General features: G+C 68.2%; 105 protein-coding genes and 1 tRNA gene (2 of these 106 cut by a window edge). 48 read left to right on the top strand and 58 right to left on the bottom strand.

Features of this window, described 5'->3' with window-relative positions; translation table 11 throughout:
- Positions 1-671 carry the 5' portion of a CPBP family intramembrane glutamic endopeptidase gene (locus tag E4M00_RS06725; RefSeq protein ID WP_240036894.1) on the bottom strand. Its footprint begins 121 nt before the window's first position, so only the first 671 of its 792 coding nucleotides appear in the window; its start codon is at positions 669-671; the stop codon falls past the left edge of the window.
- A 151-nt stretch (positions 672-822) separates the two neighbouring features.
- Positions 823-2,247, bottom strand: coding sequence for a type I glutamate--ammonia ligase (glnA, locus tag E4M00_RS06720; protein ID WP_056162661.1), 1,425 nt, complete (start codon positions 2,245-2,247; stop codon positions 823-825).
- 135 nt (positions 2,248-2,382) lie between these two features.
- Between glnA and E4M00_RS06715 the strand changes: the two genes are divergently transcribed.
- A complete protein-coding gene (locus tag E4M00_RS06715; protein WP_135119655.1) occupies positions 2,383-2,823 on the top strand; it encodes an RDD family protein in 441 nt (146 codons plus the stop codon).
- Here E4M00_RS06715 and E4M00_RS06710 read toward each other — a convergent pair whose 3' ends face one another.
- Positions 2,824-3,534: a DUF4191 domain-containing protein gene (locus tag E4M00_RS06710; RefSeq protein WP_135119654.1), complete on the bottom strand. Its 711-nt coding sequence runs from the start codon at positions 3,532-3,534 to the stop codon at positions 2,824-2,826.
- 230 nt (positions 3,535-3,764) lie between these two features.
- Here E4M00_RS06710 and E4M00_RS06705 point away from each other — a divergent pair, with 230 nt between their 5' ends.
- Positions 3,765-5,183 (top strand): serine/threonine-protein kinase, encoded by a 1,419-nt coding sequence (locus E4M00_RS06705; RefSeq protein WP_135119653.1) that lies wholly within the window; start codon positions 3,765-3,767, stop codon positions 5,181-5,183.
- 3 nt (positions 5,184-5,186) lie between these two features.
- Here the strand turns inward: E4M00_RS06705 and E4M00_RS06700 are convergent, their stop codons facing one another.
- From E4M00_RS06700 to E4M00_RS06690, 3 genes are all read right to left on the bottom strand, one after another.
- On the bottom strand, positions 5,187-6,728 hold the full coding sequence (locus E4M00_RS06700) for a 2-oxo acid dehydrogenase subunit E2 (protein WP_135119652.1): 1,542 nt from the start codon (positions 6,726-6,728) through the stop codon (positions 5,187-5,189).
- A gap of 123 nt (positions 6,729-6,851) precedes the next feature.
- Positions 6,852-8,225 carry a dihydrolipoyl dehydrogenase gene (gene lpdA, locus E4M00_RS06695; protein ID WP_135119651.1) on the bottom strand — a complete coding sequence of 458 codons (1,374 nt, stop codon included), beginning with the start codon at positions 8,223-8,225 and terminating at the stop codon, positions 6,852-6,854.
- 121 nt (positions 8,226-8,346) lie between these two features.
- Positions 8,347-9,831, bottom strand: a complete 1,485-nt coding sequence (locus E4M00_RS06690; RefSeq protein WP_135119650.1) for a leucyl aminopeptidase — start codon at positions 9,829-9,831, stop codon at positions 8,347-8,349.
- A gap of 96 nt (positions 9,832-9,927) precedes the next feature.
- Here E4M00_RS06690 and E4M00_RS06685 point away from each other — a divergent pair, with 96 nt between their 5' ends.
- The 5 genes from E4M00_RS06685 to E4M00_RS06665 all read left to right on the top strand — a co-directional run bounded on the left by E4M00_RS06685 (position 9,928) and on the right by E4M00_RS06665 (position 15,805).
- Positions 9,928-10,854 carry a proteasome assembly chaperone family protein gene (locus E4M00_RS06685; RefSeq protein ID WP_135119649.1) on the top strand — a complete coding sequence of 309 codons (927 nt, stop codon included), beginning with the start codon at positions 9,928-9,930 and terminating at the stop codon, positions 10,852-10,854.
- A 55-nt stretch (positions 10,855-10,909) separates the two neighbouring features.
- Complete coding sequence (locus E4M00_RS06680; protein WP_135119648.1) at positions 10,910-12,244, top strand: MFS transporter; 1,335 nt, start codon at positions 10,910-10,912, stop codon at positions 12,242-12,244.
- A gap of 222 nt (positions 12,245-12,466) precedes the next feature.
- Complete coding sequence (locus E4M00_RS06675) at positions 12,467-13,801, top strand: RNA polymerase sigma factor (protein WP_135119647.1); 1,335 nt, start codon at positions 12,467-12,469, stop codon at positions 13,799-13,801.
- A gap of 10 nt (positions 13,802-13,811) precedes the next feature.
- Complete coding sequence (locus E4M00_RS06670; protein WP_135119646.1) at positions 13,812-15,074, top strand: MurT ligase domain-containing protein; 1,263 nt, start codon at positions 13,812-13,814, stop codon at positions 15,072-15,074.
- Positions 15,071-15,805, top strand: a complete 735-nt coding sequence (locus E4M00_RS06665) for a type 1 glutamine amidotransferase (RefSeq protein WP_135119645.1) — start codon at positions 15,071-15,073, stop codon at positions 15,803-15,805. The genes E4M00_RS06670 and E4M00_RS06665 overlap by 4 nt, the downstream gene beginning before the upstream one ends.
- Positions 15,806-15,892: 87 nt before the next feature.
- Here E4M00_RS06665 and E4M00_RS06660 read toward each other — a convergent pair whose 3' ends face one another.
- On the bottom strand, positions 15,893-16,120 hold the full coding sequence (locus tag E4M00_RS06660) for a DUF7455 domain-containing protein (protein WP_056162701.1): 228 nt from the start codon (positions 16,118-16,120) through the stop codon (positions 15,893-15,895).
- Between the two features lie 176 nt (positions 16,121-16,296).
- On the opposite strand from E4M00_RS06660, the gene E4M00_RS06655 reads away from it, so the two are divergent.
- Both E4M00_RS06655 and E4M00_RS06650 read left to right on the top strand, forming a co-directional pair.
- On the top strand, positions 16,297-18,378 hold the full coding sequence (locus tag E4M00_RS06655) for a DNA gyrase/topoisomerase IV subunit B (RefSeq protein ID WP_240036892.1): 2,082 nt from the start codon (positions 16,297-16,299) through the stop codon (positions 18,376-18,378).
- Between the two features lie 128 nt (positions 18,379-18,506).
- The gene (locus E4M00_RS06650) at positions 18,507-18,941 is read left to right on the top strand and encodes an SRPBCC family protein (RefSeq protein ID WP_135119643.1); all 435 of its coding nucleotides are present in this window, start codon (positions 18,507-18,509) and stop codon (positions 18,939-18,941) included.
- Between the two features lie 2 nt (positions 18,942-18,943).
- Here the strand turns inward: E4M00_RS06650 and E4M00_RS06645 are convergent, their stop codons facing one another.
- Entirely contained in the window at positions 18,944-21,418 is a 2,475-nt protein-coding gene (locus tag E4M00_RS06645; RefSeq protein WP_135119642.1) for a DNA gyrase/topoisomerase IV subunit A, read from the bottom strand.
- A gap of 83 nt (positions 21,419-21,501) precedes the next feature.
- Between E4M00_RS06645 and E4M00_RS06640 the strand changes: the two genes are divergently transcribed.
- The gene (locus E4M00_RS06640; RefSeq protein WP_240036891.1) at positions 21,502-22,653 is read left to right on the top strand and encodes an alkaline phosphatase family protein; all 1,152 of its coding nucleotides are present in this window, start codon (positions 21,502-21,504) and stop codon (positions 22,651-22,653) included.
- Positions 22,654-22,738: 85 nt separating this feature from the next.
- Here E4M00_RS06640 and E4M00_RS06635 read toward each other — a convergent pair whose 3' ends face one another.
- Complete coding sequence (locus E4M00_RS06635) at positions 22,739-23,341, bottom strand: DUF3043 domain-containing protein (protein WP_135119641.1); 603 nt, start codon at positions 23,339-23,341, stop codon at positions 22,739-22,741.
- A 157-nt stretch (positions 23,342-23,498) separates the two neighbouring features.
- Here E4M00_RS06635 and E4M00_RS06630 point away from each other — a divergent pair, with 157 nt between their 5' ends.
- The 5 genes from E4M00_RS06630 (at position 23,499) to E4M00_RS06610 (ending at position 28,630) form a co-directional block, all read left to right on the top strand.
- A complete protein-coding gene (locus E4M00_RS06630) occupies positions 23,499-24,929 on the top strand; it encodes a dipeptidase (protein ID WP_135119640.1) in 1,431 nt (476 codons plus the stop codon).
- Positions 24,930-25,024: 95 nt separating this feature from the next.
- Positions 25,025-25,381, top strand: coding sequence for an iron-sulfur cluster insertion protein ErpA (gene erpA, locus E4M00_RS06625; RefSeq protein WP_056162727.1), 357 nt, complete (start codon positions 25,025-25,027; stop codon positions 25,379-25,381).
- A gap of 202 nt (positions 25,382-25,583) precedes the next feature.
- Positions 25,584-26,477, top strand: coding sequence for an aa3-type cytochrome oxidase subunit II (gene ctaC, locus E4M00_RS06620; RefSeq protein ID WP_135119639.1), 894 nt, complete (start codon positions 25,584-25,586; stop codon positions 26,475-26,477).
- A gap of 2 nt (positions 26,478-26,479) precedes the next feature.
- Positions 26,480-28,204, top strand: a complete 1,725-nt coding sequence (gene ctaD, locus E4M00_RS06615; protein ID WP_135119638.1) for an aa3-type cytochrome oxidase subunit I — start codon at positions 26,480-26,482, stop codon at positions 28,202-28,204.
- On the top strand, positions 28,205-28,630 hold the full coding sequence (locus E4M00_RS06610) for a cytochrome c oxidase subunit 4 (RefSeq protein ID WP_135119637.1): 426 nt from the start codon (positions 28,205-28,207) through the stop codon (positions 28,628-28,630).
- A 111-nt stretch (positions 28,631-28,741) separates the two neighbouring features.
- Here E4M00_RS06610 and E4M00_RS06605 read toward each other — a convergent pair whose 3' ends face one another.
- The 5 genes from E4M00_RS06605 to ctaE form a co-directional block, all read right to left on the bottom strand.
- Positions 28,742-29,554: a putative RNA methyltransferase gene (locus E4M00_RS06605; protein ID WP_135119636.1), complete on the bottom strand. Its 813-nt coding sequence runs from the start codon at positions 29,552-29,554 to the stop codon at positions 28,742-28,744.
- A 102-nt stretch (positions 29,555-29,656) separates the two neighbouring features.
- Positions 29,657-31,321 (bottom strand): cytochrome bc1 complex cytochrome b subunit, encoded by a 1,665-nt coding sequence (gene qcrB / locus E4M00_RS06600; RefSeq protein ID WP_135119635.1) that lies wholly within the window; start codon positions 31,319-31,321, stop codon positions 29,657-29,659.
- A complete protein-coding gene (qcrA, locus tag E4M00_RS06595) occupies positions 31,318-32,394 on the bottom strand; it encodes a cytochrome bc1 complex Rieske iron-sulfur subunit (RefSeq protein ID WP_056162746.1) in 1,077 nt (358 codons plus the stop codon). The genes qcrB and qcrA overlap by 4 nt, the downstream gene beginning before the upstream one ends.
- 42 nt (positions 32,395-32,436) lie before the next feature.
- Complete coding sequence (gene qcrC / locus E4M00_RS06590; RefSeq protein ID WP_135119634.1) at positions 32,437-33,249, bottom strand: cytochrome bc1 complex diheme cytochrome c subunit; 813 nt, start codon at positions 33,247-33,249, stop codon at positions 32,437-32,439.
- Positions 33,250-33,273: 24 nt separating this feature from the next.
- The gene (gene ctaE, locus E4M00_RS06585; RefSeq protein ID WP_135119633.1) at positions 33,274-33,912 is read right to left on the bottom strand and encodes an aa3-type cytochrome oxidase subunit III; all 639 of its coding nucleotides are present in this window, start codon (positions 33,910-33,912) and stop codon (positions 33,274-33,276) included.
- Positions 33,913-34,047: 135 nt separating this feature from the next.
- Between ctaE and trpD the strand changes: the two genes are divergently transcribed.
- Positions 34,048-35,100, top strand: coding sequence for an anthranilate phosphoribosyltransferase (gene trpD / locus E4M00_RS06580; protein WP_135119632.1), 1,053 nt, complete (start codon positions 34,048-34,050; stop codon positions 35,098-35,100).
- A gap of 31 nt (positions 35,101-35,131) precedes the next feature.
- Here the strand turns inward: trpD and glpK are convergent, their stop codons facing one another.
- Complete coding sequence (gene glpK, locus E4M00_RS06575; RefSeq protein WP_135119631.1) at positions 35,132-36,652, bottom strand: glycerol kinase GlpK; 1,521 nt, start codon at positions 36,650-36,652, stop codon at positions 35,132-35,134.
- 92 nt (positions 36,653-36,744) lie between these two features.
- Complete coding sequence (locus tag E4M00_RS06570) at positions 36,745-37,551, bottom strand: MIP/aquaporin family protein (protein ID WP_135119630.1); 807 nt, start codon at positions 37,549-37,551, stop codon at positions 36,745-36,747.
- Between the two features lie 165 nt (positions 37,552-37,716).
- Here E4M00_RS06570 and dhaK point away from each other — a divergent pair, with 165 nt between their 5' ends.
- From dhaK to E4M00_RS06550, 4 genes are read left to right on the top strand one after another with little or no spacing between them, the layout of a single operon-like run.
- A complete protein-coding gene (gene dhaK, locus E4M00_RS06565) occupies positions 37,717-38,718 on the top strand; it encodes a dihydroxyacetone kinase subunit DhaK (RefSeq protein ID WP_135119629.1) in 1,002 nt (333 codons plus the stop codon).
- Between the two features lie 10 nt (positions 38,719-38,728).
- Entirely contained in the window at positions 38,729-39,367 is a 639-nt protein-coding gene (gene dhaL, locus E4M00_RS17955) for a dihydroxyacetone kinase subunit DhaL (protein ID WP_135119628.1), read from the top strand.
- A 1-nt stretch (position 39,368) separates the two neighbouring features.
- Positions 39,369-40,079, top strand: coding sequence for a dihydroxyacetone kinase phosphoryl donor subunit DhaM (dhaM, locus tag E4M00_RS06555; protein WP_240036889.1), 711 nt, complete (start codon positions 39,369-39,371; stop codon positions 40,077-40,079).
- A 54-nt stretch (positions 40,080-40,133) separates the two neighbouring features.
- Positions 40,134-40,451 (top strand): hypothetical protein, encoded by a 318-nt coding sequence (locus tag E4M00_RS06550; protein ID WP_135119626.1) that lies wholly within the window; start codon positions 40,134-40,136, stop codon positions 40,449-40,451.
- 60 nt (positions 40,452-40,511) lie between these two features.
- Here E4M00_RS06550 and E4M00_RS06545 read toward each other — a convergent pair whose 3' ends face one another.
- Entirely contained in the window at positions 40,512-41,279 is a 768-nt protein-coding gene (locus E4M00_RS06545) for an SDR family NAD(P)-dependent oxidoreductase (RefSeq protein ID WP_135119625.1), read from the bottom strand.
- 54 nt (positions 41,280-41,333) lie between these two features.
- Between E4M00_RS06545 and E4M00_RS06540 the strand changes: the two genes are divergently transcribed.
- Positions 41,334-41,552, top strand: a complete 219-nt coding sequence (locus tag E4M00_RS06540; RefSeq protein ID WP_135119624.1) for an SCO4848 family membrane protein — start codon at positions 41,334-41,336, stop codon at positions 41,550-41,552.
- 30 nt (positions 41,553-41,582) lie between these two features.
- Here E4M00_RS06540 and E4M00_RS06535 read toward each other — a convergent pair whose 3' ends face one another.
- From E4M00_RS06535 to E4M00_RS06515, 5 genes are all read right to left on the bottom strand, one after another.
- A complete protein-coding gene (locus E4M00_RS06535; RefSeq protein WP_135119623.1) occupies positions 41,583-41,780 on the bottom strand; it encodes a hypothetical protein in 198 nt (65 codons plus the stop codon).
- Positions 41,781-41,824: 44 nt separating this feature from the next.
- A complete protein-coding gene (locus tag E4M00_RS06530; protein ID WP_135119622.1) occupies positions 41,825-42,265 on the bottom strand; it encodes a hypothetical protein in 441 nt (146 codons plus the stop codon).
- 100 nt (positions 42,266-42,365) lie between these two features.
- Complete coding sequence (locus E4M00_RS06525) at positions 42,366-42,629, bottom strand: DUF3253 domain-containing protein (RefSeq protein ID WP_135119621.1); 264 nt, start codon at positions 42,627-42,629, stop codon at positions 42,366-42,368.
- 140 nt (positions 42,630-42,769) lie between these two features.
- Complete coding sequence (locus tag E4M00_RS06520; RefSeq protein WP_135119620.1) at positions 42,770-43,213, bottom strand: iron chaperone; 444 nt, start codon at positions 43,211-43,213, stop codon at positions 42,770-42,772.
- 88 nt (positions 43,214-43,301) lie between these two features.
- Positions 43,302-45,677: an ATP-binding cassette domain-containing protein gene (locus tag E4M00_RS06515; RefSeq protein WP_135119619.1), complete on the bottom strand. Its 2,376-nt coding sequence runs from the start codon at positions 45,675-45,677 to the stop codon at positions 43,302-43,304.
- A gap of 385 nt (positions 45,678-46,062) precedes the next feature.
- Here E4M00_RS06515 and E4M00_RS06510 point away from each other — a divergent pair, with 385 nt between their 5' ends.
- The gene (locus tag E4M00_RS06510) at positions 46,063-51,111 is read left to right on the top strand and encodes a glycoside hydrolase family 3 N-terminal domain-containing protein (RefSeq protein WP_135119618.1); all 5,049 of its coding nucleotides are present in this window, start codon (positions 46,063-46,065) and stop codon (positions 51,109-51,111) included.
- 142 nt (positions 51,112-51,253) lie between these two features.
- A complete protein-coding gene (locus E4M00_RS06505) occupies positions 51,254-51,835 on the top strand; it encodes an HdeD family acid-resistance protein (RefSeq protein WP_135119617.1) in 582 nt (193 codons plus the stop codon).
- Positions 51,836-51,919: 84 nt separating this feature from the next.
- Here the strand turns inward: E4M00_RS06505 and E4M00_RS06500 are convergent, their stop codons facing one another.
- Positions 51,920-52,687 carry an SDR family oxidoreductase gene (locus E4M00_RS06500; protein WP_135119616.1) on the bottom strand — a complete coding sequence of 256 codons (768 nt, stop codon included), beginning with the start codon at positions 52,685-52,687 and terminating at the stop codon, positions 51,920-51,922.
- A gap of 136 nt (positions 52,688-52,823) precedes the next feature.
- Between E4M00_RS06500 and E4M00_RS06495 the strand changes: the two genes are divergently transcribed.
- The 4 genes from E4M00_RS06495 (at position 52,824) to E4M00_RS06480 (ending at position 55,514) form a co-directional block, all read left to right on the top strand.
- Entirely contained in the window at positions 52,824-53,303 is a 480-nt protein-coding gene (locus E4M00_RS06495; RefSeq protein WP_135119966.1) for an NfeD family protein, read from the top strand.
- Positions 53,300-54,232: an SPFH domain-containing protein gene (locus E4M00_RS06490; protein WP_135119615.1), complete on the top strand. Its 933-nt coding sequence runs from the start codon at positions 53,300-53,302 to the stop codon at positions 54,230-54,232. The genes E4M00_RS06495 and E4M00_RS06490 overlap by 4 nt, the downstream gene beginning before the upstream one ends.
- Positions 54,233-54,249: 17 nt before the next feature.
- Positions 54,250-55,023, top strand: a complete 774-nt coding sequence (locus E4M00_RS06485; RefSeq protein WP_135119614.1) for a glycerophosphodiester phosphodiesterase family protein — start codon at positions 54,250-54,252, stop codon at positions 55,021-55,023.
- Between the two features lie 125 nt (positions 55,024-55,148).
- Positions 55,149-55,514, top strand: coding sequence for an RNA polymerase-binding protein RbpA (locus tag E4M00_RS06480; RefSeq protein WP_055818572.1), 366 nt, complete (start codon positions 55,149-55,151; stop codon positions 55,512-55,514).
- Between the two features lie 94 nt (positions 55,515-55,608).
- Here the strand turns inward: E4M00_RS06480 and lnt are convergent, their stop codons facing one another.
- The 10 genes from lnt to E4M00_RS06430 all read right to left on the bottom strand — a co-directional run bounded on the left by lnt (position 55,609) and on the right by E4M00_RS06430 (position 66,041).
- Complete coding sequence (gene lnt / locus E4M00_RS06475; RefSeq protein ID WP_135119613.1) at positions 55,609-57,177, bottom strand: apolipoprotein N-acyltransferase; 1,569 nt, start codon at positions 57,175-57,177, stop codon at positions 55,609-55,611.
- A gap of 64 nt (positions 57,178-57,241) precedes the next feature.
- Positions 57,242-59,680: a DEAD/DEAH box helicase gene (locus E4M00_RS06470; protein ID WP_135119612.1), complete on the bottom strand. Its 2,439-nt coding sequence runs from the start codon at positions 59,678-59,680 to the stop codon at positions 57,242-57,244.
- Between the two features lie 27 nt (positions 59,681-59,707).
- Positions 59,708-60,460: a twin-arginine translocase subunit TatC gene (gene tatC, locus E4M00_RS06465; RefSeq protein ID WP_135119611.1), complete on the bottom strand. Its 753-nt coding sequence runs from the start codon at positions 60,458-60,460 to the stop codon at positions 59,708-59,710.
- A gap of 43 nt (positions 60,461-60,503) precedes the next feature.
- The gene (tatA, locus tag E4M00_RS06460; RefSeq protein ID WP_135119610.1) at positions 60,504-60,788 is read right to left on the bottom strand and encodes a twin-arginine translocase TatA/TatE family subunit; all 285 of its coding nucleotides are present in this window, start codon (positions 60,786-60,788) and stop codon (positions 60,504-60,506) included.
- 1 nt (position 60,789) lies between these two features.
- Positions 60,790-61,137 (bottom strand): hypothetical protein, encoded by a 348-nt coding sequence (locus E4M00_RS06455; RefSeq protein ID WP_135119609.1) that lies wholly within the window; start codon positions 61,135-61,137, stop codon positions 60,790-60,792.
- An 8-nt stretch (positions 61,138-61,145) separates the two neighbouring features.
- On the bottom strand, positions 61,146-62,135 hold the full coding sequence (locus E4M00_RS06450) for a helix-turn-helix transcriptional regulator (protein WP_135119608.1): 990 nt from the start codon (positions 62,133-62,135) through the stop codon (positions 61,146-61,148).
- The gene (locus tag E4M00_RS06445; protein WP_240036887.1) at positions 62,128-63,156 is read right to left on the bottom strand and encodes a helix-turn-helix transcriptional regulator; all 1,029 of its coding nucleotides are present in this window, start codon (positions 63,154-63,156) and stop codon (positions 62,128-62,130) included. The genes E4M00_RS06450 and E4M00_RS06445 overlap by 8 nt, the downstream gene beginning before the upstream one ends.
- An 89-nt stretch (positions 63,157-63,245) precedes the next feature.
- On the bottom strand, positions 63,246-64,220 hold the full coding sequence (locus E4M00_RS06440) for an FKBP-type peptidyl-prolyl cis-trans isomerase (protein WP_135119607.1): 975 nt from the start codon (positions 64,218-64,220) through the stop codon (positions 63,246-63,248).
- A gap of 91 nt (positions 64,221-64,311) precedes the next feature.
- Complete coding sequence (locus tag E4M00_RS06435) at positions 64,312-65,316, bottom strand: tRNA (adenine-N1)-methyltransferase (protein WP_135119606.1); 1,005 nt, start codon at positions 65,314-65,316, stop codon at positions 64,312-64,314.
- Positions 65,313-66,041: an HAD family hydrolase gene (locus E4M00_RS06430; RefSeq protein ID WP_135119605.1), complete on the bottom strand. Its 729-nt coding sequence runs from the start codon at positions 66,039-66,041 to the stop codon at positions 65,313-65,315. The genes E4M00_RS06435 and E4M00_RS06430 overlap by 4 nt, the downstream gene beginning before the upstream one ends.
- 79 nt (positions 66,042-66,120) lie before the next feature.
- On the opposite strand from E4M00_RS06430, the gene E4M00_RS06425 reads away from it, so the two are divergent.
- The gene (locus tag E4M00_RS06425) at positions 66,121-67,044 is read left to right on the top strand and encodes a proteasome assembly chaperone family protein (RefSeq protein WP_056162834.1); all 924 of its coding nucleotides are present in this window, start codon (positions 66,121-66,123) and stop codon (positions 67,042-67,044) included.
- A 91-nt stretch (positions 67,045-67,135) separates the two neighbouring features.
- Here E4M00_RS06425 and E4M00_RS06420 read toward each other — a convergent pair whose 3' ends face one another.
- Both E4M00_RS06420 and E4M00_RS06415 read right to left on the bottom strand, forming a co-directional pair.
- On the bottom strand, positions 67,136-67,990 hold the full coding sequence (locus E4M00_RS06420; RefSeq protein ID WP_135119604.1) for an undecaprenyl-diphosphate phosphatase: 855 nt from the start codon (positions 67,988-67,990) through the stop codon (positions 67,136-67,138).
- Between the two features lie 16 nt (positions 67,991-68,006).
- The gene (locus tag E4M00_RS06415; protein WP_135119603.1) at positions 68,007-69,344 is read right to left on the bottom strand and encodes a M20/M25/M40 family metallo-hydrolase; all 1,338 of its coding nucleotides are present in this window, start codon (positions 69,342-69,344) and stop codon (positions 68,007-68,009) included.
- A 112-nt stretch (positions 69,345-69,456) separates the two neighbouring features.
- On the opposite strand from E4M00_RS06415, the gene E4M00_RS06410 reads away from it, so the two are divergent.
- Positions 69,457-69,541, top strand: a tRNA-Leu gene (locus E4M00_RS06410).
- 121 nt (positions 69,542-69,662) lie between these two features.
- On the opposite strand, the gene E4M00_RS06405 is transcribed toward E4M00_RS06410, so the two are convergent.
- From E4M00_RS06405 to E4M00_RS06395, 3 genes are all read right to left on the bottom strand, one after another.
- Entirely contained in the window at positions 69,663-70,379 is a 717-nt protein-coding gene (locus tag E4M00_RS06405) for an SOS response-associated peptidase (protein WP_135119602.1), read from the bottom strand.
- Positions 70,380-70,450: 71 nt separating this feature from the next.
- Positions 70,451-72,238 (bottom strand): glycoside hydrolase family 15 protein, encoded by a 1,788-nt coding sequence (locus E4M00_RS06400; RefSeq protein ID WP_135119601.1) that lies wholly within the window; start codon positions 72,236-72,238, stop codon positions 70,451-70,453.
- A gap of 60 nt (positions 72,239-72,298) precedes the next feature.
- Positions 72,299-73,978 carry a peroxidase family protein gene (locus tag E4M00_RS06395; RefSeq protein WP_135119600.1) on the bottom strand — a complete coding sequence of 560 codons (1,680 nt, stop codon included), beginning with the start codon at positions 73,976-73,978 and terminating at the stop codon, positions 72,299-72,301.
- Positions 73,979-74,241: 263 nt separating this feature from the next.
- Here E4M00_RS06395 and imuA' point away from each other — a divergent pair, with 263 nt between their 5' ends.
- Genes imuA' through E4M00_RS06375 form a run of 4 tightly spaced genes read left to right on the top strand, consistent with a single transcriptional unit; the run spans position 74,242 to position 80,895 of the window.
- The gene (imuA', locus tag E4M00_RS06390) at positions 74,242-74,973 is read left to right on the top strand and encodes a DnaE2-dependent mutagenesis accessory factor ImuA' (protein ID WP_135119599.1); all 732 of its coding nucleotides are present in this window, start codon (positions 74,242-74,244) and stop codon (positions 74,971-74,973) included.
- Complete coding sequence (locus tag E4M00_RS06385; RefSeq protein WP_135119598.1) at positions 74,973-76,580, top strand: DNA polymerase Y family protein; 1,608 nt, start codon at positions 74,973-74,975, stop codon at positions 76,578-76,580. Before imuA' ends, E4M00_RS06385 begins: the two co-directional genes overlap by 1 nt.
- Positions 76,581-76,593: 13 nt before the next feature.
- The gene (locus E4M00_RS06380; protein ID WP_135119597.1) at positions 76,594-80,037 is read left to right on the top strand and encodes an error-prone DNA polymerase; all 3,444 of its coding nucleotides are present in this window, start codon (positions 76,594-76,596) and stop codon (positions 80,035-80,037) included.
- Positions 80,038-80,046: 9 nt separating this feature from the next.
- Positions 80,047-80,895, top strand: a complete 849-nt coding sequence (locus E4M00_RS06375) for a DUF3097 domain-containing protein (RefSeq protein ID WP_235483140.1) — start codon at positions 80,047-80,049, stop codon at positions 80,893-80,895.
- Between the two features lie 142 nt (positions 80,896-81,037).
- On the opposite strand, the gene E4M00_RS06370 is transcribed toward E4M00_RS06375, so the two are convergent.
- The 3 genes from E4M00_RS06370 to E4M00_RS06360 all read right to left on the bottom strand — a co-directional run bounded on the left by E4M00_RS06370 (position 81,038) and on the right by E4M00_RS06360 (position 83,277).
- Positions 81,038-82,144, bottom strand: coding sequence for a VIT1/CCC1 transporter family protein (locus E4M00_RS06370; RefSeq protein WP_135119596.1), 1,107 nt, complete (start codon positions 82,142-82,144; stop codon positions 81,038-81,040).
- Entirely contained in the window at positions 82,141-82,620 is a 480-nt protein-coding gene (locus E4M00_RS06365) for an Lrp/AsnC family transcriptional regulator (protein WP_056162858.1), read from the bottom strand. Before E4M00_RS06365 ends, E4M00_RS06370 begins: the two co-directional genes overlap by 4 nt.
- Positions 82,621-82,791: 171 nt before the next feature.
- Positions 82,792-83,277, bottom strand: coding sequence for a winged helix-turn-helix transcriptional regulator (locus tag E4M00_RS06360; RefSeq protein WP_135119595.1), 486 nt, complete (start codon positions 83,275-83,277; stop codon positions 82,792-82,794).
- Positions 83,278-83,347: 70 nt separating this feature from the next.
- Here E4M00_RS06360 and E4M00_RS06355 point away from each other — a divergent pair, with 70 nt between their 5' ends.
- The 3 genes from E4M00_RS06355 (at position 83,348) to E4M00_RS06345 (ending at position 86,170) form a co-directional block, all read left to right on the top strand.
- On the top strand, positions 83,348-83,935 hold the full coding sequence (locus E4M00_RS06355) for a dihydrofolate reductase family protein (RefSeq protein ID WP_135119594.1): 588 nt from the start codon (positions 83,348-83,350) through the stop codon (positions 83,933-83,935).
- Positions 83,935-84,750, top strand: coding sequence for an MBL fold metallo-hydrolase (locus E4M00_RS06350; RefSeq protein ID WP_135119593.1), 816 nt, complete (start codon positions 83,935-83,937; stop codon positions 84,748-84,750). The genes E4M00_RS06355 and E4M00_RS06350 overlap by 1 nt, the downstream gene beginning before the upstream one ends.
- Positions 84,751-84,853: 103 nt before the next feature.
- Positions 84,854-86,170, top strand: coding sequence for an FAD-binding oxidoreductase (locus E4M00_RS06345; protein WP_135119592.1), 1,317 nt, complete (start codon positions 84,854-84,856; stop codon positions 86,168-86,170).
- 4 nt (positions 86,171-86,174) lie between these two features.
- On the opposite strand, the gene E4M00_RS06340 is transcribed toward E4M00_RS06345, so the two are convergent.
- A complete protein-coding gene (locus tag E4M00_RS06340; RefSeq protein ID WP_135119591.1) occupies positions 86,175-86,561 on the bottom strand; it encodes a DUF2255 family protein in 387 nt (128 codons plus the stop codon).
- A 161-nt stretch (positions 86,562-86,722) separates the two neighbouring features.
- Here E4M00_RS06340 and arr point away from each other — a divergent pair, with 161 nt between their 5' ends.
- On the top strand, positions 86,723-87,133 hold the full coding sequence (arr, locus tag E4M00_RS06335) for an NAD(+)--rifampin ADP-ribosyltransferase (RefSeq protein ID WP_135119590.1): 411 nt from the start codon (positions 86,723-86,725) through the stop codon (positions 87,131-87,133).
- A gap of 12 nt (positions 87,134-87,145) precedes the next feature.
- On the opposite strand, the gene E4M00_RS06330 is transcribed toward arr, so the two are convergent.
- Positions 87,146-87,418, bottom strand: coding sequence for a DUF1905 domain-containing protein (locus tag E4M00_RS06330; RefSeq protein ID WP_135119589.1), 273 nt, complete (start codon positions 87,416-87,418; stop codon positions 87,146-87,148).
- A gap of 87 nt (positions 87,419-87,505) precedes the next feature.
- Here E4M00_RS06330 and E4M00_RS06325 point away from each other — a divergent pair, with 87 nt between their 5' ends.
- The gene (locus E4M00_RS06325; protein WP_135119588.1) at positions 87,506-88,108 is read left to right on the top strand and encodes a dihydrofolate reductase family protein; all 603 of its coding nucleotides are present in this window, start codon (positions 87,506-87,508) and stop codon (positions 88,106-88,108) included.
- 115 nt (positions 88,109-88,223) lie between these two features.
- On the opposite strand, the gene E4M00_RS06320 is transcribed toward E4M00_RS06325, so the two are convergent.
- A complete protein-coding gene (locus tag E4M00_RS06320) occupies positions 88,224-90,722 on the bottom strand; it encodes a transglycosylase domain-containing protein (protein ID WP_240036886.1) in 2,499 nt (832 codons plus the stop codon).
- 324 nt (positions 90,723-91,046) lie between these two features.
- Here E4M00_RS06320 and E4M00_RS06315 point away from each other — a divergent pair, with 324 nt between their 5' ends.
- Both E4M00_RS06315 and E4M00_RS06310 read left to right on the top strand, forming a co-directional pair.
- Positions 91,047-91,646, top strand: a complete 600-nt coding sequence (locus tag E4M00_RS06315; RefSeq protein WP_055818516.1) for a DnaJ family domain-containing protein — start codon at positions 91,047-91,049, stop codon at positions 91,644-91,646.
- Positions 91,647-91,835: 189 nt separating this feature from the next.
- Positions 91,836-92,591, top strand: coding sequence for a DUF4328 domain-containing protein (locus E4M00_RS06310; RefSeq protein WP_167756834.1), 756 nt, complete (start codon positions 91,836-91,838; stop codon positions 92,589-92,591).
- A gap of 63 nt (positions 92,592-92,654) precedes the next feature.
- On the opposite strand, the gene E4M00_RS06305 is transcribed toward E4M00_RS06310, so the two are convergent.
- Positions 92,655-94,466 carry a DEAD/DEAH box helicase gene (locus E4M00_RS06305; protein WP_135119585.1) on the bottom strand — a complete coding sequence of 604 codons (1,812 nt, stop codon included), beginning with the start codon at positions 94,464-94,466 and terminating at the stop codon, positions 92,655-92,657.
- A 223-nt stretch (positions 94,467-94,689) separates the two neighbouring features.
- Here E4M00_RS06305 and E4M00_RS06300 point away from each other — a divergent pair, with 223 nt between their 5' ends.
- A complete protein-coding gene (locus E4M00_RS06300) occupies positions 94,690-95,505 on the top strand; it encodes an SGNH/GDSL hydrolase family protein (protein ID WP_135119584.1) in 816 nt (271 codons plus the stop codon).
- 133 nt (positions 95,506-95,638) lie between these two features.
- Here E4M00_RS06300 and E4M00_RS06295 read toward each other — a convergent pair whose 3' ends face one another.
- Together E4M00_RS06295 and E4M00_RS06290 are read right to left on the bottom strand one after the other, a co-directional pair.
- Positions 95,639-96,880: a D-alanyl-D-alanine carboxypeptidase family protein gene (locus tag E4M00_RS06295; protein ID WP_135119583.1), complete on the bottom strand. Its 1,242-nt coding sequence runs from the start codon at positions 96,878-96,880 to the stop codon at positions 95,639-95,641.
- Between the two features lie 4 nt (positions 96,881-96,884).
- Positions 96,885-97,718 carry a TrmH family RNA methyltransferase gene (locus E4M00_RS06290; protein WP_135119582.1) on the bottom strand — a complete coding sequence of 278 codons (834 nt, stop codon included), beginning with the start codon at positions 97,716-97,718 and terminating at the stop codon, positions 96,885-96,887.
- A gap of 93 nt (positions 97,719-97,811) precedes the next feature.
- On the opposite strand from E4M00_RS06290, the gene E4M00_RS06285 reads away from it, so the two are divergent.
- On the top strand, positions 97,812-98,660 hold the full coding sequence (locus E4M00_RS06285) for an NAD-dependent protein deacetylase (protein ID WP_135119581.1): 849 nt from the start codon (positions 97,812-97,814) through the stop codon (positions 98,658-98,660).
- 118 nt (positions 98,661-98,778) lie between these two features.
- Here E4M00_RS06285 and E4M00_RS06280 read toward each other — a convergent pair whose 3' ends face one another.
- Both E4M00_RS06280 and E4M00_RS06275 read right to left on the bottom strand, forming a co-directional pair.
- Positions 98,779-99,873, bottom strand: a complete 1,095-nt coding sequence (locus E4M00_RS06280) for a glycosyltransferase family 4 protein (RefSeq protein ID WP_135119580.1) — start codon at positions 99,871-99,873, stop codon at positions 98,779-98,781.
- Positions 99,870-100,838, bottom strand: coding sequence for an alpha/beta fold hydrolase (locus E4M00_RS06275; protein WP_135119579.1), 969 nt, complete (start codon positions 100,836-100,838; stop codon positions 99,870-99,872). The genes E4M00_RS06280 and E4M00_RS06275 overlap by 4 nt, the downstream gene beginning before the upstream one ends.
- Positions 100,839-100,909: 71 nt before the next feature.
- On the opposite strand from E4M00_RS06275, the gene E4M00_RS18215 reads away from it, so the two are divergent.
- A complete protein-coding gene (locus E4M00_RS18215) occupies positions 100,910-102,427 on the top strand; it encodes an NAD(P)H-binding protein (protein WP_135119578.1) in 1,518 nt (505 codons plus the stop codon).
- Between the two features lies 1 nt (position 102,428).
- On the opposite strand, the gene E4M00_RS06265 is transcribed toward E4M00_RS18215, so the two are convergent.
- From E4M00_RS06265 to E4M00_RS06250, 4 genes are all read right to left on the bottom strand, one after another.
- Complete coding sequence (locus E4M00_RS06265) at positions 102,429-103,034, bottom strand: HdeD family acid-resistance protein (RefSeq protein WP_135119577.1); 606 nt, start codon at positions 103,032-103,034, stop codon at positions 102,429-102,431.
- A gap of 64 nt (positions 103,035-103,098) precedes the next feature.
- Positions 103,099-103,506 carry a DUF7144 family membrane protein gene (locus tag E4M00_RS06260; RefSeq protein ID WP_135119576.1) on the bottom strand — a complete coding sequence of 136 codons (408 nt, stop codon included), beginning with the start codon at positions 103,504-103,506 and terminating at the stop codon, positions 103,099-103,101.
- Positions 103,507-103,582: 76 nt separating this feature from the next.
- Positions 103,583-104,962 (bottom strand): M20/M25/M40 family metallo-hydrolase, encoded by a 1,380-nt coding sequence (locus tag E4M00_RS06255; protein ID WP_135119575.1) that lies wholly within the window; start codon positions 104,960-104,962, stop codon positions 103,583-103,585.
- A gap of 49 nt (positions 104,963-105,011) precedes the next feature.
- Complete coding sequence (locus tag E4M00_RS06250) at positions 105,012-106,463, bottom strand: SLC13 family permease (RefSeq protein ID WP_135119574.1); 1,452 nt, start codon at positions 106,461-106,463, stop codon at positions 105,012-105,014.
- 177 nt (positions 106,464-106,640) lie between these two features.
- On the opposite strand from E4M00_RS06250, the gene E4M00_RS06245 reads away from it, so the two are divergent.
- On the top strand, positions 106,641-107,948 hold the full coding sequence (locus E4M00_RS06245) for an APC family permease (RefSeq protein ID WP_135119573.1): 1,308 nt from the start codon (positions 106,641-106,643) through the stop codon (positions 107,946-107,948).
- 35 nt (positions 107,949-107,983) lie between these two features.
- Here E4M00_RS06245 and E4M00_RS06240 read toward each other — a convergent pair whose 3' ends face one another.
- The gene (locus E4M00_RS06240) at positions 107,984-108,511 is read right to left on the bottom strand and encodes a hypothetical protein (RefSeq protein WP_135119572.1); all 528 of its coding nucleotides are present in this window, start codon (positions 108,509-108,511) and stop codon (positions 107,984-107,986) included.
- A 179-nt stretch (positions 108,512-108,690) separates the two neighbouring features.
- On the opposite strand from E4M00_RS06240, the gene E4M00_RS06235 reads away from it, so the two are divergent.
- A complete protein-coding gene (locus tag E4M00_RS06235) occupies positions 108,691-108,936 on the top strand; it encodes a three-helix bundle dimerization domain-containing protein (RefSeq protein ID WP_135119571.1) in 246 nt (81 codons plus the stop codon).
- Positions 108,937-109,044: 108 nt separating this feature from the next.
- On the opposite strand, the gene E4M00_RS06230 is transcribed toward E4M00_RS06235, so the two are convergent.
- The 3 genes from E4M00_RS06230 to glgA form a co-directional block, all read right to left on the bottom strand.
- Complete coding sequence (locus tag E4M00_RS06230; RefSeq protein ID WP_055818496.1) at positions 109,045-109,296, bottom strand: type B 50S ribosomal protein L31; 252 nt, start codon at positions 109,294-109,296, stop codon at positions 109,045-109,047.
- 151 nt (positions 109,297-109,447) lie between these two features.
- Positions 109,448-110,230 (bottom strand): ABC transporter ATP-binding protein, encoded by a 783-nt coding sequence (locus E4M00_RS06225; protein WP_135119570.1) that lies wholly within the window; start codon positions 110,228-110,230, stop codon positions 109,448-109,450.
- Positions 110,231-110,265: 35 nt separating this feature from the next.
- A complete protein-coding gene (glgA, locus tag E4M00_RS06220) occupies positions 110,266-111,450 on the bottom strand; it encodes a glycogen synthase (RefSeq protein WP_135119569.1) in 1,185 nt (394 codons plus the stop codon).
- Positions 111,451-111,546: 96 nt separating this feature from the next.
- Between glgA and glgC the strand changes: the two genes are divergently transcribed.
- The gene (gene glgC, locus E4M00_RS06215; protein ID WP_135119568.1) at positions 111,547-112,791 is read left to right on the top strand and encodes a glucose-1-phosphate adenylyltransferase; all 1,245 of its coding nucleotides are present in this window, start codon (positions 111,547-111,549) and stop codon (positions 112,789-112,791) included.
- Complete coding sequence (serB, locus tag E4M00_RS06210; RefSeq protein WP_135119567.1) at positions 112,788-113,453, top strand: phosphoserine phosphatase SerB; 666 nt, start codon at positions 112,788-112,790, stop codon at positions 113,451-113,453. The genes glgC and serB overlap by 4 nt, the downstream gene beginning before the upstream one ends.
- 14 nt (positions 113,454-113,467) lie before the next feature.
- On the opposite strand, the gene E4M00_RS06205 is transcribed toward serB, so the two are convergent.
- Positions 113,468-114,178, bottom strand: coding sequence for a beta-ketoacyl-ACP reductase (locus tag E4M00_RS06205; RefSeq protein WP_056162965.1), 711 nt, complete (start codon positions 114,176-114,178; stop codon positions 113,468-113,470).
- 111 nt (positions 114,179-114,289) lie between these two features.
- Here E4M00_RS06205 and E4M00_RS06200 point away from each other — a divergent pair, with 111 nt between their 5' ends.
- Positions 114,290-114,470, top strand: partial view of a DUF3099 domain-containing protein gene (locus E4M00_RS06200; RefSeq protein ID WP_135119566.1) — the 5' portion only. 119 nt of this gene lie beyond the right edge of the window; only the first 181 of its 300 coding nucleotides appear in the window; it begins with the start codon at positions 114,290-114,292; the stop codon falls past the right edge of the window.

The following is a 114,470-nucleotide window of genomic DNA, read 5'->3' as shown; positions in this document are numbered from 1 at the left end:
AGGAACGACCCGAACGGTGTGCCGAGTGGCGCGAAGCCGACGGCGAACACCGAGACGTCCCAGAGTCCGTGCAGCGCCATCGCCCAGATCAGCGATCCGGTGGTGCGCCGCAGGATGTAGAAGGCCGTACCCGACATCGCAGCGAGCCCCGCCTGCGCCAGCGAATTCGACAGGGGCGCGCCGAGCGCAGCGTTGACCAAGTGCATCCCGCCGAAGAGCAGCGTGGTCAGCAGCCACGCCCACACCTCGGGAAGCCGGGAGCGGAACGAGGTGAGAACGAGGCCGCGCGACATCAGCTCCTCGCAGAATCCGACGAACAGTCCCAGTGCGATCAGCGACAACACGAACGAGGCGTCGAACTTCGTCCAGTCGGTCGTGAAGAGGTTGGCGATGGCGGCGAGGAACATGATGATCGGCACGAAGATCGGCCAGGTGTGGTGGGAGCGCTTCCGCTCGAACAACGCGGCTCGCCACCAGCCCAGCATCGACGTCGTGATCGCGAGAAGAACGGCGGCTATCGACAGGTCGAGAACCGCCCCGCGCCAGGTGCTCTCGGCGGACGTACCGATCTCGGGGAAGGGAACACCGCTGAGCTTGGTGACGAGGTAGATGACGAACACGTAGCCGATGAAGATGGCGAAGCCGATCCAGACACGGGGTGTCACTCGCATTGCACGGGGCCTTCCAGTCGATGGGCGTTTCGGATTCACGCTATCGGCGCGGAACCCGGTGAGCAAAGTCGGAGAACGGCGCGGCGTCCCTCGAGACGAGAACGGGCCGCACCCCCGAAGGGATGCGGCCCGAAGCCATCGTCAGCGCTGACTACACGCCGTAGTAGAGCTCGAACTCGAACGGGTGCGGACGCTGCGCGAGGGGCTTGATCTCCTTCTCGCGCTTGTAGTCGATCCACGTCTCGATGAGCTCGGGTGTGAACACGCCGCCGGCGAGCAGGAACTCGTGGTCTGCCTCGAGTGCATCGAGGGCAGCGCCCAGGGAAGCCGGAACCTGCGGGATGTTCTTGGCCTCCTCGGGCGGCAGCTCGTAGAGGTCTTTGTCGACGGGCTCGTGCGGCTCGATGCGGTTCTTGATGCCGTCGAGGCCAGCCATGAGCTGGGCGGCGAAAGCGAGGTACGGGTTGCCCGAGGCATCCGGAGCGCGGAATTCGATGCGCTTGGCCTTCGGGTTGGTCCCCGTGATCGGGATGCGGATCGAAGCCGAGCGGTTGCCGGCCGAGTAGACCAGGTTGACAGGGGCCTCGAAGCCGGGAACCAGGCGGTGGTAGGAGTTCACCGTCGGGTTCGTGAAGGCGAGGACTGCGGGGGCGTGCTTGAGCAGGCCGCCGATGTACCAGCGGGCCAGGTCGGAGAGTCCGCCGTAGCCGGCCTCGTCGTAGAACAGCGGCTTGCCGTCGTTCCACAGCGACTGGTGGGTGTGCATGCCCGATCCGTTGTCGCCGAACAGCGGCTTCGGCATGAACGTGGCGGTCTTGCCCCACTGCTCGGCCGTGTTCTTCACGATGTACTTGAACTTCAGGATGTCGTCGGCCGCGTGCACCATGGTGTCGAAGCGGTAGTTGATCTCCTGCTGACCACCGGTTCCCACCTCGTGGTGCGAGCGCTCGAGGATGAGGCCGGCGTCGATGAGCTTGAGCGAGATGTCGTCGCGCAGGTCAGCGGTCTTGTCCACGGGGGAGACGGGGAAGTAGCCGCCCTTATAGGGCGTCTTGTTCGCGAGGTTGCCGCCCTCCTCCTTGCGGCCGGAGTTCCAGGCACCCTCTTCGGAGTCGACCGAGTAGAAGCTCGAGTACTGGTTCACTTCGTAGCGGACGTCGTCGAAGATGTAGAACTCGGCCTCGGGGGCGAAGAACGCGGTGTCGGCGATGCCGGTCGAGGCGAGGTACTTCTCGGCCTTCTTGGCGACCTGGCGCGGGTCCTTCGAGTAGATCTCGCCGTTGCGCGGGTTGTAGATGTCGAAGACCATGATGAGCGTGCGCTCGATGCGGAACTGGTCGATGTAGGCGGTCGTCACGTCAGGGATGAGCTGCATGTCCGACTCGTGGATGTTCGCGAATCCGCGGATGGACGAACCGTCGAACAACTGGCCGACGGTGAAGAACTCCTCGTCGACAGTCGACGCCGGGATGTTGAAGTGCTGCTGCACACCCGGAAGGTCGGTGAAACGGATGTCGAGGAACTTGACGTCTGTCTCCTTGATGAACGCGAGAACTTCAGACGAGTCTTTGAACATGTAGGACTTCTCCTAGGACTGGAACCGATCGCTGCACAGCGCAACTGTTCATGAGGGTATTGGGAGGCCGTTTCCCTGCAGTGTCGCAAATGTTTCAGGCATGTTACGGCCGTGCCGTCTCATTAGACTCGTGGAGTGAGCACCCCCGCGTCAAATCCTCGGACCTTCGGCGACCTGGCCCCCAGCGTCTATCCCGGGGAGCGCCTCGGCGTCCCTCGCGATGGCTCGGGTTCGGTCGCACGTGCCGGGCGGCGGATCGTCGCGCTCCTCATCGACTGGGGCAGCGCCATGCTGATCACCCTGCTCTTCGCGAGCTACAACTCGTTCACCTACACGTGGCTGACGCCGGTGGTCTTCCTGGTGCTGCAGGTCGTCTTCATCCCGACGATCGGCGGAAGCATCGGCCATCGTCTGCTCGGCATGCGCGTCGTCGCCATCGCCGGAGGCTGGGTCGGGATCTGGCGCCCGATCGTACGTTCGGTGCTGCTCACCATCGTGATTCCAGCACTGGTCTGGGACTCGGACCAGCGCGGCTTCCACGACAAGATCGCCGGAACGATCCTCCTGCGGGTCTGACTACGCGCGTCGTTGCGCGCGCACCTTGTTGGGGTCGATGCCCTTGGGGATCGGCAGCCCGGTCTTCGCCATCGAGGTCAGGCGGTTGTTGACCGCGAGGACCTCGGCCTTCGTCAGCTTGGGCTTGATCTTAACGAGCGCCCGCGAGAGCTTGTGCAGCGGCACGGCGTTGGCGTCGGGTCCGACCGAGAGCATCGAGATCGGCACGTTGGGGACGACCTTGGCGACCTTGCGCTTCTCGTCGTCGAGCATGCGCTGGGTGCGGCTGATCGGGCCTTCGCTGATGAGGACGACGCCGCCGCGGCCGACGGCGCGGTAGACGGCGTCGTGGGTCTTGCCGTTGACGGAGATCGGCATCTCGCTGCCGACCCACCCACGGCGCAGGGAGCTGCGCAGAACGGCGCCGACGGCGCCGGGCTGACCCTCGATCTGCGAGTACGCGGCCTTCTCGGCGCGACGGCCGAGCACGACGAGGGCGATCAGCAGACCGCCGAGCACGCCCGCGATGATCCAGAGGGCGATCGTGAATCCGTTGCCCTCGCCGAGCCAGAGGGCGAAGCCCAGACCGACGACGACGGGTGCGAGGAAGCCGAGGAGCATGATCCATACCGCGTTGGAGTCGTACCGGCGGGTCATCTGGAAGACCTGCCACATCTGCTTGAAGCGACCGGGTTCCTTCGGAGTGGACGACGTGTCCGACTTGCGTGCCATGGCTCAAGGATACCGAGTCGACACGCCCCTTCGTGACGGATCAGGACACGCCGTGGGCGAACCTGGCCGCAGCGAGCGACGAACGGGGGAGATCGGCGGTCAGGACGCAGGTGAGCAGCGTCGGAGAACCGCGCTCCGGGACTCCTCCCCTCGGGTTCGTGCGAACACGCGACCACACCGGGCACGCTCATTGGCTCTCGGCGTGGGTCCTTCTCGGTGATCGTTGCTGCATGACACGGGACGACTCCACGCGCCTCGCGGGATACCGCGTCCTGAGGCGCCTCGGATCAGGACGCCGAGCAGAGGTGCATCTCGGGCATGCCGGCGACGCGGCCGCCGGCGGGGCGGGGGAGCGCACTGTCGCCCTCAAGCTCTTCAGCGCCGCCCACGCGGCTGCCAGCGCCACGGACATCGCCATCCTCGGGTCCGTGCAGGCGGCCTGCGTGCCGAGACTCCACGATGTCGCCACACTGCGAGACGGATCGATCTGCCTCGTGCTCGACAGGCTCGACGGCCCGACGCTGTCAGCATGGCTCGCAGCTGACCGGCGGCCGCAGCCCGGGGAGCTCGTGACAGTGCTGGGAGCGGTGATCGGCACAGTCGCCGCAGTCCGTGCTGCAGGATGGTCGCTGGGGCTGGTGCCGTCGTCGGTCCGATTCGATCGCAGCGGACGGCCGGTGATCACCTCGTTCTCGTCGGCGGGACACCTGGCTGAGGGCGGAAGCAGTGCCGATGTACTGCGCCTCGAACTCCGTCATCTCGGCGACTTCATCGCCGACGTGCTCGTTCTCGCACGGCATTCCGATCCTGGATTCCTCGCCTGGCTGCGCTCTCAGGAGGGCGCGCGCCCGCTGACGGATCGCCTGCCCGAGCTGGAAGCCCGCGTCTTCGACTGGGCGCCGGCTCGTCCCGTCGTGCTCGCGGCACCCGACGGGTCGACCGGCGGCGGGTCAGTCGTTCCCGCGAGGCTGGGCCCGGTCGCGGCATCCGGTGAACGGCCCGCCCAGACCGATCCCGACGACGATGACGACGGGAGCAACCGCCCGGCGATCCTGCGCGCCGTACGCTCTGCTCGCGCGATCCTGACACCGACGCACCTGGGTGGCGCTGCCCGAGCGTTCCTGGGTCGCCACCGGCGTCCGGCGATTCTCGCCGGCACGCTTCTGGTCGTCGGTGCAGGCGCCGTCCTCAGCCTGCTGCCTCCCGCGGCTCAGGGGACGTCCCCGGGGCCCGTGTCGGAGACGGCGCCGACATCTCTCCCGCGGTCGAGTGCCCGTGCCGACCCCTCACTTCACGTGACCGCCGCCCAGGCTGAGACGACCGACTCCGCGGTCCTGGGTGACGATCCGCTGGCGGCTGCCGCCGCCCTGCTGTCGGCACGTCAGACCTGCCTGAAGCTCGGAGAGTCGTCGTGTCTGGCGGCGGTGGACCAGGCGTCATCGCCCCTCGACGAGGCGGACCGGCATGCCTTGTCCAGTGGCGGGGATCCTCAGTCGCTCCTGCCGTCTGACGCGATCACTCTCATCGGACGCACGGGCGACGCCGCCATCGTCGCACTGCCCGCACCGACCGCGGAGACACCAGCGGCCTCGCTCCTTCTGATGAAGGGCGAGGCCGGATGGCGATTGCGCGAGGTGTTCGAGGGCTGAACCCTAGATGCCGAGGTCGCCCTCGAAGTCGCCGGCCTCGAGGCGGTTCTTGACCGCGGTGAGGTAGCGAGCGGCATCCGCACCATCGACGATGCGGTGATCGTACGAGAGGGCGAGGTAGACGATCGACCGGATGGCGATGGCGTCGACGCCGTCCTGGCTGACGACTGTGGGCTCCTTGACGACGATGCCGGTGCCGAGGATGGCCGACTGCGGAAGGAAGACGACGGGGGTGTCGAACAGCGCGCCACGCGAACCAGTGTTGGTCAGCGTGAAGGTGCCGCCGGCGAGCTCGTCGGGCTTCAGCTTGTTGTCGCGAGTGCGGCCGGCGAGGTCGGCGATCTGAGCAGCGAAGCCGGCCAGGTCGAGAGCGGCCGCATCCTTGATGACCGGGGTCAGCAGGCCGCGCTCGGTGTCGACCGCGATGGCCAGGTTCTCGTGGCCCGGGTAGACGATGGAGTCACCGTCGACGGTCGAGTTGATGATCGGGAACGCCTGCAGGGCCTCGACGGACGCGAGGGCGAAGAACGGCAGGAAGGAGAGCTTCTGGCCGGTCTTCTGCTGGAACTCGCCCTTGACCTTGTCGCGGAGCTGGGCGACGCGGGTGACGTCGACCTTCACAACGGTCGTGAGCTGAGCGGTCTGCTGCATCGACGCGACGGCACGCTCGGCGACGACCTTGCGCAGGCGCGTCATCGGCACCGTCGTTCCGCGCAGCGGCGAGACCTCGAGGGCGGGCGCCGACGGGGTGGCTGCGGTTCCGGAGGCCGCGGACAGGACGTCCTGCTTGCGGATGCGGCCACCGACACCGGTTCCGGTGATGGTGGCGAGGTCGACACCCTGCTCGTTCGCGAGCTTGCGCACGATCGGGGTGACGTAACCGCCACCCGAGTGAGCACCGGAGGACGCGGGGGCCGGCGTCGCCGGAGCGGCGGCAGCCGGGGCGGGGGCGGCGGCAGCCGGTGCAGGCGCTGCGGCGGGAGCCGGAGCAGCGGGAGCCGGAGCAGCGGGCGCCGGAGCAGCGGGCGCGGCTGCGGGAGCCGGAGCAGCGGGCGCGGCGGCGGGAGCCGGCTCGGGGGCTGCAGGTGCCGGAGCTGCGGGAGCCTCGGCGGCAGGTGCGGGAGCGGCGGCGGGCGCCTCGGCCTCGACCGGAGCCTCCGTCGACGGAACCTCGGCGGCCGGGGCGGGCTCGGCGGCCGGCGCGGGTGCTGCCTCGGCAGCAGGAGCGGCCTCAGCAGCAGGAGCGGCCTCAGCAGCAGGAGCGGCCTCAGCGGCGGGCTCCTCAGCGGGAGCGTCGCCTCCGCCCGATCCGTCACCGATGGTCACGAGGGGGGTGCCGACCTCGACGGTCTCGTCCTCCTGCACCAGGATCGCCTCGATCACACCGGCGATCGGCGAGGGGATCTCGGTGTCGACCTTGTCGGTCGAGACCTCGAGCAGCGGCTCGTCGACCTCGACGCGGTCGCCCACGTTCTTGAGCCAGCGGGTGACCGTTCCCTCGGTGACACTCTCTCCGAGTGCCGGGAGGCTGACGGATTCGCTCATGCGATTGTCTCCTTCACAAGCTTTTCTTTGCTTGGTAGCTTATTGCGTTCTGGTCGGCCGAGGCCGCGAGTGGTCGTGCGTTCTTGTCGAGCGGGGCCGTGAGCGGCCCATCTGATCCGCGGATCAGATGGCGTGCAGCGGCTTTCCGGCGAGCATGAGGAATGCCTCGCCGAGCGCCTCGTTCTGCGTGGGGTGGGCGTGCACCAGAGGAGCGATGTCCTCGGGGTAGGCCTCCCAGTTCACAGCGAGCTGGGCTTCACCGATGAGCTCGCCGACGCGAGCGCCGATCATGTGCATGCCGATGATGGGGCCGTCGTTCACACGAACGACCTTGACCGAGCCGGTGGTGCCGATGATGTGGCTCTTGCCGTTGCCACCGAGGCTGTAGTCGTAGCTGGTCACCTGGTCGGCGCCGAACTTCTCCTTGGCCTTGGCCTCCGAGTAGCCGATCGAGGCCACCTCGGGGTCGCTGTAGGTGACCTTCGGGATGTTGAGGTCCTCGACCACGATGGGGTTGAGGCCGGCGATCTCCTCGGCGACGAAGATGCCCTGCTGGAAGCTGCGGTGCGCGAGCTGCAGGCCGGGAACGATGTCGCCGATGGCGTAGACGCCGGGAACGTTGGTCGCGAGGCGCTCATTCGTGATGACGAAGCCACGGTCCATGGTGATGCCGACCTCGTCGTAGCCGAGCCCGGAGGTGACGGGTCCACGGCCGACGGCGACGAGAAGCAGCTCGGCCTCGATCGTCTTGCCGTCCTCGAGTGTGACGACGACTCCCTGGTCGTTCTGGGTCACGCTCTGGAAGCGCACCCCGAGCGAGAATTCGATGCCGCGCTTGCGGTAGGCGCGCTCGAACTGCTTCGAGACCGACTCGTCCTCGTTGGGGACGAGGTGCGGGAGCGCCTCGATGATGCTCACGTCTGCCCCGTAGGACTTCCAGACGCTCGCGAACTCGACTCCGATCACACCGCCGCCGAGGATGGCGACCTTCTTGGGAACGAAGTCGAGCTGGAGGGCCTGCTCACTCGTGATGACGCGCCCGCCGATCTCGAGGCCGGGCAGCGAGCGCGAGTACGAACCCGTGGCCAGCACGATGTGCTTGCCCGTGATCGTGTCGTCGCCGACCTGGACTGTCGTGGGGGAGGTGAGCTTGCCCTCGCCGGCGATGGTGGTGATGCCCCGGGCCTTCACGAGGCCCTGCAGTCCCTTGTACTTGCTGTCGACGATGCCCTGACGGTACGCGGTCACCGCCGTCATGTCGATGCCGTCGAACGTGGTCTTGACGCCGTACTTGGCCGACTCCCGGGCATAGTCGGCCACCTCGGCCGAGTGCAGCAGCGCCTTGGTCGGGATGCAGCCGCGGTGCAGACACGTGCCGCCCACCTTGTCCTTCTCGATCATGGCGACGGTGAAGCCGAGCTGGACAGCTCGCAGTGCAGTGGCGTAGCCACCGCTTCCTCCACCCAGAACGACAATGTCAAACGACTGCTCCGACACCCAGCTACTCCCTTGATTTCGAGACCTGTGTAAGGACATGCATGATCGGCTGCCCGGCATCCGGTTGGGAGCTCATGGAGACGATCGCGGGCGAGCGCGGAAACTCGCCTCTAAGAGAGTACTACTTGCTCGTGTACGACTCCGCCAGCGCGAGAAGGGTGCGCACCGACACACCGGTGGCACCGGGTCCGTTGAAGCTGTAGAGCTTGCCCTCGTTGAGTGCCGCCCCGGCGATGTCGAGGTGCGCCCACGGAATCGTGGACTCGCCGTCTGCGGTCTTCCCGATGAAGTCCTGGAGGAATGCCGCGGCGAGCATCATGCCGGCCGCCGGGTCGCCGGGCGTGGCGTTCTTGATGTCGGCGACGCCGGAGTCGAGACGTGCACGCAGCTCCTCGGGGATCGGCATCGGCCAGAACGGCTCAGCAACGCTCTTCGACGCTGCGAGCACGCGCTCGACGAGGTCGACTTCGCCCATCACGGCCGAGTAGCGGTGGCCCAGCGCGACGACCTGTGCGCCGGTGAGGGTGGCGACGTCGACGATCGCGTCGGGGTGCTCCTCGGATGCAGCGACCAGTCCGTCTGCCATCACCAGCCGACCCTCCGCATCCGTGTTCACGACCTCGACCGTGGTTCCGCCGCGGATGCTCAACACGTCATTGGGCCGCACGGCGTTGCCCGACGGCATGTTCTCGGCCAGGCAGAGCCAGCCCGTCAGACGCACGGGCAGCTCCGTGCGTGCGGCGGCGACGATGACGGCGAGCACGTTCGCGGCGCCGGCCATGTCGCTCTTCATGCCGATCATCGGCACCGGGGGCTTCAGCGAGAGTCCGCCGGTGTCGAAGGTGATGCCCTTGCCGACGATGGCGAGGTGCTGCGTCGCGGCGGCGGGGGAGTAGGCGAGCTTGAGGAGGCGCGGAGGCCGGGCCGAACCCTGGCCGACGCCGAGGATGCCGCCGAAGCCGTCGGCGGCCAGCTCGGTCTCATCCCACACCGTCACCTCGATGGGGAGATCTCCGATGGCATCACCGGCCAGGTCGACGAAGCTCTCGGGGTACAGATCGGACGGCGGCGCGTTGACGAGGTCGCGCACCAGGTTCACGCCGTCGGCGACAGCGATGATGCGTGCCTGCTCGGCGTCGTCGGGAGCCGAAGCCGTGTACACGACGATGCTCGACGCCGGGGTCTTCGTCTTCTCGAGCGAGGTGTGACGGTACGCCGTGTAGGCGTAGGCGCCGAGAGCGGCTCCCTCGCCGATGGCGGCGGCCTCGACGGCGTCGGAGGTCGGGATGGCGAAGGCGACGGTGTCGACGCCGGTGAGCTGGCGAGCGGCCGAGCCCGCGGCCGCTCGGAGGGCAGCGGCATCCGTTCCCCGTCCGAGTCCGATGATGGCGATGGTCTTCGCGGCCCCGACGGTGTCGACGGTACGCACGAGCTGGTCTGCGCCGCCCGTCACACCGAGCGCGTCGAGGTGCGCCGCGATGCCCGCGTAGGCCGGATCGGCGACGAGCTCCACCGAGCCGTCGACCGACCTCGCTCCGATGACGACGACGTCGACGGCGGCCTCGGTGACGGATTCTGCGGAGAAGGACAGGGATGCTGAAGTCATGCTCCGATCGTACGCAGTGTCGGTGTTCGCTCTCGGCGTCGCCCGCTCAGCGCCTGGGGCGGGAGTCGGTGCCGAGGCTCGCCGTAGCATTGAGGGATGCGTGATCCCCGTGGCCTGTACGAGCTGACCCCCGAGGCGTCGGACGTCCCCGACGGCCTGCACCTGGTGGCCGGTCTCACGGGGTTCGCGGATGCCGGAAGCGCGGTGTCGCAGTTCACGGCGCACATCCTCGACTCGCTCGAGACCGTGACGATCGCCGAGTTCGACACCGACATCCTGCTCGACTACAGGGCGCGACGCCCCATCGTGACCTTCGACGAGGACCACCTGACGGCGTACGAGCCGTCCCGGCTCACACTCTCGCTCGCCCGCGACGAACTCGGGCAGCCCTTCCTCCTGCTGACGGGCTTCGAGCCCGACTTCCAGTGGGAGCGCTTCGCTGCCGCTGTGCTCGACATCGTCGACAGGTTCGCTGTGAGCACGACGACGTGGGTGCACGCCATCCCGATGCCGGTACCGCACACACGGCCGATCCGAGTGACCGTGAGCGGCACCCGCACCGATCTGATCGAGACGATGTCGATCTGGCGGCCGCGCACGCAGGTTCCCGCGACTGCGCTGCATCTCGTCGAGTACCGCCTGCAGGAGCGCGGCGACTCCGTCGTGGGGTTCGTTCTGCTCATCCCGCACTACCTCGCAGACACCGAGTACCCCCTCGCCGCGATCACGGCGCTCGAGTCAGTGAGCGCCGCAACAGGCCACATCTTCCCGACCGACAGCCTGCGCGAGCAGGGCCGCGACTTCGTGGGCCGTCTCGCCGAGCAGATGGGCGAGAATGGCGAGCTGTCCAAGCTGGTGACCAACCTCGAAGAGCGTCACGACAGCTACATGGAGGGCACGACGCTGCACTCCCCGCTGACCGACTCCGACGGCGAAGTGCCGAGCGCCGACGACATCGCTGCGGAGCTGGAGAAGTTCCTCGCCTTCCGACGCGACCGCGAGGACCCGCCGACAGGTCTCTGACCGGCATCCGGTCCGTGCTCCTCGCTCACCGAGCTGGAGGCGTAGGGTCGATCCAGTGAACTCCCGCCGATCGTGGTTCGTCTTCGGTGTCGGAGCGTTCCTCTACCTCTCAGCCGTGCTGCAGCGCACGTCGCTCGGCGTGGCCGGCGTCGCCGCGGCCGACAGGTTCGACGTGGCGGCCGCGGCGCTCTCGACGCTGGCCGTCGTGCAGATCGCCGTCTACGCGGCCATGCAGATCCCCGTCGGCGTGCTCATCGACCGCTTCGGTCCCCGCACGCTGATGCTGGCAGGGACGGCGGTGATGGTCGCGGGCCAGCTCGTGGTCGCCTTCGCGCCATCCCTCAGCGTCGCCGTGATCGGCCGCATCCTCGTCGGCGCGGGCGATGCGACCGTCTTCGTCTCCCTCATCCGTCTGGTGAGTTCCTGGTTCAGTGGCCGCATCGTGCCGCAGCTCTCGCAGTGGGTGGGCAACATCGGCCAGCTCGGCCAGGTGCTCTCAGCGCTCCCGTTCGCCTGGATCCTGCGTACCTACGGCTGGACGCCAGCGTTCGTGTCTGCTGCGACGGTCTCCGCCCTCGGGCTGGTTCTCGGCTTCATCGCCCTGAAGGACCGCCCGGCGGGAAGCGGCGACGATCACCGTGCGACGGACATCAGGGTCGCCATCCGTCAACTCGTCGAATCGTTCAAGAGGCCCGGCACGCAGCTGGGCTTCTGGTCTCATTTCGTGACCCAGTCGCCGGGCACCGTCTTCAGCCTGTTCTGGGGATTCCCGTTCCTCGTGTTCGGCCTCGGCTACGACCAGCGGACAGCGGCGGAACTTCTCCTGCTCCTCGTGGGGGCCGGAATCGTGACCGGGCCCTTCCTCGGCATCCTGACCGCCCGCTATCCGCTTCGCCGCTCGAACATCGTGCTCGGCATCGTGGCGGCGATGGGTGTCGCGTGGGGGGTTCTGCTGCTGTGGCCCGGCCAGCCGCCCCTGGGAGTCGTGATGCTCATGCTCGTCGTCATCGGAGTCGGAGGCCCCGGATCGCTGATCGGCTTCGACTTCGCCCGCACCTTCAACCCCATGCGCAGTCTCGGGGCCGCCAACGGCGTGGTCAACGTCGGCGGATTCCTCGCCAGTTTCGTGATGATCTTCCTGATCGGCATCCTGCTCGACCTGCAGGATGCCGCCCGCACGGCCGGCGGAGAGTCGAGCGACCTCTACTCGCTGACGTCGTTCCGCTGGGCATTCGCCATCCAATACGTGGTGGTGGGTATCGGGGTCGGCTTCCTGCTGGAGGCACGCAGACGCACACGACGACGCGTGCTCGCCGACGAGGGAATAGAGGTGGGGCCCATCTGGGTTTCATTGGTGCAGGCATGGAAGCACCGCGGGGAACGCCGTTAGGCGAGTGCTCCTAATAAACCGTGCAATAATTGTCAATAGGACCCGTTCATCTCCGGGCACCCCCAGTTCGATCCGCATGCGGCGAGCTCCGGGGGAGCACTTCGGACTTGACATGGGTCCTAGTAATGTCCATTTTCGGCCACGACCGGATGCCTCAGGCCTCCGGATGCGGCCACTCGGGGGAAGTCGTCACCGGCGTCCCTCCCTGTGAGAGGTGTACGAATGCCAACCACGAAGTCCGCCGCGGCCACAGCCGCGACCGAGGAGACGGAAACCGTCGCCCCGAAGACCACAGCTGCAGCGAAGAAGACCACCGCTGCCGCCGCGAAGACCACCACGGCCGCGCCGAAGAAGGCACCGGCCAAGAAGACCACCGGCACCGCCGCTGCCCCCGTCAAGCGCGCCTCGACGCGCGGCAAGGCCAAGGCCACCGCCGATGAGCCCGGAGACGGCGACGAGGTCGTCGTCGAGACAGCCGCCATCGAGACCGTCGATGCCGCAGCCAAGGACGAGGCCGACGACTTCGAGGATGACGAGACCAAGCCCGTCGCCGCTGTCGAGCCGCTCCCCACCGGCGCCCTCCGTCTGTCGCTCGTCGACGACGAGGACGACGTTCCCGTCTACTCCTCGGCGATCACCGGCGCCACGGCCGACCCCGTCAAGGACTACCTGAAGCAGATCGGAAAGGTCGCGCTCCTGAACGCGGCCGAAGAGGTCGAGCTCGCCATGCGCATCGAGGCGGGCCTCTTCGCCGAGGAGAAGCTCTCCCACCTCAGCGAGGTCGAGAAGAAGTCGTCCCTCGGTCGCGAGCTGCAGTGGGTCGCGAAGGACGGCGCCCGCGCCAAGAGCCACCTGCTCGGAGCCAACCTCCGCCTCGTGGTCTCCCTCGCCAAGCGCTACACCGGCCGCGGCATGCAGTTCCTCGACCTGATCCAGGAGGGCAACCTGGGCCTCATCCGTGCCGTCGAGAAGTTCGACTACACCAAGGGCTTCAAGTTCTCGACCTACGCCACCTGGTGGATCCGTCAGGCCATCACCCGCGCCATGGCCGACCAGGCCCGCACCATCCGCATCCCCGTGCACATGGTCGAGGTCATCAACAAGCTGGCCCGCGTGCAGCGCCAGATGCTGCAGGACCTGGGCCGCGAGCCCACGCCCGAGGAGCTGAGCCGCGAGCTCGACATGACCCCCGAGAAGGTCATCGAGGTGCAGAAGTACGGTCGCGAGCCGATCTCGCTGCACACCCCCCTCGGCGAGGATGGCGACAGCGAGTTCGGCGACCTCATCGAGGACACCGAGGCAGTCGTGCCCGCCGACGCCGTTGGCTTCACGATGCTCCAGAAGCAGCTCGAGAGCCTGCTCGACTCCCTCTCCGAGCGCGAGGCCGGCGTGATCCGCATGCGCTTCGGCCTGGGTGACGGCATGCCGAAGACCCTCGACCAGATCGGTGACACCTTCGGCGTGACGCGCGAGCGCATCCGTCAGATCGAGTCGAAGACGATGGCGAAGCTGCGCCACCCGTCGCGGTCGCAGTCGCTGCGCGACTACCTCGAGTAGGCCTCCACTGGTGCGGTACGTACCGGCGATCGTCATCGGTCGCACGGTCAGGACCCTCGCGCGGCTGAGGAAGCCGGGCGGCGGTTCCGCCGTGCCCGGGCTCGTGGTCAACAAGGTCGCCCCCGGCTACCTCGCCACGACCCTGAACTCGTTCCGCGACGGCCTCGTGATCGTCTCGGGTTCGAGCGGCAAGTCGACCACCACGAAGATGCTCGTGGCCGTCCTGCGCGCTCACGGCCGATCGGTGTTCACCAATCCGTCGACGGCGAACATCTCCCAGGGACTCACCTCTGCCCTGCTCGAGCGGGCCGACCTGCAGGGCCGCATCCACGACGACATCGCCGTGCTCGAGATGGACGAGGGGCATGGCGCCCTGATCGCCGCCGAGCTGTCGCCCCGAGTGGTCGCCCTCACGAACGTGATGGTCGACCAGATCGACCGTTTCCACGACTCCGAGATGGTCGCCACCATGCTGACGGCGATCGCGGCCCGGGCGACGGATGCCGTCGTCGTCAACGCCGATGACGGCTACCTCGTGCAGCTCGCTTCCAGTGTTCCCGCCGGCGTCAGGGTGGATCGCTTCGGCGTCTCATCCGCCGTGCTCGACGCGGCCCCTCACGGCCTGGGCCATGCTCGTCTCGCTCCGGAGCGCCTCAGCGACCCGTCCGGCATCGTCGTGGGTGCCGTCTCCGGACGAACGGCATCGATGCTCATCGACGGCGACGAGCACACCGTGGGCCTTCCCGCTCGGGGCGTCCACTATGCGACGGATGCCGCAGCCGCCCTGAGCACGGCACGTGCCGTCCTCGGGTCGGCGTTCGACGTCGATCTCGCTGTCGCCGCCGTCGGCTCCATCCCGCCGGTGTTCGGCCGCGGCGAGGTCGTCGAGGTGCGCGGTCAGCAGGTCGAGTTCGTGCTCGTGCAGAACCCGGCGAGCTACCAGCTGAACATCGACACCCTCGAGCCCGGCGCTCCGGTGCTGTTCGCCATCGGCTCCGACGTTCGCGACCCGTCCTACTTCTGGCCGGTCGACACCTCCCGCGTCTCCCGGGTCGACATCGTCAGCGGCTCGAAGGCGTGGGAACTCGCCCTCCAGCTCAGCTACGACGACGTGGAGATCGACCGGGTGGAGACGGATCTCGGCCGGGCGGTCGACGACTTCCTCGCGCTTCCCCAGCCCGCGACCGGCGTCAAGACCATCGTCTTCTCGGCCGACTCCATGCGCCGAACCCGAGCCCATCTCGGCCTGACCTCCGAGGGCGAGCCGTCATGACCACGACCTTCACCATCGCCGTCATCGCGCCGAGCCTGCTGAACACGAACGGCGACGCCGAGAACGCCCGGGTGCTCGCCCGACGAGCGGAGTGGGCCGGCGAGACGGCGACGATCGTCGCCGTCGAGGTCGCGTCCGACCTGCCGGAGAGGCCCGACGCCGTCGTCATCGGCTCGGGCTCCGACTCCGCACTCGTGCCGGCCAGGGACCTGCTGCTCGAGATCCAGGATCAGCTCCGCGTCTGGTCGACCTCGGGCGTTCCGATCCTCGCGGTGGGAACGGGCTGGGAGCTGATCAGCTGGGGCGTCGAGCGCGCCGTGGGCGGCGTCGTCGAGGGCCTCGGCATCCTCGCGGGGCGTGGTGTTCCACGCCGGGAACGCGCCAGCGGCGACCTCGTGCTCTCCAGTCGCTTCGGACGCATCGTCGGATTCGAGAATCACGCCCGCGACTACGTCGGCGCCGAGGGCTCCCCGCTCGGCCGGGTGCTGAGCGGCAGCGGCAACGGACGCGACTCCTCGCAGGAGGGCGTCGTCATGGGCGATGTCATCGGCACGCACCTGCACGGTCCCGTGCTGGCGAAGAACCCGGCGCTGGCCGACCATCTGCTGACGTCGATGTTCGAGCGCCGCGGCCTGGTCTACCAGCGCGGCGAGCGTGCGGCATCCGTCGACGACTACGCCGTCGCGGCTCGCAACCAGATCCTCACCGGCCTCGGCCTCGACGCCGACTGATCGGCCGCACCTCCTCGAACGAGAAGAGCCGCCCGGATGCGATGCATCGGGGCGGCTCTTCTTCGTGAAGGTCGAAGCGGGTGCCGGTCAGTTCTCGAGGAGACGCGACGACTCGTCGTGCCAGCTGTGCGCGATCGAGGCCAGCTTCTCCTGGTGCTTGCGACCGTGGTGGGCGCAGAACAGCAGCTCGCCGCTGTTGACGACCACGCGGATGTAGGCCTGAGCGCCGCACGCATCGCAGCGGTCGAGGGCGGTCAGCTGGTGGGCCGTCTCGAGTTCATCGACGGCACCGTTCGGGGTAACGATCTGTGACATGGACTGACCCTCCTTTTCGTATCGACCTGAAGATCCGTGACTCAATGTAAACACGCGCTTCAGTCGAATCCGCGTGCATGCCCCAGCATTTCGCTCAGCGCGTACGGATTGTGACATTTCTCACGGCAGGGTGTCAGGTCCGGGGGATGGCCCCTGCTCGCCTAGGGTTGACTGACGTGAGCAGTGACTATTCCGCCCGGCATCTTTCCGTCCTCGAGGGCCTCGAAGCTGTGCGCAAGCGCCCGGGCATGTACATCGGATCGACGGATTCCCGCGGCCTCATGCACTGCCTCTGGGAGATCATCGACAACTCGGTCGACGAGGCACTCGGCGGCCACGGCACCGAGATCGACGTGACGCTGCACCCCGACTCCAGCGTCGAGGTGCGCGACCGCGCCCGCGGCATCCCCGTCGACATCGAGCCGAAGACCGGGCTCTCCGGCGTCGAGGTGGTCTTCACGAAGCTGCACGCCGGCGGCAAGTTCGGTTCCGGCTCCTACGCCGCGTCCGGTGGACTGCACGGTGTCGGCGCCTCGGTCGTCAACGCCCTGTCCGAGCGCCTCGACGTCGAGGTCGACCGCGACGGCAAGACCTACGCGATGTCCTTCCACCGCGGTGAGCCCGGGTTGTTCGCCGACACCGGGGACACCAAGAGTCCGGATGCTCCGTTCACGCCGTTCGAGAACCGAAGTGAACTGCGCGTGGTCGGCAAGGTGAAGAAGGGCATCACCGGGACCCGCATCCGGTATTGGGCCGATCGCCAGATCTTCACGAAGGGCGCCGACTTCCAGACCGAGGAGCTCCTCGGGCGGGCCAGGCAGACGGCGTTCCTCGTTCCCGGCCTCGGCATCCGCGTCACCGACGAGCGCGGCTTCGAGCCGCACACCGACGAGTTCAAGTTCGACGGCGGCATCTCCGAGTTCGTCGAGCACCTCGCCCCAGACGCCCCGCTCACCGACACCTGGCGACTGACGGGCACCGGCAGCTTCACCGAGACGGTTCCCGTGCTGAGCGACGCCGGCGCGATGATCCCCACCGAGTTGCAGCGCGAGTGCACCGTCGACATCGCCCTGCGCTGGGGCACCGGCTACGACACCGTCATGCGCAGCTTCGTGAACATCATCTCGACGCCGAAGGGCGGCTCGCACCAGGCCGGATTCGATGCCGGCATGCTCAAGTTCCTGCGCCAGCAGGTGGAGGTGAACGCGCGACGCCTGAAGGCGGGCACGGACAAGCTGGAGAAGGACGACATCTTCGCCGGCCTCACCGCCGTGCTCACAGTCCGTCTGCCCGAGCCGCAGTTCGAGGGCCAGACCAAGGAAGTGCTCGGCACTCCGGCTGTCCGCGCGATCGTCGCGAACGTCGTCGCCAAGGCCATGGCCGAGCGCTACGCCTCGACCAAGCGCGACGACAAGGCTCAGTCGGCCCTGCTGCTCGACAAGGTCGTCGCCGAGATGAAGTCCCGCATCTCGGCTCGGGCCCACAAGGAGACCCAGCGCCGCAAGAACGCGCTCGAGAGCTCATCGCTGCCGGCGAAGCTGGTCGACTGCCGGTCGAACGACGTCGCCCAGAGCGAGCTCTTCATCGTGGAGGGCGACTCCGCCCTCGGCACGGCCAAGCTGGCGCGCGACAGCGAGCACCAGGCGCTCCTGCCCATCCGGGGCAAGATCCTCAACGTGCAGAAGGCGAGCGTCGCCGACATGCTCGGCAACGCCGAGTGCGCGTCGATCATCCAGGTGATCGGGGCCGGATCCGGGCGCAGCTTCGACCTCGAGACCGCCCGCTACGGCAAGGTCATCATCATGAGCGATGCCGACGTCGACGGCGCGCACATCCGCACCCTGCTGCTCACCCTGTTCTTCCGCTACATGCGGCCGATGATCGAGAACGGCCGGGTGTTCGCCGCCGTGCCTCCGCTGCACCGCGTCGTCGTGATGAACCCGGGGTCGAAGCCGAACGACACCCTGTACACGTACTCGGAGGCCGAGCTCCAGAAGGTCCTGGCGGCATTGAGCAAGCAGGGCAAGAAGTACCAGGACCCGATCCAGCGCTACAAGGGCCTGGGCGAGATGGATGCCGACCAGCTGGCGACGACCACCATGGATCGTAAGCACCGCACCCTGCGCCGCGTGAACGTCTCGGACGCCGAGAACGCCGGCCGGGTGTTCGAGCTGCTCATGGGCAACGACGTCGCCCCGCGCAAGGAGTTCATCGTCGACAGTTCCGACCGGCTCTCCCGCGAGAGTATCGACGCCTAGCCCCGGCCGCCGCGCGCCATTCCGCGGGGCTCTGCGCCACCCAACCGGGCGCAGAGCGCCGGGAGATGGCGTGCGGCTGCGGTGACGGCGTCTGGCGGGGGAGGGCTGCTCGGCGTACGGTCGAAGCCATGGCCGAGTACACAGCGCACGTCGACGCGTTCATCGCTGCCCCGCCCCAGGCCGTCTGGGACGTGATCACGAGCGCGGAGCCGCATCCGGAGATCCTGGCCGGAGCCCGCATCGTCACCGACTGGGCTCTCGGAGCCGAGATCCGGTGGATGGGCGAGTGGGAGGGGAAGACCTTCGAAGACCACGGGCGCGTGCTCGAGGTCGAGGAGCCGCGTCGGCTCGTCGTCACCCATTTCAGCCCGATGACGGGCCAGCCGGATGTTCCGGAGAACTACCACACGCTCCGCTACGAGCTTCTCGCGGTCGACGGAGGCACGCGGGTCGAGCTCGATCAGGACAACAACCCGACGGCCGAGGCCGCCGAGCATTCGGCCGAGAACTGGCGCGACATGCTCGACGGCGTGCGCACCGTCGTGGAGCGCTCGCTCGGCTGAGCTCAGGCGATCGTGGTGCCGATGGCCCCGATCACGGCATCGAGTGGGGTTCCGGATGCATCCCGCTTGGCGCCGGGCTCCGGCAGCGTGCGCGCCGACCCGTCCGAACCGACAGCGAGCGGGTCGCGACCGACCCAGGCGAGCGCGAGGGCGTCCTCGCCCTTCAGGAAGCGCTGGGCACGGACGCCGCCCGTCGCGCGGCCCTTGGCCGGGAACTCGTCGAAGGCGCTCACCTTGGCCGTTCCGGGATCGGTTCCGAGCAGCGTCTCGCTGCCGGTCGCGACGGTGGCCACCACGACCTCGTCGCGCTGATCGGCCGGGATGGACGTGAAGTGGATGACCATCGCGTCGGCGCCGAGGTTGATGCCGGCCATTCCGCCTGCAGGGCACCCCTGGGGGCGCACGGACGCAGCCGGGAACCGCAGCAGCTGCGCATCCGTCGCCACGAACACGAGCTCATCGGTCTCGGCCCCCTGCACTGCACCGACGACCTCGTCGCCCTTCTTGAGGGCGATGACCTCGAAGTCGGGGCGACTGGGGTATGCGCCCGTGGCGACGCGCTTGACGATGCCCTGACGAGTGCCGAGGGCGATGGACTGGTCGCTGGTGAGCGAGACGATGGCGAGCACCTTCTCACCGCGATCGCTGAGGGCCAGGTAGTCGCCGACCTTCACGCCGGCGCCGAGTTGCACCGAGGTCTCGGGCAGCACGGGCAGGTCGACGGGGGAGAAGCGCACCAGACGGCCGCGGTTGGTGACGGCACCGATCTCGGTGCGGCTCGTGGTGTCGAGCGTCGAGAGCAGCGCGTCGTGCTTGCTGCGGCGGCGCTGGCGCACGGGCGCTGCCGGGGCGTCCTCGTCGCGCGCGACCAGGTCGACGCGCGCGATCCGGCCGGTGGCGCTCAGGTACACGCGGCACGGGGCGTCCGCCACCTCGAGGATCGCCGCGGCGCGCTTGGCGGCTGCGCCGGCGATGCTGGGCTTCGCCTCGGTGAGCAGGGTGCGGCGCGGGGTGCCGAACCTGTCGGCGATCTCGGCGAGCTCATCGGAGACGAGCGAGCGGATACGGGCATCGCTCGCCAGCAGGGTCTCGAGCTCGGCGATCTCGGCCTTCAGCTTGTCTCGCTCGGCCTCGAGCTCGATCCGGGAGAACTTGGTGAGGCGACGCAGGCGCAGCTCGAGGATGTACTCGGCCTGCACATGCGTGAGGTCGAAGACGTCCATGAGGCGCGTGCGCGCCTGTTCGGTCTCGTCGCTGGTGCGGATGACCTGGATGACCTCGTCGATGTCGAGGATGGCCACGAGGAGGCCCTCGACCAGGTGAAGGCGCTCTCGACGACGGTCGAGCCTGAAGCGCGAGCGCCGGGTGACCACCAGCACGCGGTGCTCGACGTACACGACGAGGAGCTCACGCAGCCCGAGGGTGCGCGGTCCGCCGTCGACGAGGGCCACGGCGTTGATGTTGAACGAGTCCTCGAGCGGTGTCAGGCGGTACAGCTGCTCGAGGACGGCGTCCGGGCTGAAGCCGGTCTTGATCCCGATGACGAGGCGCAGGCCGTTCGTGCGGTCCGTCAGGTCGGTGACATCCGAGATACCGCTGATCTTCTTGGCGTTGACGCCGTCCTTGATCTTCTCGATGACCTTCTCGGGTCCCACGAGGTAGGGCAGCTCGGTGATGATCAGGCCGGTCTTGCGAGCGGTGATCGACTCGACGCGCACCTTGGCCCTGGTCTTGAAGCTGCCTCGGCCCGTGGCGTAGGCGTCTCTCACGCCGGAGAGGCCGGCGATGGTGCCGCCGGAGGGCAGGTCGGGGCCAGGCACGAACTCCATCAGGTCGTCGAGGGTCGCATCCGGGTGCGCCAGAAGATGGCGCGCCGCCCCGACGACCTCGATGAGGTTGTGCGGAGCCATGTTCGTGGCCATGCCCACGGCGATGCCGCTGGCGCCATTCACGAGCAGGTTGGGGTAGGCGGCAGGCAGGACCTCGGGCTGGGTCAGCTGGTTGTCGTAGTTGGGAACGAAGTCGACGACGTCCTCATCGAGGCCCTCGGTCATCGCCAGGGCCGTGGCAGCCAGCCGCGCCTCGGTGTATCGGGCGGCGGCCGGGCCGTCGTCGAGCGAGCCGAAGTTGCCGTGACCGTCGATGAGCGGCACGCGGAGGGTGAACGCCTGGGCCATCCGCACGAGGGCGTCGTAGATGGCGGTGTCGCCGTGCGGATGCAGCTTGCCCATGACCTCGCCGACGACGCGCGCCGACTTCACGTGGCCGCGGTCGGGGCGCAGGCCCATCTCGCTCATCTGGTACAGGATGCGGCGCTGCACGGGCTTGAGCCCGTCACGGGCGTCGGGGAGGGCCCGGGAGTAGATGACGGAGTACGCGTATTCGAGGAACGAGCCCTGCATCTCGGTGGCGACGTCGACGTCTTCGATGCGTTCGACCGACTGGGTCTCGGGTGTGGAGTTCTGGCGCGGGGTCATCCGTTGTTTCTCGTCTGGTGGGGCTCGTTCTGGGGCCTCGTCGACGCACGACGGCAAGGCCGTCCTGTGCGAGACTGAGCGCGATGCCCATGGTACCTTCACCCGAATCCGGAGCCCCGCGGCTGGCCGACGTTCTGGCAAGTTGCCGCGCCAGCATCACAGGGGCGTCCAACGCCCTCGGGCTTCCCGCCGTGGATCACGCCATCGTCCTCCTCGTCGACGGGCTCGGAACAGCCAACCTCCGCGCCTCGGCCGGACACGCCCGCTACCTCGCCTCCCGCCTCACCAAGAAGGCGTCGTTGCCCGGCGTCTTCCCGGCGACGACCGCCGTCGGGCTCGGCTCCCTCTGCACAGGTGCACCCCCGGGCTCCCATGGCCTCGTCGGGTACCGGGTCCTCGACGCCGCGAACGACCGCGTGGTCAACCAGCTGAGCGGCTGGGACGACGAGATGCGGCCCGATGCCTGGCAGCCGCTTCCGACCCAGTTCGAGCTGGCGACGGATGCCGGCATCCCGGCGTTCGCGGTCGGCCCGTCGCGGTACGCGGACTCGGGTCTCAGCAATGCGCTGCTCCGGGGAGCCGAGTACGTGTCGGCGGGCTCCGTCGCCGCACGCTTCGACGCGGCCCTCCGAGTCGTGCGCGAGAACGACCACGCACTCGTCTACGTCTACGTGCCCGAACTCGACATGGCGGCTCACGCCCGCGGGTGGCTCTCCGACAAGTGGGTCGGCGAGCTCGAGGCTCTCGACGCCGAGGTCTCCAGGTTCGCGGCCTCATTGCCGACATCGGCCGGGCTCATCGTCACAGCCGATCACGGCGTCGTCGATGTTCCGGCCGACAAGCACGTGCTGTTCGACACGGCACCCCGGCTGATCGACGGCGTACGTCACATCGGCGGCGACCCACGGTGCCTGTACCTGTACTTGGAACCGGATGCCGCCCCCGATGCCGCCGACGCCCTCGCCGCGGCCTGGCGGGAGTCCGAGGGCGATCGCGCCTGGGTCTACACCCGCGCCGAGGCCGTGTCCTCCGGCCTCTTCGGCGAAGTCGCACCCGAGGTGCTGCCGCGCATCGGCGACGTGATCGTGGCCGCGCGCAAGCTGATCGCCTACTACGACTCGCGCGAGACGAACCTCTCACCGCGGGCGATGATCGGCCAGCACGGTTCCCTCACCGACGAGGAGTCGCGAGTGCCGTGCCTCAGGGTCGGCGCCTACGCGACCGCCGGTCGCTGAGGCCCCACGGAGTCGCGGCCGGAACGCGGCCCAACGACGAAGGCCGCATCCGAGGATCTCGGATGCGGCCTTCTGAACGTGATCGTCAGCTGGGGTAGGCGCCGCGGGCGACCTGAGCCTTCGGCAGGCGCATGAAGCGCATCTGCAGCGCACGCATGGCGGAGTACCAGCGCACCTTCTCGACCTTGTCGGCGCCGAACTTGGCAGCGAGCCGTTTGGTCAGGCTGAAGCCGAGGATGATCGAGTCGACGACGGCGATGAGGAAGAAGCCCCAGAGGGCGAAGATGCCGTACATCTGGATCTCGTAGCTCGGGATGAAAGTGAGCACGATGACTAGGGCCATCACCGGAAGCATGAACTCGCCGATGTTGAAGCGGGCGTCGACGTAGTCACGGGCGTAGCGCTTCTGCGGCCCGCGGTCGCGCATGGGGAGGTAACGGTCGTCGCCGGCCGCCATCCCGGCACGCTGCTTCTCGCGCGCCTCGGCGGCCTTGATCTTGGCCTGGCGCGACGCCTCCTTGCGGTTGTCGGAGACGAGCGGACGCTTGCGCGCCGCCTCCTGCTCCTTGCGCGTCGGAGTCGGGGCGCCCTTGCCCTGGCTCGTCGCGGAGGAGGCCAGACGGGCGGCAGTCTCGTCGACGGACTCGGTCACGGGTTCGGCGCCCTGAGGCGCGGTTTGCTTGGCCACATCAAATCCTTGGAATCGGTAGGACTCCAGAGTACCCGCTGAAGCTGGGGGACCTGTCGTGAGGTCCGTCAAGAGGTGAGTCAGCGCCGTGCGGTCCGTCTCCGGTCGGAGCGGGACCGCACGGCGCGTGCATCCGTCGCCCTCTAAAATCGACGACATGACGGATGACCGACACCCCACTGACCCGATTTCGACGACGACCGGCCAGGACGCGGTGCGTGAGGCCATCGAGACGGGCTTCCCGAGCACCATCGCCGACCTCTGCGACCTCGTACGCATCCCCTCGGTGTCGTGGCCCGCGTTCGACCAGGCTCACGTGCACACCAGCGCCGAAGCCGTCGCCGAGTTGTTCCGCGGCCTCGGAGTCTTCGACGAGGTACGCATCACCCAGGCCCCCGTCGCCGACGGCGAGACCCTCGGCAACCCCGCGGTGCTCGCGGCACGCCCGGCACGGAACGGCGCCCCGACGATCCTGCTGTACGCCCACCACGACGTGCAGCCTCCCGGAGACTCCGAGGAATGGGAGAGCGCGCCCTACGAGCCGACTGTGCGCGGCGACCGCCTCTACGGCCGTGGGGCGGCGGATGACAAGGCGGGCGTCATGGCTCACGTCGCCTCGATCCGCGCTCTCGTCGAGGCCTACGGCACCGACTTCGACCTCGGCCTGGCCATCTTCATCGAGGGGGAGGAGGAGGCCGGCTCGCTCTCCTTCGCACACTTCCTCGAGCAGAACCGCGACGCCCTGGCGGCTGACGTCATCGTCGTCGCCGACTCGGGCAACTGGGATCTCGAGACCCCGGCGCTCACGGTCGGCCTGCGTGGCAACGTCGCGTTCCGCCTGACCGTCCGCACCCTCTCGCACGCCGTGCACTCGGGCATGTTCGGGGGAGCGGTGCCGGATGCGATGCTCGCGATGGTTCGCCTGCTCGCGACCTTCCACGGCGAGGACGGCTCCGTTGCCGTCTCCGGCCTCACCGGTCGGGACGCGGACACCCCGGAGTACCCCGAATCGCAGCTGCGTTCGGAGAGCGGCCTGCTCGACGCCGTCTCTCCCATCGGACACGGAAGCTTCCTCAGCCGCATCTGGACCCAGCCGGCGATCACCGTGACGGGGATCGACGCTCCGAGCGTCGGCAACGCCTCCAACACTCTGCTGCCGTCGGTGGCCGTCCGCGTGAGTGCACGCATCGCGCCCGGGCAGACCGCGACCGACGCCCTCGCCGTGCTGACCGAGCACATCGAGCGGAACACGCCGTTCGGTGCCGAGTTCGCCATCGACAAGGTGGAGCTCGGCGACCCGTTCCTCGTCGACACCAGCGGCTGGGCCGTCACCGAGGCCAAGGCTGCGATGGCCGACGCCTGGGGGCGCGAGGCCGTGGATATGGGCATCGGCGGCTCGATCCCGTTCATCGCCGACCTCGTGCACGTCTTCCCCGAGGCGCAGATCCTCGTGACAGGCGTCGAGGACCCGGATTCCCGGGCCCACAGCCCGAACGAATCGCTGCACCTCGGCGTCTACAAGCGCTCGGTGCTGAGCGAGGCGCTCCTGCTCGATCGCCTCAACGCCCGCACCGACCGCTCACGCTGATGGCGTGGGGGAGTGCATCAGGGTTTCCCCGGCATCCGGCAGTACTATGAGAGTGATCTTCACAACTTGAGGCGCCCCGCGCGCGAAGGAGCATCATGACGGACACGATCACGACGAGCACGACGGCCCACGGTGTCGGCCTCAGCGACGCCGCGGCCACCAAGGTGAAGAGCCTGCTGAACCAGGAGGGTCGCGACGACCTGCGCCTGCGCGTCGCCGTTCAGCCCGGCGGATGCTCCGGCCTCATCTACCAGCTCTACTTCGACGAGCGGATGCTCGACGGAGACGCCACGGTCGACTTCGACGGCGTCGAGGTCATCGTCGACAAGATGAGCGTCCCGTACCTCGATGGCGCCTCGATCGACTTCGAGGACACCATCCAGAAGCAGGGCTTCACGATCGACAACCCCAACGCGTCGGGCAGCTGCGCCTGTGGAGACTCGTTCCACTAGGAACTGCCACCTTCGGCCTCGGGAGATCGTCCATGCGGACGATCTCCCGAGTGCTTTTAAGGCGGAAAGTCGCGGGAAAACCACGGATTCAGTGCAGACAGACCCTGCCCGGTGCACACTGGGGCCGGGAGCGCGGAGTAGGCTGGACACGATCAATCACACTTCCCTGTGAAGTGTCCACGAGTCCCCCGAAAGGTCACCGGTGCGCAACAATCGCCGTCTCCGATGGGCTGCCATTCCGATCGCAGCGACGCTAGCCGTAGTTCTCGCCGGGTGCACCCAGGCGCAACTGAACGGTTTCCTCCCCGGTTTCGAGGAGGGCGAGAGCCCCGTCACGAACAACACCTCGATGGTGTCCGGCCTCTGGGTCACATCCTGGATCGTCCTGCTGGTCGTCGGTGTCATCACCTGGGGCCTCACGATCTGGGCCGTCATCGTCTACCGCCGCCGCAAGGGCCAGACCGGCCTTCCTGTGCAGCTGCGCTACAACATGCCGATCGAGATCTTCTACACGATCGTGCCGCTCATCCTCGTGCTGGGCTTCTTCGCCTTCACCGCTCGCGACCAGACCGCCATCGAGACGCCGTACGCCGAACCCGATGTGAAGATCAACGTCGTCGCCAAGCAGTGGGCCTGGGACTTCAACTACGTGGATGAGGACGTCTATTCACCCGGCATCCAGGGCCAGTACGACGACAGCTCCAACGACGGCAGCGGAGGGCTCGTCGAGAGCGAGCTCCCGACCCTGTACCTGCCCGTGGGCAAGAAGATCGAGATCTCGCTCAACGCCCGCGACGTCATCCACTCCTTCTGGGTCATCGACTTCCTCTACAAGAAGGACATGTTCCCCGGCAAGACCAACTACATGTACGTCACCCCCGAGCGCGAGGGAACGTACAAGGGCAAGTGCGCCGAGCTCTGCGGCGAGTACCACTCCGCGATGCTCTTCAACGTGAAGGTCGTCTCCGAGGCGGAGTACGAATCCCACATCCAGGACCTGCGCGATGCCGGCTTCGAAGGCCAGCTCGGTGCCGAGTACGACCGCAACACGAACCTGCCGGGCACCAAAGCGCCCGTGACCGAGGAGGGCGAGTAGCCATGAGCACCGCAACAGCACCGGCTCCCGCCCGGACCTTCGGAACGCCGAAGGTCGAGAAGAAGGGCAACATCTTCGTGCGGTGGATCACCTCCACCGACCACAAGATCATCGGGTACATGTACCTGATCGCCTCGTTCGTGTTCTTCTGCGTCGCAGGAGTCATGGCCCTCATCATCCGCGCCCAGCTCTTCGAGCCCGGCCTGGAGATCCTGCAGACGAAGGAACAGTACAACCAGCTGTTCACGATGCACGGCACGATCATGCTGCTCATGTTCGCGACGCCGCTGTTCGCGGGCTTCGCCAACGTGATCATGCCGCTCCAGATCGGTGCCCCCGACGTGGCATTCCCGCGTCTGAACGCCTTCGCGTTCTGGCTCTTCCTGTTCGGCAGCCTCATCGCGGTCGGTGGCTTCCTCACCCCGCAGGGCGCGGCCTCGTTCGGCTGGACTGCGTATCAACCGCTCTCCACCACGACGTTCAGCCCGGGCCTCGGCGGCAACCTCTGGATGTTCGGCCTCGGCATGAGCGGTTTCGGAACCATCCTCGGTGGCGTGAACTTCATCACGACGATCATCACCATGCGCGCTCCCGGAATGACCATGTTCCGCATGCCGATCTTCACGTGGAACACCCTCGTGACGTCGCTGCTCGTGCTCATGGCGTTCCCGGTGCTCGCCGCCGCGATCCTCGCCGCCGGCGCCGACCGCGTGTTCGGTGCTCACATCTACGACCCCGCCAATGGTGGAGTCATGCTGTGGCAGCACCTCTTCTGGTTCTTCGGTCACCCCGAGGTCTACATCATCGCCCTGCCGTTCTTCGGCATCGTGTCGGAGATCCTGCCCGTGTTCAGCCGCAAGCCGATCTTCGGCTACAAGACGCTGATCTACGCGACCATCGCGATCGCGGCCCTCTCGGTCACGGTCTGGGCTCACCACATGTACGTGACGGGCTCGGTGCTCCTGCCCTGGTTCGCACTCATGACGATGCTCATCGCGGTGCCGACAGGCGTGAAGATCTTCAACTGGATCGGCACCATGTGGCGCGGATCCGTGACGTTCGAGACGCCCATGCTCTGGACCCTCGGCTTCCTCATCACCTTCGTCTTCGGCGGCCTCACGGGAGTCATCCTCTCCAGCCCTCCGCTCGACTTCCACGTGTCGGACACGTACTTCGTCGTGGCCCACTTCCACTACGTCGTCTTCGGAACAGTCGTGTTCGCCATGTTCGCCGGGTTCTACTTCTGGTGGCCCAAGTGGACCGGCAAGATGCTCAACGAGCGCCTCGGCAAGATCCACTTCTGGATCCTCTTCATCGGCTTCCACACGACCTTCCTCGTGCAGCACTGGCTCGGAGTCGTCGGCATGCCGCGTCGCTACGCGACCTACCTACCCGATGACGGGTTCACCTGGATGAACCAGCTCTCCTCTGTCGGATCCGCGATCCTCGCGCTGTCGATGGTGCCGTTCTTCCTGAACGTCTACATCACGGCCCGCCGCGCTCCCCGCGTGACGGTGAACGACCCGTGGGGCTACGGCGGATCGCTCGAGTGGGCGACGTCGTGCCCGCCGCCGCGGCACAACTTCACCTCGATCCCGCGCATCCGTTCCGAGCGCCCGGCGTTCGACCTCAATCACCCTGAGGCCGGCCTGCCGATCGGAATCGGGCCTGCGAAGGATGCTCCCGATGCCCCCACGTACGACGCCACGAAGGACGAGGTCAAGTAGATGAGAGTCAACGCCGTCCTCCTCTGGGTCCTGTCGGTCTTCTTCCTCCTCTCGGCAGCCGTGTACGGTTTCTGGACCTGGCTCGACTCCGGTGACGACCAGCGGATCGAGGCCGTCGGTACGATCGGCATGTTCCTCTGCGCCGTTCTCGCCGCGTTCATCGCCTTCTACGTCGGCCGCGTCCACAGCGCCCAGGGCGGCGAGCTGCCCGAGGACCGCCTCGATGCCAACATCGACGACGGAGACGCCGAGCTCGGCTTCTTCAGCCCGTGGAGCTGGTGGCCGCTGCTGCTCGGCGCCTCGGTCGCGGTCAGCTTCCTCGGCCTCGCCGTCGGCTTCTGGCTGACGTACTGCGCCGTCGGACTGGTGCTCATCAGTCTCGTGGGCTGGGTCTACGAGTACTACCGCGGACTCTTCGCCCGCTGATCCACTCCGAAGGAAGCGCCCGGCACGTTCTCGTGCCGGGCGCTTCGTCGTTCCCAGGGGTTACTGCGCTGCCACCACGAGCGCAGGGCGCGCAATCCGCCCCGAGAGGCGTCAGTGTCGCCTGAGACGCACGATGTCGACGGATGCCGTCACGCTCTCCGAGCGCCCATCCGAGGCCGCCTCCCGGTGGCGTGCAGCCGGCCCCATCCCCAGGAGGTGCTCGACGGCAGCGCCGTCCAGCTCCATCGCATACGCGACCCTCTCGACACCGATCACGTCGAAGAGGGACGACGCCTCCTCCTGCAGCCGTTCGGCCTTGTCCGCCGGAACGTCGAGAGCTCGCCCGTCGGCGCGCAGCTCGCGCAGGTGCGTGCCCGAGGGCACCACGACGATGAGCCGTCCATCGGTTCGCAGAATGCGGTGGAACTCCGGGAGGTTGCGCGGAGCGAAGACCGTGATGACGGCGTCCGCGCATCCGTCACGCAGAGGCAGCGGACGCCACGTGTCGGCGACGACGCCGTCGCTGCCCGTGGCCCGCACCGTGCGGCGCACGGCCTCGGGGGAGAGGTCGAACCCCAGGGCTCTCGTGTCGCTGTTTCCGGCCGTGCCGAGCACGCCGGCGAGGTAGTACCCGGTTCCGCAGCCGGCGTCGACGATCCGCTCGGCCGCCGATGGCACTGCTGCGGCCAGAGCGTCGCGGATGGGCTCGTAGTGCCCGGCTCCGAGGAAGGCGTCGCGGGCGTCGAGCATGGCCGCGTCATCGCCGGTCATGCGGTCGTTCGCCGCGACCAGGTTCACGTAGCCGCGCTTGTTCGCGTCGAACGCATGGCCGTTCTCGCAGCGCAGGGTCAGGGGAGCGGCATCCGTCAGCGGAGAACCGCAGTGCGGGCAGCGCAGCCACTCCGCGAGACTCGCCAGGGTCATGAGTGGTCGCCCATCGTCTCTTCACCCGAGGTACGCCGGAAATGGCGAGGCGCCGATGACGGTGATGTCATCGGCGCCTCCCAGCGGTTCGAGTCGAACGCTCTAGTGAGCGCTCTTCTCGTCGAGCTCGTGGTGGGTGTCGTGGTGGCCGTGGGCCGCCTCCAGCTCGGTCTTCGTGACCGGCGAGATGCGATCCTCGAAGAACCAGCGGGAGAACCCGGCGCGCAGGCGCTGACCCACCGTGATGCGGCCCTGCGAGTTCGGACGGATCATCAGCGGCTCGTAGTCGGTGTAGCTGACCAGACGCCAGCGCTCGTAGTCCGTGAGCGGCTCGTGCACCTCGATGAACTCGCCACCCGGGAGCTTCACGATGCGACCGGTCTCGAAGCCGTGGAGCACGAGCTCGCGGTCCTTCTTCTGCAGCGCCAGGCACACGCGCTTCGTGACGAAGTAGGCGATGAACGGACCGACGATGACCACGAACTGGAGGGAGTGGATGACGCCCTCCATCGTGAGCTTGAAGTGGGTCGCGATGATGTCCGAGCTCGCCGCCGCCCAGAGGCCGGCGTAGAACGTGACACCGGCAGCGCCGATGGCCGTGCGGGTCGGAACGTTGCGCGGACGGTCGAGCACGTGGTGCTCCCGCTTGTCGCCGGTGACCCACGCCTCGATGAAGGGGTAGATCATGGCGAGCACGATGAACAGTCCGAGAGCGGCCAGCGGGATCAGGATGTTGAACGACCAGGTGCGGTCGAGCCACACGAACTCGAGTCCCGGCGGGATCAGGCGCAGGGCGCCGTCGGCGAACCCGATGTACCAGTCGGGCTGCGTTCCAGCCGACACGGGGGAGGGGTCGTACGGACCGTAGTTCCAGATCGGGTTGATCGTGAAGAACGAGGCGATCAGCATGATGATGCCGAAGACGATGAAGAAGAATCCACCGGCCTTCGCCGCGTAGACCGGAAGCACGGGCTGACCGACGGCGTTCATGTTGGTGCGCCCGGGGCCGGGGTACTGGGTGTGCTTGTGCACGACCAGGAACAGCAGGTGCAAGGCGATGAGCGCGACGATGATGGCAGGCAGCAGGAGGATGTGCAGCGTGTACAGACGCCCCACGATCACCTCACCGGGGAACTCGCCGCCGAACAGCAGGAACGAGATCCAGGTGCCGACGATCGGAATGCCCTTGACCATGCCGTCGATGATGCGGAGGCCGTTGCCCGAGAGCAGGTCGTCGGGGAGGGAGTAACCGGTGAAGCCCTCGGCCATGGCCAGGATGAACAGCACGAAGCCGATGACCCAGTTGAGCTCGCGCGGCTTGCGGAACGCACCCGTGAAGAAGATGCGCATCATGTGCAGGCCGATCGATGCCACGAACAGCAGCGCAGCCCAGTGGTGCACCTGACGCATCAGGAGGCCACCGCGGATGTCGAACGAGATGTCGAGCGTCGATGCCATGGCCGTCGACATCTCGATGCCCTTGAGGGGCACGTACGAGCCGTCGTAGATGACCGGGGTCATCGCAGCCTGGAAGAAGAAGGTCAGGAACGATCCTGAGATGAGGATGACGACGAAGCTGTAGAGAGCGACCTCGCCGAGGAGGAACGACCAGTGATCGGGGAAGATCTTCCGGCCGAGCTCCTTGACCATCGTCGAGACGCTGGTGCGCTCGTCGATGTAGTTGGCGGCGGCGGCGGTGAAGCCGCCCTTCTTCTCGACGGCGGTAGACGTCGTCGGGGGTGCCTCAGGTGTAGTGGCGGTACTCACGAACGCTCCCAGAAGCTCGGTCCGACTGGTTCAAGGAAGTCGCTCTGAGCGATGAGGTAGCCCTCGGAATCCACGGCGATGGGCAGCTGGGGGAGCGGCCGCTTGGCCGGCCCGAAGATGACCTCGCAGTGGTTCGACACATCGAACTGCGACTGGTGGCACGGGCAGAGGAGGTGGTGCGTCTGCTGCTCGTACAGGGCAACGGGGCATCCGACGTGCGTGCAGATCTTGGAGTACGCGACGATGCCGTCGTACGACCAGTCAGCCCGCTCGGGGAGCTCGTTGAGGTCCTCGGGACGGAGTCGCATGAGGAGAACGGCCGCCTTGGCCTTCTCCTCGAGCTTGCCGTGCTCGAGGTCGTTCAGGTCTTCGGGGATCACGTGGAACGCGCTGCCCAACGTGACGTCGGTCGCCTTGATGGCGACACCGCTCGGGTCGAGCGCGAGACGCGTGCCCTTCTTCCACATGGTGTGGGAGAGCAGCTCGACGGGGTTCTCGTCCTGCGGTGCGAGACCGCGGAACAGGACGACGGCGGGCAGCGGGAACACGATGAGTGCACCGATGAGGGAGTTGCGGATGAGCGTGCGACGCCCGAATCCGGACTCCTTGTTCGCCACGTCGAAGATCTCGACGGCGGCGGCGCGGGTCTCATCGCTTCCCCGGGTCAGGTGACGGATGTCGACACCCTCGTCGTCGACCATCAGGGCCTTGCCCCAGTGCACGGCACCGAAGCCGATGGCGAGGAGGGCGAGGGTGAGGCCGACTCCGATGAACAGCGTGTTGAGACGGACGTCTCCGACGTTGTTCGACTCGATCGGGAACAGCATGTAGGCCGCGATGGCCCAGATGCTGCCGACGATGGAGAGGTAGAAGAGCGTGTAGACCGTGCGCTCGGCGTGCTTCTCCTTCTTCGGATCCAGGTCGGTCACGCGCTTGCGGTGCGGGACCAGTCCGGGGTCGGTGAAGGCGTCACGCGAGACCACGGCCGTGCCGGGGTGTGCCTCGTCGTGATGGTCGGCGACCGACGAATCGGCGACGGTGAGATCCTTACCGTCGTTATCGTCCTGTGCCATGGTTCTCCTTTTCGCGCTGGGTCATTGCCGTGCTTGCTGCGGTCAGTTCGACTTCGCCGTGATCCAGACGGTCAGGGCGACGATGGCGCCGAGACCGAAGATCCAGATGAAGAGTCCCTCGGCGACGGGGCCGAGTGAACCGAGTTCGAAACCGCCGGGTGAGCGGTTGTCCTGCACGTACTGGAGGTAGGTGATGATGTCGCGCTTGTCTTCAGGCGAGATGTTCAGGTCATTGAAGACAGGCATGTTTTGGGGGCCCGTGACCATGGCCTCGTAGATGTGCACACCCGTGACAGTGTCGAGGGCGGGTGCGAACTTGCCCTCGGTGAGGGCTCCACCGGCACCGGCCACGTTGTGGCACATGGCGCAGTTGATGCGGAACAGCTCGGCGCCGTTCGATGCGTCGCCACCGCCGTTGGTGAGGTGGTCCTCGGGGATCGACGGGCCGGGGCCGAGAGACGCCACGTAGTTGGCCAGCGCCTTGACCTGCTCGTCGGTGAACTGCACGGGCTTCTCTTCAGCCTGCGGTCCGTTCATCTGCATCGGCATGCGGCCGGTGCCGACCTGGAAGTCGACGGCTGCGGCTCCCACGCCGATGAGGCTCGGGCCGCTGTCGGTTCCAGCAGCACCCATGCCGTGGCAGGTGGCGCAGTTGGCCTGGAAGAGCTTCTCGCCCTCCTCGATCGTCGACTGGGCCGCGATCTGGGTCTCAGCGGACGCCGTACTGGTGTTCACGGCGGCGTAGGCGCCACCGGTGACGCCGAGGCCGATCGCGATCAGGGCGACAGTGGCGAGCGGATGCCGCCGGCCTGTCTTGCGGCGGCTGGCGCCTGCGGTTTTCTTGTTCTCTCGCATGGGGACGGTGTTCGCTCCTGATTCCTATTTGAGAACGTAGATGACCAGGAAGAGCCCGATCCAGACGACGTCGACGAAGTGCCAGTAGTAGGACACGACGATGGCGCTGGTGGCCTCCTTGTGTCCGAAGTTCTTGACCGCGAAGACGCGGCCGATGACGAGAAGGAAGGCGATGAGTCCACCGGTGACGTGCAGGGCGTGGAAGCCCGTCGTCAGGTAGAAGGCCGAGCCGTACGCGTCGGAGGACAGCGTGACGTGCTCGCTGACGAGGGTGGCGTACTCCCAGACCTGGCCGGCGACGAAGATGGCGCCGAAGGCATAGGTGAGGAAGAACCACTCGACCATGCCCCACTGGGTGGGCTTCCAGCCGGTGCGCCTGGGCTGCATCCGCTCGGCCGCGAACACACCGAACTGGCACCAGAAACTGGAGATGACCAGGATGATCGTGTTGATCGTCGCGAAGGGGACGTTCAGCTTCTCGGTCGAAGCAGCCCACAGATCGGGGCTGGTGGACCGCAGGGTGAAGTAGATCGCGAACAGGCCGGCGAAGAACATGACTTCGCTTCCGAGCCAGACGATCGTGCCGACCGCTACGGAGTTCGGCCGATTGATGGCTGGCGTGGTTGCCCGCGAAGTTAGAACTGTGCTCGTCACGCTTTCCATTATGGCCGAATCCGGAGGGGGTTTTGCCCATTCGGCGGGGTCAGTCGCGTGGATATCGAGGTTAGGACAGCCTAAGGAACCCGGGGAAGACCTGAGAATCCGCGGTGAAAGGCTGGGAGCCATAGGGTGGATTCCATGCTCGAATCCCAGACGTGGCCGAACGTTCTCGCCTCCCTCCTCCGTGGAGAGGACCTCAGCGTCTCCGATGCCTCCTGGTGCATGCAGGAGATCATGACCGGAGAGGCGACGGATGCTCAGATCGCCGGCTTCCTCGTCGCCCTGGCGGCCAAGGGCGAGACCGTCGATGAGATCGTCGGATTCCGCGACGCCATCCTCGACAACGCCGTGTCATTGCCGGTGCCGTCCATGGCCCTCGACATCGTCGGAACCGGGGGAGACCGCTTCGGCACGGTCAACGTCTCGACGATGTCGGCGATCATCGCCGCGGCATCCGGCGTTCCCGTGGTCAAGCACGGAAACAGGGCGGCGAGCAGCGCGTCGGGTTCCTCGGACGTGCTGGCCGCCCTCGGGCTCGACCTCACTCTGCCGGCCGAGCGTGTGGCCGCGATCCTGGCCGAGACCGGCATCACCTTCGCTTTCGCGTCGGCCTTCCACCCGGGCTTCCGCCACGCGGGACCCGTGCGCGCAGGCCTCGGCATCCCGACCGTCTTCAACTACCTCGGCCCGCTGTGCAATCCTGCGCGTGCTGAGGCGAACGCCGTCGGGGTCGCCAGCCTCGAGCGGGTGCCGCTGTTCGTCGGCGTCTACCAGACCCGTGGTGCCACGGCCCTGGTGTTCCGGGGCGACGACGGCCTCGATGAACTGACCACGACGGGGCACAGTCACGTGTGGGAGGTGTCCCGCGGTCTGGTGACAGAGCACGACATCGACCCGCGCGACCTCGGTCTGCCCCGCGCGAAGATGGCCGACCTGGTGGGCGGGGATGCAGCGCACAATGCGCGCGTCGTCCGTTCCCTGCTCGCGGGGGAGTCCGGCCCCGTGCGCGACATCGTCCTCCTCAACGCCGCCGCTGGCCTGGTCGCCTACGACCTGGCCAACAACGCGGCCCTCGTGCAGACCAGCATCCTGGAGCGGTTCGCCGCGAAGATGGCGATCGCCGCAGAGACGATCGACAGCGGAGCCGCGGCCGCGAAGCTCGAGGAATGGATCGAGGCGTCCCGTCGCTGACGGAACGCCTCGATCTGGTCTCGCTTGAGGGCTAGCCCTGCTCGACGTCCTCGTCGACCCAGTCGAAGGTCTTCGTGACGGCCTTCTTCCAGAGGCGGATCTGACGGTCGCGCTCGGCGTCGTCCATCTTGGGCTCCCAGCGGCTGTCCTCCTGCCAGTTCTTGCGCAGGTCGTCGAGGTCGCTCCAGAACCCGACGGCGAGGCCGGCGGCGTACGCGGCGCCGAGCGCCGTCGTCTCGGCGACGACGGGACGCACGACGGGCACCCCGAGGATGTCGGCCTGGAACTGCATCAGGGTGTTGTTGGCGATCATGCCGCCGTCGACCTTGAGCTCCACCAGGTCGACACCGGCATCGGCGTTGACGGCCTCGAGCACCTCGCGCGTCTGGAAGGCCGTGGCCTCCAGAGCAGCGCGCGCGATGTGGCCCTTATTGACATAGCGGGTGAGGCCCACGAGGGCTCCGCGGGCGTCCGAACGCCAGTACGGGGCGAACAGGCCGGAGAACGCCGGAACGAAGTAGGCGCCGCCGTTGTCGTCGACGGTCTTCGCGAGGTCCTCGATCTCGGGTGCACTCGAGATGATGCCGAGGTTGTCGCGCAGCCACTGCACGAGCGAGCCGGTCACGGCGATCGATCCCTCGAGCGCGTAGTGCGGCTTGTTGTCGCCGATCTGGTACCCGAGAGTCGTGAGCAGTCCGTTCTTGGAGTGCACGATCTCCTCACCGGTGTTGAAGATCAGGAAGTTGCCTGTTCCATAGGTGTTCTTCGACTCGCCGGTGTCGAAGGCGGCCTGCCCGAAGGTGGCCGCCTGCTGGTCACCGAGGATGCCGGCGATGGGCGTCTCGCGCAGCAGGCTGTGCGAGTCGGCCTCACCGAACACGCCGGACGAGGGCAGGATCTTCGGCAGCATCGACTTCGGGACGTCGAAGGCGGCGAGGATGTCCTCGTCCCAGGCGAGAGTCTCCAGGTCCATGAAGAGCGTGCGGCTGGCGTTCGTGACGTCGGTCGCGTGAACGCCGCCGTCGGTTCCACCCGTGAGGTTCCAGAGCACCCAGCAGTCCGTCGTTCCAAACAGCAGGTCGCCTGCCTCGGCCTTCTCGCGGGCTCCGTCGACGTTCTCGAGGATCCAGACGATCTTGGTGCCGGAGAAGTAGGTCGCGAGGGGGAGTCCGACCTTCTGCTTGAAGCGCTCGACTCCGCCGTCCTTGGCGAGCCGGTCGACGATCGCCTGCGTACGCGTGTCCTGCCAGACGATGGCGTTGTAGACCGGCTCGCCCGTGTTCTTGTCCCAGACGACAGCGGTCTCGCGCTGGTTCGTGATGCCGATGGAGGCGATGTCGTGACGGGTCAGATTCGCCTTGCTGAGCGCCTGGCCGATGACCTCACGGACGTTGTTCCAGATCTCCTTGGGGTCGTGCTCGACCCAGCCCGCCTTGGGGAAGATCTGCTCGTGCTCGAGCTGTCCGGTCGAGACGATGGATCCCGACTTGTCGAAGACGATGGCTCGGGAACTCGTGGTTCCCTGATCGATGGCGATGACGTAGTCAGCCATGGTGTACCTCTTTCATTCTGATAGTGCTGGATCGACGTGCGAACTGCATGCGTGCGGCGGACGGCCGCGGAGGCCGCCCACCGCACGACACGTCAAGTGAGGATGGGGAGCAGGAACAGCGCCGACCATCCGGCGAGCAGACCGCCGATGACCGGTCCCACGACCGGAACCCACGAGTACGACCAGTCGCTGCCACCCTTGCCCTTGATCGGAAGCAGGAAGTGCACGATGCGCGGGCCGAGGTCACGGGCAGGGTTGATCGCGTAGCCCGTCGGGCCACCGAGCGAGGCGCCGATCGCGATCACGAGGATCGCCACGGGAAGCGCGCCGAGGGCCGCAAGGCCGCCTTCACCCTGTCGACCGCCACCGAAGGCGATGACGACGAAGACGAGAACGAACGTGCCGATGATCTCGGTGACGAGGTTCCAGCCGTAGCTGCGGATGGCGGGACCGGTGGAGAACACTCCGAGCTTGTTCCCGGGATCGGGCTCCTCGTCGAAGTGCTGCTTGTACGCCAGCCAGACGATGGCGGCACCGATGATGGCGCCGAGGAACTCCGCAGCGATGTAGGTGATGACGGAGACGGGATTGACCGGAACTCCTGATCCGAACTCCGTCGCGCCGTTGGCGACGAGCCCGAGCGTGACGGCCGGGTTCAGGTGCGCACCGGAGTTGTACGCGACGATCACTCCGGAGAAGACCGCGAAGCCCCATCCGATGTTGACCATGAGGAAGCCGCCGTTGAAGCCCTTGTTCTTGATGAGGGCGACGTTTGCGACGACGCCGCAACCGAGGAGAACCAGCATCGCCGTTCCGACGACCTCCGAGAGAAATACGACACCGAGATTGTCCACTTGTGACCTTCCTTCGTCTGGCGCGCATCTTTGCGCGCTCGACATCACCCTATTGCCGTACCTCTTCCGGGGGAATGACGCGCGCGCATTTGTTCACCAGCCCCTTACCCGTCCAGCCCTCGCAGGGCTAAGTTGAGCAGGGGATACCCGTGCGTCAGAGTCGATGCGCACAAACGTGCAGTGCGGCAGGCGCCTCTCGGAAGGAATTTCGTGAAGAAGCTCATCAACGATCCGAAGAACGTCGTCAACGAGTCCCTCGCCGGATTCGCTGCAGCGCACAGCGATCTCGTGCGCGCGGAGTACGACCCCAACTACGTGGTCAGGGCGGACGCGCCGACGGCCGGCAAGGTCGCGATCATCAGCGGCGGCGGCAGCGGACACGAACCCCTGCACGCGGGCTTCGTCGGCTACGGAATGCTCGACGGCGCCGTACCCGGTGCCGTGTTCACCTCTCCGACGCCGGACCCGATCCTCGCGGCGACCCAGGCCGTCGACGGGGGAGCCGGGGTGCTCCACATCGTCAAGAACTACACGGGCGACGTACTGAACTTCGAGACGGCGGCCGATCTCGCCGCCGCCGAGGGCATCGAGGTGCGTGCCGTGGTGACCAACGACGATGTGGCCGTCAAGGATTCCCTCTACACGGCAGGACGACGCGGGGTCGCCGGCACCGTGCTCGTCGAGAAGATCGCGGGAGCAGCGGCACAGCGCGGAGACGACCTCGACGCCGTCACGGCCATCGCCGAGAAGGTCAACGCCCAGGTGCGCTCCATGGGCGTGGCCCTGAGCCCCTGCATCGTGCCGCACGCCGGTGAGCCCAGCTTCACGCTGGCCGAGGACGAGATCGAGATCGGCATCGGCATCCATGGCGAGCCCGGTCGCGAGCGGATCAAGCTGGAACCCGCCGATGCGATCGTCGAGAGGATCCTCGGGCCGATCGTCGAGGACATCCCGTTCGCGTCCGGCGACAAGGTGCTGCTGCTCGTCAACGGCATGGGCGGTACACCGCTCGTGGAGCTCTTCATCGTCTACCGCCACGCTGCCGAGGTTCTGGCGGCGCAGGGCATCGAGGTGACACGATCGCTGGTGGGCAACTACACGACGGCACTCGAGATGCAGGGCTTCTCGCTGTCGGTGCTGAAGCTCGACGACGAACTGACCGAACTGTGGGACGCCCCCGTGCAGACAGCTGCGCTTCGCTGGGGCCGATAGGAGACACGCGATGGCGCTGGGCCTCAGCTGGACACTCGACTGGATCCGCCGCTCAGGCGCCGTCATAGCCGACAAGCGCGTCGAGCTCATCACGCTCGATCGCGCCATCGGCGATGGCGACCACGGAGAGAACATGGACCGCGGCTTCCAGGCCGTGGTGCCGAAGCTCGCCATGCTGGATGACGACGCGACACCCGGGGATGCCCTCAAGCTCGTTGCCACGACATTGATCTCCACCGTCGGGGGAGCGGCCGGCCCGTTGTTCGGCACCGCCTACCTGAAGGCGGCGATCGCCGTCGGCTCAGCTCCGGAGCTCGACGGGGCCGCCGTCGTCGCCCTGCTGACGGCTGCGCGCGATGGCATCGTGCTCCGGGGAAAGGCTGAGGTCGGAGACAAGACGATGATCGACGCGTGGACGCCGGCCGTCGATGCCGCCGTCGCAGCCGAGGCATCCGGAGCCTCCGAGGCCGAGATCCTCGCTGCCGCAGCCGAAGCCGCAGCGGCCGGCGCTGTCGCCACGGAGCCGTTGGTGGCGCACAAGGGGCGCGCGAGCTACCTCGGCGAACGGGCGATCGGACACCGTGACCCGGGCGCCCAGTCGACCGCCTACCTGCTGCAGGCCGCAGCCGATGCCGCACAGGCGGCCTGACGTGGGGGAGACCGCTCCGCTCGTCGGGCTCGTGATCGTGTCGCACAGCGCGAAGATCGCCGAGGGCGTCGTCGACCTCGCCGGGCAGATGGCGCCGGACACCGTCATCGTGGCAGCCGGCGGAACCGACGACGGCCGGATCGGCACCAGCTTCGAACTCATCTCCGCTGCGATCGGTCAGGCTGACGCCGGCGTCGGCGCGGTGATCCTGTGCGACCTCGGCTCGGCGATCCTCACCGCGGAGACCGCGCTCGACTTCCTCGACGACGACGCGCGCAGCCGGGTCGGCATCGCGGACGCCCCCATCGTCGAGGGCGCTGTCGCGGCGGCGGTGGCTGCGCAGACCGGGGGAGACCTGGCTGCCGTGCTGGCGGCCGCTGCGAGCGCGAACGGCGGGGCGGCATCCGGAGCATCGGACTCGACTGAGGCACCGACCGCGGACCTCGACGGAGGCGACTACACCCGAACGCTCGAACTCGTGAACAAGGACGGCCTGCATGCCAGGCCGGCCGCCGAGCTCGTCAAGCTCGCCGCGACCTTCGACAGCGCGATCACCGTCAACGGCACCAACGCGCGGAGCCTCCTCGGCATCATGTCTCTCGGGCTCACCCAGGGCGCCACGGTCTCGATCTCCGCACCTGACACGGTAGACGGCCGCTCGGCGGTCGACGGTGTGGCAGATCTCGTGGCCTCGGGCTTCGGCGAGGCCTGAGGCCGCCGAATCCGCCCAGTCAGCAACCCCTCGGACGGGGGTACCATGATCGCCATGGTCAAGGAAGACGCACGACGCAAGGAGAACGGCTACGCGCATTTCTTCGAGTGGGTCGACAGCAAGCTGTCACCGGCCTTCGGAGAGAGCGCACCGGTTGCATACGGGGATGCCGAGAGACCTGCGGCCCAGTCCGAGTGCCCGATCTGCGGTCACGTGATGGCAGAGCATCAGATCGAACGGTCGACGTTGAACACCGTCGTCGAGTGCCCGACGGGGGAGAGGCTGCCCCTGAAGCCCGACAACGAGCCGTTGGACGAGTTCGGGATGCCCGCGTCGGCCGAGCGCCGGGAGAAGGTCGCCCGCCGGCACTGAGCCGCTCATTCATCGAGCCGCTGAGCTGCTGAGCCGTCGGGCCCCACTCGACCCCGCGAGTCAGTTGCCGCCCGCGACGCGGATGTTCGCGCCCGAGATGTACGACGCGTCAGGTCCGAGCAGGAAGGCGACGGCGCCGGCGACCTCGTCGGGCTCGCCGGCCCGACGCATGGGAATGCGCGGGGCGCGCTCGGCGGGCGCGTTCGGTCGGCCTGCGCTCGCGTGGATCTCGGTGTGCGTGGTGCCGGGGGAGACGGTGTTGATGCGCACACCGTAGGGTCCGAACTCCTTGGCCAGGCCGAGGGTCATGGCGTCGAGGGCGGCCTTGCTCATCGCGTAGGGGATGTAGGTCTCCGGTGCGCCCGTCGTGGCGGCCCCGGAGGAGATGTTCACGATCGCACCACCAGCGCCGCCACGATTGACCGCCATGTGGGCGATGGCCTGCTGCGACATGATGATCGGCGCCAGGTCGTTCACGGCGAAGACCCCACGAGACTCCTCGGGGTCGAGTTCGAGGAATCCGCCGATGCGCCCGGTGATGCCGGCGTTGTTCACGAGGCCGGTGAAGGAGCCGAAGTGCTCGAGCACTGCGGGAATCACGGATGCAGCCTGCTCGGCGTCGCCGAGATCGCAGGGGAGCACCAGCACGTCGGCACCGGCAGCACGCAGGGACTCGGCGACGGCCTCGGCATCCGCGCCCCGTTCCCGGTAGGTGATGGCCAGATCGTGACCGGCGGCGACCAGGCGTTCGGAGATGGCTCGGCCGATGCCGCGACCCCCGCCCGTGATGATGGTGACGGGGCGACGGGTCTCGTTCTCGGTGCTCATTCCTCCACCCTAGGACTGTCTCAGCACCCGGATCGCGCGGTTAGGCTGGCCCGGATGAACACTCTGCTCGCCGTACTGCTGCTCGTCAACGCCGTCTTCAACGTCGTCGTCTGGCCCGCGTTCCTGCGCCGGATCGTCGCCGATCCGCGGGCGCGTGACGCAGAGGGCCGGCGCACGAGGTTCTTCACGGTGCACGTGGTGCTCATCAGCTCGGCACTGGTGATCGCAGCGGCGTCGGCTGCCGCGGGCATCGCGGCCCTCATCATCGGCTGACTCGGCGCGCCCGGCCTGCGCGAGAGATGGTCAGAGACCCGCGCCTGTGTTCTTCGACGCGGCAGCAGTGAGCGCTGCCGCCAGCGCCGCGCTGTGCTGGGAGTCACCCGCCGACACGTCATCGGCGGACGGTGGCAGCCGGCGACGCCGCCGGTCGCGGATCGCGACGACAGCGCCGAGCAGGACCACTGCACCGACCCCGATGACCAGGAACAGCACCAGTTCCATGACGACCCCCTCTGTACTCGGATGCTAGCAACCGGTCGCTGCCCTCAGTCGAACTCAGCGGCTTCGATGATGAACTTCTTCTCGATCTCGACGAAGAACGCCGCTGCCAGGCGCTCGAACTGATCCACGGTGAGATGGATCTCCTCACCGAAGGCGATACGCGTCACGCTCGTCTCGGGGTCGAGCGTGAGCTCGGTGCTCGGCTGCAGCACGCCGCCGTGATTGATGATCGAGTCGACGAGCATCTCGACCTCGTTGAGGGCGTTGCCATCGGTGCCCGTCACCAGGTGCAGGCGGTGCACGAAGGGGCGGTCGAGCGCGAGCAGCATCGTGGTGAAGAAGCCGGGGGAGAAGACCTCGAGGGCGGCGAGCCCCGCCGGATCATCGAGTGTGCCCGCGAGCACCTCGTAGGCGGCCAGTTGGCCGACGACCTCGGATCGGGCATGCTCCAGTTCGTCGTAGGTGTACTCCTTGCGACCGAGCATCGGCGCTTCCTTTCATCACGTCGGGTCGCGCACCTCATGGCGACCCGTCTGGCCAGTGTGTCAGGAGCGCGGGCTCGACGTCACCTCCCTGCGGACGGCATCAGCCCTGCCGGCGCCGCCGGATCCGGATCGGTCCCTTCGCCGTCGACGGGTCGACGACCTGCCCGCCCTGGGTGATCTCGACCTCACCTGCGGCGACCAGCCGGCGGGCGGCACGTCTGACGGGATCCATGAGGGCGCGCCACTCGGATTCTTCAGAGGACACGGCGCGTGCGACATCCGACGGACAGATCGTCGCCGACGCCGCGCGCGCGTCCAGCATCGTCGTGATGCGTTCCTCGAGATCGCGGTCGGGGAGAGTCATGTTGCCAGTTTCGTCCCTTCCGCGGACGCATGGGGGTATTGCACAACCGTGATTGGATATTACTTGTCATAATGTGCATTATCGGACACATACCAGGAGTGGCGGGAAGATCGGCCCGCGGCCGGCAGAACCGCCAGAACTCAGCTGACGGCTTTCTTCACGAGCGCCGTGATGGCCTTCTCCGATGCTGCCGTCAGTGACGTGATGGCGAACGACGTCGGCCACATGGTGCCGTCGTCGAGGCGGGCCGAATCATTGAACCCGAGCGTCGTGTACCGCGTCTTGAACTTCGACGGGTTCTGGAAGAAGCAGACGATGGCGCCGTCCTTCGCGTAGGCCGGCTGCCCGTACCAGAGCCTCGGGTCGAGCTCCGGTGCCGCGGCCGTCACGACGGCGTGAAGACGTTCCGCAACGACGCGTTCCTCGTCGGGCATCTCGGCGATCGCCTCCAGGACAGCCTTAGTGGCCTCCTCGCGGTTCGCCGAAGCCTTGAGCTCCTTGGCTCGCTCACGCATGGCTGCACGCTCCTCGGACGTGAAACCCGACTTCGTGCTCTTCGATGCTGACTTGGCTGCTTCAGCCATGACGACTCCTTTTCTGAACGTTTCCTGTGAACGACACTAGCCCGCGACTGAGGAGAAGCCTTCTCGGAATCTGCTCGATCGACGACGCTCAGGCACCCACGTACGCCGCGAGGTGCTCCCCGGTGAGTGTGGATGCAGCCTCGACCAGGGCTGCAGGTGATCCCTCGAAGACCACGCGGCCACCGTCATGGCCAGCGCCGGGTCCGAGGTCGATGATCCAATCGGCGTGGGCCATGACGGCCTGGTGATGCTCGACGACGATGACCGACTTGCCCGAGTCGACGAGGCGGTCGAGCAGGCCGAGCAGGTGTTCGACATCGGCGAGGTGCAGGCCGCTGGTCGGTTCGTCGAGCACGTAGATGTCGCCCTTCTCCCCCATGTGGGTCGCGAGCTTCAGGCGCTGGCGCTCACCGCCCGAGAGGGTCGGGAGCGGCTGCCCGAGACGCAGGTAGCCCAATCCGACGTCGACGAGGCGCGCGAGGATCGTGTGTGCTGCCGGGGTGCGCGCCTCCCCCGAACCGAAGAACTCCTCGGCTTCGCTCACCGACATCGCCAGCACCTCGCTGATGTCACGGCCGCCCAGGTGGTACTCCAGCACGGAGGCGTCGAACCGCTTGCCGCCGCAGACCTCGCAGGGAGTCGAGACGCCGGCCATGATGCCGAGGTCCGTGTAGATGACGCCGGCTCCGTTGCAGTTCGGGCAGGCGCCCTCGGAGTTGGCGCTGAACAGCGCCGGCTTCACACCGTTGGCCTTCGCGAACGCCTTGCGGATCGGCTCGAGCAGCCCGGTGTAGGTCGCGGGATTGCTGCGGCGCGAACCGCGGATGGCCGTCTGGTCGATCGACACGACTCCGGAGCCCGCCGGGATGGATCCGTGGATCAGTGAGCTCTTCCCCGAGCCGGCCACGCCTGTGACGACGACGAGCACGCCGAGCGGGATGTCGACATCGACGTCTCGCAGGTTGTGAGCTGTGGCGCCACGGATCTCGAGAGCACCGCTGGGCTCGCGCACGGAGGCCTTCACGGCCACCCTGTCGTCGAGGTGGCGTCCGGTGAGAGTGTCGCTGGCCCGCAGCTCGGCGATGGTCCCCTCGAAGGTGATGGTGCCGCCGGCGGTTCCCGCCCGCGGTCCGAGGTCGACGGCGTGGTCGGCGATGGCGATCATCTCGGGCTTGTGCTCGACGACGAGCACGGTGTTCCCCTTGTCGCGTAGGCGGAGCAGCAGCTCGTTCATGCGCTGGATGTCGTGCGGATGCAGCCCGATGGTCGGTTCGTCGAAGACGTAGGTGACATCGGTGAGTGCCGAGCCGAGGTGACGGATCAACTTGACGCGCTGTGACTCTCCCCCAGAGAGGGTGCCCGATGAGCGATCGAGCGAGAGATACCCCAGGCCGATCTCGACGAAGGAGTCGAGGGTCTGGCTCAGGGTTGTCAGCAACGGCGTGACCGAGGGCTCGTCGAGACCGCCGACCCACTCGGCCAGGTCGCTGATCTGCATGGCGCACGCATCGGCGATGCTGATGCCGCCGATCTTCGAGGATCGCGCTCCGGCACTGAGTCGGGTGCCTTCGCAGTCGGGACAGGCCGTGAACGTGACGGCCCTGTCGACGAAGGCCCTGATGTGCGGCTGCATCGCCTCCTTGTCCTTCGAGAGCAGGGACTTCTGGATCTTCGAGACCAGGCCCTCGTAGGTCATGTTGATGTTCTGGAACTTGACCTTGGTCGGCTCCTTGTACAGGAAGTCGTTCAGTTCGGTCTCGGTGTAGTCGCGGATCGGCTTCGCCGGGTCGAGGAAGCCCGACTCGCTGAAGATGCGCACCATCCAGCCGTCGACCGTATAGCCGGGAATGGTGAGAGCGCCCTCCGCGAGGGACTTGGAGTCGTCGTAGAGCTCGGAGAGATCGATGTCGGTGACGGAACCCATGCCCTCGCAGCGCGGGCACATGCCGCCGGTGAAGGAGAAGTCGTCGCTGATGGAGGCCCCGGACCCCTTGTCGATGGTGGCCGAGCGGGAGCCCTGCACGGAGGCGATGTTGAAGGAGAACGCCTGCGGCGATCCGATGTGGGGTTGACCGAGGCGGCTGAACAGGATGCGGAGCATCGCGTTGGCGTCGGTGACCGTGCCGACCGTCGAACGCGGGTTGGCGCCGAGTCGCTCCTGGTCGACGAGGATCGCCGTGGTGAGCCCTTCAAGCACGTCCACCTCGGGCCTGGCCATCGTCGGCATGAAGCCCTGCACGAACGTGCTGTAGGTCTCGTTGATCATCCGCTGCGACTCTGCAGCGATCGTGCCGAACACCAGGGAGCTCTTGCCGGAACCCGAGACCCCCGTGAACACCGTCAGCCGGCGCTTCGGGATGTCGACGCTGATGTCCTTGAGGTTGTTCACGCGGGCACCCTGTACCCGGATCCTGTCGTGGACGTCGGCCGGATGCCGGTCTGTCGACTGAGCGTCTGTGGTCATGGTGTCTCCATCTGTCGGGGCGGGCGACGTCGCCGATCAGATTACCGGTGACGGACGACGCTCCCCCGGCGCGTCGGCGTCGACCGGGCCGGCCCCACGGGTAGCCAAGCTGCTCGACGTACCCCGCCCGAGAGGCGCTTCTGGTCGCCACTCCCCCGACGACCGCACCGGATCGCGGAACTGAGAGCGCTCTCACGCCGACCGACCTCGGCTGGCCTCCACGCTGTACCCCGAACGGAAGCGAAGCGAATACGCGCGCACCCCTCGACCGGGTGACATCCGTCCCCCTAGGATCGGACTCGGCGGGGGCTGATTCGGGATCCCGCGATCTGGCGTCTCGTCCCTTCGGTCGGCGCGACGGCACTCACGTTACGAAGGAGTAACCGTGTCGCTTCGGTCTGCGCGATCTGTGCGTTCTGTCGTCGGAGGGGCCGCCGGCCTCGCCCTCATCCTCTCCGGTCTCGTCGCCGCAGGGCCCGCCAGTGCCGCTGAGCCCGATCTCGCCCGATTCGGCACGATCACGGCATCCGCTGCCCAGAACGACGCAGACGGGAACTTCCCGGCCGAGAACGCCATCGACGGCGACGCGACGACCCGCTGGGCCAGCGGCAACGGCCCGGACGACACGTCGGAGTTCACCGCATCGCTCACATCCGACCTGGGCGCCGTCGCCACGGTGACCGGCGTCTCGATCACCTGGGAGGCTGCCTACGCGGCGTCCTACGAGGTCCTCACGGCGACGTCCGCCCCTGAAGACGCCGCAAGCTGGAGCGTCGCGGCGACCCAGCCCGCCAGCGCCGGGGGAACCGAGGGCATCGTCTTCGACGCTCCGGTGCAGGCCCGCTACGTGCGCCTGGCCATGCTCGAGCGGGTGGCGTTCACCTGGGATCCCGCCGGCCCGCACTACTACGGCTACTCGGTCTTCACCTTCGCCGTCAACGGCACCCTCGCCGTGCCGACCGTCGGCTTCCTCTCCCCCACGGTGCGCATCGGGGCGGGAACCGACGCTGTCGCCACGATCGGACTCAGCAACCCGGCGACCACGGACCAGACCGTGCGGGTCGTGAGCACCGACGGCACGGCCGTCGCAGGGACCAACTACACGGCCGTCGACCAGGTCGTCACCTTCCCCGCCGGCGAGACGAGCGCCACGGTGACTGTACCCACCGTCTCGCGCGGCGCCCTCGCGCCCGTCGCAGCGTTCGAGCTCGCGCTCTCCGAGCCGAGCGCCGGCATCACTCTCGGCATCCGGTCGACGGCGACAGTGACCATCACCCCGACCGGGCAGCTCCCGAACGACGGCGCCGTCACGGTCATCCACGACTTCGAGGACGGCGTGCCGGCGGGCATCTTCACCTGGGCCAGCACGGATGCCGTCAAGCCCGTGCTGGCGACGGCTCCGGATGCCGCAGTGCCGGGCTCCGCAGCCGACAACGACGTGCTCACCGCCACGGTGGGAGCCGAGCCGACCGCGTCCGACTGGTTCGGTTTCTCCAACGACACCGGCGCAACAGACTGGTCGGCATCCGACGGTTTCAGCTTCCGGTTCCGCGGAACCGGCGACGGTGGCACCCTCTCCTACGAGCTGAAGAGCGGCGGCAAGCTCTTCGACCGGAGCGTCGTCGACGACACCGCCGGGTGGCGCGAGATCAGCGTGCTGTTCTCCGAGCTCCGGGTGAAGGGCAGCCCCGACGACCCGGCACGGTTCGATCCGTCGGCATCGACGGGCTTCGCCGTCACCCTCACCGGACTCGGAGCCGGCGAATGGGCCTTCGACGACTTCGCCGTGTTCGAGCGGGTCTTCACCCTCGAGGACTTCCAGGGCGAGGTACCCATCAGCACCTCGGCCAATCCCGTCGGCTTCTTCACCTGGGGCTCCGAAGAGGGTCTCACGACCCTCGGCGTCGAGGCCCGGGAACGCGGCGACGTGCCCGACAACAGGGTGCTCGCCGGCGACTACCTCATCCCGTCAGGAGGCTACGGCGGCTTCAGCGACAACCTCGCGGCGTCTCAGGACTGGAGCTCCTTCGAGGGCATCAGGTTCTGGTGGTACGCCTCCCAGCCCAGCAACCCCGCCTCCCCCACAGCCGGTGACGACATCAAGGTGGAGCTCAAGGACGGCGGACCCGACGGCGAGCACTCGGAGCTGTGGGCGACGACGTTCAAGGACAACTGGGGCAGCTCGACCAGTCGCTGGAAGCTCGTCGAGCTGCCGTTCTCCAGCTTCTCGATCGGTGGCTACCAGCCCGGAAGCGCCGAGACGCAGAACGGCACGCTCGACCTGACGAGCGCCTGGGGCTTCGCTCCCACCTTCACGCCGGGCAAGCCCACGAGCACCCCGTGGGCCATCGACGACGTGCAGCTCTACGGCACCCCTGTCGCCGCGGCGACGGTCGGCGTCTCGGCCACCCAGGACGTCTACCTCGTCGACGCCGGCGACGCGGCCGAGGTCGGCATCACGGTGACCACGACCTCGGGCGAGCCCCTGGCTGCTCCGGTGACCGTGCAGTACTCCAGCGGAGACGGCTCGGCCGAGGCCGACACCGACTACGTGCCGTTCACCGGCGAACTCACCTTCCCCACCGGAAGCGAGTCCGGAGCCGTCCAGAGCATCTCCGTTCAGACCGTTGCCACCGACGGGGCCGACGAGGCCCGCAGCATCCCGATCACCCTCGAATCGAACGACGCCAGCCTGCCGGATGCCGCCCCTCGCGTCGTCATCAACGCCCACGGCCTCCCCTACCTCGACGAGACGCTGCCCGTCGACGAGCGGGTCGCCGACCTGATCGGACGCATGAGCCAGGCCGAGAAGGTCGGGCAGATGGCGCAGGCCGAGCGCCTGGGCCTCAGCTCGCCTCAGCAGATCGCCGACCTCGGCCTGGGGTCGGTGCTGTCGGGCGGCGGCTCGACTCCCCAGGCGAACACACCCGAGGCGTGGGCCGACATGATCGACGGCTACCAGCGCCAGGCGCTCTCGACGCCGTTGCAGATCCCGCTGGTCTACGGAGCCGATGCCGTGCACGGCCACAGCAACGTGCTCGACGCCACGATCTTCCCCCACAACACCGGGCTGGGCGCCACTCGCGATCCTGAGCTCGTGCAGCAGATCGCCGAGGCCACGGCGAGCGAGACCAAGACCACCGGCGTCAACTGGGCCTTCGCCCCGTGCCTCTGCGTCACGCGCGACGAGCGGTGGGGACGCAGCTACGAGTCCTTCAGCGAGGATCCCGCGCTCGTGCGCTCCTTCGCCGAGGCCAACGTCGTGGGGCTTCAGGGTGACGATCCGAGCGACCTCAGCGGCCCCGACAAGGTGCTGGCCACGGCCAAGCACTGGGCGGGAGACGGTGGCACGCTCTATGACGCCTCGAAGGCCGGCACGGGATATCCGATCGACCAGGGCCTCACCGTCGCGGATTCCCTCGAGGACTTCGAGACACTGCACGTCGATCCCTACATCCCGGCCATCGACGCGGGAGTCGGCACCATCATGCCGTCGTACTCCGGCGTCGATCTCGGAGACGGAGACGTCCGCATGCACGAGAACACCCTGTTGAACACCGATGTCCTGAAGGGCGACCTCGGCTTCGACGGCTTCCTCATCAGCGACTGGGAGGGAATCGACAAGCTCCCGGGCGGCACCTACGCCGACAAGGTCGCTCGCTCGGTGAACTCCGGACTCGACATGGCCATGGCGCCGTACAACTTCGGCGCCTTCATCACGAGCGTGACCGACGCCGTCACCGCGGGCACCATCGCGCAGAGCCGGGTCGACGACGCCGTCACGCGCATCCTCGAGCAGAAGTTCGCGCTCGGCCTGTTCGAGGACGCGATCACCGATCGCAGTGAGCAGGACGCCTTCGGCGGGGCCGAGCACCGCGCCATCGCCCGCACGGCCGTCGCCCAGAGCCAGGTGCTGCTGAAGAACGACGGAGTCCTCCCGCTGGCGGCATCCGACTCGCTCTACGTCGCCGGATCCAATGCCGACGACCTCGGCCACCAGATGGGCGGCTGGACGATCTCGTGGCAGGGCGGCTCCGGCGACATCACCACCGGAACCAGCATTCTCGAGGGCATCCGAGAGGTCGACGCCGACGCCACCTTCAGCAAGGACGCCTCGGCTCCGATGGACGGCGCCGACACCGGCGTCGTCGTCGTCGGTGAGGCCCCGTACGCCGAAGGACAGGGCGACGTGGGCAACAACGGCAAGAGCCTCTCGCTCTCCGCGGCGGACACCACGGCGATCGACAGGGTCTGCGCCGCCATGGACTGCGTGGTCCTCGTCGTTGCGGGACGCACGCAGTTGGTCGCCGACCAGCTGCCCGAGATCGACGGTCTCGTCGCATCGTTCCTGCCGGGATCCGAGGGCGCAGGCGTGGCCGACGTGCTGTTCGGCGCCGAGCCGTTCACCGGCCGCCTTCCCGTGACCTGGCCCGCGACAGCAGAGCAGGTTCCGATCAATGTGGGCGACGCGAGCTACGAGCCGCTGTTCGCCTACGGCTGGGGGGTGCGCACCGACGCTCCCCGCGACAGGGTGACCGAGCTCGCGGGCTCACTCGAGGCCGGTGCCGTCAAGACGGCGGTCGACGGCATCGTCGCTGCTCCGATCTGGACGGCGGACGGCACCGTGAGCGACGCCCAGGCCGCGATCGATCTGGTGGCGGATGCCGTGGCGCTGGTGCCCGGAACCGACGCGAGTGCGCTCGCCACCGCCGACACGCTCGCCTCCGTGGTGCGCGACCTCGCACAGGCGGCGGTCGTCGACGGCAGCGCGGTGGACGGCTCCTCCGCCCTCACAGCGGATGCAGAGCACGCGCTCATCACCGGCGACCCCGTGCGAGCGGTGGAACTGCTCGCCGCGGTGCTCGGCCTCGTGCCGACGCCGCCGCAGGTCGTGCTCGACGACTTCGACCGTGCAGACGGCAGGGTTGGAGCGAACTGGAGTGGAGCCACGAGCACCCTGCTCTACCGGGTGAAGAACCACGCCCTCGACCTGCAGCTCGGTGGACCGCTGATCTGGAAGGAGGCGTTCGGGACCAGCCAGGAGGCATCCGTCACCCTCACGAAGGTCGACCCGACCAGCCGCGCCCAGGGACTCGTGCTCAAAGCGCAACCCGGCAGGACGCTCACGACCGGGGTCATCGTCACGTACGACGCTAGGGCCAAGGTCGTGAGGGTGGCCACCCAGCGCGGCTTCCTGGTCGGAACCAGCTACCCCGCCATCCCGGCGGCCTACTCCGATGGCGCCGTGCTCACGGCGCGGGTGCTCGCCGACGGCTCGGTCGCGGTGCTGCGAGATGGCGACGTCCTCGGCACAACGAGGCTGGGCCCAGCCGATCGCGCCTACTTCACCGCCAAGGGCGGCCACGTCGGCATCTGGTCGCTCGCGGCCACCCGCGCCGTGTTCGACGACTTCAGCGGCGGCACGATCGGCTGACGCGGCATCGTGCGGTCGGCCCCCACCCGGGCGCCGATCGCGCGGTCGACCGCGCCGGTTCGCGACACCGGCCGTCTCATTCCTGAGAATCTGCCGAATGTACGCCACAATCGGGATCAACAGATTTCCCTGAAGGAGTGTCATGTCCGATATCACCGCATTGGGTTTCCAGATCGATCCCAAGAGCCTCAGCAAGTCCGAAGTCAACGGCATCAGGGTCGCTCTCGGCATCAGCGCCGTCGTCGCCCTCGTGCTGGGAATCCTCGTCCTGGTCTGGCCCGACAAGACGGCCGGCCTGCTGGCGATCCTCTTCGGCCTGTATTTCCTCATCATCGGAATCGTGCGCCTGGCGAAGGGCATCTTCTCGCGGGGCATCTCAGGAGGCTCGCGGGTCCTCAGCATCCTCCTCGGCCTGCTGCTCGTGATCGCCGGCATCTTCGCGCTGCGCAACCTCGAGTCGACCGTGGCGCTGCTCGGAATCATCATCGGTATCGCCTGGATCATCGAGGGCGTGGCAGCCCTGGTCGAGTCGGCGTCCGACGGCTCGCGGTGGCCGGGCATCGTCTTCGGCGTCATCAGCATCATCGCCGGTGTCGTGGTGCTGTTCCTGCCGACGGCAACCGTCGGCGTGCTCCTGATCATCGGCGGAATCTTCCTCGTGATCGCCGGACTCGTCCAGCTCGTGCAGGCCTTCACCTTCGGGCGGAACGCCTCCGCCGCCTAGGCCTCCCATGGAGAAGGCCCCCGTCCGTCGGACGGGGGCCTTCTCCATGTCCGCACGCATCGCGGGTCGAGCGGATGCTGCCGCTCAGGCCTCCGGTGCGAAGTCGCTCGTGTCACCGACGTAACGCGTGTTGTCGGCCGGGATCGGCTCGACGGCGGCGGCCGCGACCTCTGCGGCGAACTCGCCCACGTTGTAGAGCTTGCCGGCCGACTCCTTGCGGGACGAGATCGCGCCGGGGTTGGCCCGCTCGAGCAGTGTCGCCGTGATGGTGCCCTCGATCATGTCGCCGGACACGACGACGAAGTCGATCCCGGCTGCCGTGAGCTCGGGAATGCGCGCGCGGAGCGCATCCTCGCCTGCGCGCTTGCTGAGCGCCACCGGCACGTACTCCGGCATCGTCTCGGTCGTGCGGATGAAGTGCGCCTGGTGGCTCGTGACGAAGACCACGCGGCTGCCGGCTCCGAGGTGCGGGAGGGCGGAGTCGAGGACACCGACCTGGGCGTCGCGGTTGAGGGTCATGGCGTAGTCGGCGGCCATGCCGGACTCCATGCCTCCCGATGCGTTGAGCACGAGGATGTCGATGGCACCAAACTCGGCCGCGACCTGGTCCATGAGACCGTCGACGGATGCTCGATCGGTGAGGTCCGCTCCGACGGTGATGGCGCGGCCACCCGCCGCACGGATCTCGTCGGCGAGCTTGACCGCCCGGGCCTCCTTGTTGCGGAAGTTGATGACGACGTTCGCGCCGGCGGCGGCGAAGAGGCGGACGGTGTCTGCGCCGATGCCGCGTGACGAGCCCGTCACGACAGCGGTCCTGCCGGCGAGCGATCCGGGGGCGATGGGGTTGGTCACTGGTGACTCCTTGCGGTCGAGGCGGTACGGCGGATGCCGCGATACAGCGACAACATCCCCGGATGAGACTACCAATCAACGGCATTCGCCCAGCCCCAGCTGATAGCGTCGAATGGACGACGCACAGGGGGCGCATATGGACGACGGAGTCTTCGCATACGCATGGATCGTGTGGCTGGCGCTCATCCTCATCTTCGGAACGATCGAGACGTTGACGCTCGAACTCACCTTCCTGATGATCGCGCTCGGGAGCCTCGGCGGCCTCGCAGCCAGCCTCATCGGCGTGCCGTGGTGGGGCCAGATCATCGTCGCCGCCATAGTCTCCGTCGCCCTTCTCGCCTTCATCAGGCCCCCGCTCCTGCGCGCGCTGAAGAAGGGCGGCGATCCTGCTCGCAGCAACGTCGACGCCCTCATCGGCATGGGCGCCACCATCGTGGCCTCCATCGGAGTGGGCGCCGGCCCCGGGCAGGCCAAACTCGCCAACGGCGAGACCTGGACCATCCGTCTCTCCCCTGTGACCGAGCAGCGCATCGTCGCTGCCGGCGAGCAGGTCATCGTCACCGCGATCGACGGCGCCACCGCCGTCGTCGTCCCCGTTGAAAGGACGCACGAATGACAGACACCCTGACAGGCCAGATCGTGTTGGCCGTCATCATCCTCGTCATCATCGTCTTCGTGCTGGTGGTGATCTTCCGCTCCATCCGGATCATCCCGCAGGCCTATGCCGGCGTGGTCGAGCGGCTGGGCCGCTACCACAAGACCTTCATGCCGGGGTTGAACCTTCTCGTTCCCTTCGTCGACAAGGTCCGCCGCCTCGTCGACCTGCGCGAGCAGGTCGTCTCGTTCCCGCCGCAGCCCGTCATCACCGAGGACAACCTCGTCGTCTCGATCGACACCGTCGTCTACTTCCAGGTGACGGATGCCCGCGCCGCGACGTATGAGATCGCGAACTACCTGGGCGCCGTCGAGCAGCTCACCACGACCACCCTGCGCAACGTGGTCGGTGGGCTCAACCTCGAAGAGGCACTCACCAGCCGCGACAACATCAACGGCCAGTTGCGCATCGTGCTCGACGAGGCGACGGGCAAGTGGGGCATCCGCGTCAACCGCGTCGAGCTCAAGGCGATCGACCCGCCCCACTCCATCCAGGACTCGATGGAGAAGCAGATGCGTGCCGAGCGGGACCGCCGTGCACTCATCCTGACCGCCGAGGGTACGAAGCAGTCCGCGATCCTCACGGCGGAGGGTGCTCGCCAGGCCGAGATCCTGCGGGCCGAGGGTGATGCCAAGGCCGCTGTGCTCCGAGCCCAGGGTGAGGCCGAGGCCATCCGGACGGTTTTCACGGCCATCCACGAGGGTGACCCCGATCCGAAGCTGCTGGCCTACCAGTACCTCCAGACCCTGCCGCAGATCGCGCAGGGAGAGGCGAGCAAGCTCTGGATCATCCCGAGCGAGTTCACCGAGGCCCTCAAGGGCTTCAGCTCCGCGTTCATCCCAGGACAGGGCGGGGCCACTCCCCCGGCCGATCCGCCGGTCGCCTCCTGATCCTCCGGGGCCCTCTCGTGCAGCCTCCGGGTTCCTACCTCGACACGGCGTGGCCGCGCGTCTTCGCGCATCGTGGCCTCGCCGTGTCGGCCCCGGAGAACACCCTCCTCGCCTTCCAGCGCGCCTTCGAGGTCGGGGCCACTCACCTCGAGACCGATGTGCACACGAGTCGCGACGGAGTCGCGATCATCAGCCACGATCCCGATCTCGCACGCCTCGTCGGGCGCCGGCAACGCATCGGCGATCTGTCGGCCGAGGAGCTGCTCGAGATCGATCTCGGTCACGGCCAGTCGTTCTGCACCCTCGAGGATGCCCTCACGACGTTCCCGACAGCTCGCTTCAACATCGATGTGAAGGATGCCGGCTCCATCGCAAGCGTCGCGTCGACCGTGCGTGCGACCGAGGCGCTCGAGCGCGTGCTGATCACCTCGTTCTCCGAACGGCGCCGGGCCGCCGCCGTGGCACTCCTGCCCGGAGTCGTGTCGTCGGCCTCCGCATCGATCGTCGTCCGTGCGGTGCTCGGTGCCCGCACCGGCCTGCGCAGCAACGCGGTCAAGAGCCTGAGCGGCCTGGTGGCGCTCCAGATCCCCGAGAGGAGTGCCGGCATCCAGCTGGTCACTCCTCGGGTCATCGACGCCGTGCACGCCGCGGGTCTCGAGGTGCACGTCTGGACCGTCAACGACCCGATGGCCATGCGCAGGCTCTTCGAACTCGGCATCGACGGCATCGTCACCGACCGGGCCGACGTCGCGGCTCACGTGCTCCGACGCGACGGCGAATCTCCAGCCTGACCGCCAGCTGTGAATTCCTCGATCGGGCCTGTTGTCTGGGAGAGCGCTGTGCGAACAGGAGGTCACGGCAAGGGAACGCCCAGCTTGGCCCGCTATAACTGATCAGGCAGTGAGAGGAGATCACCATGGCTGATCGTAGTTTGCGTGGAATGCGCTTGGGCGCACAGAGCCTTCAGAGCGAAGAGGGCGTCGCTTTCGCACAGCGCGTCAATCACACGTACCGGTGCGAGCACTGCGGTCACGAGTCCGTGATGACGTTCTCGGCTGATGCCGAGGCCCCGCAGAGCTGGGAATGTAAGCAGTGCGGCCTCGAGGCCATCCTCATCGTCGACTCGAAGCCGGTCGTCATCGACCGCTCCGACGAGAAGGTCGCCCGCACGCACTGGGACATGCTGCTCGAGCGTCGCACCATCCCCGAGCTCGAAGAGCTCCTCGAGGAACGACTGAACATCCTGCGCGCCCGTCGTGGCCAGCAGAAGATCGGCGCCTGAGCGTCGAAGCACCACCGAACGCGATCGTCTCTCACCGAGACGGTCGCGTTTCTGGTTCAACCGGCTCCCGTGACCGACCGGATCCCCGCCGAGGTCAGCGGGCGGCGGAGCGGCGGATGCGGCGGGCCCGCCCGGCGGCGATGCACGCCAGCACCAGCCCGGCGAGGCCCAGCCCGGAGACCAGCCACTCGAGTCCCCGGCCGATGACCATGGCCGGCGTGGTGGTGTCGCTGAGCGGCACCTCCTGCACCATGGCACCTGCGGTGAACGCCGGCAGGGAATCGATGGTCGATCCGTCCGGCGCGACGATGGCGCTCTCGCCCACCGTCGATATGTTGACGACGGTCCGGCCGGTCTCCACGGCCCGGATCCGGGCGATGGCGAGCTGCTGGGCGCTCTCGTCCGTCGGCTGTTCGGCGGTGCCGAAGTCTGCGTTGTTGGTCTGGGCGAGGATGATCTGCGCGCCCTGGCCCATCAGGTTCGAGATCAGCTGGTCATCGGCGATGTCGAAGCAGATGGAGATGCCCGCGATGACGCCGTCGATGTCGAAGACGCCATCGGTCTTCCCCATCTGGTAGTCGCGGCCGACCAGGTCGATGAGGTCTGGCGCGAAGGGGCGCCAGAACGTGCGGTCCGGCATGTACTCGGCGAAAGGCACCGGATGCCCCTTGTCGTAGTAGTCGACGATGCCCTGGCCCGGCTCCCAGAGGAACGAGGTGTTGTAGTAGAGGCCGTCGCGCTCGGTGACGGTTCCGGCGACCAGGGGGGCGTCGAGGGCCGTGGCGACCTCGTCGAGCATCTGTGCGGCCTGGGCTGAGCGGGTGGGGTCGACGTCCGACGCGTTCTCGGGCCAGACCACCATGTCGACGTCTTCGCCCTGCACCGGGAGCGTCGCGGCCACGTGGTCCATCAGGATCTCGCCTGCGGGGCGGTTGGCGAACAGGCCGGCATCGGCGTTGCCCTGCACCGCGGCGACCGTGGTGGTGCCCGACACGATGGTCGGCCACGCCGGCAGCACGACGAGCACGGCGATGGCGGCGACGATCGCGCCGACGCGCCTGAGGGCTGCGGCATCCGTCTCGAGGATCAGGAAGAACGCGAAGGCCGCGATCCACGCGATCACGAAACTGAGGCCGGCCATGCCGAGCCACGCGGCGAGGTCGGTGAACGGGCTCTCCGACTGCGAGAGCGCGAGACGACCCCAGGCGAAGCCACCGTACGGGGCGACCGCCGTGAAGCCCTCGCGGGCGGTCCAGAGACCGGCGACGACGATCGGGAGCATGCCGAGGCGGCCCAGCCGGGTCGGCCAGACGGCCGGTCCCCATCCGAGCACGACCGCGATCATCGCGCAGCCGATGGCGAAGAAGATGGCCTGCAGGATGCCGAGGGCCAACCACGGCACCGGGCCGAGGTAGCGCGTCAGCCAGATGATCTGCACGAGCCAGAATACGGAACCGCTGACCAGGCCGACCAGCAGGCCGGTCCCGAAGCTGCGGCCCCGGAGCGCCACGAGCAGGAGCAGCATGGCGACAGGGGCGAGGGGCCACCAGCCGCGGTCGGGGAACGCCGCGTCGAGGAGGTAGCCGGAGCCTGCGGCGAGGAGGATGGCTCCCCAGAACGGAACGAGCGGCGTCGCACGCTGAGTGGGGACGCCGAGATGCACCCGTTCAGCCTAAGCGAGCGAACGCGGCGTTTCGTTCAGGCGGACTCGGGCGCAGGGGAACCCCTCAGGCGACCGTCGAGTACGCCACGATCCCCCGGCGCACCCCGTCGATCGCGGCGCGGGCATTGCGGGCCACGGGGTTGTCGGCCACGACCGAGAGCTGATCGAGCAGGTCGATGGTCTGCTTGGTCCAGCGCACGAAGTCGCCGGCGGCCATGTCGGCCTCCTTGAGCACATCGGGCAGCCTGCCGCCCCTGGCCCACTTGTACATCGCCAGGCAGAGGCCGGTGGCGATCGGACTCGATCCCTGCAGCTTGCTGTCGCGCTCGAGGTCATCGAGATCGCTCCACAGCAGCTGCGTCGCCTCGAGCGCGGCCGGGAAGGCTCCTCGCGGCAGGTAGCGCTCCACGGTCTCGCTCTCCTCGCGACGCGGCTCGAAGACGAGGGCGCAGGCCATGGCGGCGAGGGCGGCCGGATCGAGCGAGTCCCAGAGGCCGCGCCGCAGGGCCTCGGCTGCGAGCAGGTCGCGGTCGCCGTAGATGCGACGCAGCATCCGGCCGGCCGATGTCGCCGCCAGGCGCCCGTGCTCATCGCGCTCGAGGTAGTCGAGGCGCAGCAGAACGTCGGTCACGCGGTCGAAGATGCGGGCGACGGCTCCTGTGCGCGCACGGATCTGCTGCTGCAGGGTGTCGTTCTCGCGCTTCAGGCGGTACCAGCGCTCGGCCCACCGGGAGTGGGCCTCACGCTCGGCGCAGGCGTGGCACGGATGCGACTTCAGACGGTTGCGCAGCTTCGTGAGCTCGCGCTGGCGCTTCTGACGAGCGGCCTGCGGCTGACTCTCGGCGCGTGCACCCTGCTTCTCGAGGTCGCTGAGCTGGTGGCGGATCGAGGCGTACTCGCGGAAGTCGCCGAGGTGACACGTCATCGCCTCCTCGTACCCGGTCAGGGACTCCTGCTGCTGGCGCACCGTGCGGGCGAGATCGACGACGGAGCGGTCGGCCTGGAACTGCGCGAACGAGGACTCGAGGATGTCGCGGGCGCGCTCACGGCCGAACTGCTCGATCAGGTTGACGGCCATGTTGTACGTCGGCCTGAAGCTCGAGTTGAGCGGGTAGCTGCGCCGCGAGGCCAGCGAGGCGACGGCCTGCGGGTCGAGGCCCTGCTGCCACTGGATGACCGAGTGGCCCTCGACGTCGATGCCGCGGCGGCCGGCACGGCCTGTGAGCTGGGTGTACTCCCCCGGCGTCACCGGAACCCTGGCCTCGCCGTTGAACTTCTCCAGCTTCTCCATCACGACGGTGCGGGCGGGCATGTTGATGCCCAGCGCCAACGTCTCGGTGGCGAAGACCACCTTCACGAGCTTCTTCTGGAACAGCTCCTCGACGACCTCCTTGAAGGCGGGCAGCATGCCGGCGTGGTGGGCTGCGACTCCCCGCTCGAGACCCTCGAGCCATTCCCAGTAGCCGAGCACGGCCAGGTCCTCGTCGACCATGGTGCGGCTGCGCTCCTCGGCGATGCGGCGGATCTCGCTGCGCTCCGCGGCATCCGTCAGCCTGATCCCGCTGCGCAGGACCTGGCGCACGGCCTGATCGCAGCCGACGCGGCTGAAGATGAAGAAGATCGCCGGAAGCAGGTGCTTTCCATCCAGCAGGGCGACCAGGTCTTCGCGGGGCATGCGGCCCTCGTGGGGCGGCGGACGGTGGTAGCCGCCGCGGTCGCGTCCGCGTCGGCCGGCGGTCGACCGATTCTGGATCGACCGGCCTCCGGATGCCGCCAGCTGCACGAGCTCCGGGTTCACCCGTGTCGTGGTGATGACGCCGGACGAGTCGAACAGGTCGACGAGCTTGGTGCGCACGAGGACGTGCTGCTCGAGGGGAACCGGTCGGTCCTCGGACACGATGACGGCGGTGTCGCCGCGCACGGCCTGCAGCCAGTCGCCGAACTCCTCGGCATTGGAGACCGTCGCACTCAGCGACACCATCCGCACGCTCTGCGGCAGGTGGATGATGACCTCCTCCCAGACGGCCCCGCGGAAGCGGTCGCCCAGGAAGTGCACCTCGTCCATCACGACGAACGCGAGGTCCGTGAGCAGGTCGGAGTCGGCGTAGAGCATGTTGCGCAGCACCTCCGTGGTCATGACCACGATGCGCGCGCTCGAGTTGATGTTGGTGTCGCCGGTGAGCAGGCCGACCTCCGAAGCGCCGTACTCGTCGACGAACTCGTTGAACTTCTGGTTCGAGAGCGCCTTCATGGGCGTCGTGTAGAACACCTTCGCCCGGCGCTGCTGCATCGCCAGGAAGACGGCGAACTCGGCGACGACGGTCTTTCCCGCGCCGGTGGGGGCCGCGACCAGAACGCTGCCGCCGTCCTCCAGGCTGGCGCAGCTGCCGCGCTGGAAGTCGTCGAGATCGAAGCTGAGCCCGGCGCGGAACGCTTCGAGCTGCGGATGCGTCGAGCTGGTCTTGAAGGCTGCGTACCGCTCGGCCGGGGAGGGTGTGCTCACTCCATCAGCCTAAGTCGTGCGTGGCGCTCAGAGCGCGAGCTCGGCCTCGAACGCCCGCGCGCGCCGTTCGGCGCGACGATCGTGCAGCCAGGCGATGCCCCACGCTGCGAAGTACAGCACGACCATCGGAATCGCGAGCAAGAACATCGACACGACGTCGGCGGCGGGAGTGGCGATGGCGGTGAAGAGCACGATCACCAGGATCGCCCAGCGCCAGGAGCCGATGATCGACGTCGCGCTGATCACCCCGGCGAAGTTCAGCAGCACGAGGAAGACCGGCAGGACGAAGGCGATGCCGACAGCCAGCACCAGCTTGAGCACGAACTGGAAGTAGTCCTTGGCGTTGATGAAGGCTGCGTCGTCGGGCGGGGCGAAGCTCGTCATGAGCTCGACGACGTGGGGCAACACGTACCAGCCGGCAGCGCATCCGGCGAGGAACAGGGGCACGGCACTGAAGAAGAAGCCGAAGGTGTACTGCTTCTCGGTGCGGCTGAGTGCCGGCATGAAGAAGGCGAAGATCTGGTACAGCCACATGGGGCTGGAGATCACGAGGCCGATGTAGAAGGCGATCTGCAGTTTCAGATCGAAGGCCGAGGTGATGTCGGGGTAGTTGATGACCGCGTTGCGGTGCTGCGCCTTCACGATCTGGATCACCGGAACGCGCAGGGCGTTCCAGACGAAGTCGGAGAGGAACCAGCCGATGACGGCGCCCACGGCGATGCCGCCGGCCGCCAGGAAGAGTCTCTTGCGCAGCTCCAGCAGGTGCTGGCCCAGTGACATCCGACCTTCGCTGTTGCTGCGCTTCGATGCGCGAGCGGCCACGCTAGTTCTTGGCGGCTGGACCGGTCGAGCCGGCACTGCCGGCGTCGGCGGGACGGACTGTCGTCGTCGTGGTGGTGCCGTCGGGGTTCGTGACGGTGGTGCTGCCGTCGGCGTTGATGACGGTGGTCGGCTCTTCAGGCTTCTTGTCCGACGCGACCTCGGTCTTGAGGATCTTCATCGACTGGCCGAGGCTGCGGGCCAGCGCCGGGAGCTTGGGAGCGCCGAAGAGCAGAAGGATGATCACGAGGATGATCAGGAAGTGCCATCCGGTGAGGTTCTGAAGCATGTCAGCTGGTCCAATTCTGCGTGGAATGTGTGAGTAGTCTACCCCGCGCGACTCGGGCATCCCGGCGGGCCTGACGGCGATGCGCCCGCTCAGCCCTGCGCACGCCCCAGGCGAAGGAGCGTTCGTCCCGGTCTCCGAACACCGCGTACTCCCGCGCGGCGACCTGCGCGGTCGCATCGTCGAGCTGGCCGAGCACCCGCTCGAGCTCGGACGCCGTCCGGGTGAGCTCCCCGTAGGCGTCGAGGGCCGAGCGCCCCTTGCGCCAGGCGCGACGGCCGAGGATCACGACGACCAGCACGAGCGCCACGAGGAGCACACCCCAGATGAGGAACCACGACCAGCCCGGCATCCGTCGCCCTAGCCCTCGACGCCGTCGGCGGCGTACTGCTCGGCCCCGGCGGCAGCCCACTCTGCGATGACCCGGCGTGCCTCGGGCGGGGAGACGACGGTGATGATGCCCGCGTACCCGGCCACGATGCGCTTGAGGCCGTGGTGGTGGGCGACGCGGAGCGTCGTTCGCACGAGGCCGGGCGCAGAACCCTGCTCCTGGCCCTCCGGACGGAAGTCGGCGAGCAGCGGCAGGGCGTCGACGGGAACCTCGATGACGACCTCGAGGTCGTCGGGCGAGCCCTGGAAGATGTCGTCGGACAGGGAGAAGTCATCGATCGTGCGGGTCGCCGGTTCCGAGAGCACCTCGACGGCGTCCATGCGGTCGAGCCTGAACGTGCGCAGGGCCTCGCGGGCGTGGTCCCAGGCGCGCAGGTACCAGTCGCGGTCGATCGACTCGAGACGCAGAGGATCGACGACGCGCCGCTCGGCGTCTCCCCGCGAGGTGCGGTAGTCGAATGCCACCCTGGTGCCGGCCGACGCCGCGGAACGCAGCAGCGCGCGAGTGGCATCCGGAACCCCGGTCTCGACGCCCATCTCGGCCGGAGTCGCCGACGACCCACGGGCCAGCTTGGCCAGAAGCACGCTGATCGCGTCGCTGTCGGCGTTCTCGGGCAGGGCGGAGAGGTACTTCAGGCCGGCGATGAGGGCGGCGGCCTCGCGTGCCGAGAAGCGGGGAGCCTCGTCGATGACGATGTTGCGCGTGAGGATGACGGTGCCCTCCTCGAGGGCGTCGTAGTCGATCTCGAACAGGTCGTTGTCGAGGTAGGCCTTGGATTCGCCCGGGATGCCCGTCATCGGCAGCAGGGCGATGGTGCGCCGAACCAGCTCGGGCGTGACGTCGAAGTGCTCGGCGACCTCGTCGACGGAGACGGCGCCGCGGTCGAGCAGGTAGGGGACGACCGACAGCATGAACAGGGTGCGGTCGGCTCCGAGGAGGGTGCGTCGGCGTTCAGCCACGATCGGCTCCTTCCTGGCGCGTAGCAGCCGAGGCATGCTGGGCGGCGACCTGCAGCAGGCGCCGATGCACGGCGGCTCGGAGCGCCGGCGGCTCGTGCACGAGCACTTCGGGGCCGTACCCGGCGAGTTCGTCGGCCAGGATGTCGAGGTCGGTGAAGTGCAGCACGACGCGGGCGCCGTCGTTCTCGACGGATGCGGCCCGGCGGCCGAGACGCATCGCTGCATCGGTCTCGGGCCTGGTCTCGATCACGGCCCGATTGCGCAGCGACACGGCGGCGAGTTCGGCCTGGGACCGCTCGACGGCTCCGGTGGTGTCGATCTCGGGGGCCGCGACGTCGGGACGCTGCACCACCGTCGCGACGATCCGGGACAGCAGGAAGGTGCGGGTGGCGCCTGCATCGATGTCCTGCGCGTAGAGGTGCCAGCGCCCCTCGTGCTGCACCAGGGCGAGCGGGAGCACGGTCCGGCGACGCGGAGTCGACTCCCCCGGCTTCAGGTAGGGGAATGACACGACGATCTTCGCGGTCTGCGCTGCCTGAAGCGGCGCGAACGCAGCCTCCCGCACCCTGATGCGCGGCGCGTAGCCGACCAGAGGCTCACTCGCCTCGATGCCGCGGGAGCTCAGCTTGAGCAGGGCGCGTCGGGAGTCGTCGGACAGCGACCCCTCGCGCCAGACGGCGGCGGCCAGAGCGAGCAGGCCGATCTCCTGCGGGGAGAACTCGATGTCGCTGGGGAGGTCGTAGAGGCGCTTCGGGATGAGGTAGCGCAGAGCCGTGTTGTCGCCAGGCCGATCGGGCGAGTCGATGGTCTCCAGGGGGATGCCGAGCTCGCGCACGGCGTCCTTGTCGCGCTCGAACTTGCGCTCCAGAGCGCTGTTGTCTCCCCCGGCCCTGTAGTCCCGGCTGTAGCCCTGCACCGTCGAGAGGATGTCGGCCTTCGTCAGGCCGTTCTCGCTCGCCATGAGGGCGAGGGTGAGGCTGAAGAGCCGCTCTTCGACGGAGGTGGGAGGACTGGCAGGCACGTCTGCGATCTTACTGTTCCGCGTGTGCCGGCGAAGCGAGACGGGGCCGGATGCTGCTGCATCCGACCCCGTCTCTCCTTGCGTCTGCGCTAGCCGATGCCGAGGACGTCGACCACGAACACGAGGGTCGAGTTCGCGGGGATGGTGTCCTGTGCGGTGTCTCCGTAGCCCTTGTCGGGCGGGATGACGGCGATGAACTGCGAGCCCACGGTCTGGCCGACGAGGGCATCGGCGAAGCCCTCGATCACGCCGCCGTCGACTCCGGATGCCGCCGTGAAGGTCGCGGGCGCGCCACGCTCCCAGCTGGAGTCGAAGACGGTGCTGGGCTTGGTGCCGTCCCAGATCACACCGGTGTAGTGCACGGTGACGCTGTCGCCCTTCGCGATGGCGTCGCCGGTGCCCTTCTTCAGCACGGCGACCTTCAACTCCTTCGGAGGAGCATCCGACCCGATGGTGATCCCGGGGGCGCCGTTCTCGGCCAGCACGACCGACGGGAAGCCGTTCTGCGGCGTCTGCTCGGCACCGTTCGCCCGGGTCAGGTAGGTCTTGTCGACGTCGATGACGAAGACCAGGTTGTCCTTCGGGCCGACCTTGATGCTGGCGTTGCCCGCTTCGCCGAAGGCATCCTTCGGCGGCACGACGACGGCGATGCGCGAGTCCTCCGTGGCGCACAGCAGGCCCTTGCGGAGGCCCTCCTGCACCTGGTCCTTGGCGACCACGAGCGAGAGCGGCGTGGTGTCGTCGGCGCCGTACTTCGTCTTCTCGATGAGCTCACCGGTGGTGCCGTTGTAGACGGACATCTCGATGGTCACCTTCTGGCCGGCGATGATGCCGGCCCCGGTGCCTGCGGTGATGACGCTGGACTGCGTGCCGTCGGCCTTCAGCGGGGTCGGGAAGTCGACGGTGGGGGCCGATCCGAACTCCCCGGTGGCCGTGACGAGCTTCGACGCGTCACCCGACGGGGCGCCACCGGTGCAATCGGCCGCGGACGGGGTGGATGAGCAGGCGGTCAGTGCGACCGCGATCAGGCCGGCGGCCGCGATGAGCGCGGGAAGCTTGCGCACGGGTCCTCGTTTCGATGCTGAGTTCTGGGGAATGTGGGGATTGCTGTGACGGATGCCGACGGACGGCTGCCGTCGTGCCCGAACAGTGATCTTAGTCGGCCTCGAGGTCGCGGGCCTTCGAGGCCGCTGCACCGGCTCCCGCGGCCCGCACACGCTTGCGCATGCTCTTGGGGCTGACGGTGCGCTCGCCGAGGGCTCCCGGAGTCCAGAGCTCGACGTCCTCGTCGCTGAAGTCGGTCTTCGACGGGCGACGCTTGAGCTCGGGCAGGACGGTGTCGGGGGCGAGACGTCGTGCGGTGAGCAGGAAGCCGGTGTGACCGATCATGCGGTGGTCGGGACGCACCGCCAGTCCCTCGACGTGCCAGCCGCGCACCATCGTCTCGCTGGACTGCGGGTTGGTGTACTCGCCGGTGGAGCGGATCGCCTCAGCCACACGCGAGAGTTGCGTGACCGTGGCGACGTAGCAGAGCAGCACGCCGCCGGGCTTGAGCGCGTCGGACACCGCCGGCAGGCACTCCCAGGGTGCGAGCATGTCGAGAACGACCCGGTCGGCGCCGTCTGTCTCCACCTGCTGCGGGAGCTCCTCGGCGAGATCGCCCAGGGTGATCGACCAGTTCTCGGGCTCGTAGCCGAGGAAGGTCTCGGCGTTGCCGCGGGCGACGTCGGCGAACTCCTCGCGGCGTTCGAATGAGGCGAGTCGGCCTGCCGGACCGATCGCGCGCAGCAGCCAGAGCGAGAGCGCACCGGAGCCGACGCCGGCCTCGACCACGGTCGCCCCCGGGAAGATGTCGGCCAGCGCGAGGATCTGCGCTGCGTCCTTGGGGTAGATGATCGCCGCGCCTCGAGGCATCGACATGACGAAGTCGGCCAGCAGCGGACGGAGTGCGAGGTGCTCGACGCCGGCGTTGTTGGTGACGACGGAGGCGTCGGGCAGGCCGATGATGTCGTCGTGCGGCAGGATGCCGCGGTGAGAGTGGAAGTCCTTGCCCGACTCGAGCGTGATGGTGTTCATCTTGCCCTTGGGGCCCGTGAGCTGCACGCGATCGCCGATGCGGAACGGCCCGCTGTTGGCCGGGCGGTGGTCTTCTGCGGTCATCGGGCGATGCCTTCCGCTGATGCGGCGTCGCGGTCGACGCCGGGGTGGGCACTGCGGTCAGAGGCACTGCGGTCATGCACGGTGAAGAGATCGGCGATGGTGCGTCCCTCGAGCGTCGGCCAGAGCACGTCGGCGGCGGATGCCGCGAGGGGAACCATGTGCGGCACACCGATGGTGCTGCATCCCGCAGCACGAGCCGACGCGAGCCCGGGCACGGAGTCCTCGATCGCGAGACAGGCGGATGCCGCCACCCCGAGCTGCTCGGCGGCTGCGAGGTAGGCATCCGGGAACGGCTTGGGCCTCTCGACGGAATCGCCCGTCACGATCACGTCGAAGGCCGGGAAGCCGATGAGCGCGGCGACCTGGTCGGCCATCCGCTTAACGGACATGGTGACGAGGGCGGTCCTCACGCCGTTCTCACGCAGTTCGGCGAGCAGTTCGCGGGCACCGGGGCGCCACGGCACCCCGTCGGTCTCCAGCTGCTGCTGCACGCTGTTCGTGAGGTAGTCGACGATGGCGTCGGCGTCGAGATCGGCTCCGGCCTCCTGGAAGACGCGGGCCGACTCCCAGAGTCCGAGGCCCACGACGCCGAGGGCGTCCTCGTGGGTCCAGACACCGCCGAACGCTTCGATGAGCTCGGTCTCGGCACGCATCCAGTACGGTTCGGTGTCGACGAGGGTGCCGTCCATATCCCAGAGGACGGCTGCCGGAGTGTCTGTGGTCACAACGGTCAAGTCTACTTTGCGCGTCCTATCCTTGAGGTCAGGGCCGGACGGGCCCCGGACGGAATCGAGGTCGCCCCCGGTGGCAGAACGCAACGGCATCCTGAACGGTCGCATCCTGGTCGTCGCCTTCGAGGGCTGGAACGACGCAGGCGAAGCGGCATCCGGAGCCGTGCGCTCCCTCAAGGACGAGCTCGAGCTCGTCGAGATCTTCACCGTCGACCCCGAGCTGTACTTCGACTACCAGTTCAACCGGCCGATGGTGGCGACGGACGAGGACGGCCAGCGCACTCTCACCTGGCCGAGCGCCGACCTGTACGGGCCGGCGAAGCCCGAGGCCGAGGTGGCCTCGTTGGCCGCGGATGCCGACCTGCAGGTGAGCGGTGCGAACACGGGCAACATCTACCTCCTGCTGGGAACGGAACCGTCGCGCAGCTGGAAGAGCTTCGCCGCCGAGGTCATCGACGCGGCCCTCGCCGCCGACATCGGCGGCATCGTGTTCCTCGGCGCCATGCTCGCCGACGTTCCGCACACCCGCCCCATCTCCCTGATGTCGGCCAGCGACAACGCCGACATGCGTGCGGCCCTGCACCTGGAGCGCTCGACGTACGAGGGCCCCGTCGGCATCCTGAGCGTGCTGGCGGATGCCGCGGAGAAGGTGGACATCCCGACCCTCACGATCTGGGCGTCCGTGCCGCACTACGTGCACAACGCGCCGTCGCCGAAGGCCATGCTGGCGCTCATCGACCGGCTCGAGGAGGTCATCGACGTGACGATCCCCCGCGGCGACCTGGTGAGCGAAGCCGCGGCCTGGGAGGCCGGCATCGACGCCCTCGCGGCCGACGACGAGGACATGGCCGCATACATCGTGCAGCTCGAGCAGGCGCGCGACACTGTCGACTCCCCCGAGGCGAGCGGCGAGGCCATCGCCCAGGAGTTCGAGAAGTACCTGCGCAAGCGCGGCGACCGCCCCGACGGCCGCAACGACGACCCGCGGCGGCACTGAGCAGCATCCGACACGCGCGCTGTTGTTCTCTCGCCGCGCGCCTCGAATCTCGACAGCGCGCGCGAGGAACGGCAGCGCGGGCGGATACGTCCTACGGAACGAGCACGCCCGTCGCGAGCATGATCATCAGGGCGACGCCGAGCACCAGTCGGTAGATCACGAACGGCAGGAAGCTGCGGCGCGAGATGTAGCTCATGAAGAACGCGATCACGACGAGCCCCACGGCGAAGGCGACGACCGTCGCCGCCAGCGTCTCGAACGGCCCGAAGACCTCGGGCGTGCAGTTCGTCGCGGCCTCGAGGCACGGGTCGGCGATCGACTTGTAGACCTGGTAGAAGCCGCTGCCCAGAACGGCCGGGATCGCCAGCAGGAACGCGTAGCGCGCGGCCGCCTTGCGCTCGTAGCCGAGGAACAGGCCCATCGTGATGGTGCCGCCCGACCGCGAGACGCCGGGGATGAGCGCGAGCGCCTGAGCGAAGCCGTACAGGATTCCGTGCGGGTACGTGAGGTCCTTGAGGCGCCGGCGCTTGGCTCCCACGGCATCCGCGATGCCCAGGAGGATGCCGAAGACGATCAGCATGATCGCCGTGATCCACAGGTTGCGGAGCACGGTCTCGATCTGGTCCTGGAACAGCAGGCCGAGGACGACGATCGGGATGGAGCCGATGATGATCAGCCAGCCCATGCGGGCGTCGGGATCGTTGCGCGGCGCCTTGCCGACCAGCGACTTCGCCCACTGCGCGATGATGCGCACGATGTCGCGCCAGAAGAAGATGATGACGGCGAGCTCGGTGCCGATCTGCGTGATGGCGGTGAAGCGGGCTCCCGGGTCATCGCCTGTTCCGAGGAACTGGCCGACGATCAGCAGGTGGGCACTCGAGGAGATCGGGAGGAATTCCGTCAGTCCCTGGACGAGTCCGAGGATGATCGCGTTGATGAGATCCAATGGGCTGCTCTCTGGTTCAGTAGCTCAACAGAAGGTCGCGGAGAACCGCTCTACCGAAGACTAATGCGTCGAGCGGCACCCGCTCGTCGACCCCGTGGAACATCGCCGGGAAGTCGAGCTCTGCCGGCAGGCGCAGGGGGGCGAACCCGTAGCCGCGGATGCCGAGCTTCGACAGCGCCTTGTTGTCGGTGCCGCCCGAGAGCAGGTACGGCAGCACCACGGCCTCCGGATCGTGTTCGGAGATCAGGGCGGCGACCTTGTCGACGAGCGCCCCGCTGAACGGATTCTCCAGCCCGACGTCGCGGTGGGTCACCACGATCTCGATGTCATCGCCGATGAGGGCGCGGATGGTCGCGAGCACCTCGTCCTCGTCACCGGGGAGGGTGCGGATGTCGATCGCGGCCTCGGCCCTGTCGGGGATGACATTGTGCTTGTACCCGGCGTTCAGCATGGTCGGGTTCGACGTCGTGCGCAGGGTCGCCTGGATGAATCCCGACGCGGATCCCGTGGCCAGGGCGAGGCCGTCGGGGCCGAGGTCTGTCGGCTCGACCTCGAGGATGCGGGCAACCTCGGCGAGCAGCTGCTCGGTGGTGTCGGTGAGGCGGATGGGCCACTCGAGACGACCGATGGCCGCAACCGCTTCAGCGAGCCGCGTGACGGCGTTCTGCGCCACCAGGCGCGACCCGTGCGCCGCGGGGCCGCGGGCGATGAGCTTGATCCACATGAGGGCCTTCTCGCCCGTCTGCAGCAGGTAGGCACGCTGGTCCCCCACCATGGTCGAGTAGCCGCCGACCTCGCTGATGGCCTCACCTGCACCCTCGAACAGCTCGGGGTGGTTGTCGACGAGCCAGTGCGCGCCGTAGACGCCGCCATTCTCCTCGTCGGCGAAGAAGGCGACGATGGTGTCGCGCTCCGGCTTCTCGCCGGCCGTCAGGATGTCGTCGAGGGCGCCGAGGATCATGGCGTCCATGTCCTTCATGTCGACGGCGCCGCGGCCCCAGAGCATGCCGTCCTTGATGACGCCGCCGAAGGGATCGACACTCCAGTTCTCGGGATCAGCCGGAACGACGTCGAGGTGGCCGTGCAGCACCAGCGCCGGCTTCGAGCGATCGCGCCCCTCGACCCGGGCGATCACGCTCGCGCGACCCGGTGCCGACTCGAAGGTCACGGGCTCGAGGCCCAGGCGCTCGAGGTACGCGGAGACGTAGGCTGCGGCCTCCGACTCCCCGTTCGACCGGCCCTCCCCGTAGTTCGTGGTGTCGAACCGGATCAGGTCGCGCGCGATGGCCGCAGTGCTCTCGAGCTCCTCGGGCGTGTCGTCATGCGAGCGCGTTGCGGAGGATGTTTCAGGCATGCCGGTCACGTTACCTTGCCCCTCCGCCGTGGTCACCACGTGTAAAAACACCCTCTCGAAACGTGCTAATGTCTTACCTCGGGCCGGGGAAACCATGGCTCGCAAACAACACGCGCGGATGGCGGAATTGGTAGACGCGCTAGCTTGAGGTGCTAGTGCCCGTATAGGGCGTGGGGGTTCAAGTCCCCCTTCGCGCACACTGTGTTGAGACAGTGAAGGCCCCGGTCGATGACCGGGGCCTTCGTCGTTTCCGGAAGAAATGTTTCCTCCGGTTTCAGGCCGCTCTCCCCGATCCTCTGAGGCGTCGACGCCCCGTGCTCACAACGAGCCGACGGGGATCACCGCAGGCTCGATCAGGCTCGGGCCGTTCTCGCGTACCGGGGCCACCTCGTGGAACTCCAGTGTCGCCGCGGTCGGGCGTGCAGCCTCGACGGCGGCGTCGACGAACTCCTGGTCGGCCTCCTCGTCGGGGTCGAGCCAGGTGTCCCACATCCAGTCGGGAAGGACGACGGGGGTGCGCGGATGCAGGGCATCGAGCGGAGCGACGGCGTCCATGGTCAGGATGGTGGCCGACAGCACCCACCGCGACGGGTCGGTCTCGGCCTTGGACGGGTCACGCCACCACGAGTACAGACCGGCGAAGGCCATGCGCTCACCCTCGGGCGGATGCACGAAGTACGGCGTCTTGGCCGCGCCGTCGGTGTGCCACTCGTAGTAGCCGTCGGTGGGGATGAGCGCTCGTCTCGTGGCGACGGATGCCGCGAAGCTGGCCTTCTCGGCCACGTCCTCCGAGCGCGCGTTGAACGTCGGATACGGCGACGCCAGCTCCTTCGCGAACGACGGCACCAGCGACCAGCGGGCGGACTCGAGGCGGCGCACGGCCGGGCCGCCCTTGGTCGACTCGAGCACGATCGGCACCTGGTCGGTCGGGCGAATGTTCCAGCTCGGACCCGGAAGGTTCTCGCCGACGATCTCGATGTCGAACAGGGCCACGAGGTCGGGCTGGGTGTCGGAGATGACGAAGCGACCGCACATGGCTTCAAGCTACCCGTGGCCGACGACAGCGCCGCTGCGAGCCGCGCCGGCCGTACTGACGGACCGGCTCCTCAGAGTCGCGCCTCCGCCCGGCCGATCGCATCCGCCGCCTGCACGAGGGCGAGGTGCGAGAGCGCCTGCGGGATGTTGCCCCAGTGGTGCCCGGTGAGGGGGTCGACCTCCTCGGCGAGCAGGCCGACGTCGTTGCTCAGGCCCACGAGGCGGTCCATGAGCGCGAGGGCATCCCCCAGGCGGCCCGACTCCGCGTACTGGTGGGCGAGCCAGAACGAGCAGGCGAGGAACGGGTTCTCCCCCGGCGGCAACCCGTCGACTCCGGCCTCGGTCCTGTAGCGCTGCGCGAGGCCGTGGTGGAGCAGGTCGGACTCGATCGCGGCGACAGTCGCCAGCATCCGTGGATCGTCTGCCGCGCAGAAGCCCACCTGCGGGAGGATCAACAGTGACGCGTCGACCTCGGCCGAACCGTAGTGCTGCACGAAGCAGCCGCGTTCGGGGTCGACGCCCTTCTCGTCGATCTCGGCACGCAGGGTGTCCCGGAGCGTCCGCCAGGTGTCCACCGGCCCCTCGGCCCCGAACTGCTCGATGGCGGCGACGCCGCGATCGAATGCCGCCCAGAGCATGACCCGGGAATGGGTGAAGAAGAGTGCATCGCCGCGGATCTCCCAGATGCCCTGGTCGGGCCGTTGCCAGTTCTCCTCGAGGAAGCCCAGCAGAGCGCGCTGCAACGGCCAGGCGTTCTCGAGGTCGCCGTGGCCGTTCTCCCGAGCGACGTGCAGGGCGACCATAACCTCGCCGATGACGTCGGCCTGGTACTGGTCGACGGCGCCGTTGCCCACCCGCACGGGGAGCGACTCGGCGTAGCCGGGGAAGCTGTGGAGCTCGCGCTCCGGCAGGTAGCGCTCGCCAGCGAGTCCGTACAGGATCTGCACGTCGCCGGGATCGCCGGCGATGGCGCGCAGCAGCCAGGACCGCCAGTGCGCCACCTCCTCGTTGTAGCCGTGATCGGCGAGCGCCTGCAGGGTGAGGGCGGCGTCGCGCAGCCAGACGTAGCGGTAGTCCCAGTTGCGCGGGCCACCGGGCTGCTCGGGCAGGGAGGTCGTCGCGGCAGCCACGATGCCGCCGGTTCCCTCGTGGGTGAGCGCACGCAGCACGAGCAGCGAGCGCTCGACGGCGTCGCGGTAGGGACCTCGGTGCTCCCAGCGGCTGGCCCAGTCGGTCCACCAGGCGCGGGTGTCGGCGACGGCGACGGCATGGTCCAGACGGTCGGGGGTGTTGCGATGCGACGGGTACCAGGTCAGTGAGATCGGCACCTGTTCCCCCGCCGCGACCGTGAAGGTGGCCCGGTGGGCGTTGTCGACGGCCTCCAGTCGAGGCCGCCCGCGGACGATGACGGCATCGGGGCCGGCGATCGCGAGCAGGGCCTGACCGGTGTCGCCGTCGATCCGTCGCACCCAGGGCAGCGCCGTCGAATACCCAAAACGGATGCGCACCTCCATCCCCATCTCCACCGATCCCCGGATTCCGCGCACCTCGCGCAGCACGTCGACGCGGCCGACGCCGCGCGCGATCAGGTCGATGACCTCCACCTCGCCCGTCGCGGTGGTCCACGTGGTCACGAGGATGAAGGTGTCGCCGTCGTAGGCGCGGGTGACGGTGGCTGCGGCATCCGTCGGCCGCAGTGACCAGGCCCCGTTCTCCTCGGTGCCGAGGAGGGCTCCGAAGGTGGACGGCGAGTCGTAGCGCGGGAGGCAGAGCCAGTCGATGCTCCCCTCCGAGCTGACGAGGGCTGCTGTGCGGCAGTTGCTGAGGAGCGCGTAGTCCTCGATGGGTCGGCTGGCCATGGGCACAGGATAGGGGCACCGGCTGCGAACAGCACGGTGCCCCCTGGTGGTGGAGCGCGACTAGGCCTCGTCGGCGAAGGCGAGCAGGTCGCCGACGGTGGCGAGCCTGCGCCCATGCACCTCCGGCTGCCAGTTGGGACTCTGCGTGAGGTAGGAGCCGCCGTCGGCCGCGATCATGCCGATCAGGGTCTCGGCGACGATGCGTCCGCCGACGGGGCCGAGGTGCATGGTCGCCGAGGCATCGCCGGCGGCCGTCCAGATCTCCTGCGACTCGGCGAGGATGTAGTACCAGAGCGGCGCGTTGTTCGCGAAGCTCTCGTGCACCTCGGTGATCGGCTTCCGTTCCTCGCCTTCGGCGGCCTTGCCGACCCACAGACGCTCGTCGGGGATGCGCGCGATACCCATGGCGTCGGCGACGGCCTGACCGCTCGGCAGCTCCAGTGCCATGCCGCGCAGCAGGTTGCGCACGGCGAGGTTGGCCGGGTCGCGCGACGGACGCGCGGGAGCGGCCTGCAGGTGATCGATCGTGAGCGGCGGTTCGTCGACGCCGGCCTTGGAGAACTCAGGCAGGAATCCCAGCGGGTTCACCAGCGAGGTGTCGAACTTGTACGAGGGCTGCACTCGCTTCTTCCCGCCGACGGGAAGCTGCCCGGTGCGGTCGAAGTACAGACTCCAGTCGATGGCCCAGGGCGACGGGAAGGTGTCGAACCCGTTGAGCCCTCGGCGCTGCACGCCGGCGAAGATGAAGAAGCGTCCGTCGAGGCCGCGGCGGCGTTCGTCATCCGTCGCCGCCCTCACGTCGTCTCCCCCGTCGAGGTGGATGTTCAGCCTGTAGATCGGGCGGATCATCGAGTGGCCGAACCTGTAGGCGGCCACCGAGAACTCGATGGGCATGAACGGCGCGTTCTTGTAGTGGTAGAAGCCCAGCTTCGGCTTCTGGTCCTGGGTCGGCAGCGCCTGCCCTCGACCGGGCAGGATGGCGTCGATGAGCTCTGAGCCGCAGATCCGTACCAGGTAGTCGTTGATCACGAGCCATTGATAGTGCCAGCGCACCTGCTGCTGCACGTCGGCGAAGCTCGCTCCGGGGTACTCGTCGACGAGCTTGTTGTGGAACTGCAGCATCGACGCGTGCAGCTGCGCGACGATGACGTTCTCGTCGTTGCGCTTGTCGCCGATGAGAGCCCGATGGGCGGCATCCGGATCCTGGACGTCGATGTAGCGCGGCAGGTCGCGGCGGGGGCTCGGCACGCCGAGTTCGGTCAGCACGCGTCCCAGGCGGAACTTCTTGCCGTCGAACAGGTAGGGCTGGTCGTCCGGCCCGCGCCCGTACATCGAGTCGAGGTCGAGACGCGGGGTGCGGAAGTCGACGAGGGCGTCGGGATCGTTGATCTTCTGCATCACGGATGCGGGATCGAAGGTGATGTCGTGGTCGACGAACTGGCCGAAGTAGGTGTAACCCGACGGCAGGCCGGGGTTCTCCTCGGGATCCTGCACGATGTCGTCGGTCTCCTTCGCCGCGAACGGCTTGGTCGGGTCGAGTGGATCGCGCTCGGGCTCGGCCGTCATGGCCTCACCGAGGCGGCGGAGCGCCGTCGCGGGCCAGGCAGCGGGCGGAAGCTCACGGAACATGCGGCCGAAGCGGCCTTCGAAGAGCGAGGAGCGGCGGGGCATGTTGTCGCCGCGCACGCCTCCTCCGTGGCCGCCGGCAGGGTTGGCGGTCGATCTCAGCAGATTGGTCATGACGGGTCCTTCGCGAAAGGGCGAGCCCGGGGTGCCTCGTCGATGACGGCGCGGTGCGCGAGGGTTCGCGGCAGGGTGTTGTTCGGGTGGGGTGAGGCCTGAGGCCTGACGACACGATGGTGCGGTGTCGTGATGCGGCGACCCTACGCCGCGGTCGCCGCCCGAGGCATCGGGGCCATCCCCTGCTGGCGGTCTCGGGGAGCGGATGTCGGTGGGCCGAGATTGACTAGTTCGAAGATGTGTTCGAAACTAGAGAGGTGCTCGTGGCCGCTGCTCCGTACTCCCCCAGTGTCGCCTCCGCCCCTGACATCGATCGGGCTGAGGACGCCCTGTCGCGCGTGCAGGAGCTCCAGGCGCGCATCCGGGGCATGCAGGCGACCAAGCTCGAGAGCCCGGCTCTGCCCACCTCCGCGGCCATGGCCGCCGTGCTGCCGAGCGGTGCGTTGCGTCAGGGATCCGCGTACTCCGTCGACGGTTCGCTGACCCTGGCGATGGCCCTGCTCGCCGGCCCGTCAGCCAGTGGCGCCTGGTGCGGCGTCGTGGGGGTTCCCGACTTCGGGGCCGAGGCCGCGGCCCGGTTCGGGGTCGACCTCGAACGACTGGTGCTCGTTCCCGATCCCGGGGAGCACTGGCTCACAGCGACGGCGGCACTCGTCGACGTGCTCACCGTCGTCGTGCTGCGCCCGCCGACGCGGGCGAGCGACACCGACGTGGCCCGCCTCGGGGCGAGGCTTCGGCAACGCGGTGCCGCCCTCGTCGTCCTCGGACCGTGGCCGCAGGCCGAGGCGCGCCTGAGCATCAGCAGCAGCTCGTGGACCGGCCTCGGCGACGGCCACGGGCACCTCGGAGCCCGCGAGGCCACCGTCACGGCCATCGGGCGCCTCGGCTACGACAGACCGCGCAGCGTGCGTCTCTGGCTGCCCGATGGCCGCCAGCAGTTCAGCACGGTCGAGCTGCAGGATGCAGCTCCGCTGCTGCAGGCGGTGACGGCCTGATGGGCGCGGCAGCAGTGTCGGCGCGCCCTGGTGGGGCGGCATCCGGAACCGCAGCGGCCCTCGGTCGCACCATCGTGGTGTGGCTGCCCGACTGGCCCGTGACCGCGGCCATGCGTGCCGGGGGCATCGCGCCCGATGCGCCCGTCGCCCTCATCGAGCACGGGCTGGTCTACGCCAGCTCGGCTGCCGCGCGCAGCGACGGGGTGATGCGCGGCCTCAAGGTGCGCGAGGCCCAGGCCCGCTGCACAGGGCTCACCGTGCTGCCCTACGATCCGCTGCACGACGCCAGGTCGTTCGAGCCCGTACTCGCCCGCCTCGAGCAGGCGACACCCGGTGTGCAGCTCATCCGGCCCGGCACCGCCGCCATCAGGGCCCGCGGCCCGGCGCGCTACTACGGCGGCGAGGAGCGTACGGGGGCGGCGCTGCTCACCACCCTCGCCGAGGCCGGACTGGCCGATGCCCGGGTGGGCGTCGCCGACGGCCCGTTCGCGGCCGAACAGGCTGCGCGCCACAGCGGCCCCGACCGGCTGCGACTCGTCGACGCCGGCGGCACGGCGGCCTTCCTCGCCGACTTCCCCGTCGGCATCCTCGTCGACGACAGGCTCGCCGTGCTGCTGCGCCGCCTCGGCGTGCACAGGCTCGGCGACTTCGCCGCGCTGCCCGCCGTCGACGTGCAGCGCCGCTTCGGAGCCATCGGCGCCCACGCCCACTCCATCGCCGGGGGCTACGACGGACGGGTGGTCGTCGCCCGCACCCCGCCGCGCGACTTCGACGCCGTCATCGAGTTCGAGCCACCGCTCGACCGCATCGACCAGGTCACCTTCGGCGTGCGTGCGGCCGTCGACACCTTCATCGACACCCTCACGCAGGCGAAGCTGGTCTGCACCGGCGTGCGCATCGAGGTGCGCGCCGAGTCCGGCGAGCTGTCCGAGCGCAGCTGGCTGCATCCGCGCTGGTTCAGCGCCTCCGACGTCGTCGACAGGGTGCGCTGGCAGTTGCAGGGCGGCGGCTCCGTCGACAGCGGGCTGAACTCGGCCATCGCGAGCGTGCGCGTGCGCCCGGAGCGGGTCGACGGGACGGGCAATCACGAGGAGGGGCTCTGGGGCTCGGGCCCCGACGAGCGCGTGCACCACGGCCTCACCAGGGTGCAGAGCATGCTCGGCCACGAGGGCGTCGTCACGGCCGTCGTCGGGGGCGGCAGGTTGCTCGCCGAGCGCCAGATCCTGGTGCCGTGGGGCGACCGCGCCCCAGAGGAACGCGTGCGCTCGGCCGAGCGGCCCTGGCCGGGCAGCCTGCCCGAACTCGCACCGTCGACGGTGTTCCGCGAGCCGCATCCGGTGAGCGTGCTGACCGAGGCGGGCGAACCCGTGGCCGTCGACGAGCGCGGCATGCTCACCGGCGCCCCGCACTCGTTCTCGGCGACGGCACGCCCCGGCGATCTGCATCACGTCGAGGCGTGGGCAGGGCCCTGGCCCGTCGTCGAGCGCTGGTGGGATGCAGCGGCCAGCCGTCGGGTGCACCGGATGCAGCTCGTCGACGACGCCGGCGACGCCTGGCTCGTGATGCTCGACGGGGGCAGCTGGCAGGCCGAGGCGCGGTACGACTGATGGGCACCGACTGATGGGCTTCAACAATCCCCCGATCCCGTGGTCGGAACTCGAGCGCACCCTCTCCGCCAGCAGGCGGCCCGGTGCGCCCGTCGCAGGTGACGGCGGCGACAGCCCGGCCTGGTCGCACAAGCGCCAGCCGTACCGGCCGCGCCCGCTCGAACCGGCCAGCACCGAGACGGTCGTGCCATACGCCGAGCTGCACGTGCACTCCACCTTCAGCTTCCTCGACGGCGCGAGCCCACCCGAGCAGCTGCTCGAGGAGGCCAAGCGCCTGGGGCTCGTGGGCATCGGCATCACCGACCACGACGGGCTCTACGGTGTCGTGCGCCTCGCCGAGACCGCCGAGAGCCACCCCGAGGTCAAGACCATCTTCGGAGCCGAGCTCTCGCTCGACCTCACCATGCCGCAGAACGGAATCGCCGACCCCGAGGGCAGCCACCTGCTGGTGCTCGCCCGGCGCGAGGAGGGCTACCACCGCCTGGCCGCAGCCATCACCACCGCGCAGCTCGCCGGCGCTGAGAAGGGTCGGCCGAGCTACGACCTCGAGCAGTTGGCCGAGCAGGCCGACGGCCACTGGCTGGTGCTCACCGGATGCCGCAAGGGACTCGTACGCCAGGCCCTCGCCGCGAGCGGTCCCGAGGCGGCCGCCGCGGAGCTCGCCAGACTGGTCGACCTGTTCGGCCACGACAACGTGGCGGTGGAGGTGTTCGACCACGGCCACCCCGAAGACAGCTCCATCAACGACGAGCTCGCCCGGCTCGCGGCATCCGCAGGACTGCCCGTCGTCGCGACGAATGCCGTGCACTACGCGACCCCCTCGGAACATCGGCTGGCGAGTGCCCTCGCCGCCGTGCGCGCCAGGCGCAGCCTCGACGAGATGGACGGCTGGCTGCCGGCGGCGGATGGCGCGCACCTGCGGAGCGGAGCCGAGATGGCCGTGCGCTTCGCCCGCTTCCCGGGTGCCGTCGAACGCACGGTGCAGTACGCCGACGAACTCTCCTTCACCCTGCGGAGCGCACGGCCGCGGTTGCCGAAGCAGGAGGTGCCCCAGGGCCACACCCCCATGAGCTGGCTGCGCGAGCTGGTCTGGCGCGGGGCCGCCGAGAAGTACCCGGGCATCCCGGCGAGCGTGCGCGACCGCCTCGAGAAGGAGCTCGACGTGATCGAGCTGAAGGACTTCCCCGGCTACTTCCTCATCGTGCACGACATCGTGCAGGAGGCCAGGCGGCTCGGCATCCTGTGCCAGGGGCGCGGATCGGCCGCGAACTCGGCCGTGTGCTTCACCCTCGACATCACGGCCGTCGACTCGATCTTCTACGGGCTGCCGTTCGAGAGATTCCTCTCGAGCCTGCGCGAGGAGGAGCCCGACATCGACGTCGACTTCGATTCGGACCGTCGTGAGGAGGTCATCCAGTACGTGTACCGCAAGTACGGGCGGCTGAACGCGGCCCAGGTCGCCAACGTGATCAGCTACCGCCCCAAGGCCGCCGTTCGCGACATGGCGAAGGCGCTGGGGTTCAGCGGCGGGCAGCAGGACGCCTGGTCGAAGCAGGTGGAGCGCTGGGGCGCCGAGATCACGAGCGGCGACCACGACATCCCCGAGTCCGTCATCGAGCTGGCCGGCCAGGTGCTCACCTTCCCCCGGCACCTCGGCATCCACTCGGGCGGCATGGTGCTCACCGATCGGCCCGTCGGCGAGGTGTGCCCCATCGAGCACGCCCGCAAGGAGAACCGCACCGTGTTGCAGTGGGACAAGGACGACTGCGCCTGGATGGGACTGGTGAAGTTCGACCTGCTCGGCCTCGGCATGCTCGCCGCCCTGCAGTACACCTTCGACATCGCCCGCGACGTGATCGGCGAGGAGTGGACGCTGGCGACCATCCCCAAGGAGGAGCCTGCCGTCTACGACATGCTCTGCCGAGCAGACTCCATCGGGGTGTTCCAGGTGGAGAGCCGCGCCCAGATGGGCACGCTCCCCCGGTTGCTGCCGCGCTGCTTCTACGACCTCGTCGTGGAGATCGCGCTCATCCGTCCCGGGCCGGTGCAGGGCGGTGCCGTGCATCCGTACATCCGGCGCCGGACCGGCGAGGAGAAGGTCACGTACCTGCATCCGAAACTGAAGCCCGTGCTCGAACGCACTCTCGGCGTTCCGCTCTTCCAGGAGCAGCTCATGCAGATGGCGATGGCGGTGGGCGGATGCACGGCTGAAGACGCCGACAGGCTGCGGCGTGCCATGGGCTCGAAGCGGGGCATCGAGAAGATCTCGACGCTGAAGGCCACCCTCTACACGGGCATGGCGGAGAACGGCATCGACGAGGAGACGGCCGACGTCATCTACAAGAAGATCGAGGCCTTCGCCAACTTCGGTTTCGCCGAGAGCCACTCCATCAGCTTCGGCCTGCTCGTCTATGCCAGCTCGTGGTTCAAGCTGCACTACCCGGCCGCCTTCCTCGCATCCCTGCTGCGCGCCCAGCCCATGGGCTTCTACTCGCCACAGACCCTCACGGCCGATGCCCGGCGGCACGGCGTCGAGGTGCGCCGTCCAGACATCCTCCTCTCGGGGGCGAATGCGGTCCTGGAGCCGTTGGTTTCCCCTTCCTCCTCTTCTTCCTCGGCGACGGATGCCGCCCCTCCCACCCCGCCGGGCCCCACAGGCCGCGACTCCTGCCTCGACGCGGCCCAGCCGCCCGTCGGGAAGTTCGACAGGGGCGGCGCCGACGAATCGGAGGCCCACCGCCGCGACGGCGCCTTCGCCGTGCGCCTCGGACTCGCGGAGGTCGGCGGCATCGGCCTCGCCCTGGCCGAGCGCATCGTGGCCGAGCGTGAGACCTACGGCCCGTATCGGAGCATGGCCGACCTGTCACGGCGCATCGGCCTGAACACCGAGCAGCTCGAGGCCCTCGCGGCCGCCGGCGCCTTCAGCGGGCTCGGACTCGAGCGTCGCGAGGCGCTGTGGAGCGCCGGAGATGCCGCGCAGGATCGCGCGAGTTTCCTCGAGGGCTCCGTCGTGGTGGTGCAGCCGCCGCTGCTGCCGATGCTGAGCGAGGTGGAGCAGGTGGTCTACGACCTGTGGTCCACGGGCATCTCCCCCGACGACCACCCCATCAGGCATGTGCGCGATGTGCTCTCCGCACGGGGCGCCCGCGCCATCGACACCCTCCGCACGGCCGAGTCGGGTCGACGCATCGAGGTGGGAGGCGTCGTCACGCACCGCCAGCGCCCGGCGACGGCCGGCGGCATCACCTTCATGAACATCGAGGACGAGACGGGCACCCTCAACGTCATCGCCGGAGTCGGTGTCTGGACCCGGTACCGGCGCATCGCCCGCGAGGCGCCCGCCATGGTCATCCGCGGCATCCTGGAGCGCAGCGACGAAGGCGTGATCAATCTGGTCGCCGACAAGTTCGAGCCACTCGCCGTCGCGGTGCACGGCCGCTCGCGCGACTTCCGTTAGCGTCGGATGGTGACTCCAGATCGATACAGCCAGGACGTGCTCGCCGGCGACTGGCGGGCAGCAGGACGCAAGGTCATCCCCGAGCAGGAGGCCGTGCGCGACCTCGTGATCGAAGAGGTGGCCACGGGCTTCTGCGGCGCTGTCGTCGGCCTCGAGAAGGGCATCGTCACCCTCGAGGACCGCTTCGGCAAGCACAGGCTGTTCCCGCTCGGCCCCGGCTTCCTGCTCGACGGCGACCCCGTCGTGCTCGTCGCCCCGAAGGCCAAGCAACCGGCAGGACGCATGCGCACGGCATCCGGATCCTTCGCCGTCGCGAACACCCCCGCCCGCGTGGCGCTCCCGAGCCGGATCTTCGTCGAGGGTCGCCACGACGCCGAACTCGTGGAGAAGGTCTGGGGCGCCGACCTCCGCGTCGAGGGCGTCGTGGTGGAGTACCTCGAGGGAGTCGACGACCTCGACGCCATCGTGCGCGACTTCTCGCCCACCCCCGACCGTCGCATCGGCGTGCTCGTCGACCACCTGGTCGCCGGCTCAAAGGAGAGCCGCATCGCCGAGGCCGTGCAGCGCGGGCCCCACGGGCGGAACGTGCTCGTGGTGGGGCATCCGTACATCGACATCTGGGCCGCCGTGAAGCCGGCCAGGGTCGGGCTCGAGGCCTGGCCGCAGATTCCGCGGTCCATCGAATGGAAGCACGGCATCTGCCAGGCACTCGGATGGCCGCACGACGAGCAGGCGGACATCGCGCGGGCCTGGCAGCGGATCCTCGGGCAGGTGCGCACCTATGCCGACCTCGAGCCGGCGCTGCTCGGGCGGGTGGAACAGCTCATCGACTTCGTGACGGCGCCGACGCGGCTGTAGCCGTGCGCCGTCGCCACCCCCGCTTCGACCGCGGACTTCGTCCGGGCCTCAGCGAACGGGTATCTCCTCGCTGAGGGCCGGCGCAACTCGAGGCGCTACGCGGCAGTCGCTTAGCACCTCTCGCTCTGCGGGCGGGTTCGGGTCAGGCGACAGCGCCGCCGAACGCCAGGCCGAGCACATAGGTGACGGCGGCTGCGCCGAAGCCGATCGCGAGCTGGCGGAGCGCGCGCTTCAGGGGCGGCGCTCCGGACAACAGGCCGACGACGGCACCGGTGATGAGCAACGCGATGCCCACGAGCACCGACGACACGATGATGGCCGCCAGGCCCTCCATGCCGAACATGAAGGGCAGGATCGGGATGAGGGCGCCCGAGGCGAAGAAGCAGAAGCTCGACGCTGCGGCGGCGAGCCCGGTGCCGACGGACTCGTAGTCGTCGGCAGTTCCGAGCGGGCCCGTCGCCGGAGCCGCCTCCGAGGCGTGCATGGCGGCCAGCACCTGCGTGGCGTGCACGATGGCACGCTCCTCGGTCATGCCGCGGGCGCGGTAGACCAGAGCGAGCTCGTTGGCGTCGACATCGAGGTCGGGAAGCACACCCTGGGCGTCGGGGTCTGGAGTGGAGGCCTCGAGAAGCTCGCGCTGCGACCGGACCGAGACGTATTCGCCCGCGCCCATCGAGAGGGCACCGGCGAGGAGACCCGCGATACCGCTGAACAGCACGAAGCCCGTCGAGACGCCGGTGGCGGCGATGCCGAGAACGAGGGCCAGGTTGCTCACGAGTCCGTCGTTGGCGCCGAACACCGCCGCGCGGAAGGTGCCCGAGAGTCGCTTGCGACCGCGGGCGGCGAGCCCACGCACGACCTCGCCGTGGATGCGCTCGTCGGCGGCCATCGCCGCAGTGGCGTGAGGGTCGGAGTCGTACGGGGAGCGCGCCTCGGCGCGCTGCGCGAGTGCGAGCACGAACACGGAGCCGAAGCGACGTGCGAGTACGGCCAGGAAGCGCGTGCGCGCGTCGGCCGCGACGGGCTTGCCCGCATCCGTTCCCAGCAGATCCGCCCAGTGCGCCTCGTGGCGGCCCTCGGCGTCGGCGAGGGCGAGCAGGATGGCGCGCTCCTCCCCGGCGCGTCGCTGCGCGAGCTCCCGGTAGACGGCGGCCTCGGCGCGTTCGTTGGCGAGGTACTGCCGCCAGCGTCTGAGCTCCTTCTTTCCACGCTCGGGCGCGGAGGCGCCCGAGCGCTCCGGCCCCGTCACTTGAGCAGCTCCTGCCAGCCGTCGCCGTCAGCGTGCTCGAAGATGAGGTTGGTCTCTGTGTGGGCGACCGCCGGGTGGCCGGTGAGGTGCGTGAGCACGAAGTCGCGCAGTTCGTTCGCGTCGTGAGCGGCGACGTGCAGCAGATAATCGTCGGCGCCGGCCATGTGGTACAGGCTGATGACCCCGGGCAGGTGCGGCGCCGCGGCCCGGAAGGAGTCGATCTCGTCGCGCGCGTGCTTGGCGAGCCGAACCGCGATGAGGGCCTGCAGCGATGCCCCGAGGGTGGCGAGGTCGATGTTGGCGTGATAGCCGCGGATGTGCCCGAGCGCCTGCAGGCGACGGAGCCGCAGTGACACCGTCGACTCGGCGACTCCGACCTCGGCGGCGAGCATGGATCCGGACGCCCGGGCATTCACCGACAGGGCTCGCAACAGGCCGCGGTCGATGCGATCGAGGTCGGTTTTCTTCGAATCCATGTCGAACAGCCTTTCGCGTCGTGAAGATGCTGCAACAACCCTAAGCGGGGTGGAATCATCTGCGACGCCGATCCCAGCCGCTCGGAGCAGACCGAAACAGAGCTGTAACCAGAAACCTGGAAGCGCCCAATCTGCATGCTCGGATCATCGGGTGATCGGTGCATCGCGAGGTCAGGAGCCGGATGCCTCGGCATAGGCGGCGCTCAGACGCTCGAGCGGCCCAGGACCGACGGTCTCGCGCGGCGCAGCGTCGAGGTGGAGCACCCGCAGTTCATCCATGAGCTCCTCGACGAACGCAGGCCCACCTTCGCGCATGAGGTGCTGGCGGGCTCGGAGCTGGTCGTCACCGGTGCGCCAGTCGAGGCCCCAGTTGCCCAGGGCGTAGATGATCGGCACGGTCTGGATGCCGGCCTCGGTCAGGCTGAAGCGAGCGCGCTGACCTCTGGCGGCGGTGCCGCGCGTGAGGATTCCGGCGTCGAGGAGCCGCTTGAGGCGGTCGGCGAGGATGTTCGAGGCGATGCCCTCGATCGAGCCTGTGAGCAACGCCCGGAAGTAGCGGCGGTCGCCGAAGATGACATCACGCAGCACGATCAGCGACCAGCGATCGCCGAGTACCTCGACGGCGGCGTTGATCGGACACCCGGATCGTGGTTCCACGATTCCTCCTTGACAGTCATGTGCCCATCACTATAGTGGTTGCAAATCGCAATCACTATTGGAGGTTCCGATGGGCCGCTTCATCTACGGCATGAACGTCTCCCTCGATCTGCGCATCGAGCAGGTCCCCGGCGACAACGGTGCGGGCGAGTGGCTGCGCATCGGGGAGGACCTCCACCGGGAGCTGAATGCCCGAACCGAGAACCTCGCGCTCATCGTGCACGGACGGATCTACTACGAGACGATGGAGGAGTTCTGGCCGCATGCTCACGCCGACGACTCCCTGCCCGACTTCCTCCGTGAGTACGGCGAGATCTGGACAACCAAGCCCAAGGTCCTCGTCTCCCGCACCCGGCACACAGCGGAGTACGACACCCGCGTCATCAACGACGATGCGATCGCGCAGCTCGCCGCGATCCGTGCCGAGACCGACGGCACGATCGGGGTCGGTGGTGCCGATCTGGCCACACAGCTCCTGAAGGCGAGACTCCTCGACGAGCTGCTGCTCGCCACGCATCCCACGATCCTGGGTTTCGGCAGGCCGCTGTTCGACGACTACGACATGCCGGTCTCGCTCGACCTGCTCGAGCAGCTCTCTTTCGAGTCGGGCGTCACGCTGCATCGGTACGCCATCCGCTATGACGGCGAGGCCCGCTGATGCTGAGACTGGTGGCCGAGGGCGTACTGGTTCACGAGAGCGAGTGCGTCCAGAGCAACGCCGTCGCCGTGGAGGGTGACGCCGGGGTGCTGCTCGTGGACCCGGGAATCACGCGCGCCGAGCTGGTGGTCCTGGCGGACGATCTCCGGGATCGCGGCCGGCCCGTCATTGCGGGCTTCGCGACACATCCGCACTGGGATCACGTGCTCTGGCACCCCGCGCTCGGCAACGCACCCCGGTACGGCACGACCGCCTGCGCGGCATCCGTTCGCGAACTCCTGGCCACTCCGGGCTGGGAGGGCGACGTGGCCGAAGGCCTGCCGCCCGAGTTCGCCGACGACATCCCGATGGAGCTGCTCGGCCTGATCACGGGCCTGCCCGCGAATGCGCCGCTCATCCCGTGGGACGGCCCCGGCGTTCGGATCATCGAACACCGAGCGCACTCGGAGGGCCATGCTGCGCTGCTCATCGAGGAACGCGGAGTGCTGGTCGCCGGCGACATGCTCTCCGACGTGCTGGTTCCCATGCTCGACCTGGCCGCTGAGAGCCCGATCGAGGACTACCTGGACGCCCTGCAGTCGTTCGACCGGGTGGCGGCCGGGGTCGATGTCGTCGTTCCGGGACATGGGTCCGTCGGCGGAGCCGGTCGGCTGCGCGAACGCATCGAGCAGGATCGGGCGTACCTGCTCGCTCTCCGCGACGGGCGGACACCCAGCGACCCTCGCATCGGCCCGGCGGCGAAGCCCGGCTGGGAATGGGTGAGCGACGTGCACGACTGGCAGCTCCGGGCTCTGGCTCGGAGAAGTGAACAGTAGAAGGAACCGAACAGTAGAGAAGGGAACGAGCCGTGACGAATGCATCGGCTGACCTCATCGACCGCCGTGCCTGCGTGCACTCGGGCTGCAGGATGCCGCTCTGATGGCCTCCTCGATCCTTGCGGATGCGCATCTCGACGGGCGGGTCGTGCTGCCCGGCGACCCCGACTACGACGACGTTCGGGCGGTCTGGAACGCGATGGTCGATCATCGACCGCAGGTGATCGTGAGGTGCGCCAGCGTCGCCGACGTGCAGGCGGCGGTGCGCGCCGCCCGCGAGCACGACCTCGAGATCGGCATCCGGTGCGGGGGCCACAGCGTGCTCGGGCTGGGGGTGCCCGAGGGCGGACTGATGATCGATCTCACGCCGCTCGACGGAGTACGAATCGATCCCGTGACGCGCCGCGCGTGGGTGCAGGGCGGTGCGCTTCTGGGTGCGCTCGACCGCGCAAGCCAGCAGTACGGCCTCGCCACCACGGCGGGGAACGTCTCGCACACGGGAGTCGGCGGGCTGACGCTGGGCGGAGGCATGGGGTGGCTGGCACGCCAGTACGGACTCTCCTGCGACAACGTCCGTTCCTTCGACGTGGTCACGGCCGACGGCGCGACCGTCACCGCGTCACGCGACGTGAACCCCGATCTCTTCTGGGCACTGCGCGGCGGAGGGGGCAACTTCGGCATCGTCACGTCGTTCGAGTTCGAGTTGCACGCCGTGGGCACGCGGGCGCTCAGCGTCGAGCTCGACTTCCCGCGCGAGAACGCCGCCGAGGTGCTCCGCCGGTGGCGTGACCTGAACGCCGGGGCGCCCCGGGCGGCGACCTTCTCGGCGACGGTGATGGGCGCGATCGCGACCGTCGGATTCGTCTGGGTCGGGGACACGGATGCCGGCGCCGGGTACGCGCGCGAGCTGGATGCCCTCGGCCTCCCCCTCGCCCGTCGCAGCGACGAACTCTCCTACGTCGACCTGCAGCGACGCGACGACACGATCAGGGGTCACGCCCAACGGCGCTACTGGAAGGGGCACTACTTCCGCGAGCTGCCCGATTCCGCACTCGACGCGCTCCTCGAGCACGATCCCGACGTGGCCGCGAGTCTGCAGGCCTACGGCGGGGCGATCGCCGACGTTCCCGATGATGAAAACGCCTTCAGTCAGCGCGACACGCTCTTCGAGTACGTCGCCGGCACCCGCTGGACCGATCCCGCCGAGGACGGAGAACGCATCGAGCGCGCCCGCGTCTCAGCATCGCGGCTGGCGCCGTTCGCCAGTGGAGCGTACGTGAACGCCCTCACCGACGAGGGCGGTGCCGGCATCCGTGCGGCCTATCCGCCTGCCAAGCTCGCCCGCCTGGGTGCGATCAAGGCCACGTGGGACCCGGGCAACGTGTTCCATCTGAACCAGAACATCCGTCCCGCGCACTGAAGGGTCACGGCGCGCGGGTCAGGCGGAGCGTGGATGCGGCTGCTTCGGCCGTGACCATCGACCGGGCCCCGTCCTCGCCGTACTTGGCGCGGTACGCCTCATCGATGGCGCCGGCGTTCGCGACGCCCGTCGCCTCGACGACCACTCCGACGCCCTCCCCTGCGATGCGGATCGAGGCCCGCGCTGCGGCGACCGCCCGGCCGTACCAGCCCGTGTCCCGCCGAAGCCACGTGCGAACGAACACCTCGTCATCGACGACCACGACCCAGATCGGCGTCCACCGCTCGGAGCCGCCGTGGGCACGCGGAGCGGCGATCGCCAACTCGCGGATGCCGACGAGATAGTGCAGGGCGTCCGTCGTCCACGCTCCGCCCGCTGCGTTCCCGGTCATGAGGGCCATTCTGGCCCGCCGACAGCGCCTCCGCCAGCGCGGCATCCGTTCCAGGCTGGCGCCGTGAGCACAGCGCGGGGTGCCAGCGCGGCATCCGTTCTAGGCTGGCGCCGTGAGCACAGCGCGGGGTGCCAGCGCGGCATCCGTTCTAGGCTGGCGCCGTGAGCACAGCGCAGGACGAAGGTCCGTTCTTCCACGGCACGAAGGCCGATCTGCGAGAGGGTGATCTTCTCACGGCGGGCTTCAGGTCGAACTATCGCCCTGACGTCGTGATGAACCACATCTACTTCACCGCGCTTCCGAACGGAGCAGGCCTCGCTGCCGAGCTCGCTCCCGGAGACGCCGACCCCCGTGTCTACGCGGTCGAGCCGACCGGAGACTTCGAGGACGACCCGAACGTGACCGACAAGAAGTTCCCGGGCAATCCCACCAGGTCCTACCGCAGCACTGCGCCCCTCCGGGTGATCGGCGAGGTGACCGAATGGACCCGATTGACGCCGGAGGAGCTGCAGGCGTGGAGGGACCGTCTGGCTGTTCTGCGCGCTGACCAGCGGGGCGAGATCATCAACTGAGCTGCGCCCCTCTCAGCGGGGCGACACCGACACTCGAACTATGCCGCCCATCTCCTTGCCGAGCTGCTTGCGAACCTTCGCGCTGAGCGAGATCATGTGGCCGCCTGAGCCCGTCACCATGGCCCCGACGTTCTCGAGTCGAAGCCCGTCGATATCCACGTCGACACGGACGGACTTGCCGGTTCCGAAGAAGTCGACAGAACCCGGTATCTCCACACAGGACCACAGCTCACCCTTGATATCGACTCCGATCGGTGCCTCGAAGCGCAGCCCTTGCTGTGTCATGACGCCCACTGTAACGATGAGTGATGACGCTCGTCAGCTGACCGGCGTCGCATCGTCCAGTCGCACACGCAGTTGAAAGGGTCACGGATGCCGCTCACCACCTGCCACATGTCGATCTCGCTCGACGGGTTCGTCGCCGGTCCCGACCAGAGTGTCGAGCAGGGCCTCGGAACGCGCGGAATCGAGCTCCACCGGTGGCACATCGGCGACGAGCGCGCGACCGAGGCTGACGAGACCGCGGCCGGGTGGTTGATGCGCCCTCGCGGCGCGTACGTGGTGGGCCGCAACATGTACGGCCCGATCCGCGGCGAGTGGGAGGGAGACTGGCGCGGATGGTGGGGAGATGAGCCGCCCTACCATGCACCGGTGTTCGTCCTCACTCATCACGCCCACGAGCCGATCGAGATGGAGGGCGGCACGACCTTCCATTTCGTCACCGACGGCTTCGACGCCGCCTACGCCCTCGCGCGAGAGGCGGCCGGTGACGACGGCATCGACATCGCGGGCGGTGCCTCCACCGTGCGGCAGGCTCTCGCGGCCGGCGTGATCGATGAACTCACCCTCGACATCGCCCCGGTGCTGCTCGGGTCCGGCGAGCGGATCTTCGACGGAGTCAAGTTCGGATTCGAACCCGTTGAGGTGTTGCATTCACCCCTCGCCACGCACATCCGCTATCGCCGGCTGGACTGACTCCCCCGGTCATACGCTGGCGCGGGTGTGCAGCCGTGCACCATGCCAGTTGAACAGGCAGAGCACCTCCAGCACCGCTGGAGGTCTCGACAACGGATGGTCAACCGATCTCGGACTAACCGGCCTTGCCGATGCCGATCGTGACCTGCGATCCGGGCTTGACGGCGGCTCCGGCGCCGGGATCGCTGGACTGCACGAGACCCACCTTGCCCGGGTCGCTCACGGCGACGTTGACGGTCTTCACCGAGAACGTTCCCTTGAGCTGGTTCTTCGCGTCAGCCTCCGAGAGGCCGACGACATCGGGCATCAGCACCATCGCGCCGTTCGAGGTGTACGCCGTGATCACGGATCCGCGTGGGGCGTTGCCCGAGGGGTTGGTGCTGGTCACCTGGCCTGCGGGCAGTTCGGAGTCCTGCGCGCCACCCTTGGCGAACCCGAATCCGGCGTCTTCAATCAGATCCTGAGCCTCCTCAAGCGACTTGCCTCGCACATCGGGCACGGCCGCCGAGAACGTCCTCAGTGACGACGGATCGGCGTCCGGGAACCCGTCTCCGCCGTACTTGGCATTTGCCACCGACATGATCGCGGGCCACATCTGGTGACGGATGACGGCTGCCTGCGTGCTGTTGAAGAACGTGTTACGCAAGTTCACATGGCCGGTGACGTTGAACACACCCACTGTCGTGGCGACCTTCGTGCTCGCACCGCTCATCCAGGTGGCCTCGGCGTTGTCTGTCGTTCCGGTCTTGCCGATCATCGGAACCTGCGGGTAGGTCGCCCTGTTCGACTGACCTCCCGTTCCCTGAGACATCACGCGCTGCATTGCATAGGCCATGGCCGCGGTCACCTTCGGGTCCACGGTCTGGGCGCACTCGGCGGACGGCGGCGTGAGCGCGGTGCCGTCATGCTTCACGATCTTGTCGATGACGATCGGCTTGCAGACCGTGCCATTGGCGGCGACACCGGCGAAGGCCTCGGCCATGGTCAGGGGCGCGATCTCATTCGTGCCGAGAACGGTCGCCGCACTGTGAAGCAGCTCGGTGCCGTCGGCACGGTGAATGCCGAACGTCTTGGCTGTTGCCCCGATGGCGCACAGGTCGAGCTTCTTCGCCATGGCGATGAATCCGGTGTTCTCCGAATCGTACGTGTTCTTGAGTGCCGTCCACACCCCGCCGTTGCCGCCCTCGTCGTTCACGGGAGAGAACCCGGGGTAGGACTGCGGTCCATTGCAGCTGTCATTGAACGAGCCCCAATCGGAGCGACGGCGGGCGTCCACGACTTCGTTGAGGGAGTGCCCCTCCTTGATCCACTCCGCCAGGGTGAAGATCTTGTACGTCGAGCCGGGCTGGAAGCCGCTGGATCCGCCGTACTCGAGGTCGGTGTTGTAGTTCACCGCTGTGAAGTTGTTGCCCTTGGCCAACTCCTCGGAGTCGTTCGAGAACGACTTGTTCTGCGACATCGCCAGCACCCGTCCGGTACCCGGCTGCACCGACACAGCAGTGCCCCCGACGTCGATGTTCGGGTCGGACTGGGGCACGAACCGATAGAGGGCATCCGCTGCAGCATGCTGCAGATCGAGATCGAGGGTCGTGTAGATGTCCAGGCCGCCTCGGCTGAGCAGCTTCTTGCGATCCTCCTGTGTCTTCCCGAAGGCCTCGTTGTTCATCACCGTCCAGTACACGTAGTCGCAGAAGAAGGCGGCGTCTTTCGCGGTCGAGCATCCAGTACTCGGCGTCTTGATCGCGGGAGCGATCGGCGTCTTGATCGCCGCGTCGTACTCCTCCTTCGTGATCTTCTTGTACTTGAGCATGCTGTCGAGGATGTAGTCGCGACGCTCCTTGGTCGCGGCGTACGGCACGACCTTGCCCTTGACCTTCGTGGCCGCACCGTTCGTCTCACTGTCGGGCTTGTCGAGGCGGAATTTCTCCGGGTTGTTCACGATCGCCAGCAGCGCCGCCGCCTGCTCCAGCTTCAGGTCCTTCGCGGGCACACCGCCGAAGTAATACTGTGACGCGGCCTGGATGCCGTAGACCCGGCCGCCGAAGCCGGCGATGTTGAGGTAGCCCTTGAGGATGTCGTCCTTGGAGTACTTCTTCTCCAGGCCGATCGCGAGCCGCATCTCCTTGAGCTTGCGGTCGGGAGTCGGGTCGGTCGCCTCCGCGTAGGCGGCCTCCTTCTCCTCCTCCGTCTTCGCCTCGAGCTCGGCCTTCTGCACCAGCACGTTCTTCACGTACTGCTGGGTGATGCTCGATCCACCCTGCGTGTCGCCCTTCAGCACATACGTGGTCAGCATCGCGCGGGCCGTGCCCTGCACGTCGATCCCGCCATGCTCGAAGAAGCGCGGGTCCTCACCGGCGACGGCGGCATCCTTCGCGTACTGCGAGATGTTCTCCCAGGTGACCTCTTCGCGGTCCTGGTCGAAGAACGACGCGAGAAGCTGCGTGGTTCCGTCGCTCCTTGTAGCGAACACATCGGTCTTCTGCGCGAGCTCGTCGATCTCGAGATAGCTCGGCAGGTTCTCGAACATGTTGATGCCGCTGGTGGCGGCCATGCCGCTCACCGCCAGGGCGGGGGTCACGGCGGCCGTCACGAGGACCGCGGCCCCGGCACTCACAGCGACGAAGCCCAGAAAGCCCCCAAGAGCTCCGAGCGGGCTCGGCCTATGGCTGGCGCCACCTCCATTAGCGGACATCGAACCTGCCACGAACTCCCCCAAAATGCACTGCGGTGATGCCTGTGCTGTGCGAGCGCGCGCAGGCTTAGCCAAAACCTACGCGATTTCCGTCGAAATCTGGGGGTCGACGGTCCGCCGATGCGACTTTGAAACCTGGTCGCGCATCGGTCGGCAGCCTTGGGAGGCCGTCCGGCATACGATCACACGCTCGCGTCGTCGTATCGTGGAAGGGATGGAAGTCCGACGCCGCGAGGGAGGTCGAGGATGAGCGAGGACCCGCAGCGCGCCGCATGGCAGTACAGGATCGATCAGATCGCCCGCGAGGAGGCGATAGCCAGAGGCGAAGACCCTGATGCGGCCGAGTCGGCGTCTGAACCAGCCGTACCCTCGACCCGGGCTGAGCGCTCCGCCTACGTCGAGAACTCGATCCAGCAGGCCATCCGGCGCGGCGAGTTCGACAACCTTCCCGGCGCTGGAAAGCCCCTCGAGGGACTGGACGGTCAGCACGACCCCGACTGGTGGATTCGTCGAAAGATCGAGCGCGAGCAACTCACCGGGCTGGGTCCGCCCGCGCTGACACTGCGCGTCGAACATGCCCAGCTCGAGGACACGCTGGATCGCCTGCACCGGGAATCAGATGTGCGCGACGCCGTCGAAGGATTCAACCGGCGTGTGATCGAGGCGCGGCGGCAGCTCCTCGGCGGACCGCCGGTGGTGACGCCGACGCGAGACGTCGACCACGAGGTGCACACCTGGCGGGCGCGCCGCGAAGCCCGGGAGCGTCAGGCAGCCGATGCGAGCTCGCAGCTCGACCAGGAGCGGAGGCAACCGAGACGCCCGTGGTGGCGGCGTACCCGCGGCTGACGTCTCACACGCATCGGGAATTCCGAAGGGACGAGGCCGGCCTGGCTGAGCCGCCCTCGAAAGGGGGCTGAACCATGGGGGTGTCGCCCGCGCTGGCACCTCGAGCCGATCGCTAGAGTTGCAGCCGATCCGCGGACAGGCCTGTCCGGATTGATGTGTCGAAGACGATCCCTCCGAGAAAGCACGCCGATGACCCACACTCCCACGCCACCGCCTCTGCCTCTCGGCTGGCACCCTGCCCCAGACGGATCGTCGGCGATGTGGTGGTGGGACGGCGCCCGGTGGATCCAGCCTCAGAACGAGCCGTCGCCCGCGCCGACGAGCGCCGTCGCCATCGCGAGGCTGGCGATCGCGACGCAGGTGCTGCTCGTCATCTCCGCCGTGACGTCCGTCGTCACCATAGGAATCGAGACATTCGGAATCAACGCTGCCTCGCGCTATCTCGGTGGTGACGAGTCCGCCATCCGGATGATCGACAGCTACGACCAGCTCAGCTCTGTTTTCGGCATCCTGTCGAGTCTCAGTCTTCTGGCCACCGGCGTGCTCTGGATGATCTGGCAGTATCGGGTCGCGAAGCAGTTCATCGGCCTCACGCGGCGCTCGCCCGGCTGGCACGTCGGATCCTGGATCCTCCCCGTCGTCAACCTCTGGTTCCCGTACCAGAACATCGCAGACCTCTGGCGAGCTGTGGGGCGTACTCGGCCCTCGTGGCAGATCGTCTGGTGGCTGCTCTGGGTGCTCAGCAACACCGTGTCCACGCAGGCGAGCCGATTGACCCTGAATGCCCAGGACCTCGAACAGTTCCAGCTCGCCATGTCGATGAGCATCGTCGCCGAGACCCTCCTGCTGGCTGCCGCGCCGTTGGCCTGGCTGACCGTCCGTGGCATCACGCAGGGCATCCTCCATCGTTCCTCCGCACCGGTCGTACTGGCGCCGGCCGTCTGACATAGGCGGTGGTCGCCCGCGCTCGAGTGTGAGCGGGGCGCCGCACACCCGGAGCGGGCACGCTCAGTGCGAGCGGCCGAGCCTCTTGCGCAGCAGTTCGATGCGTGCCTGCAACTGCGTGACGCTGGCCTGCGGAACGGCGGGCCCTCCGCACAGCCGACGCAGTTCGGTGTGGATCATCGCGTGCGGCTCCCCCGACAGCTTCGACCACATGCCGACCAGGCTCGAGAGCAGAGTGCGCTGCTCCTTGATGGTGCGGTACAGCGGGACATCTTCCGGTTCGGCATCCTCCGGAGCATTCCGGCGCCGATCCGTCGCCCGTCGGGCCTGGCGTGCCTGACGGGTGCGCAGCAGGTCTGAGACCTGCTCGGGCTCCAGAAGCCCCGGGATGCCGATGAAGTCGAGCTCCTCGAGGCTGCCGGGCTCCGCGAGATCGCCGTACTCGTGACCGTCGAAGAGCACCCTGTCGAAGTCCGCACTCGCGGCCAGCGCCTCGAAGCTGAACTCGTCGGTGAGAGCCTCCGAGGCCCGGTCCTCCTTGTTCGCCGAGGCGACCATCGCGTCTTCGGGGTTGTACATGTCCCCCTCGGCCTCGTCGTCACGACGCCGATCGAGGGCGTGGTCGCGCTCGAGTTCGAGGGCGGAGGCGAGGGCCATGAGAATCGGCACGTTCGGCAGGAACACGGATGCCGTCTCTCCACGACGGCGGGCCCGCACGAAGCGACCGATGGCCTGGGCGAAGAACAGCGGAGTCGACGAGCTCGTCGCATAGACGCCCACGGCGAGGCGCGGCACGTCGACGCCCTCGGAGACCATGCGCACGGCGACCAGCCAGCGGCTGGTGTTGCCGGCGAACTGCTCGATCCTGTCGCTGGCCTCCTTCTCGTCGGAGAGCACGACCGTCGGCGGCTGGCCGGTGATGTCCTGCAGGATCGCCGCATAGGCACGCGCCATCGTCTGGTCGGTCGCGATCACGAGGCCGCCGGCATCCGGGATCGTGTGACGCACTTCGGTGAGACGGCGATCGGCAGCGCGCAGCACCGCCGGGATCCACTCCCCCTTCGGCTCGAGTGCCGTGCGCCAGGCCTGCGAGGTGATGTCCTTGGTGTTGCCCTCGCCGAGCCTGGCCTCCATCTCGTCGCCGGCGCGCGTGCGCCACTTCATCGAGCCGTTGTAGACCATGAACATCACGGGGCGCACGACGCCGTCGGCGAGAGCACGGCCGTAGCCGTAGTTGTAGTCGGTCAGCGAGGTGCGGATTCCGTGCTCATCGGGCGCGTACTGCACGAACGGGATGGGCGCCGTATCGGAGCGGAACGGCGTTCCCGTGAGGGAGAGCCGGCGAGTGGCCGGCTCGAAGGCCTCGCGGATGGCGTCACCCCAGCTGAGGGCGTCACCGCCGTGGTGCACCTCGTCGAGGATCACGAGGGTGCGACCCGACTGGGTGAGCTCGCGGTGCAGGGCGGCGCGGGCGGCGACCTGCGCGTAGGTGACGGCGATGCCGTGGAAGTGCCTGCCGTAGCTGCCGTGGGCATTGCGGAAGTACGGATCGAGTCGGATGCCGGCCCTGGCCGCGGCATCCGCCCACTGCTTCTTGAGGTGCTCGGTGGGCGCGACGACGGTGATGCGGTCGATGATGCCGCGACCGCGGAGCTCCGCCGCCAGACGGAGCGCGAACGTGGTCTTGCCCGCGCCGGGCGTCGCGGCGGCGAGGAAGTCGCGCGGCTGCTTCTCGAAGTAGGCGTCGAGGGCCTCGGCCTGCCAGGCACGCAGCTTGGTGGCGGTTCCCCAGGCGGCGCGATCGGGGAAGGCCGGGGAGAGATGCTCTGCTGCTGCGGTTCCCGGGATGGGGCCTTCCGGCAGCGCTGTACTCACTGGCCCAAATCTACCCGAGTCGGCCGACACTCGACTGCGCGGGGCGTCTCCCCGGGCGGCTCGGGGTCCACCTCGGGCGTGTCACGGCGAGGCCGAGTGGCGCGGCCGAGGGCGAGTGTCGCAGCCGACTCGGTGGGAATGCGGTCGGCGGATGGCGCTCACGCCGCCACCGCGCAGAACGTGCGTGCGCCACGAGGGCGAGAGTGTGCAGAATGGAGGAGCTATGACGAGTGAAACGAGTTCCGGTCCCCTCCATCCCTGGTCGCGCTATGTGGCGCTGGGCGACTCGTTCACCGAAGGCATCGGCGATCCTGAGCCGAGTCGACCGGGTGGCCATCGCGGCTGGGCCGATCGCGTCGCGGAGGTGCTCGCGCAGGGCTCGGACGACTTCGCCTACGGCAATCTGGCCGTGCGCGGCAAGCTCATCCAGCAGATCCTCGACGAGCAGGTCGAGCCGGCTCTGGCGCTGCGGCCCGATCTCATCACCATCTCGGCGGGCGGCAACGATGTCATCCGTCCGGGCTCCGATCCCGACCTGGTGTCGGGCAAGTTCGAGCAGATCATCGAGCGCCTCACCAGCGATCGTGCCACGGTCGTCATCTTCACGGCGACGGATGTCGGTTTCTCACCCGTGTTCCGCGGCATCCGCGGCAAGGTGGCCATCTACAACGAGAACATCCGCACCATCGCCACGAGATACGACTGCGTCGTGGCCGACCAGTGGGGCTTCACGCCCATCCAGGACACGCGCATGTGGGCGCCCGATCGCCTGCACCTGAACCCACTCGGACACCACGAGGTGGCGCGGCTCGTGCTCTCCTCGCTCAACGTGGAGAACTCGCTCGAGCCCCTGAAGCCCGAGCCGCTGCCGACGGCGACCTGGCGACAGGCTCGCGGTGAGGACATCCAGTGGGCGAGGGAGTACCTGGTGCCGTGGGTGCTGCGCCGCATCCGTCACCAGTCGTCGGGTGATCACGTGCTGCCGAAGCGGCCGGATGCCGTTCCCTACGAGGTTCTGGACGTCGACTCCGTCGGGTGATCGAGTAGCGCCCGAGCGCAGCGCCTGCTCCGCTCGCTGAGGGCCGAGCGGAGCGACCGCCCGAAGCGCGCCTGGGACGCGCTTCGGCCGCGACTGCGTCGGGCCTCAGCGAGCGGGTCAGGCCGTGTGCGTCCTACCCCGCCAGCTCCCCCGGATGGCTCAGGCGCCAGCCTGCATCCGGCCCCTTGATGGAACCCATCAGCACGAGCGGCACCTCGATGGTCTGCTCACCCACGGTGAAGGTCAGCGAGCCCACGGTGTCGCCGTCCGCGGCTTCCTGCACGGATCCCGCCTTCGCGACGCCACTGACAGCGGTGTCCGACCAGGTCAGAACCGACGCGGCCTTCGCACTCACGGCCGTCGCGGTGTCGCCCCACAGCGACGTGTAGGTGGCCGCCGGCGCCCCCTCGGTCGTCAACTGCACCTCGTGGAACCCGGCGGCGACCCCGTCGAGCACTGTGCCGACAGCCGCGTCGAGCACATCGTGGTCGCCCATCGAGGCTCCGCCGAGCAGGGTGCCGACCACCGTGACCGATTGCGAGCCGACGGTGTACTTCGCGGAGAAGAGCAGCGTGGCGCCGGAGTTGTCGTTGGTGCCGGTCTTGATGCCGTCGACGCCGTGAGTGCCCAGCATCTTGTTGGTGTTCTGCACGACCCCCACGCCCGGGATGTCGGCGCTCTTCTGCGACACGATCGAGGTCAGGGTCGGGTCGGCCACGGCGATCTTCGCCAGAGCGACCAGGTCCGTCGGGCTGCTCGCGCTGGAGTCGGAGAGGCCGCTGGTGTCGGCGACGGTGGTGTTCGTGAGGCCCTGGTCGGCGACCCACTTCTGGGCGGCGTCCAGGTACGCGTCCACCGATCCGAAGGCCCAGATGGCGAGCGACTGGCTGTAGTTCCCCGCCGACGGCAGGAGCATGACCGTCAGCGACTGCTTCTCGCTGAGCTCGAGGCCGGCCGAGACCGGGGCGACCGAGGCGTTCTCCGCCACCTGCTCGTAGTAGATGTCGACGTCGGCGTCCGTGTACGTGATCGTCGGCCCCTCCTCGCCCGCGGGGATGGGCTTGGCGTCGAGCACGACGAGGGCCGTGATCACCTTGGTGATGCTCGCGATCGGCACGGCGGCATCCGGGTCCCCGTGCGAGCCGAGAAGCCCGTCGAAACCGACGGCGCCGACTGCTCCGCTGCCGAAGTCGGGCCACGTCAGTTGGGCTGCCGGCTGTGTGGCGACCGTCGGTTGGGTGACGGATGCCGCTGTCGCGGGAACCGCCGCCGTGAGCGTGGTCGTGCCGTAGATGACAGCGGCGAGAACGAGGGCGAGAGCGCTGAACACGAGGATTCTGCGACGTCGATAGACCTGGCGTCGGGAGAGGGGCATCGGATCAGTCTAGGTCGGCGGACCTGTGCTCCCGGTCGACGCGCAGGGCGTACGCGACGACGGCGCTGGCCGAGGCGACGTTGAGCGAATCGACCCCGTGCAGCATCGGGATCGTGACGACGGTGTCGGCCGCTGCGAGGGCCGTGCGGCTCAGTCCGTCGCCCTCGCTGCCGAAGACGAGAGCGATGCGCTCGGGAGCGTCGGCTGCGTAGTCGGGCAGGCTCACCGCGTCATCGGCCAGGGCGAGCGCGGCGATCTCGAAGCCGGCGTCGTGCAGCAGAGCGGTCGCCTCGTCCCACTCGGGCAGACGTGCCCACGGCACCTGCAGCACCGTGCCCATGCTCACGCGCACGCTGCGGCGGTAGAGCGGATCGGCGCACCGCGGGGTGACGAGCACGGCGTCGACGCCGAGGCCGGCCGAAGAGCGGAAGATGGCGCCGACGTTCGTGTGGTCGACGATGTCCTCGAGGATGACGACGCGTCGGGCATCCTTCAGGAGCTCGGCGACCGACGGGTTCTCCGGCCTGTGCATGGCCGCCAGCGCGCCGCGGTGCAGGTGGTAGCCCGTGAGCTGCTCGAGCAGCTTCGCCTCACCCACGAACACGGGAACGTCAGGGAAGTCCGCCAGCAGAGGCTCGACATCCGCCAGCCACTTCTCCTGGAGCAGAACGGAACGCGGAACGTGGCCGGCCGCCAGCGCCCGCGTGATGACCTTCGTCGACTCCGCGATGTAGAGGCCGCCCTCGGGCTCGGTGACTCGCCGTAGGGCGACGTCGGTGAGGCGCGCGTAGTCGGAGAGGCCGTCGGCCTCGAGGTCGGTGATGCGGATGACGTGCACGGGTTCCCCTCGTTCGGTACCCCATCGTCGCAGCCTGCGAAACAATCCGGAAAACTGCAGTGCCTAGACTCGTTACACCGGCGAAGGAGTGGGATGACCGACACGGTTCTGGAACTGACCGACGAGCAGCGCCTCGGAGTGAGCGCTGCCGTCGACCTCATGCGTGGTCGCTCGACCCTGGTGCTGACCGGCGCCGGCGTCTCGACCGACTCCGGAATCCCCGACTATCGCGGCGCCGGGGCACCGGTGCGCAATCCGATGACGTTCCAGCAGTACCTAGCCGACGACCGGTACCGCCGCCGCTACTGGGCCGGCAGCCACCTCGGCTGGCGCCGTTTCGCCCAGGCCGGACCCAACGCCGGGCATCGACTGCTCGCCGAGCTCGAGGCATCCGGAGCCGTCAGCGGCATCGTCACGCAGAACGTCGACGGCCTGCACACCCGCGCCGGATCGACGCGGGTGGTGCCTCTGCACGGCTCGATGGACAGCGTGGTCTGCCTGCACTGCGGGCAGTTCTTCGCTCGGTCCGACATCGCCCAGCGGCTGACGGATGCGAATCCCTGGCTCACCGAGGACGAGGCGGCGCGCCTCGCACCCGACGGCGACGCCGATGTCACCGAGATCGATGCGTTCATCGTGCCCGAGTGCACGGTGTGCGGCGGGATGCTGAAGCCCGACGTGGTGTTCTTCGGCGAGTTCGTGCCGCGCGAGAGGTTCCGCGAGGCGCAGGCCATGCTCACGGCATCCGATGTCCTGATGGTCGCCGGGTCGTCGCTGGTCGTGAACTCCGGCATCCGCCTCGTCGAGCAGGCACGCCGGCAACGCACGCCGATCATCGTCGTGAACCGCGGGATCACCAAGGGCGACGGCCGCGCCGCCGTGAAGATCGACGCCGGCACCACCGAGGTGCTGCGCTCGATCGCCGAGCAGCTCGCCGCCTGACCTCGGCGGTCCGCCGCACCCGCGAAAGCAGGCCGGATCGGCGTTCCGGAGCGGGAACAGGCTGGTCTGGCCTGTTCTCGGCGATCCCACCTGTTCTCGCGCGCCCGAAGAACCGTTGTCAGCGCTGGCGTCGACGCGCCACGGTCTCCTCGAGCACACCGAGCAGGGTGCGGGCGGATGCCGCCCACGTGAAGCTCGCTGCGCGCTCGAGCCCGAGCGTCGACCGTCGCTGCCACTCCCCCGGCTCGTCGAGCCGGATCACAGCGGCTGCGAGGGCCCGGGCATCGTCGACGTCGAAGTAGAGTGCAGCGTCGCCACCGATCTCGCGGAAGATCGGGATGTCGCTGACGACGACCGGCGTTCCGACGCTCATGGCTTCGACGAGCGGGATGCCGAAGCCCTCGTCGCGCGATGCCGTCACGAGAGCCGTCGCCGCGCGCAGGGTCTCGGCGTACTCGGCGTCCGTCGCGCCGTCGTGGAAGACCAGCAGCGCGGAGGGGGCGAGCTTCTGCAGTCGCGCGCGCTCGGCCTCGCTCACCCGGCTCATCAGGTGCAGCTCCGTTCCGGGCAGCGTCGCCACGGCGCGAACGAGGGTGTCGACGTTCTTGTACGGCATGTACGAGCCCATGTAGACGAGCCGGCGCACGGTGGGCGCCTCGCGCCGCGCGAGCGCGTCGTCGGAGTCGAGAGCTGCGAGCGGCGCTGCGGCGTTCGACACCACGGTGACCGGCTTGCGTGTGAGGTCGTGCTCGGCGATGAGCGCCGCCGTCGTGTTCGATACCGTGACCACGCCGTCGGCACGGTTCAGCAGCATTCGCTGCGGCCACCAGGCCAGGTGGTAGAGCCGCCACAGCAGCCTGATGGGCGCGGCGAGGTCGCGCGGGGGCGTGCGGTTCCGGTAGTAGATCAGGTCGTGCACCGTGAGCAGCAGCGCGTAGCGGCGACCCCACGACCCCATCGTCTGCATGGGCGTGAACACGACATCGGGGCGCAGCTTGTTCACGGCGCGCGCCACCAGCGGCTCGGCTGCGCTCGTCGGCGAGGAGACCAGCTGCCACGGCAGGTCGGGCAGCATCGCGAGCTGGCGGTGATCGCTGATGAGCATGGTCACCGGATGCAGCTTCGCGAGCTCTGTCAGGAGGTTCGCCGTGTACCGGCTGATGCCGTCGTGGTGGTCGACCCGCGTGTAGCGGGCGTCGAAGACGATCTTCACGATGCCGCCGGAGTCGCCGGGTCGGAGGTGCCGGCCGGGTCGGAGGTGCCGGCCGGGTCGGAGGTGCCGGCTGCGTCGGCGGGCACGGCGAGGAACGCCGCGATCTGCTGGGCGGCTTCGCGGGGCGTCTCGTAGTGGATCAGGTGGCCGACGTCGGGGATGACGTGGAGGGCGGCATCCGGGAACAGCTTCTGCACGTCGTGTTGGGCCGAGACCGAGGTGATGTCGTCCTTGTCGGCGGCGATCAGCAGGGTGCGCGTCGGGATGGCGGCAGCGTATTCGCTCACGTCGTGGCTGACCGAGGCGCGGAACGCCTCGAGCACGACATCGCGATCGCTGAACGCGGAGAAGTACTGGTCGTGCTGGTCGTGCACGAAGCGTCGCAGCTCGGCATCGTGGGTCTTCACCATGGTCACGCTCATGATGCGCACGATGGCCCGGTTGCGGAGCAGGGCGAAGCCCACCTTCTCGGGGAGGGCGGCCGACGCCTGGTAGTAGAACACCGCGAGCCGCGTCATCACGCCACGCGGGCCGCGCAGGGCCGGCGCGGCGATCGGGTTGACCAGAATCACGTCGTCGACGACGAGTCCGGCGGCGAGGGCGGCCGAGGAGATGATCGAGCCGAAGGAGTGTCCGAGAAGCACGACGCGGCCGGAGAGCCCGAGCCCGGCGATGAACGCTGTGAGCCAGGCCGCGTAGCCGTCGATGTCGTGCGCGCTCCGCAGGGGCGCCGACGCGCCGAATCCCGGGAGGTCGGGAGTGATGATGTGGCGGCCCGGTAGCTGCGCGACGACAGGTTCGAGCCCGTGGTGATCACCGCGGAAGCCGTGCACCAGGACGATGGTCTCGTCGCTTGCTGCGTCGCCGTACTCCCAGTAGCGCGTCTCGGATCCGAGCACCTGAAGCGTGCGTTCGACGACGGGGATGCGCTCGAGCTGCGCGGCGTAGGGCGAGGAGACTGACATCTCCCCCAGTTTAGGCCGCGTCCTCGCAGCGGGCTGGATGTGCGCTGAGCGCGCCGACCTAGACTCTGCTCATGAGGACCGAGCCGCACATTCCGCTCATCGTCGTGCTCGGCGGAACAGGTCGCGCCGGGCGCGCCGTCGTCGTGGAGGCCCTCGCGAGGGGCGTGCGCGTTCGCGGCGTGAGCCGGTCATCGGTGGCGATGGATGCCTCTATTCCCGGCGCGGAATATGCGACGGCCGACATCGTCTCGGGAGTCGGGCTGATCGAGGCACTCACCGGAGCCGACGCGATCATCGACGCGACGGACGGTGTCATCGGCCGAGCGCAGGAGACGCTGGTGAGAGGACCGCGCGTTGTCGCTGCCGCCGCGCGCGTCGCCCGTGTCCGTCGCCTCGTCCTGCTCTCGATCATCGGCGTCGACCGGGGTGTCTCCGGCTACTACACGGCGAAGACGGCCCAGGAGCATGCGTACCGCGACTCCCGGCTCGACGTCTCGATCGTGCGCGCGACCCAGTTCCACGACTTCGTCGATCGGCTCTTCGGGCTGGCGCCGTTCGGCTGGACCACCGAGCTGCGGGGAACCACCTTCCAACCCATCGCCGTGCGCGACGTCGCGGCCCGGCTGGTCGACGAGGCCCTGGTGCCGTCCGGCCGCGAACGCCTGCACACCATCGCGGGTCCCGAGGTGCTCTCGTCGCGCGTCATCGCCTCGCTGCGGCGCTCGGCCCACGGCGGGCGGGGGCCGATCATCGCGCTCCCGGCGGCCGGGGCGATCCTCGGCTTCTTCAGCACCGGCCTCAACCTCGCCCCCGAGCTCACAAGCGGAACCGAGACCTTCGCGGAGTGGCTCACAGGCGATGTCGGCGGCCCTGCATACTCTGACCCTGTGACCACCACAACCACCGCGACCTGGGCCTCCACGCTGGCCGTCTTCGACCTCGAGACCACCGGCATCGACGTCGAGACGACGCGCATCGTCACGGCGACGCTCGCCGTGCTCGACGCCGATGGCGTGGTGGTCGATCGCACCGACTGGCTCGTCGATCCCGGCATCGTCATCCCCGACGGCGCCGCCGAGATCCACGGCATCACGACCGAGCACGCCCGCATCTACGGCCGAGTCGCCTCCGAGGCCATCGCCGAGATCGTCGCGGCCATCCGCTCCCAGCTCGCCGGCGGCATCCCGCTCGTCGCCTACAACGCCGCCTACGACCTGTCCGTACTCGACCGTGAGGCGCGGCGCTACGGTATCCCCCCGCTCGTCTCCCCCGGCCCCGTCGTCGATCCTCTCGTCATCGACAAGGCCGTCGACACCTACCGCAAGGGCAAGCGCACGCTCACCGCCGCCGCCGAGCACTACGGGGTCGTGCTCGACAATGCACACGACGCCGGAGCCGATGCCATCGCCGCCGGCCACGTCGCGCAGGCCATCGCCCGCCGCTACCCGCACGCTCTGACCATCACGGCCGAGGAGCTCCACGCGCGCCAGGTCGACTGGTGCCAGGCTCAGGCCGAGAGCTTCCAGAGCTACATGCGTCGCACGAAGGACCCGGAGTTCACCACCTCGGGTGCGTGGCCGGTGCGCTGAGTCAGGGCGCCGGGGTGACTCCACGCCCGAACGTGAACGCGCGGATGACCTGCATCACTCCGAGCACGATCAACGCGATCCCCGTCACCAGGAACAGCAGTTGGGCGCCCCAGACCGGCGCGAACAACAGAGCGGCACCGGCGATGATGCTCACGATCGCGATGAAGATCGCCCATCCCCTCGATGGTGCGTCGCCGAGCTGGGCGAGCGTCGCTATCCCCTCGACGATCCACAGGATGCCGATCACGATGCCCAGGAGGACGGCGAGGAACGCCACAGTGCCCGACAGGTTCGCGAATGCCAGCCAGGCCCCGATCAGGAACAGCACGCCGAGGATGATGTCGAGCGCCCTCGCTCCACCCGCGATGCCACGGGCGAATATACCGACGGCCACGTAGACGAGGCCGGCGACGACGAAGTAGATGCCGAGGAGGACGGCAATCGTCGTGGCCGCCGCCTGCGGTTGGAATGTGATCAGCAGGCCGATGATGAGGGCGATCGCCCCGCCCACGCCGAGCGCGATGCGGATGGTGGTGACAGCTGATGCCGTGAGTTCTGCCGAGTCGAGCGAGAACGCGCTCAGCGCCGAACCGGATTCACTGGACATCTGATACCTCCTGAAGTGATCGGTGATCCCGGTGCTCTCATGGAGAGCACCGGGATCGTTCCTGTCAGTCGTCGATCGTGGCGAGCTCACGTCCGTGGGCGGTGACCGCGTAGATGACGAGCACGTCGAACGCAATGACGATGAGTGCCCACCACGGCTGGGCCGGAACGAGGAGCAGCTGCCCGATGGCGCTGAGGGCGGCGACGATGATGGCCACGACCCGCGCCCAGGTCGCGCCCGTGAACAGGGCGAGGCCGGTCAGGACGAGGAGCGCACCGATGATGAGGTTCCACCATCCCCAGCCGGTCAGGTCGAACAGGAACAGTGTCCCGTTCTCGACGGCGTAGTAGTAATTGGATCCGATCAGTGCGACGAATCCCTGGATGAGGCTGAACACACCGCTCAGGATCAGGATGATGGCGGCGAAACCGACCCACCCCACCCATCCACTCGTGGTCTTGACGTCGGTCATGATTCTCACTCTGCACTTTCGATCACCGACCGGCGAGAGCGCCGGACGGATGTGGCTTGCTTACCGCTGGACGGTCTCACCGATCGCCGTCGGATGGGACCTCGTCCGTGTGCCCGGTCGAGGCCGCGAACTCTCGGACGAACAGTGTCTGCGCGACGATCATGCGCTCGATCTCCGCAGGATCGACCGATTCATCCGACGCGTGAATGCGTGACCTCTCCGTATCCTCGACACCCCACAGCACGATCGCGGCGTTCGGTGACACCTTCTTGAGCGAGGCCACGAGAGGGATGGACGCGCCACTGCCGATCGACTCGACGTCGGCGCCGTAGGCCTGCTCGAGAGCATCCTTCGCGGCGACGATCGCCGGATGCGACTCCTCGACCTCGAAGGGGTTGCCGACCTTCACCCGCTCGACGACCACCTCGCAGTTCCACGGGCGTTGGGCACGCAGATGCCCCATCAATGCCTCGAGCTGAGCCTCGGCATCCGAGCCCGGAATCACGCGCATGGAGAGTTTCGCCGTCACCTCCGGGAGGAGGACGTTGGACGCCTCGGCCGTGTTCGGCAGGTCCATGCCCAGCACCGTCACCGACGGCTTCATCCAGATGCGGTCGGAGAGCGACCCCGTGCCGAGGAAGTCGACGCCGGGAAGGATCGACGAGCCGTCGCGATAGACGGCCTCGTCCATGTCGGCGCCGCCCCACGTTCCGCTGGCCACACCGGGGATGACGGTGTCGCCGTTCTCGTCGTGCAGGGTGTCGAGGATGCGCACCATCGCCGTCATGGCGTCGGGGGCCGCACCTCCGAACATGCCGGAGTGGACCGGGTTCGCCAACGTCCGCACTGTCACCGTGCACGCGACGTCGCCGCGGAGCGCTGTGGTCAATCCGGGCCGGCCCACGCGTTGCGGTCCGATGTCGGCGATCACGAAGGCGTCGGCGTCGAACAACTCGGGATTCGATTCGACGAACCCCTCGAGGTGGGAGATGGTCTCCTCTTCACCCTCGACGAGGATCTTGATCGTGCACGGCCAGGAGGAGGCGAGCAGCTTCAGGGTCGCCCAGTGGATCACGAGGCCTGATTTGTCGTCGGCGGCACCCCGCCCGTAGATGCGGCCATCGTCCTTCGTCACCGGTTCGAAGGGCTCACTGGACCAGCCTTGGCTCTCCGGCGCCGGTTGCACGTCGTAGTGCGCGTACAGGAGCACCGTCGGGGAGCCTTCGGGACCTGGGATGGTCGCATACACGCACGGGTACCCGTCTGGGACCGCGAGCAACCTGGCATCGGCCGCGCCGGCCGAGGTGAACAGTTCGACCACGGCGTCGCCCATGCGGTGCACCGGGTCCGGGTCGAATCCCGGGAACGCGACGGATGGGATGCGCACGAGATCTTCGAGCCGCTTGATCACCTCCGGCATCAGCGATGCCGCGTCGACCGTGGTTTCGTCGGTCATGTTTCCTCCTCCTCGCCCGCCCCGACGGGCGGGACTGGGTCGATCCGGATCAGGCGGGTACGACGAGCTGGATCAGGAGACCAGCCGCGACGACAGCGATCCACGACGCCAGCATCGGGATCGTGAACGAATGCCAGACGGGCACCTGGGTGAGTTTGGTCGATCCCGTGAGGTCCGTCTCGACCGAGGCGATCTGGGAGCCATTCGCCGGGAACAGCCAGACACCGATCAGGGACGGCCACATCGCGGTGATGATGCCAGGGGCGAGTCCAGCGGCCAGCGCGATCGGGATCAGGGTGTTCGTCGTCGCCGACTGGCTCGTCGTGAGGCCGCAGACGATGAAGAGGGCGACAGCGAGCAGCAGAGGGTTGGCCTCGATCATCGCGCCGAGCGGTTCGATGATGGTCTCCTCGTTCGCGGAGATGAACGTGTCGGCCATCCACGCGATTCCGAACAACGCCACCGCCGCCACGAAACCGGCCTTCAGCAGGGGCTGCTCCACCACCAGGCTCGGCTTGACCCGTCGGGCGAGGATGATCGCGAGGGCGACGGTGAACATGACCATCTCGATGATCGTGGTCATCCCTATCGCGACGACTTCGCCCTCCTCATCGGGGAACGCCGGTCGGAGGCCGGGGAACAGGCCGAACAGCACGATCAGCAGCGTGCCGGATACGAAGATGTAGGCGGAGATCGCGCCGCCCGGAGGTACAGGATGCTCGATCCGAGCGGGAGGTGCGTCCTCCGTCTTCGCGGCGCCGGAGCGAGAGCCAGGCGTCCCCGCCGTGCTCGTGGCCGCGGTCCCGCTCGACGCCGCGCCCACCTTCGCCTCGTAGCGCGCGGCCAGGGCCGCCGGCATCACGACGGTCCCGGCCTCGACCCGCTTGAGGTACACCGGGTCGTCGAGCAGGTCCTTGCCGATCCGCTGCTGCACGAACGAGGTGACGATGCAGGCGACGATGGCCGCCGGAATCGTGATGAGCAGGATCTGCGGAAGGCCGTATCCGGTGCCGTCCATCAGGACGATGTATGCGGCCATGGCGGCCGACACCGGGCTGGCCGTGATGCCCAGCCCCGAGGTGACGGTCGACGCCGCAAGCGCTCGCTCGGGGCGCTGCCCGTTCCGGTACGACGTCTCGTAGATGACCGGGATGAGTGCGAGGAAGATGTTCGAGGTGCCCGAGAGCACCGTGAAGACGAACGCGACGAGCGGGGCAACGTAGGTGAGCCGCTTCGGGTTGCGCTGGATGATCTTCGACGCGATCGCGACGAGGTAGTCGATGCCGCCCGCCGCCTGCATCGCCGAGGACGCCGTGATCACGGCGATGATGATGAAGAACGCGTCGACCGGTATGGACCCGGGCGGAAGGTGGAATCCGAACACCAGGATCACGGTGCCGACGACACCCCAGAGCCCGAGACCCAGGCCCCCGGTGCGAACGCCCATGGCGATCGCGCCCACGACGACGACTGCCTGGAGAATGATCGATACGGTTTCCATGACAGTCCCCCTGCTTCGACGGAACCAGCACCTGCGTGGAGCAACACTGCGCACGCTGGGATAAGAATGCACCCACCGAGTAGTCGAAGGGAAGAGCCGGACAGGACGGGTTTTCGACCGCCGCTTGCCGGGCACACGCCGCCAGGAGCATCATGGGCCACGACGAGGGGACGCGCCATGGCGGCTGGAACGCAGAAGCGCATGACCGTGCTGCAGGCGACATTCATCGGGGTCGGCTCGATGGTCGGCGCCGGAATCTTCGCCCTGCTCGGTGCAGCCGGCGCCGTCGCCGGCTCAGCCGTCTGGCTGTCGTTCCTCATCGCCGGCGCCATCGCCGGCCTGCAGGGTTACTCGTTCGCGAAGCTCGGCGCGAGGTACCCCTCCGGCGGCGGCCTGCTGACGTACCTCTCGAAAGGGTTCGGCGAGGGTCACATCGCCGGCATCGGCGCCTGGCTGTTCTTCACGGCCGGATCGATCGTCGTCGCCATGATCGCATCGTCGTTCGGCGGGTACGCCAGCTCGGTGGTCGCCGGCGGAGACGCAGGCTGGGCGAAGGCGCTGGGCGTCCTGCTGATCGTGGTCATGGGCTGCCTGAATGCCGTCGGCTCGACCGCGGTGGCCAGGGTGCAGTCCCTCCTGGTCACGCTGGTACTGGCGATCCTCGTCGTCTTCGCCGCTGTGACGATCGTGAACCTCGATCCGGCCCTGCTCGCCCCGAGCGACTACCCCGGAGTGCGGGAGATCATCGCCAGCGTCGCGCTCACGTTCTTCGCTTTCCTCGGCTTCGGCGTCATCACCTTCACTGCCAAGGATCTGCCGAACCCATCCCGCCAGCTTCCTCGAGCCATCTACTTCGCATTGGCCATCGCCACCACCGTGTACGTGGCCGTGGCGCTGGGCGTCTTCGGCACCCTCACCGCCGACCAGGTGGTCGAGTACGGTGCCACGGCGATCGCTGAAGCCGCCAAGCCGACACTGGGACAGGCAGGTTACGTGCTCATGGTGATCACGGCGTTGCTGTCGACGACCGGTGCCGTGAACGCCGGCCTCTATCCCTCCATCGGGATGACGCGCCACCTCGCCTCGATCGGGCAGTTCCCGCCCGTGTTCGGTCGCTCGGTCGGACGGTTCCCTGTCGGTCTCCTGGTCATGGCGGCCTTCGCCAGCATCCTCGTCGTCGGTTTCGACCTGACGAGCATCGCCTCGATCGGAAGTGCCGTCGCGTTGCTCGTCTTCTCGACAGTCTCCGTCGGACACTTCCGTCTCTACCGGGAGACGGGTGCCAGCGTCATCGTGCTCGCCATCGGACTGATCGCGACGCTGGGCACATTGATCGTCTTCTGCACGACGACGCTGGTGAATGAGCCGGCGACAGCGATCGCGCTCGTGGTGATCATCGCACTCGCCGTCCTCGTCGACCTGCTGTGGAAGCGGACGCGAACCAATCGCGAGGCCGCCGATCCGCGCGAGCAGGCCGGTTCCTGAGCGCGCCGATCAGCGGACGAGGATGGAACTCAGGCCTACTCGTAGGCTTCGTCGACCTCGTCATCGAGTTCCTTGTCGTCTACGGACAGGTCCTTCTTCGTCACTTTCGCAGCACCGGTCAAGAGCTTCTCCACCTCGGCGACGTCGTCGGGCTCCAGGACGAGAACGATACCGCCGCTGCCGGCGTCCAACGTCTCGCTGATCGCTTCCAGGTTCTTCGACGGGGTCTTCCGTCCGATGTGCCCGGCGATCGCGCCGATACCCGCTCCTGAGCCGCCGGCGACCACGAGGGCTCCACCGAGCGCCACAGCCGGGAACAGGGCCACAGCGAGGCCAGTCGCGAGGCCGACGCCCAGGCCCTTCTTGGTGCCGCGGTGCTTCCCACTCTCGTCCCGTTTAGCGATGGCGACCTCACCACCCAGCCCCCGGTTGATCAAAGCGGCATCGAACACCTCGCGCTTCGGCGTCTTCGCGAAGTGGGCACTGACAGCCTCGAAGGCCGCTGCCGCCGTGTCCTCGTCGTCGTACTGCGCAGCGATTGCGATGTAGTTCTGGTCAACCATGTCTAGCTCCCATCTCTCGCAGCGGCTCCGGTGCCGGTCTGGCAGGGTGTGGTCCGCCGTCGACCGCAGTCTAGGGCGGCGACTCACCCTTGGCCATCGATGGGCTGCGGGCCTCGCACCCGCATCCGTTCACCGGATGTTCGCTTGCCCGCGCCCGCGCGCGGGCGTTGACTGCTGCAATGAACGCCGACGAAGAGAACGCCGCTGTCGAGAAGGTCGTCGAGCGACTCGAGGACCGCTTCCCCGAGGTCGACCCCGATGTCGTCGAGAAGGTGGTCGACGAGGAGCACCACAACCTCGACGGCAATCCCATCCGCGACTTCGTGCCCGTGCTCGTCGAGCACGAGGCCCGCGACCGCATCCGGAGCGAGTTCGCCAATGCCTCGGACGGCACCCTCTACGTGCCGCCGGGGCTCGAACCCTGACCCGCGGAGAGCGCCCGTCGAGCCCTCACCTTCGAGGGGTGCTTCAGGTTAACGAGAAGGAGGCCCCCGCCGATGGCGAGGGCCTCCTGTCCGGGCTGAAGCTGATGCTTACTTGCCGAAGTTCTTGAAGCGCTGGTTGAACTTCTCGACGCGACCGGCCGAGTCCATGATGCGCTGCTTGCCCGTGTAGAACGGGTGCGACTCCGAGGAGATCTCGACGTCGATGACGGGGTACGTGTTTCCGTCTTCCCACTCGACGGTCTTGGCGCTGCCGACGGTCGACCGGGTGAGGAACGACTTGCCCGACGCGAGGTCGCGGAAGACGACCGCTTCGTACTTGGGGTGAATGTCAGTCTTCATTGAAGAGTCCTTGTGTTTCGAATGGAACGGAATTGTGTTGAGATCGTGGAAACCACGGGTAACGCCGCGCACGGCGAAAAACTCAGGCCACGAGGGCCAGCTACCGAGTCTAGCAGAGATCGCCCTGTGAGCTGCCTCCGTGCAGCGGATGTCAGACCGCGCGTGCCGCGTAGCGTCCGTCGATCTCGGTGACCTCGATCGGAAGGCCGAAGGTCTCGGTGAGGTTCTCCGAGGTGAGGGCTTCGCTGAGGGGTCCGGATGCGGTGACCTTGCCGTCGGCGAGGAGCATCACGTGCGTGAACCCGACCGGGATCTCCTCGACGTGGTGGGTGACCATGACGAAGGCGGGCGACGTGGCCTCGCGGGCGTAGCCGCCGAGGAGCTGCAGCAGCTCCTCGCGGGCTCCGAGGTCGAGGCTCGCGGCTGGCTCGTCGAGCAGCAGGAGTTCGGGATCCGTCATCACGGAGCGGGCGATCTGCACGCGCTTCTGCTCGCCGTCGCTCAGGGTGCCGAAGGTGCGGTCGGCCAGGTGATCGAGCTTCCACTCGGCCAGCACGCGCTGAGCGCGGCGGGAGTCGATCTCCTCGTACTCCTCGTTCCAGCGGCCGGTGACCGAGTAGGCCGCCGTCATGACGACGTTTAGCACGGTCTCGTTGCGCGGGAGCTTGCGGGCCATGGCCGTGGAGGCGAAGCCGATCATCGGGCGCAGCTCGAAGACGTCGACCGCACCGAGGCGCTCCTCGAGGATCTCGGCGGTGCCGCTCGTCGGGTGCAGCATGGCGGCGATGATCTGCAGGAGCGTGGTCTTGCCTGCTCCGTTCGGGCCGAGGATGACCCAGCGCTGATCGTCGTCGATGGACCAGGTCACCGAGTCGAGGATGGGCTTTCCGTCACGAATGACGGAGACGTCTGACAGCTGCACAACGTTCGGCATACAGCAATGCTATCCGTCAGCGGGAGGCGTTCAGGTCAGCTGATGAGGCTGGCATAGATCTCCCGCGTACTCGCCGCGATGCGATCCCAACCGAACTCGCGCTCGGCCCGATCGCGTCCAGCAGCGCCCATGCGTGCTGCCGCCTCGGGATCGCTGACGACGGCGGTGAGGGCCTCGGCGAGGTCGGCGACGAAGCGCTCGGGATCGATGGGGGTTCCGGTGCCGTCCTGGAGCTGCTCGATGGGGACGAGGCGTCCGGTGACGCCGTCGTCGACGACCTCGGGGATGCCTCCGGTGGCGGTTCCGACCACGGGAAGCCCGCAGGCCATGGCCTCGAGGTTCACGATGCCGAGGGGCTCGTAGACCGACGGGCAGACGAAGGCCGTGCCGGCGGTGAGCACGGCGGAGAGCTCGGGCTGCGGAAGCAGGCGGTCGATCCACACGACGCCGGTGCGCTCCTGCTGGAGCTCGCGCACGAGGCCGCTGACCTCGTCCATGATGGCCTGGGTGTCGGGAGCTCCGGCGCACAGAACGAGCTGCACCTCGGGCGGGAGCATCCGTGCGGCCCGCAGCAGGTAGGGCAGGCCCTTCTGCCGGGTGATGCGCCCGACGAAGACCACCGAGGGGCGATCGGGATCGATCCCGAGGGCGCGCACGGTCGTCTCGTCGTGCACGGGCTTCCAGCGGTCGAGGTCGATGCCGTTGTAGACCACGTGCACGCGGTCGGGATCGATGGCCGGGTAGGAGCGCAGGATGTCGCGCCTCATCCCGCCGCTCACGGCGATGACGGCATCCGCCGCCTCGAACGCCGTGCGCTCGACCCAGCTCGAGACCGCGTAGCCGCCGCCGAGCTGCTCGGCCTTCCACGGACGCAGCGGCTCGAGGCTGTGCGCCGTGACGACGTGCGGGATGCCGTGCAGCAGCTTCGCGATGTGCCCGGCAGCGTTCGCGTACCAGGTGTGCGAGTGCACGAGATCCGCCCCTGCGGCATCCTGCGCCATAGCGAGGTCGGTGCCGAGGGTCGTGATCGCGGGATTCGCGGAGCTCAGCTCGACAGGCGTGCCATAGGCGAACGCGCCGGGCTCGTCTCGGGGGGCGCCGAAGCAGCGCACCAGCACCTCGGTGTCTCCGCGGAGCGCCTTCACCAACTCGGCGACGTGCACCCCCGCTCCTCCATAGACTTCCGGCGGATATTCACGGGTGAGCAGGTCGACGCGCATGCTGCAACGCTAGGGCATCCGTCGGCCTTGATACAGATGTCGGCGCGCATCGGCAAGGGCATGCCGCGACCAGCCGAGCCACACTACTGTGGAGCCATGAAGTCATCGAAGATCTTCGGCATCGTGCTGGCCGGCGGAGAAGGCAAGCGGCTCATGCCCCTCACGGAGGACAGGGCCAAGCCCGCTGTTCCCTTCGGAGGGCACTACCGCCTCGTGGACTTCGCCCTCTCGAATCTCATCAATTCCGGGCTCACGCAGATCGTCGTGCTCACCCAGTACAAGTCGCACAGTCTCGACCGCCACGTCTCGCAGACCTGGCGACTGTCGGGCATGCTCAACTCCTACATCGCCTCGGTGCCCGCCCAGCAGCGCCTCGGCAAGCGCTGGTTCAGCGGATCGGCCGACGCCATCCTGCAGAGCCTCAACCTCATCCACGATGAGAAGCCCGACATCATCGTCGTCGTCGGCGCCGACCACGTGTACCGCATGGACTTCTCCCAGATGGTGCAGGCGCACATCGACTCCGGTGCCGAGGCGACTGTCGCCGCCATCCGTCAGCCCATCGAACTCGCCAACCAGTTCGGCGTGATCGAGGTCGACGAGGACGACGCCACCCGCGTCGCCGCGTTCCGCGAGAAGCCGAGCGATCCCATCGGGCTCGCGGATGCCCCTCACGAGGTCCTGGCCTCGATGGGCAACTACGTCTTCAACACCGACGCCCTCATCGACGCCGTCCTGCGCGACGGCGAGAGGACCAACTCCAGCCACGACATGGGCGGCGACATCATCCCCGACTTCGTGGCCCGCGGCACGGCCGGCGTCTACGACCTCATGCGCAACGACGTTCCCGGCTCCACCGATCGCGATCGGTACTACTGGCGCGACGTGGGAACGATCGACTCGTTCTTCGAGGCCCACCAGGACCTGATCTCGGCGTTGCCCGTCTTCAATCTCTACAATGAGGCCTGGCCGATCTTCACGCAGCAGCTGAACGCCCCGCCCGCGAAGTTCGTGCGCGACGCCCGCGGCTCGCTCGGCACCATGATCGACTCGATCGTCTCGCTCGGATCCGTGATCTCGGGTGCCCACATCGAGCGCAGCGTGCTCGGACCGTGGTCGACCATCGGATCCGGCGCCAAGGTCGTCGACTCGATCATCTTCGAGCGCGCTCACATCGAGTCCGACGCCCAGGTCATCCGCGCGGTGCTCGACAAGGACGTCGTCGTCGAGGCGGGAGCCCAGATCGGCATCGACCACGAGAAGGACGTCGCGCGCGGCTTCGCCGTGACCGACTCCGGCATCACCGTCGTCGGCAAGGGAACGCGGGTCACCGCGGAATGACGGATGCCGCACCGCGCGTCGGCGACGCGCGCCTCCTCGTGGTGCTCGACGCCGATTCCACCCTCATCCAGGACGAGGTGATCGAACTACTGGCGGATGCCGCCGGCTCACGAGACCTCGTGGCCGAGGTGACCGAGCGTGCGATGCGCGGCGAGCTCGACTTCGCCGAGAGCCTGCGGGAGCGCGTCGCGACCCTCGCCGGGCTGCCCGAGAGCGTCTTCGCCGAGGTCGGAGCCCGCATCCGTCCGACCGACGGCGTGCACGACCTCATCGCCGGCGTGCACGAGGCCGGCGGGGTCGTCGGCGTGGCGTCGGGCGGCTTCCACGAGCTGCTCGATCCGATCGGCGTCTCGTTCGCACTCGACGAGTGGCGCGCGAACCGGCTCGAGGTCGTCGACGGGCGCCTGACCGGCGGGCTGGTGGGCCCGATCATCGACGCCGACGCCAAGGCCGCCGCGCTGCAGGAGTGGGCTTCGGCTCACCGCGTTCCCGCGCACCGCTCCATCGCCATCGGCGACGGAGCGAACGACCTCGCGATGATGGACGTCGCCGGGCTCTCGGTCGCCTTCAACGCGAAGCCGCTGGTGCGCCTGCGCGCCAACGTCGCCGTCGACGTGCCCGACCTGTCGCAGGTGCTCGCGCTTCTGGGTCTCCGGGGCTGAGCGAGCGGAGGGCTCTAGTGGCCCATCCCGAGGCCGCCGTCGACGGGGATCACAGCGCCCGAGATGTACCCGGCGTCGTCGCTCGCGATCCAGGCGACCACCTTCGCGACCTCGGTGGGCGTGGCGAAGCGGCCGGCCGGAATCGACTTCTTGTAGTCGGCCTGCGTCGCCTCGGGGAGTTCGGCCGTCATGTCGGTCTCGATGAAGCCCGGAGCGACGACGTTGGCGGTGATGCCGCGGGCACCGAGTTCGCGCGTGATCGAGCGGGCGAAGCCCACCAGTCCGGCCTTCGAGGCCGAGTAGTTCGCCTGACCCGGGCCGCCGTAGAGGCCCACGACGCTCGAGATCAGCACGATGCGGCCGAAGCGCGCCTTGAGCATCCCCTTCGACGCACGCTTGACCACCCGGAACGAGCCGGTGAGGTTGGTGTCGATGACCGTCTCGAAGTCCTCGTCGCTCATGCGCATGAGCAGGGTGTCCCGCGTGATGCCGGCGTTGGCCACCACGACCTCCACCGGGCCGAGCTCGGCTTCGATGGCGGTGAAGGCGGCATCGACGGATGCCGAATCCGTGACGTCGGCCTGCACGGTCAGCGTGCCCTCGGGCCCCGCGCCGGAGCGGGCGGTCACGGCCACACGATGACCCTGACGCACGAACTCCTCCGCGATGGCGAAGCCGATGCCGCGGTTTCCGCCGGTGACGAGGACTGTACGGGGAGTGCTCATGGAATGGTTCCTTCTCTCGCTGACAACTCCCCCAGCCTAGGACGAAAGCACCCGTGAGCCCGCGTAGGCTGGAGGCAGCGGCGACACTCGGGTCCCGCGGTTCGGCCAGGAATGAAACAGCCCTCCTCGATCACCAGCCTTCCGGCCTCCCCGGATGCGGAACGTCGCGCTCGAGTCATCAAGTACTCGATCATGATGACGATCCGCGTGCTCTGCGTGGTCGCGCTGCTGTTCGCCCGCGGACCGTGGCTGTGGGTGTTCGCCGTCGGGGCCATCGTGCTCCCCTACATCG

Source organism: Orlajensenia leifsoniae (assembly GCF_004570845.1).
Lineage (GTDB): Bacteria > Actinomycetota > Actinomycetes > Actinomycetales > Microbacteriaceae > Orlajensenia > Orlajensenia leifsoniae.
This window is presented reverse-complemented; position numbering and strand designations above follow the sequence as displayed.

Coding starts and splice junctions, on each gene's coding strand:
- glnA (WP_056162661.1), bottom strand. CDS start 2,247: ATGTTCAAAGACTCGTCTGAAGTTCTCGCGTTCATCAAGGAGACAGAC.
- E4M00_RS06710 (WP_135119654.1), bottom strand. CDS start 3,534: ATGGCACGCAAGTCGGACACGTCGTCCACTCCGAAGGAACCCGGTCGC.
- E4M00_RS06705 (WP_135119653.1), top strand. CDS start 3,765: ATGACACGGGACGACTCCACGCGCCTCGCGGGATACCGCGTCCTGAGG.
- E4M00_RS06700 (WP_135119652.1), bottom strand. CDS start 6,728: ATGAGCGAATCCGTCAGCCTCCCGGCACTCGGAGAGAGTGTCACCGAG.
- E4M00_RS06690 (WP_135119650.1), bottom strand. CDS start 9,831: ATGACTTCAGCATCCCTGTCCTTCTCCGCAGAATCCGTCACCGAGGCC.
- E4M00_RS06685 (WP_135119649.1), top strand. CDS start 9,928: ATGCGTGATCCCCGTGGCCTGTACGAGCTGACCCCCGAGGCGTCGGAC.
- E4M00_RS06675 (WP_135119647.1), top strand. CDS start 12,467: ATGCCAACCACGAAGTCCGCCGCGGCCACAGCCGCGACCGAGGAGACG.
- E4M00_RS06665 (WP_135119645.1), top strand. CDS start 15,071: ATGACCACGACCTTCACCATCGCCGTCATCGCGCCGAGCCTGCTGAAC.
- E4M00_RS06660 (WP_056162701.1), bottom strand. CDS start 16,120: ATGTCACAGATCGTTACCCCGAACGGTGCCGTCGATGAACTCGAGACG.
- E4M00_RS06650 (WP_135119643.1), top strand. CDS start 18,507: ATGGCCGAGTACACAGCGCACGTCGACGCGTTCATCGCTGCCCCGCCC.
- E4M00_RS06645 (WP_135119642.1), bottom strand. CDS start 21,418: ATGACCCCGCGCCAGAACTCCACACCCGAGACCCAGTCGGTCGAACGC.
- E4M00_RS06640 (WP_240036891.1), top strand. CDS start 21,502: ATGCCCATGGTACCTTCACCCGAATCCGGAGCCCCGCGGCTGGCCGAC.
- E4M00_RS06630 (WP_135119640.1), top strand. CDS start 23,499: ATGACGGATGACCGACACCCCACTGACCCGATTTCGACGACGACCGGC.
- erpA (WP_056162727.1), top strand. CDS start 25,025: ATGACGGACACGATCACGACGAGCACGACGGCCCACGGTGTCGGCCTC.
- ctaD (WP_135119638.1), top strand. CDS start 26,480: ATGAGCACCGCAACAGCACCGGCTCCCGCCCGGACCTTCGGAACGCCG.
- E4M00_RS06610 (WP_135119637.1), top strand. CDS start 28,205: ATGAGAGTCAACGCCGTCCTCCTCTGGGTCCTGTCGGTCTTCTTCCTC.
- E4M00_RS06605 (WP_135119636.1), bottom strand. CDS start 29,554: ATGACCCTGGCGAGTCTCGCGGAGTGGCTGCGCTGCCCGCACTGCGGT.
- qcrA (WP_056162746.1), bottom strand. CDS start 32,394: ATGGCACAGGACGATAACGACGGTAAGGATCTCACCGTCGCCGATTCG.
- qcrC (WP_135119634.1), bottom strand. CDS start 33,249: ATGCGAGAGAACAAGAAAACCGCAGGCGCCAGCCGCCGCAAGACAGGC.
- ctaE (WP_135119633.1), bottom strand. CDS start 33,912: ATGGAAAGCGTGACGAGCACAGTTCTAACTTCGCGGGCAACCACGCCA.
- trpD (WP_135119632.1), top strand. CDS start 34,048: ATGCTCGAATCCCAGACGTGGCCGAACGTTCTCGCCTCCCTCCTCCGT.
- glpK (WP_135119631.1), bottom strand. CDS start 36,652: ATGGCTGACTACGTCATCGCCATCGATCAGGGAACCACGAGTTCCCGA.
- E4M00_RS06570 (WP_135119630.1), bottom strand. CDS start 37,551: ATGTCGAGCGCGCAAAGATGCGCGCCAGACGAAGGAAGGTCACAAGTG.
- dhaL (WP_135119628.1), top strand. CDS start 38,729: ATGGCGCTGGGCCTCAGCTGGACACTCGACTGGATCCGCCGCTCAGGC.
- E4M00_RS06550 (WP_135119626.1), top strand. CDS start 40,134: ATGGTCAAGGAAGACGCACGACGCAAGGAGAACGGCTACGCGCATTTC.
- E4M00_RS06545 (WP_135119625.1), bottom strand. CDS start 41,279: ATGAGCACCGAGAACGAGACCCGTCGCCCCGTCACCATCATCACGGGC.
- E4M00_RS06540 (WP_135119624.1), top strand. CDS start 41,334: ATGAACACTCTGCTCGCCGTACTGCTGCTCGTCAACGCCGTCTTCAAC.
- E4M00_RS06535 (WP_135119623.1), bottom strand. CDS start 41,780: ATGGAACTGGTGCTGTTCCTGGTCATCGGGGTCGGTGCAGTGGTCCTG.
- E4M00_RS06530 (WP_135119622.1), bottom strand. CDS start 42,265: ATGCTCGGTCGCAAGGAGTACACCTACGACGAACTGGAGCATGCCCGA.
- E4M00_RS06525 (WP_135119621.1), bottom strand. CDS start 42,629: ATGACTCTCCCCGACCGCGATCTCGAGGAACGCATCACGACGATGCTG.
- E4M00_RS06520 (WP_135119620.1), bottom strand. CDS start 43,213: ATGGCTGAAGCAGCCAAGTCAGCATCGAAGAGCACGAAGTCGGGTTTC.
- E4M00_RS06515 (WP_135119619.1), bottom strand. CDS start 45,677: ATGACCACAGACGCTCAGTCGACAGACCGGCATCCGGCCGACGTCCAC.
- E4M00_RS06505 (WP_135119617.1), top strand. CDS start 51,254: ATGTCCGATATCACCGCATTGGGTTTCCAGATCGATCCCAAGAGCCTC.
- E4M00_RS06495 (WP_135119966.1), top strand. CDS start 52,824: ATGGACGACGGAGTCTTCGCATACGCATGGATCGTGTGGCTGGCGCTC.
- E4M00_RS06490 (WP_135119615.1), top strand. CDS start 53,300: ATGACAGACACCCTGACAGGCCAGATCGTGTTGGCCGTCATCATCCTC.
- E4M00_RS06480 (WP_055818572.1), top strand. CDS start 55,149: ATGGCTGATCGTAGTTTGCGTGGAATGCGCTTGGGCGCACAGAGCCTT.
- tatC (WP_135119611.1), bottom strand. CDS start 60,460: ATGTCACTGGGCCAGCACCTGCTGGAGCTGCGCAAGAGACTCTTCCTG.
- tatA (WP_135119610.1), bottom strand. CDS start 60,788: ATGCTTCAGAACCTCACCGGATGGCACTTCCTGATCATCCTCGTGATC.
- E4M00_RS06455 (WP_135119609.1), bottom strand. CDS start 61,137: ATGCCGGGCTGGTCGTGGTTCCTCATCTGGGGTGTGCTCCTCGTGGCG.
- E4M00_RS06435 (WP_135119606.1), bottom strand. CDS start 65,316: ATGACCGCAGAAGACCACCGCCCGGCCAACAGCGGGCCGTTCCGCATC.
- E4M00_RS06415 (WP_135119603.1), bottom strand. CDS start 69,344: ATGCCTGAAACATCCTCCGCAACGCGCTCGCATGACGACACGCCCGAG.
- E4M00_RS06405 (WP_135119602.1), bottom strand. CDS start 70,379: ATGTGCGGTCGCTTCGTCATCTCCGACACCCAGCCCGACCTCGTGGCC.
- E4M00_RS06400 (WP_135119601.1), bottom strand. CDS start 72,238: ATGGCCAGCCGACCCATCGAGGACTACGCGCTCCTCAGCAACTGCCGC.
- E4M00_RS06395 (WP_135119600.1), bottom strand. CDS start 73,978: ATGACCAATCTGCTGAGATCGACCGCCAACCCTGCCGGCGGCCACGGA.
- E4M00_RS06385 (WP_135119598.1), top strand. CDS start 74,973: ATGGGCGCGGCAGCAGTGTCGGCGCGCCCTGGTGGGGCGGCATCCGGA.
- E4M00_RS06380 (WP_135119597.1), top strand. CDS start 76,594: ATGGGCTTCAACAATCCCCCGATCCCGTGGTCGGAACTCGAGCGCACC.
- E4M00_RS06365 (WP_056162858.1), bottom strand. CDS start 82,620: ATGGATTCGAAGAAAACCGACCTCGATCGCATCGACCGCGGCCTGTTG.
- E4M00_RS06355 (WP_135119594.1), top strand. CDS start 83,348: ATGGGCCGCTTCATCTACGGCATGAACGTCTCCCTCGATCTGCGCATC.
- E4M00_RS06350 (WP_135119593.1), top strand. CDS start 83,935: ATGCTGAGACTGGTGGCCGAGGGCGTACTGGTTCACGAGAGCGAGTGC.
- E4M00_RS06345 (WP_135119592.1), top strand. CDS start 84,854: ATGGCCTCCTCGATCCTTGCGGATGCGCATCTCGACGGGCGGGTCGTG.
- E4M00_RS06340 (WP_135119591.1), bottom strand. CDS start 86,561: ATGACCGGGAACGCAGCGGGCGGAGCGTGGACGACGGACGCCCTGCAC.
- E4M00_RS06330 (WP_135119589.1), bottom strand. CDS start 87,418: ATGACACAGCAAGGGCTGCGCTTCGAGGCACCGATCGGAGTCGATATC.
- E4M00_RS06325 (WP_135119588.1), top strand. CDS start 87,506: ATGCCGCTCACCACCTGCCACATGTCGATCTCGCTCGACGGGTTCGTC.
- E4M00_RS06315 (WP_055818516.1), top strand. CDS start 91,047: ATGAGCGAGGACCCGCAGCGCGCCGCATGGCAGTACAGGATCGATCAG.
- E4M00_RS06310 (WP_167756834.1), top strand. CDS start 91,836: ATGACCCACACTCCCACGCCACCGCCTCTGCCTCTCGGCTGGCACCCT.
- E4M00_RS06300 (WP_135119584.1), top strand. CDS start 94,690: ATGACGAGTGAAACGAGTTCCGGTCCCCTCCATCCCTGGTCGCGCTAT.
- E4M00_RS06295 (WP_135119583.1), bottom strand. CDS start 96,880: ATGCCCCTCTCCCGACGCCAGGTCTATCGACGTCGCAGAATCCTCGTG.
- E4M00_RS06285 (WP_135119581.1), top strand. CDS start 97,812: ATGACCGACACGGTTCTGGAACTGACCGACGAGCAGCGCCTCGGAGTG.
- E4M00_RS06275 (WP_135119579.1), bottom strand. CDS start 100,838: ATGTCAGTCTCCTCGCCCTACGCCGCGCAGCTCGAGCGCATCCCCGTC.
- E4M00_RS18215 (WP_135119578.1), top strand. CDS start 100,910: ATGAGGACCGAGCCGCACATTCCGCTCATCGTCGTGCTCGGCGGAACA.
- E4M00_RS06265 (WP_135119577.1), bottom strand. CDS start 103,034: ATGTCCAGTGAATCCGGTTCGGCGCTGAGCGCGTTCTCGCTCGACTCG.
- E4M00_RS06260 (WP_135119576.1), bottom strand. CDS start 103,506: ATGACCGACGTCAAGACCACGAGTGGATGGGTGGGGTGGGTCGGTTTC.
- E4M00_RS06255 (WP_135119575.1), bottom strand. CDS start 104,962: ATGACCGACGAAACCACGGTCGACGCGGCATCGCTGATGCCGGAGGTG.
- E4M00_RS06250 (WP_135119574.1), bottom strand. CDS start 106,463: ATGGAAACCGTATCGATCATTCTCCAGGCAGTCGTCGTCGTGGGCGCG.
- E4M00_RS06245 (WP_135119573.1), top strand. CDS start 106,641: ATGGCGGCTGGAACGCAGAAGCGCATGACCGTGCTGCAGGCGACATTC.
- E4M00_RS06240 (WP_135119572.1), bottom strand. CDS start 108,511: ATGGTTGACCAGAACTACATCGCAATCGCTGCGCAGTACGACGACGAG.
- E4M00_RS06235 (WP_135119571.1), top strand. CDS start 108,691: ATGAACGCCGACGAAGAGAACGCCGCTGTCGAGAAGGTCGTCGAGCGA.
- E4M00_RS06230 (WP_055818496.1), bottom strand. CDS start 109,296: ATGAAGACTGACATTCACCCCAAGTACGAAGCGGTCGTCTTCCGCGAC.
- E4M00_RS06225 (WP_135119570.1), bottom strand. CDS start 110,230: ATGCCGAACGTTGTGCAGCTGTCAGACGTCTCCGTCATTCGTGACGGA.
- glgA (WP_135119569.1), bottom strand. CDS start 111,450: ATGCGCGTCGACCTGCTCACCCGTGAATATCCGCCGGAAGTCTATGGA.
- glgC (WP_135119568.1), top strand. CDS start 111,547: ATGAAGTCATCGAAGATCTTCGGCATCGTGCTGGCCGGCGGAGAAGGC.
- serB (WP_135119567.1), top strand. CDS start 112,788: ATGACGGATGCCGCACCGCGCGTCGGCGACGCGCGCCTCCTCGTGGTG.
- E4M00_RS06205 (WP_056162965.1), bottom strand. CDS start 114,178: ATGAGCACTCCCCGTACAGTCCTCGTCACCGGCGGAAACCGCGGCATC.